This window comes from Bradyrhizobium viridifuturi, from assembly GCF_001238275.1.
GTDB lineage: Bacteria > Pseudomonadota > Alphaproteobacteria > Rhizobiales > Xanthobacteraceae > Bradyrhizobium > Bradyrhizobium viridifuturi.
Genome location: NZ_LGTB01000001.1, coordinates 113,452 through 223,856, shown reverse-complemented (window position 1 = coordinate 223,856; position 110,405 = coordinate 113,452). Strand labels below are relative to the sequence as shown.

Below are 110,405 nucleotides of genomic sequence, written 5' to 3'. Positions count from 1 at the left end.
TCTCGCAATCCGCCGTCACCCCGGACCTGCTCGCTGAAGCCGGCTACCGCTACCTGCTTGACTGGTGCATGGACGATCAGCCGGTGTGGTTCTCGACACGGGGTGGCGGACGCATCCTGTCCGTCCCATATCCACAGGAACTGAACGACATCCCCTCGATTGTCGGGCGCAAGGACAGCGGCGAGCAGTTCGCGACCATGATCGTGGACAGTTTCGAGGAAATGCTGGCGCAGTCCACCAAGCAGTCGCTGGTCATGGGCATCGCGCTGCATCCGTACCTGGTCGGCCAGCCACACCGGCTGCGGCCGCTGCGGCGCGCTCTGCAGGCGATCGTCGCAAGGCGCGACGACATCTGGATCACCACTGCCGGCGAGATCGCGGCATTTTCTCGCGCCCTGCCCGACGGCATCGTGCCGACATAAGAAACTGGAGACTCAATTGACCGCCATCGACACACTGTTTCAAAACGCGCGGCTGACTGATGGCCAGCTGGTGGAAATCGCCGTCAGCGGCGGCAAGATCGTTGCCGTCTCGCCGTCCCGGCAAAGTTACGGCGCGGTCGGCGACACCCATGATCTCGGCCGGCGGCTGGTGCTTCCCGGCATGGTCGAAGGCCATATCCACCTCGACAAATGCTTCATCGGCGACGACTGGAAGCCGCATCGGCCCTGCACCGCGGGCTTCAGCGTGCGCGAGCGCGTCAAATTCGAGAAGGAAGCGCTCGCCGGCGCGAAGCCGATCGCCGTTCGGGCAGCAGCCCTGATCGACCTCTGCGTCTCGCAAGGCACGGCGCACATGCGCAGCCATGTCGATGTCGACACCGCGGTCGGCCTGCGGCATTTCGAGGCGATCGCCGCCGCGCGGCAGGCGCATCGCGAGAAGGTTTCAATCCAGATCGTCGCGTTTCCCCAGAGCGGCATCCTGACCTCGCCCGGAACGGCCGCATTGCTCGAGGACGCGGTTCGCTCCGGCGCCGACCTGATCGGCGGACTTGATCCAGCAGGCCATGATGGTGACGCCGCCGGACATCTCGACGTCGTCTTTGGCATCGCGGAGCGGCACGGCGTCGGCATCGACATTCACCTGCATGACGGCGGACTGCAGGGCATCTCGGAGATCGAGGAAATCGCCCGACGGACCAGGGCGTCGGGCCTTGGCGGCAAGGTCGCGATCAGTCATGCCTACGCGCTCGGCCAGGTGGCCACTGACGTCGCTCAGCGGACCGCGCAACAGCTCGCCGAATCCGGCGTCGCCATCTTCACCAATGCGCCGGGCTCGCACGCATTTCCGCCAGTGCTGCTGCTTCGCGACGCCGGCGTCAACGTGTTCTCCGGCAACGACAACATCCGCGATTCCTGGTGGCCCTACGGCGACGGCGACCTGCTCGAACGCGCAATGATGGTCGGCTATCGCTCCGGGTTCAACACCGACGATCAATTGGCCGCGGCCTTCGACATGGTGACGGCCAACGCGGCGCGTGCGCTCGGCCTCAAGGATTACGGCCTCACGGTCGGCGGGGCCGCGGATTTCGTCGTGCTGGATGCCCGGCACGTCCAGGAAGCGGTGGTCGCGCGTCCGAAGCCGCGCGATGTCTACAAGGCCGGCCGGCTCGTCGCGCGTGGCGGCGTGATGGCGACCTAAGGCGCCGGAAGCAGTGAACAGGGAGGAATCGCCCTTGACGAACAGCCGCAATGCCGATCTCAATCCGGGCTGCTTGCGCCGGGAACTGGTCCGCTGCCCTTTGTGGCCGGATGCGGCCGTGCCTTGCGTGACTACCCGAGCCCAGGCAAGGTTGACGCCGTGACAGAGACAACAGCACAGACCAGCCCCACCCGCAGCACCCGCGGAAAACGCCCGCGCGACTCCGCGCTCACCAAGGAGGCGATCCTGCGCGCGGCGACCTTCGAGTTCTGCCACAATGGCCTCGGGGGTGCACGCGTCGAAGCCATCGCGCAGCGCGCCAAGGCCAACATGCGCCTGCTGTACGCCTATTTCGGCGACAAGAACGGGCTCTACATCGCGGTCCTCGAGGACGTCTACACCGAGATCCGCGCCGCCGAACAGCAGCTCAAGCTCGATGATCTCGAGCCGATCGCCGCCATGAGCGAGCTGATCGATTTCACCTTCACGTTCTTCGGGCAGCACCAGAACTACATCGCCCTGATCAACACCGAGAACCTTCAGCGCGGGCGCAACATGCGCAAATCGCGCAAGATCGCCGATCTCACCTTGCCGCTGGTCGCAAGCATCGAAAGCATCCTGCGGCGCGGCGTGGCGGCCGGCCTATTTCGCAGCGACGTCGATCCGATCCAGCTCTACGTCTCAATCACGGCGATGAGCTATTTCCACGTGTCCAACCGCTACACGCTGTCGGCGATGTTCGACAAGGACCTCGGCGATCCCGACTGGCTTGCGCTGCGGCGCGAGCATGCGCAGGACATGATCCTGACCTGGCTGACGGCTCCCGCCGGGGAACGCAAGTACAAGTCCGCAGGATCGAAGGCAACCGCGCAGCCCCGCAAGCCGTCGCGCTAAAGCGCGATGAGATTGGGTTGAATCGTCATCGCGCTTTGGCCTTTAGTTTGCGCATGATCCTTTCGGAAAACCGCTTCGCACTTTTCCGGATCATGCTCTAGCGGGCGAAACGCACGAGGCCATCTCGTGCGGCTCGCTCGCTGTGACGGCCCTCAGCGGGTCGCAACGACGCCGTCGCTGCGCGGATCGCTGGCCCCTTCCATCAGACCATCCGGATGCCAGACGATCGCGCCGGCGTGTCCCATGAACTCCTCGAACGGGCCGGTCACCTGAATGTCGTGGCCGAGCGCGCGCAGCCGCTCGATGATCGCCGGGTCGAAGCGGGATTCGATCTTCAGATTGTTGTTTTCCTCGCCCCAGGTGCGACCGAGCAGCCAGCGCGGCGCGGTGATCGCTGATTGCAGCTCCTGGCCGTGCATGGCGTAGCGGCTGAAGATCGCGGCCTGGGTCTGCGGCTGCCCCTCTCCGCCCATCGTGCCATACGAGATCAGCCGTCCATCGCCGAGTTCGGCCATCGCCGGCTGGATCGTGTGGAACGGCAAGCGTCCCGGATCCAGCCTGTTGGTATCGGCCTCGCCGAGCCCAAAGCTCGTTCCGCGGTTTTGCCAGGTGACTCCGCTCTCGGGCAGGATGACGCCCGAACCAAACTCCCAGTACACGCTTTGAATGAAGCTGACGCTGAGCCCATTGCGATCGGTCGCCGCGAGCCACACCGTGTCGCCCTGCTTGGATGGATCCGGCCAAGGCGCGGCGCGCCGGTCGGACACCGTCTCGTGCAGCGCGGCCAGCGACTGCTCGGACAGGAATTCAGCAGCCGGACGCTTCATGTAGTCGGGATCGGTGACATGGCCGTTGCGAATCCGGAACGCGGCCTTGGTGCATTCGACGAGCCGGTGCAGATGATCGACGCCGTCGGCCTCCCCGGCCATGCGCCGGGCATAGAGCGCCAGGATCAGCAGCGAAGCCAGCCCCTGCGTCGGCGGCGGCATGTTGTAGATCTTGTGTCCGGACACCTCGACCGAGAGCGGCGTCACCAGCGACGCCTGATGGCGCTCCAGATCGGCCAGCCGCAGCGGGCTGCCCACCCGTTCGAGGTCGGCCGCCATCGAGCGCGCCAATTCGCCGCGATAGAAATCAGAGAGGCCCGCCTTCGCCAGCCGCCGCAGCGTCTCGGCAACACGCGGCTGGCGCAGCCGCGCACCGACCGCGAGCGGATTGCCTTGCGGCAGATAGACCTCGGCATAGCCGGGCACGTTTTCGAGCTCATGCCGCTTCTTGCCGATGTTTTCATGCAGCGTGCTGGTGACGGCGACGCCGTCCTCGGCATGCCGGATCGCGGGCTCGAGCAGCCGCGCCAGCGGCAACCGGCCGTCATGACGATCACGGCTGAGTTCATAGGCCTTCTGCCAGCCGTCGACCGTGCCGGCGACGGTGAGCGCAGCGAGCGGGCCGCGGCCGGGAATGCTGCTGCAACCGCGCGCGCGATACCAGTCGCGATCGGCCGCCATCGCAGAGCGCCCGCAGGCCTGGATCCCGACCGGCATCGAACCGGCGCGGCCGACGAGCCAGAAGCTGTCGCCGCCGAGCCCGTTCATGTGGGGATAGACCACGGCAATCGTCGCGGCCGCGGCGATCATCGCCTCGATGGCGTTGCCCCCTTCCGACAACACCGCGAGTCCAGCCTGCGCCGCGAGGTGGTGCGGCGCGGTCACCATGCCGCCATAGCTTCGTTTTGTCTGCAACATCAGCCCGTTTCTCCAAGGCCGGCATGTAATAATATTTTTACTTACCGTGTCAAGGAGCTAAAGATCCTTCCCTCGGATGCAGGGTTCGTCGCCTGGCGCGACGCCCCCCTACCCGCCGGACCAGCATAGCATCGCCAGAGGCCGGCCGTTGAAGCTCATCCAATCCGCTGCAGGAGGCTCAGGCAGCCGCGACCTCGTGGCCCGCCATGACTTCCAACGCCTTCAATATCGCCGAATGGTCCCAGGCTTTGCCGCCGAGGGCGGTACATGTGTTGAACAATTGCTGGGCGGCTGCCGTGCCTGGCAGCGACAGCCCGAGTGCCCGCGCGCCTTCGAGCGCGAGGTTGAGATCCTTCTGATGCAGCTCGATGCGGAAACCTGGATCGAAGTTGCGCTTGATCATGCGATCACCGTGCACCTCGAGGATCCGGGACGACGCGAAGCCGCCCATCAGCGCCTGGCGCACCAGCGCGGGATCGGCGCCCGCTTTGGAGGCGAACAGCAGGGCCTCGCTCACCGCCTCGATGGTCAGCGCCACGATGATCTGGTTCGCGACCTTGGTGGTCTGGCCGTCACCATTGCCGCCGACATGGGTGACGTTCTTGCCCATCGTCTCGAATACCGGCTTCATCGCATTGAACGCCCGCTCCCGCCCGCCGACCATGATGGTCAGGCTTGCCGCCTTGGCACCGACCTCACCGCCGGAGACCGGCGCGTCGAGGTAGTCGGCGCCGAGCGCATCGATCTTGCGGGCAAAATCCTTGGTCGCCAGCGGCGAGATCGAGCTCATATCGACCACGATCATGCCTTTGGAGACGCCCTCCGCGACGCCGCCCTCGCCGAACAGCACGGCTTCGACATGCGGCGTATCCGGCACCATGATGATGACGGCGTCCGCTTCCTGCGCGACTTGCTTCCCGGACTCGCATGCAACACCGCCGGCCGCAATCAGCTCCGACGGAATGGGTGCGACATCGTGCAGGAACAGGCGATAGCCCGCTGCCAGGAGGTGGCTCGCCATCGGACGTCCCATGGTGCCGAGCCCGATGAATCCTATGTCTTTCATGTGGTGATGCTCCGATCAGCCTGATTCAAGTCACGAGCGTCTGCGCGGCATGCCAGGCAAGGCTCTCGAGCGTGGTCGTCCGCGGCTTGTATTCGCATCCGATCCAGCCGCGATATCCGATGCTGTCGAGATGCTTAAACAGATAGGGATAGTTGATCTCGCCGGTGCCCGGTTCGAAACGGCCCGGATTGTCGGCGAGCTGGACATGCGCGATCCGGCCGAGATGCTTTTGCAGGGTCCGCGCCAGATCGCCTTCCATGATCTGCATGTGATAGATGTCGTACTGGATGAACAGATTGGGTGAGCCCACGTCGGCAATCAGCTGCACTGCCTGTTCCGTCCCGCTCAGGAAGAAGCCGGGAATATCGAGCGTGTTGATCGGTTCGATCAGAAGCTTGATGCCATGCTGCGCGAGAGCGCTGGCGGCGAAGCGCAGATTGGGCACCAGGACTTCGCGCAGCTCCGTCGCGTCCGCGCCCGCCGGAGCGATACCGACCAGGCAGTTCAGCTGCCGGCACTCCAGCGCCTTGGCGTAGTCGATCGCGCGCACCACGCCGTCGCGAAATTCATCGACCCGGTTGCGCAGGATCGCAATGCCCCGCTCGCCGGCGGCCCAATTGCCGGCCGGCAGGTTGTGCAGCACCTGGGTCAGCCCGCAGCGCGACAATTCCTCCCGTAATGCGCCCTTTTCGAACTCGTAGGGAAACAGATACTCGACGGCATTGAAGCCGGCGCCTTGGCGGCTGCGAACCGGTCGAGGAACGGCAGCTCGTTGAACAGCATGGTCAGGTTGGCGGCAAATTGAGGCACGGGTCGGATCTCCGCTTGGGCAGCGCTGGATGATGTCGTCAGGCCGGCAGCAAGGTGCCGGATCGTTGTGCGCTCGGCACGTCATCGAGCGGAAGGTCGAGCACCTCCTCGAATTCGACGATGTTGTCGATCTCCGTTCCCATCGCGATGTTGGTGACCCGTTCCAGGATGAACTCCACCACCACGGGCACGCGGTGCTTCGCCATCAGCTCGCGCGCGGTCGCGAATGCGGCCTGCGCGTCGTTCGGATCGGTCACGCGGATCGCCTTGCAGCCGAGCCCTTCGGCGACGGCCACATGGTCGACGCCGTAGGCACCGATCTCGGGCGCGTTGATGTTCTCGAACGAGAGCTGGACGTGATAGTCCATGTCGAAGCCGCGCTGCGCCTGCCGGATCAGCCCGAGATATGAATTGTTCACGACGACGTGGATGTAGGGCAGATTGAATTGCGCTCCGACCGCGAGCTCCTCGATCAGGAACTGGAAATCGTAGTCGCCCGACAGCGCGACGATGTCGCGATCGGGATCGGCGGCACGCACGCCGAGCGCGGCCGGCAGTGTCCAGCCGAGCGGACCGGCCTGTCCGGCGTTGATCCAGTTGCGCGGGCGATAGACGTTGAGGAACTGGGCGCCCGCGATCTGCGACAATCCGATCACGGTGACGTAGCAGGTGTCACGGCCGAACGCCTTGTTCATCTCCTCGTAGACGCGCTGCGGCTTGATCGGGATGTTGTCGAAGTGGCTCTTGCGCAGCATCGATCGCTTGCGGTCGCGACACGCCGCGGGCCAGGCCTGCCGGTCGCGCAGCTTGCCGGCCTTGCGCCACTCCCGGGCGACGCTCACGAACAGTTCCAACGCGGCCTTGGCGTCCGACACGATGCCGAGGTCCGGATTGAAAACCCGCCCGATCTGCGTCGGCTCGATGTCGACATGGACGAATTTGCGCCCCTTGGTGTAGGTCTCGATCGAACCGGTGTGCCGGTTGGCCCAGCGGTTTCCGATGCCGAGCACGAAATCGGATTCGAGCATCGTGGCGTTGGCGTAACGATGGCTGGTCTGCAGGCCGACCATGCCCGCCATCAGCGCGTGATCGTCGGGAATGGCCCCCCACGCCATCAGCGTCGGGACCACCGGCACGTTGACGGCTTCGGCGAAGGCGACCAGGAGCTCGGATGCATCGGCGTTGATCACGCCGCCGCCGGCGACGATCAGCGGCCGCTCCGCGGCGTTGAGCATCTCGAGCGCCTTCTCGATCTGCTTGCGCGTCGCCGTCGGCTTGTAGACCGGCAGCGGCGAATAGGTCTCATCGTCGAACTCGATCTCGGCCAATTGAACATCGAGCGGCAGATCGATCAGCACCGGTCCCGGCCGCCCCGACCGCATGACATGGAAAGCCTGGCTGAACACGCGCGGCACCAGCGCCGGCTCGCGCACGGTGACGGCCCATTTCGTCACCGGCTTTGCGATCGACTCGATGTCGACGGCCTGGAAATCTTCCTTGTAGAGCCGCGCCCGCGGCGCCTGGCCGGTGATGCAGAGGATCGGAATCGAATCCGCGATCGCCGAATAGAGGCCGGTGATCATGTCGGTTCCAGCGGGGCCCGACGTGCCGATGCAAACGCCGATGTTGCCCGCGTTCGCCCTCGTATAGCCCTCCGCCATATGCGAGGCGCCTTCGACGTGCCGCGCCAGGATATGTCGGATCGAGCCGTTGCGCTTCAGTGCGGAGTAAAGCGGGTTGATCGCGGCGCCGGGAACGCCAAAAGCGCAAGTGATCCCCTCGCGTTCAAGTATGCGGACTGCCGCATCCACCGCTCGCATCTTCATGTGATGATCCCGCTTCGCTATGAGTTGGCCTGAGCAGGATCATCAGCGCCACGACCATCGATCTCAACGCAATCGATGGGATTTTCCACGCTGTGGCAGCGCTCGCGATTTCTTGCCTATCTCCAAGCGATTAGCGCCGACGACGAAATGGAAATCGGCAACGACGGGAAAGCCGGCGGCGTTCACGCCTGCGGCTGCGCAGGGCTGCTGCCGCGCAGCTCCGCCGTGAGCTCGGCTGCGATCTTGTGCACGATGGCTCCGATCTCCGGCAGGCGTTCGTCCGTCATCCGATCCGCCATGCCCGATACCGAGACCGCAGCGAACGGCTCGCTGCAATCGTTGAAGACGACCGCGGCCACGCAGCGCAGGCCGAGCCGGGCCTCTTCATCGTCCACCGCATAGCCCTGCCGCCGCACGATCTCCAATTCCCTGAACAACTCGCCCGGTCGAATGATCGACTTTTCGGTCAGGCGCGGCATGCCGCGACGGCGGATGATCGCATTGATGTCGGCATCGGAATACGCGGCGAGCACCGCCTTCCCCACGCCCGAAGCAATCAACGCGACGCGCCCGCCAACCTTGGTCAGCGAGCGCATGATCTCCCGGCTTTCGATGCGGGATACGACGATGATGGATTCATCGTCGACCACGGCAAGATTGGCAGTCTCCCTGGTCTGGTCGCGCAGCTTGCGCAGATAGGGCAAGGCCCGCGCGGAAAAATTGCGCCGGCGCATGAAAGTCGAGCCGACCACGAAGCTCTGCGCACCGATGTGCCATTTCGACTCCTCGCGGTCGAACTGCACGAACCTGCGATTCTCCAGCGTCGTCAGCAGCCGATGCGCCGTCGACGGCGGCAAGCCGATGCGGATCGCAAGATCGGTCAGCCGATAGCCTTCGTCGTCCTCTGCAAGCGCTTCCATGATTTGCAGCGCGCGATCGACGGATTGAACGCCGCCATCTCGTGCGTCCGGATCCGGTTGCGCGCGAACATCGGGATCGGACGGCTTGCGGCGGATCGGCTCTCTTTTCATGACGACCTGACCCTAACCGGTTGTGGTTCAGAACGAAATCGCTCGCCGGTAACGAGCGCCAGAATTGGCATATGGCATACCAAAAGACATCGAAGTCAAGGCGACAATACTGGCGGATAGGTCAGCATTTGTGCCGTTCTTATCGAAGAATGCTTCGATTCTTTTGTTTGACTTCTGGGATAATGTATACCACGATTGGTTCTTAACAACCCAATCGGGAGGACCATGCCATGTTCGTCGGGGACATCCTTCGCACCCACCGTGCGCCCGCGGTGACGATCGGCTCGAGCGAAACCGTCAGCATCGCGGCGAACCTGATGTACGCCAGCAATGTCGGCGCACTCGTGGTCAGGAATATCTCGCGCAGCGTCGACGCTGCCGTAGTCGGAATGTTCAGCGAGCGCGACGTGGTCGCCGTGATCGCCGAGCGCGGCACTGGCGGCCTCGCCGCAAAAATCGCGCAGTTCATTTCGCCGCGGCCGCTGGTGTCCTGCACTTCGCAGCACACCCTCACCGAGGTCGAGCACCTCATGGCCCGTCACGACGTCCGCCATATCCCGGTCATCGACAACGGCCGGCTCGTCGGCGTCGTGAGCATGCGGGACATCAGCCTTGCGTTCGAGGAAGCCGAGTGCGCGGCCTGACGGACGTTCCGAAAACCATTGCCATGTAACCCGGCTCGAGCCGTTGCGGCTCGTAGTGTGTCCCCACTCTGCTCGCGAGGATTTTCATGAAGATCTGCATCTACGGCGCCGGTGCCATCGGCGGCTATCTCGGTGTCGAATTGATGCGCGCTGGCGCCGATGTCAGCCTGGTTGCACGCGGCGCGCACCTCGCCGCGATGCGGCAGAACGGCCTGAAGCTCCTGATCGGCGAAGAAGAGCGCGTGGTGCATCCTCGTTGCACCGATAATCCCGCCGAACTCGGCGAGCAGGATTACGTCATCATCTGCCTCAAGGCGCATTCGATCACCGGCGTCATCGAACCGATGCGACCCCTGCTGGGCGAGCGGACCCGCATCGTCACCGCCGTCAACGGCATTCCCTACTGGTATTTCTACAAGCATGGCGGACGGCACGAGGGATCGACGCTCGAGAGCATCGATCCCGGCGGACGGCAGTGGAGCGAGCTTGGCGCTGGGCGCGCCATCGGCTGCGTGGTGTACCCGGCGACCGAGATCGAGACGCCCGGCGTGATCCGTCACGTCTACGGCAACAACTTTCCGCTCGGCGAGCCCTCCGGCGAGGTCACGCCCGACGTCCAGCGCCTGTCCGAGCTGTTCACCGCGGCGGGCATGAAGGCGCCGGTCCTCGACCGCATCCGCGACGAGATCTGGCTCAAACTGTGGGGCAATGTCTGCTTCAACCCGATCAGCGCCCTCACCCACGCGACCCTCGACGTGATCTGCAGCAATCCCGGCACGCGCGCGCTGTCCCGGGCGATCATGCTCGAGGCCCAGGCGATCGCGGAAAGCCTCGGCGTCAAGTTCCGGGTCGATGTCGAACGCCGCATCGAGGGCGCACGCAAGGTCGGCGCGCACAAGACCTCGATGTTGCAGGATCTCGAACGTGGACGTCCCGTCGAGATCGATCCGCTGATCACCGTGGTGCAGGAGATGGGCCGGATGACCGATATTGCGACGCCCGCCCTCGACGCGGTGCTGGCGCTGGTCGCGCAACGCACCAGGCTGGCCGGCCTCTATGACGGGGCGGCTGGCGTCGAAGCACGCTCGCTTGCGGTGGCGTGATCGCGATGGCCAATGTGACGCGCTGGGTCCGCTTCCGCCACGATACCGAAATCGGCTTCGGGCACCTCACCCCGTCCGGCATCTCCGTGCACACAGGGGAGATGTTCGGCGACACACGACCGACCGGACAGACGTTGGCGCTCGACGATGTCGAACTGCTGGCACCGGCCCAACCAAGCAAGGTCATCGCGCTCTGGAACAATTTTCACGCCCTTGCGGCGAAGCTGAAATCACCTGAGCCGCCCGAACCGTTGTACCTGCTGAAAGCTGTGACCAGCGTGACCGAGCCCGGCGCCGTGATCACGCGCCCGGCGGGCTACGATGGCAAGACGACCTACGAAGGCGAGCTCGGCATCGTCATCGGCAAGCGCTGCACGGCGGTCACCCCCGAACAGGCCGACGCCTTCATCTTCGGTTACACCTGCACCAACGACGTCACCGCAGCGGACATCCTCAATCGCGACCCGACCTTCCCGCAATGGGCGCGCGCGAAGGGCTTCGACGGATATGGCCCCTTCGGCCCCGTCATCGCCTCGGGCCTCGACCCCGCGCGCCTCGTGGTGCGCACCATCCTCAACGGCGTGGAGCGTCAGAACTATCCGATCGCGGACATGATCTTCAGCGCACAGGCGCTGGTCAGCAAGATCTCGCACGACATGACGCTGTTGCCGGGCGATCTCATCTGCTGCGGGACCTCGATCGGTGTCGGGGTGATGAAGGAGCCGGTCAATACGGTCACCGTCGCGATCGACGGGATCGGCGAGCTGACCAACGAATTTCGTCAGTAGGCGGCGGCAGGACGACGGCCCGACGCCGGACCAAACGACCACACCTGCTTTGGGAGCGCACATGATCTCCAGCACGAAACCGGCAACGTCGCCCGGCGGCTTCCGTTGGCTGCAGCTTGCGATCGGCATCGTCTGCATGGCGATGATCGCCAACCTGCAATACGGGTGGACGCTGTTCGTTGATCCGATCGACGCGCAGTTTCACTGGGGCCGTCCAGCCATCCAGCTCGCCTTCACGATCTTCGTGATGACCGAGACCTGGCTGGTGCCGGTGGAGGCATGGTTCGTCGACAAATACGGTCCCCGCATCGTCATCATGTTCGGCGGGCTGATGATCGGATTGGCCTGGGTGCTGAACGCATTCGCCGCATCTCTCGTCATGCTCTATGCCGCGGCCATTGTCGCGGGCATCGGCGCAGGCGCCGTCTACGGCACCTGCGTCGGCAACGCGCTGAAATGGTTTCCGGATCGGCGTGGCCTCGCCGCAGGCGCGACCGCCGCCGGATTTGGCGCGGGCGCGGCCCTCACCGTCGTACCGATTGCCAACATGATCGCCGCCAGCGGCTACCAGAGCACCTTCCTGACGTTCGGAATCGGGCAAGGCCTCACGGTTCTGCTGCTGGCCTGGTTCGTCCGTCCGCCTGAAGGCGTCGAGGCTCCCAGGAAGAAGCGGCTCAACCTGCCGCAGAGCGCGATCAACTACACGCCGCCCCAGGTGCTGCGCACCCCGGTCTTCTGGGTCATGTACCTGGTGTTCGTCATGGTGGCTTCCGGCGGACTGATGACTGCCGCGCAGATCGGGCCGATCGCCCATGACTTCAAGATCGCGGATACGCCGGTTACGCTCGCGGGCTTCCAGATGGCGGCGCTGACCTTTGCCATCTCGCTCGATCGTGTCCTCGACGGTTTCGGCCGCCCGTTCTTCGGCTGGATCTCCGACACGATCGGCCGCGAGCACACGATGTTCATTGCGTTCGCGACGGCGGCGCTGATGCTGCTGACGCTGTCCGTCTACGGTCACATTCCGGTGGTCTTCGTGCTCGCCACGGCGATCTATTTCGGCGTGTTCGGCGAAATCTACAGCCTGTTCCCGGCGACGTCGGGCGACACCTTCGGCGCCAAATACGCAACCACCAACAACGGCATGCTCTACACCGCGAAGGGCACCGCGGCGCTGCTCGTCCCGCTCGCGAGCATCATCTCCTCGCAATTCGGCTGGCAGGCCGTGTTCATCGTCGCGGTGGCGCTCAATGCCACCGCAGCCCTCACGGCGTTGCTGGTGATCAAGCCGATGCGGCGCGCGTTCATTCTCGGCAGCGAACGGACGGCTGGCGTTGCAATCGCCCGCGCAAAGCCGGCCCTCGGCGAAAATGATCTATTGGAGGCACCGGCGTCTTACGAAGGTCTCAAGAAGACGCCATAATACGAGACTTATCGGCCGGAGCCTCACGATTGGTTGCAGCCGGCAAACCAGCAATGAGGTGACCCATGCGTCGTCATCGACGGGCCAAGATCGTCGCAACCGTCGGCCCTGCGAGCAGTTCCCCCGAGATGCTCAAGGCGCTGCTGCTGGCGGGCGTCGATACGTTTCGCCTGAACTTCAGCCACGGAACCCAGACCGACCACGCGACCGTCCACGCCGCGATCCGAAGACTGGAACAGGACGTCGGCCGTCCGATCGGCATTCTGATGGATCTGCAGGGCCCGAAGATCCGCGTCGGGACCTTGCGCGACGGCAAGATTACCGTGGCGGCCGGAGAGACCATCCGGTTTGTGCTGTCCGGATCGGAAGGCGACCGAACCGCGATTCCGCTCCCGCATCGGGAAATCTTCGCGGCAGTGGCCCCCGGCCACGACCTTCTGATCGACGACGGCCGGGTGCGGGTTCGCGTCGCCGGGCTCGGTGACGATTTCATCGAAGCCAAGGTGATCGTCGGTGGCACGATCTCGAACCACAAGGGCGTCAACCTGCCGGGGACGGTACTCGATCTTTCGCCGCTCACCACCAAGGACCGCCTCGATCTGGAGTTCGGGCTGAAGCTCGGCGTCGATTGGGTCGCCTTGTCGTTCGTGCAAAAGCCGTCCGATATCATCGAGGCGAGAGCCCTCGTCGGCGACCGCGCCGGCCTGATGGCCAAGATCGAGAAGCCGGCGGCGCTCGAGCGGATCGACGACATCATCCAGCTGTGCGACGCCATCATGGTCGCGCGCGGCGACCTCGGCGTCGAAATTCCGGATGAGGACGTGCCGGGGCGTCAGAAGGAGCTGGTGCGGGCGTGCCGCCTCGCGGTGAAGCCGGTGATCGTCGCCACGCAAATGTTGGACTCCATGGTCGCCGCGCCGACACCGACACGCGCGGAAGTCTCCGACGTTGCGACCGCGATCTACGATGGCGCAGATGCCGTGATGCTGTCGGCAGAATCCGCGACGGGCCGCTATCCGCGCGAGGCCGTCGAGATGATGGATCGCATCATCCGCAGCACGGAGCAGCACAAGATGTACCGCTCGATCGTCGAGGCGACCCAGCCCGGCGAGGAGCAGACGCCGCCGCATGCCGTCGCCACGGCCGCTGCCGACCTCGCCTCCGTGATTCACGCCGCGGCGATCGTGGCCTACACGTCGAGCGGCACCACCGCCGCGCGCGTCGCACGCAAGCGGCCGAGCCTGCCGATCCTCGCCATCACCCCGAGCCGCGAAGTGTCGCGCCGCCTCTGCCTGCTGTGGGGCGCCCACAGCGTCCTTTCCGACGATGTCGGAAGCTATGAAGAGATGGTCGAGCGCGCGACGGCCCTCGCGCATGCAGAGCAGTTTGCATCAAGCCGCGACCTGCTGGTCGTCGTCGCCGGCATTCCCTTCGGGCAAGCGGGAAGCACCAACAATCTGCGAGTGGTTTCGCTCCCCTGACGGGGCGGCGCCCGAGGCTCAGGGCATGGCGCCATACCAGATCACGAGCGCGAACATCACCAGCAGGACGACGGTGATGATCGCTTCGCTCGTCGGTATTCGCTTCATGGCCGCCTCCGCGTGCGGGAGCGGGATGGTGCGACGGGGCGGTGGTTCAGATCAGCGCAACACCAGCCGCTTAAAATGCATGCGAACGGCGTCGGCCCTAGCCCCAGGAAGGAATTGCAAAATCCCGGTAGCGACTAGGCTTACACATCGGGGCAGAAAGTTCACGTGACGATCGGCATACTCCAAAGGGTGTAGGGATCGCCGACCGCAAAGGGCGTCATTGATACCTAATCCTGGCGCCGGAAGCGCCGCTCGCGCGATGCTGCCCTTAGCGCCACGACCCGTCCGGCCCAAGGGGCAAGGTCGGATGGTCGCGGTTGTTCTCGTCGGGCTTGACCCTGAACCCCTGTCGAAACGCGAACCAGATAAAGCCGCCCAGCGCGGCCACACAGATCGGCGCGAGAATCCAGTCGGGCATGTCACGGTCCTCCGGTCTACCGACAGATTGGTCGCCGCTATCCTGGGCCGAGTTCAATAAGGAGGCCGCACGCCGTTGCGGCGCTCCCCGCCAGGCACTCGGCGCGATCTGGAAGCGCCGCGCAGCGCGAACCAATGCGCGGATTCTGTCCGAGGGAGCAGCAGCACCTTTACCCGAACGGAGCCGAGACCGTGCCGCAAGTGATTGAAAATACTGGACCAGGTGAAGGGAATCGAACCCTCGTATTCAGTTTGGAAGGCTCAAAATAGTTCAGTGCTTACAGTAGCCGCTCCGCCATTTTTAGTGGTTTTGGTCCATTGAAATCATAGCAAAAATTCCCGTTGTCAGAATGAAAACAAAGTCGTCGCTTTGTTCAGGAGCGCGTTTGCATCGCGGAACATATTGGTCCGGCGCTGCTCTAGGGGGATTGGGTGCTCGCGGCGTGACCGTCGTCGATTCGGGACGCTCGGACCAAGCCGCTGATTAAGAGCCGTCCCCTTTCGGCATTCGTGGACGACATGCAGATCGTCAGCCATGACGTGCGAGAACAGCGAGCCGATACGCTGGCTCAAGACTCACCCATCCCCTCCCCTATTCTGGAACAGCTGGTTTGGAGTCCGGATTCAAACTTCGACGATCCGACGACGGTATCGGCGCGAGCGCTCTTTCCTATAGGTTTACCTCCTGACGTCGCCTGTTGTTGATCATCTTGTCGGGCGCACCAGTTTTCTATGTCTTACAAATCGATATACGACGCTCGGATGGAAGGTCGGACGGGCTAGGCGAACCCGTTCGAATACTAACCGAAGGAACGTGATCGTGGGGCGCAAAATGGTTCAAGTCGGCGATCAGTGCGAGGACCATTGCAAAGGTGCTGAGCCAGCCGAACATCCGTGCTTCCGGCAGACCTGAGAACAACATTACGATCAGCCCGCAGGACAAGACGACCGACGTGAGAATCAAGGCCGGACCAACCAGGATGGTCGCGCGCTCGACGCTCGCGGCCGAGCCGTGGCCTGACAACTCTGCAAGGCGTCACCGATTGAGGAAGTGAATCGTGGCGTTCAATCCCAACCCGCCGCTGCATCGAGGAGCGACTGGTCGGTCGCGAAGAATTTGCAGTTGACGACGCCCGAAGCGTACAACTCACTCTCGTCGTCAATCCCCTGCAGATGCGCTCCGGACGGACATTAAATTGAGGGGTACTGATCGGCGCAAGTCGCTTGGCTTCTCTTCGCAGAAAGTTTCGCTCGATTTCACGTAGCTGCACATCCGCGTGAAGCTGTAACACCACAGGCACCGCGCGCGAACTTTGTATGCGAAGTGACGACAAATCTACAGGAAAGCATGGAAAACGAAATCACGCAGGCCATCCGCGACTTGAAATCTCTGGCATCGAGCCATGCCAACGAAGCAGACGAGAATTACAGATTATCTGCGGCGGTCATAGATGCCATGAAATCCGCAGGAATTTTTCGGATGTTTGTACCACGGGAATATGGTGGACTCGAGCTGGAGTTACCGCAGATTGTCAACGCAATTCGTTCGCTCAGCAGGATTGATGCTTCGGTAGGCTGGACCGCCATGATCGGAGCTGGTTCCGCGTTGTTCGCCACCATGCTTCCTCGCAGTATTTTTGAACGGATCTATCGCAATCGCGTCAACACAATCATCGCTGGCTCGACCCAGGTACTTGGCCGTGTCGAAAGCGACGGCAATGGCTGGCGCGCGAGTGGAAGATGGCCCTTCGCGAGCGGGTGTCAGCACGCCGACTGGATGTTGGGATTCTGCAAGCTGATTGAAAGCGAAGACGACGAGTTCGGAAAAGCAAGAGACGTCGTCGTGATCGCGCCCGCGTCGAAGTGGACGATCGCGCAGACCTGGCGTGCGCCTGGTCTGAAGGGGAGCGGAAGCCACCATATCACTCTCGACAGCACTGTCGCGCCCAATGAAAGCTTCTTCGATATGAAAGCGCAGGAACGTTGGGCTGATGGTCCTCTATATGGAGGCGTACCACAGATTATTGCTCTTCTGCACGGAGCCGTGTCGCTGGGCATTGCGGAGGGCGCACTGGACGATCTCCTCGCAATTGCCGTTTCCGGTCGTCGGCAGGAGCGCGCGGATGCTCCGATGCGAGATACGGAAGCCTTTCAAACCGATCTCGGCCATCTGCATGGCGCTTTGCGGGCGGCAAGAGCGCTGCTGCTAGAGCAAACTGAGAGTCACTGGCGACATGCACAAGCTCGACAACTCGGGACGAACGTACTGCTCGTCGAGGGAAGTCAGGCTGCGATCTGGACGGTCCGCACATGTGTGAACGTTGTCGACGAGTGTTTCGCGCTCGCGGGAAGCGCCGCTCTGTACGGTGGCTCGCCGTTAGAACGTCGCATACGCGACGTCCATGTCGCCGCACAGCATAATCTCATGCAACATCGCAATTATTCAAAAGCTGGGAAGCTATTGGTGGGCGGCGAGTTAACACCATAAGATCATGCCGTCGGTCGCGAAGGCCAAAAGACAAGCAAGCTTAGCGACAAGAAACCAGCATCCACATTGCTGCCGGCGGGCCTCAGCCTCAGCGTCTTTCTGAGGCGATCAGCCCTTGAGCGGTGCGAGCCGATCGGGCTTCGCCAAGTGGGCGCGCGCAATGGACTCCAGCATCGATCAAACTTGCACAGGCGATAGCGTGTCCCGTCCCTCCTGGCGCAAGATGCCATCACTCGCCACGGCCAGATGGGTGGCAATGGTGCGCACCTTGGGAAGGTCACGCGTTCGCAAGCCAATCGCAACGGGCGCAGGATTTCTTTCCCCGATTTTCTTGAGAACGCCAGCCTGGCAAAGCAACGCCGTAGCACGTGACTTTCGCGTAACACTCGGCCCGGTCGCGCGCTGGCGGCTCCGCTCATTCCGCTTGCGGAAGACGGACGACGAAGGTGGCGCCGAAATCAGCATTGGGACGCGCGGCGATGGTGCCGCCGTACGCAAGAACCACGCGACGACAGATCGAAAGACCGAGGCCCATTCCGGCCGTTTTCGTCGTGTATAGCGGATCGAAGAGGCGGCCGGTGTCGCCGCTGGGCAATCCGACGCCGTTGTCAGCGATTTCGACGACCACTACGCCGTCATCGGCCCGCGTCCGAGTGCTCAAGATCCTCTGCCTGTCGCTCACCTCGCGCATGCTGTCGACAGCGTTGTGGATGAGGTTCAGCATCACCTGCAGAAGTTGGGCTGGGTTAACGCTCACCACGGGACGATTGGGATCGAACGCTGTAGCGGTTCGGATGTTCGAGCGATTGAGCAAGGCCGACGACATCTGCAGAGCCTCGCCTAGAATCGAGTTCATGGACCGGTCGACGATCTCCGTCGAGGATTTCGACGTGAGCGCCCGCATGTCGGAAACGGTGCGCCCTGCCCTATGCGCTATTTCGCAGATCCGCTGGATCGACTTGATAGCGGCCTCGATATCAGGCCGGTCCCGTTCGAGCCAGTGCGCCGCGGCACCCGCGCTGGAAACGATGGCGCCGAGCGGCTGGTTCACCTCGTGAATGATGGATCCTGCCATTTCTCCAAGCCAGGCGAGGCGCAGCTGGCGGTCGGCGTCCTCCTGAGCCGCGCGCAGCAGATCGTCTGCGGCCCTTAGTTCGGTGATGTCCATGACGACGCCGACCAGTTCCGGCAAGACCGGGTTCGTCAGATCGAATTGACCAGACCACAGAAGTTGCCGGACGTCGCCCGATGGCAGGATGATCCGGAATTCTATCCTGAGCGGAGCACGACGTCTCACGATATCATCCACGACCGCTTGAGCAGTGGGATAGTCGGCCGGATGGACCCGGCTCGCCATCGAGACGAAGTCGATAGGACCGCTCTCGGGATCGAAGCCGAGCATCTCGTAGTATTCCGGAGACCCCGTGGCCAGCCTGGTCGCGGGGTTCCAGCGGAAGGTGGCGATGCTGCCCGTCGATCGGCTTCTGCTCCTCCAGACGGGCTCCTCGCGCTGAGATCCGAATTCCCCGAGTGCATCAAGAGTCAGCGCGGTCTGTGACGCGAGCAACGTGACAGCCGCGGCAGCGGCGGGCGTCGCTTCGTGCCGACTGCTGTCGAATTCAAGATAAGTGAGCCCCTTAAGCGCGGTTCCGGACATCACCGGCGTGCATAGAACGGTGGCGGACGATCCCGATTGGACCGCCCGCACGTGCGGGGCTCGGGTCTCCACGACCGCACGCATCACTTCCATGGACAAATCGGTCAATGTGCCGTCGGGCTTCAGCTTGGAGACTAACGGAAGCCCCGGTTCGAAAGCGTTCTCGCTCAGCGTCAGATCGCCCTTGGTCGCGAGAACGACCGCGCCTCGCGCCGCGCCGGAGAGTTCGAGAGAGGCGTTGAGGAGCGCCGTCGCGACCCCGTCGAAGCTAATCTGGGCGGCGACGATCTGGCCAGCTTTTGCAATTGTCTGGAGGGCAAGCCGCTGCCCTTCGGTCTCACTCACCGCGACGGTCCTCCCGCGTTAGCAATCGGTCGGCCGGGCTCGCCCCAACTTCCAGCCAATCATTGGCTCAGGATCCGTTGGCGGGCATCCCGGATCGTAACGAGCTGAAAGGGCATGTAAAGGTCCAAGACACCTCGACGAGCCATCCCCGCCGCGTCGCGAACGCGAGGTTGCCGCGAACGTGGGCACCCGGCATCTGGATGGCCTCGCCGCCGGCATCGAACACCGCGTTCCCGAGGTCGTCGACGCGGCCAATGTCGAAGCTATGCCTTGTTTCGAGAGCGGCAGCCGACAAATCTTGCTCCTGACGCGACTTGTCGCCAAGGATGGGACGATGACGGGTGATCTCTACTTGGTTCGTGCCAATTTTCCGGAAGCCGCCTGCACACCAGCGACCGTGTCGCGCGGTCGTTCTCTAAAAAAGCTCGCGTACCAACCCGACATGCGGCGCCGCCGGCGTGTTTGGTACCGCTCCGATGAAATTGACCGCTCCTTCGCGTCCGTCTTCGGCCACCGTTACCGAAATGCTGACTTCGTGAACGTCGAGCCCCACGTAAAGAATCTTCTGCATCTAGCCCCTCCGATGTCGAGCCGCCGCGCCTTCATACGGACTTAGCTCTCAAGCGTGAGAATCTTGGGCAGCTCAGCGGAGTGAGAGCGAGAAAATTAAACGAGGCAGCCGACGAGAGGCAGTGATAGCGACACGGGCATGCAATGATCACGGACGCCGAGACGATTGCAGTCGCGAGACCGGTTACCCGTTCCAAGATCGAGAAGTGCTCGTGACAGCCTGCGGACGGCTCTGCCTGGCTCGCAAGCGGGGCAACCTCTCCACTGTGCTGGCCGGACAAAGCTTGGCATCAACGAAGTCGACGACGGCATTTGGTTCGTCAGCTGCATGCACGATGATCTGGGATACTTCGACCTGGAGCAGAAAACCTTGCAGCCATTCGGCAACCCGTTCGGCACGCGGTTGTCACTCATGTCTTAGGTACGACCTGTTACCCATCTCTCCGGTCTGGACAAGCAGAGAATGGAGCGGGTGAAGGGAATCGAACCCTCGTATTCAGCTTGGAAGCCTTCGAATTTCCGCAATGATTTCTAGGCCCATTCCGATATTTTGCAGCCTCGAAATGGTGCCGATCTCCGATGGCGTCTGACGCGCATCGCGCCAGTGAGCGGCGACGGAGGGTCCCGGACCGACCGACAAATCCGACGTCATTGGAAGTCGCCCGTAGGCCGCTCCATTAACCTTCGATTAACCATGAGGGCGCCACCCTCCTGACCCCGTACCAAGGAGTCGCAAATGGCAATGTTTCGAATTCAACTCGCCGACGGCGAAAAGAGCCTCAAGACTGACCTCAAAGCGCTCAACGAGGACTCGGCCCGTAGCGTGGCAGAGAAGTGGTTCGACGGGGCTCGTTGGCGAATTGTCGCCATTCGACGCTTGGCCGACTAAATCGCCTCCGTGCAGTGCGAGAAACCCGAGTTTCGGAGCTTCTCTGGTTGCGTCTAACCGATGCGGGCGTGCGTACGGTTAGCAACTCAAGCTTATCCCGCGGGGCATCCAACCAGGTAAGCTACTGCTGCAAGGTGGAAGCCCGTACTGGCTGCAAGTCTAACGACCGCGTGTATCGCCGGCCTCCTCTACCTCATTACAGTGCACGTTCAATCCGACGGTTGCCGTAGCGTCGTCAAGGCGAAGCTGCCTAGCCGCCTCTCGCTCGCGAGCAGACTGAAGGGACCAAACGAAATCGCCTCTTTGCTTTGCGATGCCGGTGCCATCATTGTCGAAGCCTCAAGATCCATGGGTCTGCTTCGCGTTTCAGCCTACGGCAAAGTTGGCGAAGTCTGCCAATCGAAAAGGCTAATCGGCGACGGTAACGCCGCGCGCCTGGGTTATGGTGCGCTCGGAGGGCGTTCGCATTTGGTCGCCCAGTTCTCAACTTGAGAACTCGCAAACGGGCGACCGGCGCGAGTCGTTGAGAGAGCGGCGTCCAATCAGCCAACAATCGGATTTGTGCATGCGACCGTCGGGCAACCCACGGCATGAATTGCCGAGCCTGTCGTGTGTCGTTAGCGCAGGAATGCCACCATCAATAGCATCGTAACCAGAGCATATGTGCTCGTGATGGTGATGCCTAAGTACAGTCGTTCCATAGCGGCCCTTCCTGTCCTTTGAGGTGCCGCCCCCTCGCCCTTCAACCTACTGCCGAGCCACACATCGAGCAGTTGAAATTTCGACTTACAGTGGCTCTACGGGCAAGCCATAGGGGTTAGTCTCTGCTTGTTCGCACCCGGCTGTTCGGCTTGAAACCCGGAAGTGGGGTCGCCCGTAACTTGGAAACGGACGACCCCTGCCGGTCCACTTCTCCCTTTTGCCCAGTTAGAAGCGGTGGCCGACTTGGCAGCTACGCCACGTTGGTCGAGTTGGTTTCAGCCGCGAGCTACTCCTTCAGGGCTACAGAACTATTGCTGGACTGACGCGTCTAATCATCGTCAGGATTTTGCTCTCCTTCCTGGGAATTAGAGCCAGCGCTGCCGCGAGCATTTTAAGCGGACGGCGCTGTGCTGATTCGAAAAACCGAGCCGGATACCTTCCGAGCATGCCTATCACGAGGAATCCGCTCGAGATCCCGCCAGAGGTCGCCAAGAAATTCGCGGCCAACATGCGGCTGTTTCACGCCGAGCACAGTCCACACAAGCGAGACGAAATCGCCGCGGACACCAGGCATATCCTGCTGCAGCACATGCCCAAGGGCGCCAAGCTACGTCTCGCCGATGTCCTCGAGCTGTTCCAGTTGATGCGATGACCGAGCCAGCATGAATCCTCTGATGCTGATGACGGCGCCTGAGCTTGCGGCGGGAAGGTCAGTCCAGCGCCAGTCGCGTCTTGGCGCGGCGTCATCCAATTCAGGAATGCTCGTAGCTTCATCGGTACGGGCTTTCGCGGAGAATAGACGATATGGACGGGAAGCGGCTCAGGCTCGAAGTTGTCGAGCACGATGGCAAGCGTTCCAGCCTGCTTTGCCGCGTCCATCTTGTACGACATCACCCGTGTCAATCCGGCGCCAGCGATCGCGGCCAGCACGGCTGCTTCCGAGGTGTTGACGCACAGCCGCGACTTGATCGGGGCTATCTTGGCCCGACCGCCTCGCACGAAGCGCCAGATAGACGGCGAAACGCGATCGTCGATGGTGACGCAATCGTGGTCGGCGAGATCGGCCAGATGCTGCGGACGACCTCGCGCCTCCAGGTATGAAGGGCTCCCGCAAACGACGATGCGGATAGATCCGATCCGGGCCGCTATCCCGTCACAGTATCCCTTCGCTCGTCCCGGCGGAGGCATGACCCTGGCACCACACATCTTCCTGAGTATCCGGCATTGGCAGGAGCGGGCCGGACGGATAGGCTTGGGTCTTATTGTAGCGAAACACTTTCAATTCGTCTCACAGGGGGAGTGCGGTGAGGCTGATTTATATCTCCGTCGGACTCTTGATTGGATTTAGTGGGTCCTCTATTTCCGCCGCCGAGAAGCCAGTCGTTGAACTTCTAGCAGCCTGCGATCGAGTTGCCGGCGTCAGTTTTGAAAAGATCGTCGCAGAGGTCGCGATCGATGCCTGCGAACGCGCAGCAAGGTGGCCCCAAACAATCCCCGGATCGCCCTGCAGCTTGGTCGGGCATATCAGGCCGCAAAGAACGTTGATGCGGCCCGGCAGCAATACTTGAAGGCGTCCGAGGGTGGCAGCGTTCAAGCTACGGCCAACCTGGCGTCGCTTTATCTGATTGGAGAAGGCGGCATCCCGAAAGATGACGCCGAAGCGGTCCGCCTGTCGAAAATCGCTGCAGACCGCGGGAATGCGCAAGGTCAAAACGACCTTGGAGTTCTTTATCTAGAGGGGCGTGGCGGGCTTCCCCAAAATGATGTTGAAGCCGCTCGTCTTTTCAGGCTTTCCGCAGATCAGGGCTTCCCGCCGGGGCAATATAATCTCGGCAAGCTCTATCAAACGGGACGTGGCGGCTTAGCCAAGGATGAGTACGAGGCCGTCCGTCTATACAGAACAGCAGCAGAGCGCGGTAACGCCTTCGCGCAAGTCTATCTCGGGCTCTTTTATCTCGAGGGACGCGGCGGAGTCACCAAAGATGAACGTGAAGCGGGCCGACTTTACAAATCATCGGCCGACCAAGGTAATGCTCTCGGACAGGCCTATCTAGGACTCGCCTATGCGCGAGGCCGCGCAGGGTTATCAAAAAACGAGCGTGAAGCCGTACGATTTTTTAAGCTTTCGGCTGATCAAGGTAACGCTGTCGGCCAGCTGAACCTCGGATTCGCCTATGAGCGCGGAGAAGGCGGGCTAGCAAGAGACGATCGTGAAGCTGTGCGTCTCTACAAGCTGTCAGCTGATCAAGGCAACGATCAGGCGCAAAATAACTTGGGCGCGGCGTATTTGCGCGGTTCGGGTGGCTTAACGAGGGACGAGACCGAAGCAGTACGGCTTTATAAGCTCTCAGCAGAACACAGGAATGCGCTGGCGCAGGCGAATCTAGGACTTGCCTATTTGCGTGGGCTCGGAGGACTGCCGAAAGATGTCGTCGAGGCTGTACGGTTTTTCAAAATGTCTGCAGAGGGCGGCAACGCTCAAGGTCAGGCAAATCTCGCAGCTGCATACGAGCGCGGCGACGGCGGGTTAGTAAGAGATGAGCGCGAAGCCGTCCGTCTGTACAGGTTGGCCGCAGATCACGGAAATGGTTTTGCCCAAGCAGCATTGGCCCGTCTCAGCGGGGTTCGGCCCGCGGCATCTCCGATAACGACCGAACAATCTGTGGGCGAGGTGCGCGTGAGGATGGTTTCAGGCAACGGGACCTTTCACGTGCCCGTTCTCATAAACGATACTCTGAAGCTAAACTTCGTTGTTGACAGCGGCGCCTCTGACGTTTCGATCCCCGCCGATGTTGCCCGCACCTTGATGAGCACCGGCACGATCAGCGAAAGCGACTTTACTGGATCGGCGAACCATCGCCTTGCTGATGGTTCAATTGTCTCATCAAGGACGTTTATCATCAGATCTTTGACGGTTGGAGATCGAACGGTGACCAATGTTCGTGCGAGCGTCGCACGCGCGAATGCCCCTTTGCTGCTTGGACAGTCCTTTTTGAATAGGTTCAAGTCTTGGTCACAGGATAACGTGAGTCACGAGCTTGTACTGCAATAGCTTTCTGCTCTTGCCGTTCGTTATCTACGCACTGCACCAGCGTCATGCTGCATCGCTGCCGATTTGATCGGTCAGGCCAGCGTCGTCGATGGCGATACCCTGGAGATCCACAGCACCCGCATCAGGCTGGGGCATTGACGCGCCAGAGAGCAAGCAGTCGTGTCGGGACGAGGATAGCCTGCCCTATCGTTGTGGCGCAAAAGCAGCGAACAATCCTGACGCCTTCATCGCACAGCGACCAGTGAGTTGCGCGCCGGTTTCGCTTGATCCCTATGGTCGCACAGTTGCCGCGTGCACAGTTGGTGGCGTCGATCTCGGCGAATGGCTTGTACGCGAGGGGTTCGCGCTGGATTGGGCGCACTATGCCCACGGCAGGCATAGCACTCCACAGCGAGATGCAGAGCGCGCCGGGCGCGGTATCTGGGCGGGTAGCTATGTGGCGCCCTGGCTCTGTCGAGCATGCATGAGGGCTGGTAGAAAGTCCGATAAGTACTTGAAAACACTGGAGCGGGTGAAGGGAATCGAACCCTCGTATTCAGCTTGGAAGGCTGCTGCTCTACCATTGAGCTACACCCGCATCGAACGATCCCCTAACACGGCCCGACGGCCGCCTCAACTGCCTCGGCCGGCGTGCTTGTGCACCGGTCCACGGCAATATGCCCGCGCATTGCGCCCGGTTCCTGGCCCGGATCGGACGGATCCGCGGCCTTAACAGCGGCAGATTCGCCACCTATATTGCTGGTCCCATCAACAAAGAAAGGAGGTGATCTAGTGTCTTGTCTCAAGCGCTGTCACCTCGCTGGGATCGCCCGCTAGGCGCTGAGTAATCAGCCTGGCATCGGGGCGCTCTCAGCCCTGGACCAGCGAGACATCAACATCGGGGGCGCGGCGGAGGCAACTCCGCCGCGCCTTTCTGCTGTTCGGGCGTCCTGCTGTTCGGGCGTCGCGAATCGGCGCCGCCATGCGACCTGCGGGCTACGTTGTCGCAGCACAAAAAGTAGCCTGATCCGCTACAGATGAAATGTCGGCGCGGGCGGGCGCGAGACGTCCTAGAGCATGATCCGGAAAAGCGCGAAGCGGTTTTCCGGACCGGTCATGCTCGAACATCAACGCGCTTCAGCGCCTGTCGCATCCGAAATGAGGAGTTCACTAGATGCTTTATGCCATCCTGGCCTATCACGTCGAGGCCGAGGTCAAGTCGTGGAATGCCGATGAGGACGCAGCCGTCATGGCGGGTCTGCGCGAGGTCCGTCAACGGCTGAAGGGCCGACTCGGGCCCGCTGCGCGGCTCGACGAGACCCGCAAGGCCAGCACGTTGCGCGGGCCTGGCCACGGCGTCGTGATCGACGGCCCGTTCGCGGAGACCAAGGAGCAGCTGCTCGGCTTCTACGTGATCAATTGCGCCGATGAAGCCGAGGCGGTCGCCGCGGCGCGCGACCTGCGCAGTGCCAATCCGTCGGCCGTCTACGAGATCCGCCCGCTTAAGCTTTACACCCCCGGTGCACCGTTTCCGGAGACCGCGGGCCCGAGCGACGCGTAGCGATTGTTCAGCGGCTGGAGCGCTTCGGCAATTTCGGCAGCTTGCTCGGATCGAACTTGGGCATCGGCAGATCCGGCGGCGGCTCGGGCGGCGCCTCGTGGCTCGGCATCAGCGTGACCTCGAAGGCGAGATCGGGCACCGCATCCGCCCTGCCCTTGCAGATCGCGATCGGGCCGCTGAAGACACCCTCGAGCCGGACCACGAGATCGTCGGTGCCGAACACGGTCGCATGACCTTCGGAATGCCGCCGTGTGGTGAGAACCGCAGAGAAGCGTTCGCCATCGACCTCGTAGGTGCCGCTGTAGAGCATGATGGCATCGCTGCCCCACAGCCTGCCATCGGCCACGTGCACGATGCCGGTGCCGTCAGCGAGCGGCGTGCGAAACCACGCTGCATAGGTGCCGTTCTTGAGCATGGAGCTCCCTTGCTCCGTTTCACCCCAAACGATCTGGGCACCGTTGCGTTAACAGGCGGTGAAGGAACCCGGAATCAAGCAGCGTGCCTCGCTCATTGGCCGTCGATCTGCCGTCCCATGATGGCGATCGCCTTCTGATAGACCCCTGCCGCGTTCCATGCCTCGATCGCCGCGAAATTGGGTTCCCCGGGCTGATAGCCGGCGCCGGCGCGCCAGCCATTGGCGCGCAGGAAATTCGCCGTCGAGGCCAGCGCATTGGCGGCGACGTCGAGATTGCCGACGCCATAGGCGAGGACGTTCTTCGGCATGAACTGGGTCTGGCCGATTTCACCATGCATCGAGCCGCGCGTACTCCCGGACAGACTGCCGCGGTCGATCAGCTTGAGTGCGGCATAGAGCTGCTCGGTGAAGAACTCCGGACGCCGGCAGTCATAGGCAAGGGTCGCGATCGACGACAGCATGTTCTGGTTGCCGCGCTGGCTGCCGAAACCGCTCTCCATGCCCCAGATCGCGATCAACGGTCCCGGCGGCACGCCGTAGCGCTGCTGGATCGAGGCAAACATCGCCGCCTGCGACTGCTTCAGCGAACGGCCGCGCGCCACGATCGTCGCGGATCCCCGCTTTGCCATGAACTGCTCGAGCGACAGGCCGAAGCTGCGCTGGCCGCGATCCGCGGCGATCGTCGCGCTGGCATAATGCGCCTGCATCAACGCGTCGACCGCGGTGGCGCCGACGCCCTTTGCCCTCGCCTCGCCGGCAAACTGCCCCTTCCAGGCTTCGAATCCGCCGGGCCCGTTGCCGCACTGCGCCGCGTTCGCCTTCGTGCCCAGCGTTGCAACCATCGCGACGATGGCGAGCGCCGACGCCGCAATCTGCCAGCCCCTGATCATCCGAAACCTCCTCCGAAATTATGCCGCCGCCCCCGCGGGCGCGGCGCTGACGATGGCCTGCCATAGATGACCCGGCGATGAACGATCCGCCTCAGATTCGGCCGCGGATCGTCACGATATGTCGGCTGTGACGGATTGGCCATCCCGGCCGGTGACAGCTATGCCGCATCGATGCCGCGTGACGGCGTCACACCCATCACTGTCGTCCCTGCCCTGGCGAGCCGAGCTCTCCCGGTTCGTCGTCCCGGCGAAGGCCGGGACCCATAACCACCGCATGCGATGGCGAACGGGATCGCGGCCCCGGCGTCGTGCAACAATTGAGATTTGGGGTAATGGGTCCTGGCTCCCGTGCGCAATTGCGCACTAGGCCAGGACGACGACGAGGATGGCTCTCGACTCCAGATGCCGCACAACGCGGTGCCATCGCCCGGTCGAAGACGCGCTAGGGCACCTCGCCTCGCCTTATGGGGCCAACGGTCTGCGGGCGGTTGAGGAAGAACTCGCGGTTGCCGAGTGCGGTCTCCGCGTACTGGTCGATCGCAACGATGATCGCCTGCACGTGGTGAAAGCACCAGCCTTCCCGCGTTGCCATGTGGCGAACCTCGGCCAGCGCCTTGATCCAGGGCGCGTGATCATCGCTGTCGTGGAAATACCGAAGCGGCTCTCTCATCTTTCCTCCGGCAGATCACGTCTTCCAGTTCGGCGCGCTTGCGCGACAGCAAAAGCTGCGCAGATGCACCGTCGCGCCCGGCGCGCCTGAGCCGGTTCACGGACGAATCGAGTGCGCGCAATTCGGCGCGCAGCCGCTGCACCTTGACCGCGTCATCACGCACGCGCTTCGCCGGCGACGAGTTCTTTCTTCGTCGCGCGAAGAAAGATGGGCGTCGCGGCCCGGCGGCGCGGAGCAACGCTCGCGTGCACGATGATCGGGTCGCGGTCGCCCAGCACGGCCCGCTCTTCGACCAGACGGCTCATCACCAGGCGCATCTTCAGGAGGTCCCCGGCAACGAAGGCGCAGTCCTCGTCCCGGTCGATCTGCTGTCGCATGATCGCCTCGGCCTCGAGCATGCTGACGCGCAGCGCCCTGATTTGCCTACGAATTTCGCTGATACGGTTGTCCATGGCGACCTCCTATTCACGGTGGAGGGCAACTAGAACAAAACAAGAACATCAAGTCAAGTGGCGACAAGCAGCGGGGCTGCCGTCGCGGATGGTGTCATCGAAACGCGATCAGGCGAGTTCCTCCCGCCGGAACCGCGCCATCATCATGTGCACGAACTCAACGTAACGATGTTCGATGCAACGAGATCCGCCACCGACCAGCACGCAGGGCCGAGGATCACGCGCACGCGCAAAGCGCCGAGACGCGACGGGCAGCGAAGGCGCGACAGACCGTCACAGCGGACGGTCTCCGTCATTTTGCCGCTTCCTCCTCACAGCATATGCGCGTCGTCAACGCTCCGAACGCAGGCTGCTGCCGCAGACAAACAGCCGATATATGGCTGTGGAACAATGCACCATTAAAACTTGTCTACCTAAGTAGACAAGTTAGAATAGGACGAGATTCTGTTTCGATCATTGCGCTGTACATGACCAAGTCCTCCAAACTGGTGGCCGCGAAACGCGGCAAGGTTCTTCTGGTTCGACGCCGATCTGACGGGCTGTGGATGTTCCCCGGCGGACGCAGACGTGCGCGCGAGACCGGGAAGGACTGCCTCAAGCGCGAGATCAAGGAAGAACTGCCGAAGCTCAAGCTCGGCAGGCTCAGCCTCTGGAAGGAAGTGACGGCCAGGAACAAGCGTTCCGGCCGCAGGATGAGCGACGCGATCTTCATTGCCAAGAACGCCAAGGGACGCTTGGCGATCGGCGACAAGAAGGAGATCGACCGCGCCGCCTGGCAGAAGCCCCGCGGCATTCGCCTGACGGCGACCTCGCGCTACATCCGCGACCGGCTGTTTCCGAGAAAGCAGCGGAGCCGCAGATAGACCGCGGCGCTGATTTCGGCGCCGCGATCCGGCGATTGTGCCGGCATATCGTGCTGATTTCTTGAGCTTCACGCCCCATCGACGCGTGCTAGGAATGACGTGATCCGCTTCGTATCGGGCCACGACATGAGCCAGAATCCGCCAGAATGACGTTCCCCTCCAACCGCCAGCGGCGGCTGTTCAGAATTGTCTCCGCGCGCTGGCAGCGCCGCGCCCTCTTCCTGTTGGGCGGCATTGCGGTCGGTGCGGCGGCCGTCGCGCTCGCGCAGCTCGCGGACCTGGCGCAGATCGCCTTCAATGCGGTGGTATCCCGTTTCCATTATGTCTCACTGGTGCTGACACCCGCCGGCTTCGCGCTGTCGGTGTTCCTGACCAATCGCTTCTTTCAGAACGCACAGGGCAGCGGCATCCCGCAGGCGATCGCTGCGCGCCATCTGACCGACCAGACCGCGCGCGAAAGCCTCGTCTCGCTGCGCATTGCGGCCGGCAAGATCCTGCTGACCCTGTTCGGCCTGCTGTGTGGCGCGTCTGTCGGGCGCGAGGGGCCGACGGTGCAGATCGGCGCGTCGATCATGTTTGCGCTCGGCCGCTTCTCGCCCCGCCGCCAGCCCGGCCTGATCCTTGCCGGCGCCGCCGCGGGTGTCGCGGCGGCCTTCAACACCCCGCTTGCGGGAATCGTGTTCGGCATCGAGGAAATGAGTCGCTCCTTCGAGACACGAACCTCCAGCCTGATCATCGGCGCGGTGATCGCCGCCGGCCTGACCTCGCTCGCGCTGATGGGCAACTACACCTATTTCGGCACCAGCGCGACGGCGCTGCGCAACGGCGCCGACTGGCTCGCGGTCCCGCTCTGCGGCGTGGCCGGAGGGCTGGCGGGCGGCCTGTTCAGCCGCATCCTGATCGCGATGGCGCGCGGATTTGCCAATCCGGTGGGACGCACGATCAAGCGCTACCCGGTCGGCTTCGCCGCGACCTGCGGGCTGGCGGCGGCGATCTGCGGGATTGCGTCCGACGGCGCGATCTACGGCACGGGATATCAGCAGGTGAAGTCCGCGCTCGAGGCCGGGTCACAATTGCCCGCGAGCTTCAGCGTATGGAAATTCCTCGCGACCACCTTCGCCTCGATCAGCGGCATGCCGGGCGGCATCTTCGCGCCTTCGCTCGCGGTCGGTGCCGGAATAGGCTCCAACATCGCCCCGCTGTTTCACGGCGCGCCGCTACCCGCCATCATGCTGCTCGGCATGGTGTCGTATTTCGCCGGCGTGGTTCAGGCCCCGATCACGGCCTTCGTGATCGTCACCGAGATGACCGACAACCACGCGATGGTCGTGCCGTTGATGGCCGCGGCCCTGATCGCCCATGCAAGTTCGAAGCTGATCTGCAAGGAGGGCGTCTATCACGCCCTCGCCAAGGGATTCATCAACCGGGCTGCGCCGGCGCAGAAGACGACGCCGGCCTGAAGACGCCGTCAGCCGTTATAGGCAAACAACTCGATCGGCTCGCTGAATCCGCGCACGGCATGCTCACCGACATGTTCGAGCGCGAAGTCGTGCTCGACGAGATCGGCGAACCCCCGAGACAGCAGCACGTTCCTCTTCAGCTGCTTGGTGAGGGTTTCAAGCCGCGACGCCATGTTCACCGCGGGACCGATCACCGTGAAGTCGAGCCGGCTGCGCGATCCGATATTGCCGTACATGACGTCACCGACATGGACGCCGATGCCGTAATTCATCGGTGCCCGCCCCATCATGCTGTTCTTTTCGCTCAGCGCCGCCATCGCCTCGCGCGCCTCGGACACCGCGTGCAGCAGGTTGGCGCAGGCCCTGGGCTCGCTGAGCGGGAAAATGGCAAGCAGACCGTCGCCGATGAATTTCAGGATTTCTCCGCCATGCCGCGCGATCGGCTCCGACATCGCGTCGAAATAGTCGTTCAAGAGATCGATGACGTCGTCGCGCGGCCAGGAGTCCGAGATCCGGGTGAAATCCCGCAAGTCGCAGATCATGATCGCGGCGCGCACCGTCGTCCCGCTGCCGCGCCTGGTGGCGCCGGCGAGGATCATCTCGCCGGCATGCGACCCAACATAGGTCTCGAGCAGCGTGCGGGCCAGCCGGTTCTTCATCCGGATCTCGCTAACCAGCGCCAGCACCGGCAGCACCTTCCGCAGCTCGGCGATATCAGCCTCATCGAAGCCGCCGGCGCGGTCGGTCGCGAAGGTCACGACATGCCGCTTGCCGAGCGTGTGCAGCAGCGGCCACGCCACATAGTCGGTCAGGCCCTGCGCGCGCATGTCGTCATAGAGCGCGTGCTTGCGGCCCTGCGAGGGATCGCCTTCGAGGCGCTCGCGCACCTCGGTGGCGCCTTGGTGGATTTCGTAGACCGGGCTGCCGATATATTCCGAGCGCTGCTGGACATCGTAGTCGACCCGCGTGATCTCGGCCTCGCGCTTGCCGTCGGCCCAGATGATCCGGGCGCCCAGCCATTGCGGGTGCTGGATCAGAAGGTTCATCGTCGCCCGCTTGAGGGGAATGCCGGTGCGCTGCAGCCGGATGCACAGCTCGGCGAAGATGTTGTCGATGAAACGCTGGTCGCGCGTCTCGTTGGTCAGCCAGCTCACCACGTCGCCGTCGGACTGCGGCGTGACGGATTCGATGTTGGGGACGTTCATGGCTGGCTCCGGAGCGACGGGTTGGCAGGCGATATGTCGTGCTTCTGCCCGGCCACGTCAACGCTGCCAGCGGTATCGTGATCGCATGTGCTGGGTGACCGGGACGCGCTGCCGGCCTGCCCAACCCCGTTCCGGGCAACCCGCCGCCACTCAACTGGTTAGCGATCGATTAATTGCAACGCGCGGACGTTGCACCGCGGGCACACCGCGGCGTGTTTCGTTGCGCGCGATACAAGCTTCATTTGTCGGCTCACAGAGAGTCACATAGCGTAACGCATATCCGCTGTCGGCGAAGGTTTGCCGGAATGCAACCTGCCGGGCAGCGGCAAGAACAAGGGGCTGAGCACCATGCGCGAATGCATCGGGGCTGCGACGGTCGCACGACACGTTGGTGACACCACACTCAATGCGCGCCGGATGGTACCCCCGTCCCGCACTCGCGCAGATATCCATCGGCTGCTGTTGCTGAGCGCCTCAGTCGCCGCACTTTCGGCGCTGGCGCCGGGCTCGGCGGCGGCGCAGACCTGGACCGGCGCCACCAGCAACGACTGGACGGTGGGTTCGAACTGGTCCGGTGGCGCGGCGCCGACTTCCGGAACTAGCCCCAATATCGTGGCCGGTTCAACTGTCGTTCTCGGCGTGAACCCTGGGGCGACCAGCACGACCGGCAATATGACGATTCGCGACGTGGCTGGCGGAACGACCAGCCTCACGATTCAAAACGGCGCCACGCTGACTGCCAATCTTAATGTTTCGATGGGCGATGTCGCAGGTGGGTCCACAAATCTGACGGTGACGGGCGCCGGATCGCAATTGACGACCGGCGCGCTCACCGTCGGCACCACCGGCACGGGCGTCGTCAACGTCACGGACGGCGCGACCCTAAGCACCTCCGCCAGAATCATCCTCGGCACTCCGGTTGGGGGCACGGGCACCCTCAACGTGCGCAACGCCACGGTGATACTGGGCGGCTTTGGCTTCACCATCAGCAATGCGGGAGGTCAGATCAACTATGACAATGCGACAATCCGCGCGCGCGTCAACACCGCGAACGCCACGGCTGGAACAGCGGCGCAGAACAACATCGCCGCCGGCGGGCTGACCGTCGATACCAACGGGTTCACCGTCGTCAGCAGCGTTGGCTTCAGCGGTGTCGGCGGATTGACCAAGACCGGCAACGGCAATTTCATCTTCGGTGGCAGCAGCACTTATACCGGCGAGACGGTGATCCAGCAGGGATCGCTCTCGCTGTCCTCAGCCGCGGGCTCCGGCAACGCCCTCGCCACTACAAGCCGGGTGGTCAATAACGCGATCTTCGATATTTCGCTCACGAATGACCCCAGCGCGCACATCCAGAGCCTCGCCGGCAGCGGCGCCGGCAGCGTCAGGCTGGGCACCAAGGACCTGATCATCACCAACGGGCACGACAGCTTTGCCGGAACGATCAGCGGCACCGGCGGCGTGCAGCTCACCGCCGGCACGCAGGCATTCTCCGGCGTGCAGGCCTACACCGGCGCCACCACGATCACCGCGGGCACGCTGGCGCTGACCGGCGCCGCCGACATTTCCGCGTCCAGCCAGGTGATCGCCAACGGCATCTTCTCGATCGCCGGGCTTTCCGGCGCGGGCACCAGCATCCAGCGACTGTCGGGCTCCGGCGCGGTCGATCTCGGCGCCAAGACGCTGACGCTGACCGCTGCGAACGACACGTTCGCCGGCGTGATCGGCGGCAGCGGCGGGCTGACGCTCGCCGGCGGCACCGAGACGCTGTCCGGCGCCAACACCTATGGCGGTGTGACCACGATCTCGGCCGGCACGCTGGCGCTGACGGGCACCGGGTCGATCAGCAATTCCAGCCGTGTGGTGGCGAATGCGGCGTTCGACATCTCCGGCCTCGCGGGGTCAGGCACCAGCATCCAGAGCCTCGCCGGAAGCGGCAATGTCGCGCTCGGCGCCAAGACGCTGACCATCACCAACGCAAGCGACAATTTCGCGGGCGCGATCGGCGGCACCGGCGGGCTCGCGATCAGCGGCGGCACCCAGACGCTGTCCGGCGTCAACAGCTACAGCGGCGCGACCACAGTCACGGGCGGCACGCTGCAAGCCGGCGCGGCCAACGCGTTCAGCGCCGCGTCCGCCTTTGTCGCCAATGCCGGCGGCGCCTTCGACCTCAACGGCTTCGACCAGACCATGGCGTCGCTCGACAATGCCGGCACCGTGCGATTTGGCACAGCACCCGGCACGACGCTGACGGTCGCCGGCAATTATGCCGGCAATGGCGGCACGCTGCTGTTCAATACCGTGCTCGGCGGCGATGGCTCGGCCGCCGATCGCCTGATCGCGGGGAGCACGTCGGGCACTTCGACCGTGAGGGTCAACAATGTCGGCGGCGGCGGCGCGCAGACCAAGGACGGCATCAAGCTGATCGACGTCACCGGTGCCTCCAACGGCAGCTTCACGCTGGCCGGCAATTATTCGCTGCAAGGACAGCAGGCGATCGTCGCCGGCGCCTATGGCTATACGTTGCAGAAGAACGGCATCTCGACGCCTTCGGACGGCGACTGGTATCTGCGCTCCAGCCTGGTCAATCCGGCAACGCCGATGCCGGCCGGCCCGCTCTACCAGCCCGGCGTGCCGCTCTACGAGAATTACGCCCAGGTGCTGCTCGGCATGAACGCGTTGCCGTCGTTGCAGGAGCGCGTCGGCAGCCGCTATTGGGCCGGCAGCGGCGGCCCGAGCGAGGCGATGGCGCGGATGGGCGTCACACCGGCCGCGCAGGCCGATAGTTCATGGACGCAATCGGCATTCTGGGGCCGCGTCGAGGGCGGCCAGACCAGCTTGCGGCCATCGAACACCACAGGCTCGACCGCGAACAGCGATGACTTCAAGGCGCAGGCCGGGCTCGACGGCCTCGCGCTGGAGAACAGCTACGGCCGCCTGATCGTCGGGCTCACGCTGCAATACGGCCTGACCACGGCTTACGTGAACTCGTTGTTCGGCAACGGCCGCATCCGGGCCGAGGGCACCGGCGTCGGCGCCACCGCCACCTGGTACGGCGACAACGGCGTCTACATCGACGGCCAGATGCAGACCATGTTCTACCGCGGCGATCTCACCTCCGATCTCGTCGGCAGCATGACCCACGGCAATGAAGGCCTGGGCTATGCATTCAGCGTCGAAGGCGGCAGGCGCATCGCTGTTGGCAACGGCTTCTCACTGACCCCGCAGGCCCAGCTCGCCTATTCGAAGCTCGATTTCGATGGGTTCGCCGATCGCTTCGGCGCACAGGTCTCGCTCGCCAATGCCGACAGCCTGCTCGGTCGCATCGGCCTCATGCTCAATCACCAGAAGAGCTGGTATGACGGCACGAGCATCGTTCGCTCCGACCTCTACGCGATCGGCAATCTGCACTACGAATTCCTCGACGGCAGCAAGGTCGACGTCTCCGGCACCAGCTTCGCCAGCGACAACGACCGGCTCTGGGGCAGCCTCGGCGGCGGCGGCAGCTACAGCTGGGCCAACGGCCGCTACACTGTCTTCGGCGAAGCGACCTATCGCGCCAGCCTGCAGGATGCCGGCGACAACCACAGCTACAAGGGCACCGCGGGTTTTCGCGTGGTGTGGTGAGCGGATTTAACCTGAAGCGCGCCGGCGATCCTGGCGACGTACGCCGCAGCAAAATCTATCGCTCGCCGATTGCGCTGCCTCGCAGGCAATGGACAGTCCGACTCGTCAACGCGGCGAGCGCCTCGAGGCGCCGACAACGGCAATCTGCAACGTCCCCTCGAAAGAATTGACTTGCATCAATCAGCGAGCCCCCGATCGGCAGGCGCCGATCGGCTTGCGCAAGCTCCGTTTGATCTCACGCAACTCCCCTCCGTCCGCTTCCCTTAGTCTGTAGGCGGAGATTGACCATGAACGAATCATATCTCGTGATCCTGGGGTTCGGCATCCTCATGCTTCTCGTTCCGTCCGTGCGAGGCGATAGAAAATGGCAAACATCACGGGCATTGCTGGCGGCCATCGCGCTTGCGACAGGCATCAGAAGCAGCGCCGAGCGGCCGCCTGCAAATGCGGAAGCCGAGGTCCAGCAAGCCAGACAAGTTATCAATGCGGCATGGCCCGGCACCGGATCTCACGCTTGACACCCTTTCGATTGCTCTTCGCGCTCTACGCCCTGCTGTCTTGTGTCTACGCCGACAGCGCGATGGCGGCCGTCACCATCCGCATTCAACTCTCAGCGCAACAGATGGACGTCTCCGTCGATGGTGACCATTTCGCCACCTGGGCGGTATCGACCGCGCGCCCCGGATATCAAACCCCGGTTGGGACGTACACGCCGTATGTTCTCGAGCGGATGCATTACTCCAGGCTCTACAACTACACACCAATGCCGTATTCGATCTTCTACGATACCGGTTACGCCATACATGGGAGCTACGAGACCAGCAGCCTTGGCCGACCCGCCTCCCACGGCTGTGTCAGGCTGAGCCCAGCCCACGCACAGGTGCTCTTCCAACTGATCGAAACACAGGGACGGGCCAACACGACCATCGAAATCATTCGCTGACGACGGAATGATGCCGCACCCGCGACGCCAGACTCCGGCTTGACGCGCTCTACAACCACCGGGCCCGCTTCGCCCGAAAACGCTCTACCCGCCGAGCCGGTCGACCTCGGCCTTGCCGGCTTTCATCACCATCGGGATGTGCTCGCCCTGGCCGAGCAGGCACGCCACGTCGCGCAGCGGATTGCCCTCGACCACCAGCAGGTCGGCAAACGCCTCCGGCGCGATGCGGCCGAGCTTGCCTTCCATGCCGAGCACCTCGGCGCCAATGACCGTCGCGCTGGCGATCACCGCCTGCGGGCCGAGCAGTTCGGCACGGATGCGGAACTCGTCGCTCTGCAAACGCTGCGACGGTCCGAGCAGATCGGAGCCGTAGCCCATCTTGACGCCGGCCTCGCGGTAGATCGCGAGCGAGCGCAGGCCAGCGTCGCGCACGTCGGCGACCTTGGCGACGCTCGCCGCGGGCAGGCCGTATTTCGCGCCCTCGTTCGCCAGCGCCTCATAGGTGACGAGGGTCGGCACCACATAGGCGCCCTTCTCGGCCATCAGCCGCGCGGTCGGCAGGTCGACCAGATTGCCGTGCTCGATGGTGCGCACGCCGCAGCGGACCGCGCGCTCGATCGCCTCCGCGGTGTAGGCGTGAGCCAGCACATAGGTGTGCCGCGCCTTCGCCTCGGCGACGATGGCGCGGATCTCGTCCTCGGAATAGCCGTAGGCTCCGATCGGATCGGTCGGTGACGCGACGCCGCCGGACGCCATGATCTTGATCTGGTCGGCGCCCATCTGCAGCTCCTCGCGCACCGCCTTGCGCACCGCATCGACGCCGTCGACGACGCGCGCGATCGCGCCGACGCGCACGCAGCAGGAGCAGGTCGGATCGGCCAGATAGTCCGAGCGCGCCCGCCCGTCGCCATGGCCGCCGGTCTGGCTCAGCGCGCGGCCGGAGACGAACAGCCGCGGCCCGTCGGTCAGGCCGGTGTCGATCGCCTGCTTCAGCGCATAGCCGGCGCCGCCGGCATCGCGGACGGTGGTGAAGCCGCGCTTCAGCATGCCGCGCAACAGCATGGTCGAGCGCAACGTCACCAGCACGTTGGCCATCCGGGCCTGCTGCGACAGGTCGAGTTCGACGGCGACCGCATGCACGTGCAGGTCGATCAGGCCGGGCATCAGGGTCTTGCCCTTGAGATCAATGACCCGATCGGCCGAAGCGTCGATCGGCCGATCCGACACCTCCTTGATCAGGCGATCCTCGACCAGCACGTGGTGCCCTTCCAGCAGATCGGAGCGCAGCGGATCGAGCAGCGCGGCATTCTTGAAGAGGATGGTGGACATGATTGGATCTCCTGTCAGGACGCCGCCGTGGTCACGCGGTCTTGCTTGCAATTTCTTCCAATGATCGGCCGCGCGTCGGCACGCCCATCAGCACGACGGTGAGCGCGCCGATCAGGAGGACCGATGTGGTGACGCCGAACACGCCGGCAAAGCCGAAATTCGGGTAGAGGTAGCCGACCAGGATAGGCGCTGCGATCGCGCCGATGCGGCCGATCGCGGATGCGAGCCCCGCCCCTGTGGTGCGGATCGATGTCGGGAACACTTCGGCCGTGTAGGCATAGACCCCCGCATAGGTGCCGTTCATGAAGAACGACAGCAGCAGACCGGCCGTCATGATCTCGCCGTCGCTCTTGGCAAAGGCGAGCCCGAGCGCGCTGACGCCGCCGAGCAGCATGTAGGTCGCGATCGTCGCCTGCCGTCCGATCCGTTCATTGAAGAAGGCGGCGGTGAAATAGCCCGGCACCTGCGCGCAGTACATCGCGAGCGAATAACCGAAGCTCTTGGTGATGCTCATGCCGTTCTGCACCAGGAGGCCCGGAATCCAGACGAAGAACGAATAGTAGCTGAACGTGATCGACAGCCACATGATCCAGGTCATGGTGGTGATGCGGGCCTGGCGGCCGGCCAGCAGCGCCGCAAAATTGCTCAGCAGCGTTCCAGACGATACGGCGGGCAGCGCGGGCTCGGAGACCGGAGCCGGCAGCACCCGGCCCTGGCGCGCGAAGCTCGCCTCGATCTTGTCGAGCACCGCTTCGGCCTCGTTCGCCCGGCCGCGGCTTTCCAGCCAGCGCGGCGATTCCGGCAGCGACCTCCGCCACCACAGCAGCATCACCACCGGCACCGCGGTGATGACGAGCACGATGCGCCAGCCGTTCTCGTAGGCCGGCACGATGAAATAGCCGAGCAAGGCGGCGGCGACGAAACCGAAGGAGAAGAAGCCGGCAAGTGCGCCGGTGAAGGCGCCGCGGTAACGCCGCGCCACGAATTCCGCGAGGTATGGCGCGATGATCGCGCTCTCCGCACCGGTGCCCATGCCGGCGACCACGCGGGCGGCGAAGAACGCCGGCCAGCTGTCGACCGCCGCGCTGACCAGCGAGGCCACGCTGTAGAGCGCCAGCGCCGACATCATCACCGCGCGGCGGCCGATCAGGTCGCCGAGCATCCCCGCCAGCAGCGCGCCAAACAGATAACCGACGAAGGTGCTGCTGCCGAGCACGCCGGTCTCGACATTGGTCAGGTTCCAGGCGGTGCGCAGCACCGGCAGGATGAACGCCAGCACCGCGGCATCCATCGCGTCGAACAGATAGCCGAGGCCGCCCATCAGCAGCAGGTGCACATGGAAACGCGCGAACGGCAGGCGCTCGATGCGCGCCGAGATCATCGACATGAAATAGCCCCCCTCCGCCCCGCGGTCGGCACACGCCACGGGGTCGGTCAGGGGAATGATAGACAAATCGATATTATGGGAATAATTTATAATCGTTATCTAGTACATCACCACTGTGAATATTGCCGTGTCCTTCCGCACGCTCGACCTCAACCTGCTCAAAGTCTTCGAGGCGCTGATGACCGAGGGCAGCGTCACCCGCGCAGCGAGCGCGCTGACGATGACCCAGCCCGCGGTCAGCAACGCGCTCGCGAGGCTGCGCGACGCGCTCGGCGATCCCCTGTTCGTCCGATCCGGCACCGGAATCCGCCCGACCCAGCGGGCCGTGGCATTGTGGGATCCGATCGGCGGCGCCCTGGAAAGCATCCGCGGCGCGCTCGACGAGAAGGTGTTCGATTCACGCAGCGCGCAGACCGAGTTCAGCCTGTCGATGTCGGACTATGTGGCGTCGCTGGTGACGCCGGCTCTGTTGAACCGCTTTGCCGAGATGGCGCCGACCGCGCGCCTGCGCACCGCGCCGAACACCATCATCGGGATCGCCGACCAGCTCGAGGACAACCGGGTCGATTGCGTGCTGAGCGTCTATGTCAACGAGGCCCAGCATCCGGGACTGATCCGTTCGCGTTCGCTGTGGACGGTCGACTATGCCTGCTTCATGCGGCGCGATCACCCGCTTGCGAACCGGAACCGGCTGAACGTCCGCAGCTTCCTCAACGCCAAGCACGTCGATGTGAGCCTCGCCGGCCGGACGGCACCGACCTATGACCAGTTCCTCGCCTCGCGCGGGCTGTCGCGCAACCTTGTCGCCATCGTCAATCACTACAACGCCGCCTACGAGATCGTCCGCCAGTCCGATCTGATCGCCGTGCTGCCGCGCGATCTCAGCGCGCAGTCCCGCCAGGCACCGCATCTCCACGCCGTGCCGGTGCCGCTGCCGGCGCCGCCGCGCATCGTCAGCCTGTTCTGGCATCAGCGCAACGACACCGTGCCCGCGCAGCGCTGGCTGCGCGAGACGCTGGTAGAGCTGTTCGGGCGGATGGCGTGAACCGGCACAGCGCGTGTTCCCATCAGGTCGATGTGGGCGCGGGCTCGATCGATGCCGCGTCTGCGGGCGGCAATGGGACGCACCGCGCCAGCGGACGTCCAAATCGCCGATGCAGCGCCAGATAACTCAGCGCTGCCACGCAGATCCCCGTGAGCCACGACAAATCGACCCCGCCGGTGGCGAGCGCCAGGGGACCTTGCATCGCCTTGATCGTGCCCATCTGGAACGCCCACGCCGCGACGAAGCCTGCGGCAAAGGCGATCAGCCCGGCCCAGTTGAAATCACGACCCCTGCCCGGCTCCTCGTAGAGCGACGCGACGTCGATCCGGCCGCGTCGCACGAGGTAGAAATCGGCGAGCGTGACCCCGGCCCATGGGCTGATCCAGACGATCAGGGCGACCATGAAGTTGTCGAAGGCATGGGCAAAGTCGCCTGATTGCAGGAACGCGTAGAGGATCGCGGAAGCGATCAGGCCTGAGACCACCGAGATCACCCAGCGCGGCCGCCGCAGATCGAGCGCGAGCGACGACAGCGCCGCCGAATAGATCACGACGATGTTGGTTGCGATCGGGCCATGGAGCAGCACCAGCAGCACCGGCAACGCCATGGTGCCGAATGCCGCGATGATCAGCTTCGACGGGTCGGAGCCGGCGCCGGCGGACGCGATCGCCGCGCCCAGGAAAGCGAGCCAGACCGTCGGGACGAACATGCCGAGAAATGTCGCCCGGAACACCTTGGCGGCGCCAAGCGAGGGCCTGGCGAAGCGTGTATAGTCGGACGCGTAGGTAAGCCACGAAATGCCCCAGCCGATGCCGATCGCGGTCATCAGCTGCGTCGCCGCGGCGAACGCCGGCATGCCGGTCACGGCAGCGGACTGCCATTTGATGTCGACGCGCAGGAAAGCCAGCGCGGTCATGACGGCCATGATCAGCAGGATGACCGGCATGGTGTAGCGCTCAAACACCTTGATGGCATTGAAGCCCCAGGCCGCGATGCCGACCTGGAACAGCATCACCAGCACCGCGATCGCGTATTTGAGCTCGACGCCACCACCGATTCCCATCCGCTCGAGCGCGGCCATGCAGAGGTCGAGCACGATCCAGGTGTTGATCGCGACCCATCCCATCGGCATCAGCACCTGTGCGAGCGCCGGCAGATAGGCGCCCCGCCGGCCGAACGCGAGCCGGCCGAGCACCATCTGCGGCACGCCGGTGCGGTGTCCCATCAGGCAGAAGGCGGCAAACAGCGCCGCGCCGAACAGATTGCCGACGACGATGACGGCAAGCGTTTGCAGCAGGCTCAGGCCGAGCTGGATGCCGAGCGCGCCCAGCACCCAGTTGATCGGCGCAATATTTGCGCCGGTCCAGATCCAGAACTGATCTGATGGTGACGACGTGCGGTGCGCCGCCGGCACCGGCTCAATTCCGTGGGCATCGAAGCCGGCTTCATCCTGCGCCGGAAGCTGTGTCTGCTTGAGCAACATGTTTCCCCCGTTTGTCCGGCGCATTGGTTTGGGCCGGGATGGGGCATCTGAGCAGCAGGCGGCGATGAGACGATAATGAGAATTCCTCAAGCCGGGTTGAGACCATATCGAGAGTGAAGCCTGCATTGCGGATATGGACAAATCAGGCTGCGACGAAGCCCGCACACCGCGCCAAAAACGGCGCGCCGCTTCACTGTTGAGATTTTCTCAACTCGCCTGCCGGATTCGTCAATCACGCCGCAGGCCGTACTCGGTCATTCTGAGTTCGACGCGTTGCCCCAATCAGCCGAGGCCAGGAATGACGACCCTTCTGCATATCGATGCCAGCCCGCGCGGCGACCGCTCGGTCAGCCGAAAGCTCTCCAAATCGTTTGTCGAGCACTGGCTCACGCACGAGCCAGGCGCCACGATCATCTCGCGCGACGTCGGCCGCGATCCGCCGCCGCTCATCACGGAGGCATGGGTCGCCGCGGCCTTCACCGCGCCCGCCGACCGCACCGCCGAGCAGCGCGACGAGCTTCGCCTCTCCGACGAGTTGATCGCTGAACTTGAACGCACCAACGTGATCGTGATCGGGGCGCCGATGCACAATTACGGCATGCCGGCGGCGCTGAAGTCATGGTTCGACAAGGTGATCCGGATCGACAAGACCTTCAGCTTCGATCTCGCGCGCGGCGACTTTCCGCTCGAGCCGATCATGCGCGGCAAGACGCTGGTGGTGCTGAGCTCGCGCGGCGAATTCGGTTTCGGCCCCGGCGGGGTGCGGGAGACCATGAACCATCTGGAAACCCATATCTTCACCTGCGCCCATTATCTCGGGGTGCAGGAGAGCCATCTGATCGCCGTCGATTATCAGGAATTCAACGATGAGCGCCACCGCCGGTCGGTCGCCGACGCCTTTGCGGCAATCCCGGTGCTGGTCCGGCAGTGTCTTGGAATCGACGAGACTGTTAATGTCGCGGCGGAATGATGCGCCGTTGTCCGCCGGCTGTGCGAGGATGAACCGATGATACGCAATCCCATCCCCTGGCCGAACGGTGCACGCTGCGCCTGCGCGATCACCTTCGACGTCGACGCCGACAGCCTCATTCACATCGCGCGGCCGAAGGATTCCTTCGACCGGCTCTATCCGATCACGATGGGACGATACGGGCCGACCGTCGGCGTGCCGCGCATCCTCGAGACCTATCGCCGCCTAGGACTCAAGCAGTCGTTCTTCATGCCGGCCTGGACCATGCAGCGCTACCCGGATGCGGTCGAGGCGATCCTCAGGGGTGGCCACGAGATCGGCCATCACGGCTACATCCATGAGGACCCGACGGAGATTTCCTCGGCGCAGCAGCGCGAGGCCTTCGAACGCGCCCTCGCCATTCATGTCGCGATGACCGGACGCAAGCCGCGCGGCTACCGCGCGCCGGTCTACAACGCCAACCAGGCCACGATCGATCTGCTGATCGAGCATGGCTTTGTCTATGATTCGTCGCTGATGGCCGACGACATCCCGTATCAGATGCGCACCGCACGCGGCTCGCTCTACGAGATGCCGCCGCACTGGGGATCGGACGATTGGCCGCCTTTCGCCCACTACGCGGAGATCGGCTACATGATGCCGGTCAAATCGCCGAGCGAAGGGCTGGCCGCCTCCTTCGAGGAGTTCGAGGCCGCCTATGAGGCCGGTGGATTCTGGATGGGGATCTGGCACCCGTTCCTGACCGGCCGGCTTGCCCGCTGGCGCGTAGTGGAGTGCTGGCTCGAGCGGATCGTTGCCGAGCGCAAGGTCTGGTTCGCATCGCTCGAGGACATCGCCGCGCATCTCGACAGCCTGGTCAAGGCAGGCGCCTACCAGGTCCGCGTCGAGAGCCTGCCCTATTTCACGCAGCCCGTGTCATGACCTGTTCTGGCGTTGCGCGAAATGCGGCGGCCTCTGTGCGCAGCCAATCGACGAATGCCGTCACTGATTTGCGCCGGGCAGTGCTCGGCGCATTCACTAGGCGATAGGCGAAGCCCGCAAGCGCGGGTCCGTCGAGCCGGCGCAGCGTGCCCTCGCGCAACTGCTCGTCCACCAGCGCATCGCTGCACAACAGCGGTCCGAGCCCGCGCTCGGCGGCATGCAATGCCAGCGGCTCCTCGCTGTACCAGGAGATGCGGAAGTCGCGGCCGGGATCATGATCGGCGCCGGCAAGCCAGGCCGACCACGACGGCGAATCCAGCGCGGCGTTCTTCCAGCGGAACGCCAGCAGCGAGCGCGAACGGACGTCGTCAATGGCTGGACGGGCACCGGGCGGACAGATCGCGCTTGCCGCAACCGCAATGTAGCGATCGCTGAACAGCACCGACGGCTCGCCGGCGCGGTCGACGCGTCCGTAGCGAATCGCCAGATCGACGCCCTCGGTGCCCGGTGTCCTCACCTCCTCGGTCGCATCGATGTGGACCACGAGCTGAGGAAATGCCGCATTGAAGCGCACGAGCCGTGGCATCAGCCAGCGCTCGGCAAAGGCCCGCGTGGTGGAGACGGTGATCGCATCGCCGTCGGCCGGCGGCCGGATCGCGGCAAACGCGCTCGCCATCCGGTCGAAGCCGTCGCGCAGCAATGGAAACACCGCATGGCCCTCGGCGGTCAGCACGACCGCGCGGCCGGAGCGCTCGAACAGCTTGTGCCCGAGAATCGCTTCGAGTTGCCGGACCTGGTGGCTGATCGCCGTGACCGTGACGCAGAGCTCGTTGGCGGCGGCGGTGAAGCTTTCGTGGCGCGCCGCGGCCTCGAAGGCGCGGACGGCATTGAGCGGCGGTAGTTTGCGCATGATCGGTTCTCCACGCGGCCGCGTCAGGCGATGAGAAAATGCGCGTCTGTCGGCCGCATGTCGTTGACCGGCACCATGTCTTGCGGACAGGCGGAAAACACGATGACCAGGTCCATCTCGGCACGCAGCGCCACATATTGCCCGGCCTCGCTGACCGGTGGCTTGAAGTCCAACTCTCCATTGTCGGCGACGGGCACGTTCATGAACAGGTTCAGCGGCGTCGGCGTCACGGTAGCCGACAGGCCGACGGTCTCGAGCGCATGCGCCAGATTGTGCGTGCAATTGTCGTGATGGCCGACGGCGCCGAGCTGACGATAGCGATGAATATCGCAGGCCGCGATCAGCGTGTCGTGGATGCCTGGGCTCGTGTCGGCGACGAAGGTGAGGATCGCACGGCGCCGGTTGGTGGTCAGCGTATCGCCGACGCGCGGAATCAGCCGCAGCATCGATGCGCGGCTGTGCTCCATCGACATGAACTCGCCGGTGTCGCCGGCGTGAAGGCCCAGGTGTCGACCACCTGCTTGCCATGGGTGTTGACCACGGTGACGGTTTCTCCCGCTTTCAGGCGGGCCGCCACGCCGTTGCGGGCTGGGATCAGGCGGGCGCGGGTCAGGTCGGCGGTTGCGGCGGTCACGTGATGTCTCCTCGAGGCTCTGTCGCGCAATTGGAGCACCGCCGCTCATGTAATTCTAATAATATTAATTGTGTCCATTATAACGTATTCGTATAGTCGATCCATGCGCCTCAGACAGCTTGAATGCTTCCGCGCCCTGATGCTCCACGGCACCATGACGAGAGCGGCCGAACTGCTCGGCATGTCGCAGCCCGGGATCAGCACGATGATCGCGGGCCTCGAGCACGAGACGGGCCTTAACCTGTTCGTGCGGCGCGGCGGCCGCCTGCAACCGACCCCGGAGGCCAAGCTGTTCTATGTCGAGGCGGCGCGCGCACTCGAAGCTGCCGAGAACGCCTCCCGCGTCGCCGCCGAGATCAGGTCCGGCCGGCGCGGTCATCTCGCGATCGCCGCCTATCCGAGCATCTCGATCAATCTGCTGCCGCGGCTGCTGTCGCAGTTCGCCAGGAACAAGCCCGAGCTGCAGATCAAGATCATCACGCGGAATTCCGCGACCGTCCGCGAGCTGATCTCGACGCAGCAATTCGATCTCGCGGTCGCCGAACTGCCGCTCGACTATCCGACCTCGCACATGGAGGTGTTCTCATATGACTGCATGTGCATGCTGCCGCATGCGCATCCACTCGCGAAGCTGAAGCAGATCACCCCTGATAACCTCGACGGCGTTCCGTTCGTGACGCTGTTCCGCGGCGACCCGATCTACCAGCAGCTGGCGTCGGCCTTCTCCGAATACGGCGCACGCTGGAACGTCGTCGCAGAGACGGAATTCTTCTCGACCGCGTGCCAGCTCGTCGCTGAGGGCCGTGGCGTCGGGATTGTCGATCCGGTGGTGAGCAAGCCATTCACCGAGGGCCTTGTCGTTCGTCCGTTCAAGCCGAGGATCCAGTATCAGGTCGCGATCCTCTCCCCCACGCACGAAGCGCCCTCCCAGGTGGCGCGGGACTTCGCCGGCCAGCTCCGGCGTGCGCTGCGGACGTGAGGATCGGATCACACCCAGCCATGGATTGTTGCCAGTCCTGAGCGTCTTGACCGAACGCCGCAGCATCGTGCGGTCTGACGATCGTCGCGATGTCACCACGCAGCCTCGCACGATCGAGCCTTTTCACGTGCTAGCCGGAGCCCGACGCAAGCGCCGCAGGCCACGGATCGCATCGCGCGCCGGCACCTCGAGCACGAAATGCGCGCCGATCGACACGACGACGGTCGTGCCGGCCAGCAGGCCGAAAATCGTCGGGGACCAGGTGTCGAGCGGGCCGAACCGCATCATGAACGTGGTCAGGATGATGAAATGCGTCATATAGATCGAATAGGAGATGATGCCGAGAAAGTGCATCGGCCTCGATCCGAGCAGCCGTGAGCTGAGCGAATCCTCGCCGGTCCCGGCGAGCACCACGAGCGGCCACACGAACACCGGCATCTGCGGGTTGATCAGGCCACGATAGGCCAGCAGCACAATGAGCGCGACGGCGCACCAGATCAGGCCGGAAAATCGCGTGCACGCGGCGTGAAGCCCGTCCCGGCGCTGGAAGCTCGCGAACACGAGCCAGCCCGACACGAATCCGCAGGTTGCCCGCACCAGCGGGACCCAATAGCTCAACTGGTTTTCCGGGACGCTCAGACCGATGCTGCCCTCAAAATAGTAGCGAGCGAACAGCCAAAAGCCGGCGCCGGAGCAAAGCACGATGCCGAGAAACCTGGTGGCAACCGTGGACGGTGCGTTCCGGAACAACAGCACCGGGAACAGCACGACATAGCAGAACCACTCGGCCGACAGCGACCAGGCCGGCGCGTCCCAGTGCATGCCGGTACCGATCACCGGCCACGCATTCAGCATGGCGAGCTGCAACGCGAAGTCCAGGGCAGCTCGGCCGGCGGGATAGGTGACTGGATCAACCAGGCGCGGCCACACGTAGAGCGCGCCGGCGGAGACTAGGCAGACCACGTAAAGCGGATAGACGCGGGCAATGCGCGCCGTCAGATAGTCTGAAAAGCGGAACGTCTCGCGGCTGTAGACATAGGACAGCGTGAATCCGCTGAGGCAAAAAAACAGGTCGACGGCGTTGTGCCACATGAATGCGGCGCCGGCATTGGCGGGAAAGGCATTGTTGAAATGAGCGAGAGCAACGGCCATGGCGGCAGCCCCTCGCAGCCCGGTTAACGCCCGTAGCTCATGCCGCATTCCCGCGCCCTTGCCTCGCGGGCTTTCCCGCGTAAGGGCGAGTGCTTACCACCTCTGGTAGCGTATACACAACCGGAGCGATGGTGGTGTCCGCTTAAACTTTAGGTGGAGTGAACCCAGCAGCCCGTCGCACACGAAGCTCTGCGTGTCACGCGTTGGTCTGCGCCGGGCGCAAGCGTTGAAGGCCTCGGATGGCATCGCGCGCTGGCCGCTCGAAGAAGAAATAGCTGCCTGCGAAGACGGCAAGGGTTGTACAGGCCAACAGGACATAGGTCTGGGTTGACCAGGCACTGGGCACGCCGAACACAGCAAGGTATCCCACGAAGAGGATATAGTGCGTCATGTAGATCGAGTACGAGATCAGGCCCAGAAAATGCAGCGGCCTTGATCCCAGCAGGCGCGACGTGGCCGATCCCTCACCGGTTGCAGCAAGGACGACGAAGGGATGGATGAACACCAGCGCCTGCGGGTTGAGGAGATCGCGGTATGCCAGGACCACGGCGACGATCAAGGCTGACCAAATCAACCCCGAAGCCTGTGTACAGAAGGTGTAGAGCCCGTCGCGTCGTTCGTAGCACGCGAAGACGACCCGGCCCGCCGTGAAGCCGAAGACTCCCCGGAGAAGAGCGACCCAGTAGCTCCATTGGCTGTTCGCATGGTAAATCTCGGCAGTGCTGAGGTTGCCGTCGAAATAGCGCACGAAGATCGAGTATGACGTCGCCGACAGCACGACGATACAGAGCAGCCTCATTGCTGCCGACCTCGTCACCTTCTGGTAGAGCAACAGCGGGAACAGTACGAGGTAGCAGAACCATTCGGAGGATATCGACCACGCCGTCACGTTCCAATGAACGTTCGATCCGAAAGGCCACGCGTTCAGCATCAAGGCCTGAAGCACAAAGTCCGATATCGCGTCCTTGAGCGGGTAGGTCGTTGGATTGAACTGGAGCGGCGCAACAATGGCCGCGCCGGCGACGACCGTGGTTAGAATGTAGAGCGGATAGGTCCTGGCGATACGGGCCGTCAAGAAGCTGGCGAACTGGAAGTCCTCGCGGCGATAGACGTAGGACAGCGTAAAGCCGCTGAGAACGAAAAACAGGTCGACGGCGTTGCCCCACATGAAGGGGGCGTTGGCGTAGTTGGGATAAAATTGCTGAAAGTGAGCAAACGCGACGGCCATCGCCGCCACTCCGCGCAACCCAGTCAATGCCCGTAGCTCCGGCCGCATTGCCCCTGCCCGATTTCTGGACTCCACCCGTTCGATGGATGCTTACCACCGGGGCTCGGATCGAGACAATCAGAGCGATTACGGGGGACGAAGCGAGCAGATCGTGCGGATACGGCCCGCTTTCGCCCTCTGGGCTTCGGCGCGGCAGCCTTCGCTCACTTCGCTACGATGGAGTTTTGCTGGCCTGCCTAGCCGTAGCTCGCGAAGCGAGCGAAGCTGGTGGGGGAGGCAGGACTCGAACCTGCGAAGCCATGAGGCGGCTGATTTACAGTCACTTTTGCGGAGCCGACAAAGCCCGACAAATCAGGACAGTAGACCAGCCACCAGCTCGGAAAACATTGGGAAAACGTTGAAATGTCTGGCTATGTCCCCGACACAGGGTAACATAGCAGACAGACTTGGTTCGTTACCCCAGCGATACCCCATGCCCGCTGACGTTCTGACAGTCACCCGGATCGACGGAGCCCAACCGCGCATTAGCCCGAGTGGCAAAGCGATCCGCACTGAGATCCCCGATGCCCGGCAGCCGGGCCTTTATCTGATCGTTCAACCGAACGGCAAAAAATCATGGGCGGTCCGCTATCGACATGCCGGCAGACCGAAGAAGCTGACACTTGGCCCCTACCCGGGCCTCGAGCTGAAGAAGGCGCGGCGCCTCGCCGGCAACGCCTTCACGGCTTTGGCCGAGGGCCACGATCCCGCCGCACTAAAGCGAGCCAACCAGGAGCAAGAGCGCAAGGCCGCTCTAGAGAAAAAGCGGGGCCAGCGCGACCTATTTGAGAACATCGCCCGAGAGTTTGTCGAGCGGTATGCGAAGCCTCGCGCGATCAAGAAAGGTCGTCCGGACGCTTGGAAAGAAACGGCTCGAATCATCGGCCTGAAGGCGGCGCCGGATGACCCCGACAAGTTGATCGAACATCGCGGCGAATTTATCCCGCATTGGCGCGGCAGGAAGGTTCAGGAGATCACCAAGCGCGACGTCGTCGAGCGCATCGAAAAGGTCGCTGACCGCGCGCCAATCATGGCCAACCGCTCGCTGGCAGCCATTCGGAAGCTATTCAATTGGGCAGTCGCGCGAGACATTCTGTCTGCCTCCCCATGCGCCGGCATTTCCGCCCCCTCCCCTGAGCAAGGCCGGGACCGCATTCTATCAGATGATGAGCTGCGCCTTGTGTGGGCTGCCGCAGATGGCGAGGGCTGGCCTTTCGGACCAATCGTCAAGCTGCTCATTTTGACCGGACAGCGGGAGGCAGAAGTTGCCGGCATTCGGTGCGACGAAATCGATCAGGCCTCGCGAGTCTGGAACTTGGCCGCACGGCGCACAAAAAACAACGAGCGTCACGAAGTGCCTTTGTCGGATGCTGCGTGGGAGATCATCGAAGCCCAGCCCAAGATTGGCAGCTTTCGATTTTCAATTGACGGTAAGCGCCCTGTGACGACCTTCTCTCGCGCCAAGGACAAGATTGACGCAGCGATCGCTAAGGCGCTCAGGCCTGACGACAAACCAATCCCGCACTGGACGTTTCACGATTTAAGACGGACTGCAGTTAGCGGGATGGCTCGCCTGGGGATTGCCCTCCCAGTTATTGAAAAAGTCATCAACCACAAATCAGGCAGTTTCCGCGGTGTTGTCGGTGTGTATCAACGGCATAGCTTCGCAGACGAGAAACGCGCAGCTCTCGATGCTTGGTCCCGTTTCGTGATTTCGCTAACGGAGCGTCAGTAGATGTCTGTTTGGCGCGAACTTCCTGACCTATCAGATGAAGTGTGCAAGGAACTTGCTGCATCCCTGCCGACTCCATTGTCGGCATTTCAACTCGCTACGATTTTTGCAAACTACCGTAACGCACTTTTTGAAGAGAAGCCCGATCCGGAGCGTTGGCTTTTTCGATTTCGAAATGATTGGTCGGCTAAAGAACCGCTGAAATTTTGGACGGAACTTGCCCAATCGATCCAGACCTTAATGCTCCTGTTGACGCGAAAGCGTTCTGACCCCGAGCAGCTGAAATGGATTGGCTTCCATCGCGACTACATTTCAGAACGCCCGGCCCATTTATCATCACTGGCGCGCCTGTTCGAAATCGCCGTGAAGCATGTCGAGTTTCTTGAAAGCGTTGCGGCCGGAAAAAAAGGCGGTCGTTTAGCCGCTCGCGAAGCAGGCTATGGTCTCCTGGTGGATCTTTGGATTAGCGCCGGCGGTGAACCCTCAATTTCGACAAATGGCAAATGTGCACAGTTTTTATCATCGGCCGCGCCTTTGTTGATGGGCGAAGATCCCAAGTTTGACAGCGTAAAAGCGATAATCAGTCGAGCAGTTGCCCGCCGGGGGCAGCTAAATCAGACTGATGGAATTTAGCTAACCCTGACATATCGGGCTATTTCGCTAAATGGGGTGCTCCTTCAAACAGGAGCCATCCCTAATGCTGCCCAGCGAAGAAACCTTACTCCCGGCACCCGCCGTTTGGCGCCGCTACAACAAGACCGATCGGACCCTCGACCGTTGGCTCGCGGATCCGGTGCTCGATTTTCCACGTCCTCTCATCATCAATCGGCGGCGGTACTTCCGCGAGTCCGAGATTATCGCGTGGGAACGCGCGCAGGCGGCCAAGTCGAGGGCAGCATAAAATGGAAAACCCCACCTTTTCAGATGGGGCTCCGAAGACTGACACGCTTGCCACGGCGATCGGTCCGGACCATAGCCCCAGCCTAAAGCGTCTTCAAGCCCGCAAGATCACCGAAAGGTGCGCCGTCTCGATCGAGATGGCCGCCACGCTCGCCCCCTACCTGTTCGGGGACTGCCGGCCATGAGCAAGGACATTCAGCAGATCATTTCCAGTGCCGTCGGCGGAAAGGTTGGCATCTCGCTGATCCGCGACCCGGCGAGCGGGGATGTCCGTTATTCGGTTTGTTACGAAAGTCGCGCTCTTTTTTGGCAGAGCAAACATAGATTTCAGGAGATCGAGCACGCGCAGGCTGCCGCTCTCGCCCTTGGCGACTTTCTTGGAGCGAGGATTACAATATGAGCAACAAGCAATTTGTTCTGGCGGCGCTTCGCTGTACATCGCTTCGCGTTCAGTTGATCCGCGAAGAGGTGAATATGATTGGTACCGCCTTGGCTGCCGATCTCCTCTCCCCCGAGATTGCTGTCGAATGGTGCAACGAGGTTGCACCTGGCTGTCTTGACCTTGTGACGCCTGCAATCTCGGAGGTGGCATGATGGACATCAGCACCGCAAGCAATCGCGAACTCGATCAACTTGCTGAAGAGATCGACGCGCGCCGCGGCGCTCGCGTCCTGGACCGCGTCTATCACTACCTTGGCAGGTTCGTGAGCTATCCGAATGAGGCTTCACACGTCGCTCACGCCGTGTGGATCATCCACACCCATGCAATGCATCTTTGGGATACGACGCCGCGATTGGCCTGTCTCTCGCCCGAAAAGGGCTCCGGAAAGACACGGGTCATGGAGGTAACCGAACAACTCGTTCCGGACCCGGTTCTGTGTGTCAACGCTACAGCGAACTATCTGTTTCGTAAGGTTGCAAGCGAAGACGCGCGCCCACTGTTTTGCTCGACGAGGCCGATACGATCTATGGGCCGAAGGCGAAGGGCGATGAGGATCTGCGGGGATGGCTCAATGCTGGCTATCGCAAGGGTGCCGTCGCCGGGCGATGTGTGATCCGTGGCAAGTCCATCGAGACTGAAGAGTTGCCGGCCTATTGCGCTGTCGCATTGGCGGGGATCGGAAACCTGCCTGACACAGTCATGTCCCGCTCGATTGTCATCGCCATGAGACGGAGACATTCGGGCGAGAAGGTCGAGCCGTTCAGGCGCCGAATTCATGGTCCGCAGGCTGATCCAATAAAAGCAGAGATTGCGGCGTGGACGGCCTCCTGGCCGCAGCGGGTGGAACGGTGGCCGGCAATGCCGGACCAAATCGTTGACCGCGACGCAGACACTTGGGAGGCACTCGTCACGATCGCCGATCTAGCCGGCGAGGATTGGCCTGCTCGTATTCGTGACGCCGCCGTGACGCTTGTGATGGCTTCCAAGCAGCAAATCCACAGTCTGAGTGTCCAGCTCTTGGCCGATCTGAAGGAGGTTTTCGGCGACGCCGAGCAGCTTCAGACCGAAACCATAATCGAACGGCTGATCTCTCGAGCTGAGAGTCCGTGGACGAATTTGCCGAAGACCCACAAGCCCTTAGACGCAACATCTCTTGCAAGGATGCTCAAGAAATATGAGGTGGGACCACGCCAGCTTTGGTTTGGTGCGAAGCAGCTGCGCGGCTACACGGCGGCAGAGCTACGTGACCCATGGCTGCGGTATCTGCCTTCCATTACCGAAAACACCGTCACAACCGTAACGCCCGTCACAAGGCTGCAATCCGTGACGCCTGTGACGGGTGTTACGTGTCCTGACGGGATGAAAGGCGAAGTCTGTCACCACTGCGGAGACGATGGTGAAATTGTTGATGTGATCCGCAACGGTACGGCGGCAAAGCTACACCGCTCGTGCATCGCCGAATGGACCCAGGTGCTCGATGTTCAAACGGCGGAAAGAACATGACCGCCACAGGCCACATCGAGATAGAGCACGATAAGTCATCGGCCACCGTGCAATGGATATCGTCCTGCGCATCCTGCGGCGCGCGGCAGCCGGTCATGTTGTGGTTTGGTGCTGATCGTCTGGAGGCGCGGAAAGCCGCTGCCCATTGGGGCGAGGTGCTGAAACTGCCCGTGCTCGATCCGGAGCGCGTCAATTGAATGACACGCTCGACATGCACGCGATTGCGGCCGCGCTCGAGGCCGGCGAGCTCAAGCTGCGCGAGCTGACGAAATTCGAGCGGCGTGATCCGCTTATCCGTCAGACCTATGTCCGGTTTTATCCGGGCAATCCCAAGGGCTTTGCTGACAGCCTGAACCGCTATCACCGCGTTGCGTGGCTCAGAGAGCGATCGTTAGAGGCGTGCCCTCAGCATCGGATAGGCAAACCGGAAGAGATGTTCTGGCGAATTTTGAAGGTCGTGCCGACCGAACTAAGTGCTTATCGGATCAAGAAAATCATCGAGCATTTCTGATGCTCGGATAACGCAGCTACGATTCGCAAATCAACCAAAGAGGTTTCTCGCAATGCGGATGCCGCGCCCATTTTCCTCGACCGCTCGCTTTGTCTCCGCCACCGCCAAGGCGCCGCCGCATCTGTCCGCGCCGAACCTGGGAGCGGACGCACTGCCGGCACCGGCGCGCGATCATGGCTCTGTCGGCAAGGAAGACATGGCTTTTGCCAACCGCCTGCCGGAAGCCGCCAGCGCGATCTTGCTGGAGCTGTCCGATGCGGCTTTCGATGCCGGCACCATCGGGCTCGGACTGCACAATCGTATGCTGGACCTGCGCGAAGCCGTTGGCAGAATCGAGCAGCGGCTTAGCTTGATCAGCCAGCCGCAGTATCAGAATACATCGCGCCGGAGATCGAAGCCAAAAAGGCCGAACTGGCTGAGGTGAAGGCCGAACTGGTCCGCACGCAGGAGCGCGGGCAAGCAGCCGACCTAAAGCGCGGTGTCTACACTCGCCTGATCAACAGCAGCCGCGACCTACTGCGCGGCGTGCAGACCGTGAAGCCGTACACTGGCGCTCTGCCGACCTTGCGCAAGGGCGAGACCGCGCTCGACGCCGTCGAGGCGAGACGCCGCCGACTGCGGGAGCTGGCGGCCGATGCCAGCCGCGTCAACACCGCGCCATTTCCGTCAGCTGTTGCCAAAGCCAAGGCGAAGGAACGGATTGAAGCTCTCGCGCGCCGCGGCGAGCCTGACGGCTTTTTGGCGGTCGAACGCGGCGAAGCGGTGCAATGGCCGACCACGCTCCTGAGACTGCCCGATGGCGGTGCGGTTAGCGTACCTGATGTAGAGGCTTGGTTCGCTCGGATCCACGGCAAAGCGATGCTGGCCGCCGAGGAACAGGCTATTGACGCTTGCGCCGATGACGCCGCCGCGCTGACAGATCAACAGCGCACCGAAGCCATGGCGCAGATCAGGCGCGACATGCTGGCCGTACAGCGTGAGGAAGTGGCCTTTCTCCATCAAGCCAACAGAGCCGGCGCGGCTCTCCTGTACCGTCCGGAAACCGACTACCGCGCATTGCTACAGCTCTCTGACGACATGCCGGCGCCGCCGCTGGAGGACTAATTCGTGCTCGGGCGGGGTTGCTCATTCCTCGCCTTAGGCTGGCGCCGCTCGGCTTTTGAGGCATTGGGCCGGGCGGCGCACACCACACCAGACTGAGGAGAATAGACATGATCGTGCGCTTCATTCCCGGCGCTCCCGCAATCCGCAAGGCCGACAACTCAATCGATCGAGACTTTCGGAGACCGCTTACCCATGGCGAGGCGATGATCAGGCTGCCCGCCATCGACAATGTCCATCATATCGGGGCTAACATCCAACTCAGCGCGGACCATCCAGCGCTTGCTGATCTGCCGATCGGGACCAAGCTGTTGTTCACGATCCTCGGCCGCGGCGACGTCAGCCTTCCCCCTGAGGACATCAGCACAGTTGGATTTTACAGCTGCACTCAGCTTCCCATCGGCTTCGCCGCCGCAGATGGCGTCACCCTGACCCTGCCTGAAGGGAAGAAACCCCGCACCGCTGAGGGATGGCGGACGGTCACCCTGGCAAAGACCGCCGCAGCTGGCTGGGCTCTGGAGGGTGACCTTGAGACGGGTTGCTGACACATACTCAGGCTTCATGCTGACCGGTGACGGGCGCATCATCGTGCTGTCTAACGGTGTCGGCTGGCGTAGCGTCTTGGCCGGGCCCGCTGATCCTCGCGTCATTCTGACGATGCCTGCCGACACCGACGCTCTATTCGCAGTCAACGACATGATCGTGTTTCACTCGGTCCATCGTGACGAGGCGCTGGCAACGCTCAATCAGATCTACGCGGAAGACGATGCGACCTACAATCTCCGTGAGGTTGATTGCTGGACCTTCGGTCGACCGCCTTTGACCATCCTGCCCATGGATACCATGACGGTCACCCCGCCGGAGGGTTTCACGCTCCACGCCGCCGATGGCTGGCGCTTGCTCTGGCTGATCAAGACCGCTGACCGGACGTACACGGCCCATGGCGACTTGGAGGCCGCGGCATGATAGAAAACTATAAACAAATCAATTGTTTAGCGGGTCCCATGGCCAGCTGGGATAATGCGGGACCGCTAGGCGTTCGACCTCACCAGAGCCAGACCCTGAACTTTTTTACGCACCCGCGCAGTTTACGCGGCAACTGAGGTAACGATGATCGGACTTAGCCGGCGAGAGTTCGCGAAGCGAGAGGGCTGCAGCGAGGGCGCTGTGCGAAATGCCCTGAAACAAGGTCGTTTGGAGCTGCTGTCCGATGGCACTCTCGACCCCGCTCAGCTGGGTGGCCAGTGGTTTCGCAACTTCGGGGCGGATCGCGAGAGGTGCGTAAAACGGAAGGCTTACGCAGCAAAGTTAGCCAACGCTACGCAGGCAACTGCGCAAACCGTTCCCGCCGACATCCGCTATGGATGGGACGAACCTGCATTTGCTCGGGACGTAACCGAGCAGTTCGGAGAGCTGCTTGGCTTAAAGGGCGACGACCTCAATGATTGCGAGCGGATTGCCTGTTCTCTGGTGCTCCATGCTGGCGGCTTGCTTCAGCGAGAGGCGTACCTGTTTGGCTGGCGGGAGGATGTCGAGCAGCCGGCTCAAGACGACGATGATCCGATTGGTCCCCGCGACTGCGTCGGGGGCCTTGATGCGGTGCCGATCACCCACGGCCTGGTGCGGCAGCTCGGTGTTTTGCTTGGCATCCCGCCCGGTGACCCTTCTGGCCCTGCTTCGGTGGCTTACGCATGATGTTTTTGGCCATTGATATTTTTGGGGAAGATCTGAAGCGCCGGCGGCACGAAGCCGGTCTCGCATTGGTGAAGGACAGGCGCAATGGCTGACCGTATCGTCCAGCGCTCAAACCAATTCGAGGCAGTCTGCAAGACAGAAGCAGCACGCATCAGGGCGGAACAGCGCCTCAGCGAAGATGCAGTGATCGAGATCGAGATGACGCCTGAAATGCTGGCGCTGCTCGATCGGCCACCGATCGAGATCGTCGAGGAAATCTCCTAAAGTGACCAACGCACCTAAGACCAGGAAGACCCACATCACGCGCATTCTGGGCACGAACAAGAGCGATGACGTGCTTCCGCACATCTGGGCCGACGTCGAGCGTATCGACATGGCCAAGGGCAAGACCCAAACAGTCGGCGGCTGGCATCAAGGCTATCAGATAAAAAACCGGTGGCAGGACGACCCTGCGGCCGACGACTACAATCCGGATGGTAATCCTGCACGCAAGACTGAGATCGTAAAGGTTTGCGGTCCAGCCGAAACGAATCTGAACGATCCGGAGGAATGGATCCCGATCCCGGTCATCAAGAGCATGAAAGGCCGGCGTGGCGGCGGATCCGGTGGAGATTCAGACAACATCGGCCAGGTCGGGCGTTTTGCAAATAGCTACAGCAACCAGGCCCGCGTCGTCGAAGCGCGGCGGATTTTGCACTACGACACCAATATCGATGCTGCAGCGCAGGCCGCGTTTGACGCTGATCCGACGCTGAGGGCGTTCGTTGTGCAAGGATCGAACTACGTTCGGGACGATGCCTCGAAAGACGAGTCACAGTATGTCGAGCACGAAATCATCACGTACTTCAAGGGCAGTGGAAATGAAGGTGCTGTCTCTGCTCGCCGCAACCAGGTCAAGCTGCTCAATCAGTACCTGATCGACGAGAGCATACCGGCGACTCTGAAGTTGACCGGCGCCAACGGGATCAATCCTCCGTATCGGCTAGATCCGTGGCAGAACATCATCAACATCAAGTTCACTACGCTTTATATCGTCGTGACGCTCAGCGCTGGCAATCAATCATTCTCGTCCGGTCCCTACGGCCCGTCGCCGGGTATCGGATCGCCATCGATTTCTGCCGGCACAGTTAAAGGAAAGGGCGCCAAACTTCTGGATACCTATGCGCCGCCTGATTTCAACAACAGCACTGATGGTCCGGGGCAGTGCATGGTCTGGTTTAATGACTATTCTGATGGCAGTGTTAGTGCGGTACAGGCTTATGAGGATGGACCTTATCACGGCTACAGCCTAACGACGTGCGTTGATGGCGTGTGCAACACCGTGGGAATACCGCCCGAAGATGATACTGCCCCCATCGACTTTGGAAAGGGCATCGTGGTTGCCACTCAGTATCTAATGAGAGTGCCGACCGGCGAAGATGCCGTCACTGTCGACATTGGTGGTTTGATAGCGACAACTGACACTGGGCCAAATCATCCATCCAGAAACCAAGTGACCACGGATGGCACGGGGCTCATTCAAATCTCGGTGTTCTCAAGAGCGCGCGGCAAGATCACAAAGCTCGATCAACTTTGGGACATTCATCAGGACGGCAAGCCAAGGCCAACGCCGGACGACAGCGTCTCGCTCGGCGTCACTGAGAGCACCCAAGGCCGATTCAAAGTCAAGATCGAGTTGGATAAGAACAAGGACCACGCGCAGACCGACAACTGGGGCAACCAGTTTCAGCCATACAAGGTGACGCTCAATCCCGGTCCCGGTACTGACCAGATACCGGAACAGCCACCTCCTAGGCTCCCGCTATCATGATGGACGAGAAAGACCCTGACGAGTTGCCTCAAGAAATGCTTGGAGTTGGTCAATCAACTCCTCAGCGACTCGTCTATCAATCTGAAGAGTTGTGGTACCCGCTGCATTATCTGGCAGCCAAGTGCCCACCGCAGAGATTGCAGCAATGTCGGATCCTGGCTTCACCCGAAGCTGCGTGTCCTTCACCTGAAGACGCTGAGGCGGAATAGTCGTTCCCTGCACAGAACCTGATAGGATTTGGTTGTTAACGGCTGCGGGAGAAACTTTCAGGATTGCATCGGCGAGCCATAACGCATGCTTGTACGAGATCGTCCATCGCTGCGGATCTCGGGCACCCGCTACATCTACCAACATCTTTATAGAAAGTCCGTCCGTCGAATTTTCGATTTCGCGAATGTGCAACTCTTTCGGATCGTTGGCATCATCGGGCATTGTTTTACTCCCCATGCCTAGCCCCACATCCAAGCTTAGCAAGAGCAACGGCGCAAGCCCTTCGCTCAGCGTCGATCGCGCCGGCTGAACATACTCCGAAATCCTTAGCGGCAAACGCGGCAGCTAATGAGGATGCATGCGGGTCCGGTCATCGCATCAGCTCGAACAGTTCGAGGACATCGGCCAGCCGCAGCTTTGCGCCTTTGGGCATGTGCTGCACCAGGATATGTCGTGTAGTGGCCGCGATCTCGTCACGCTTGAGTGGATCTTGCTCGGCGTGGAACGCTCGCATGTTGGCCTCAAACTTGCGGGCGGCCTCGGGCGGGATCTCGAGCGGCTTTCTGGTGATCGGCATATCCCGGAAGATAGGTATCCGGAGCCGGTTTGGCGAATCCGGCTTGACCGACTTCTTGCGTCGCCAGCCGGGCCTTGGGCGCTATCCCTCGTGGGATTGCTGGTCGCTTCAGCGAGCGCTGTAATAGCACCCATGAAGGACTATCCAACCAAGATCACATTCGGCCAGATGCGTGAGACAGGAGCGACGAGCATCATCGTCTTCTGCAAGGACTATCGATGCTCTCACAACGTCACGATGGACGCATCGAGATGGCCGGACGAGATGCGTTTGTCCGATCTCGAGCCTCGCTTCACCTGCACGGTTTGCGGGCAGCGAGGCTCAAGCATTAGATCGATCGACGTGCCGGCTAAAATGGGTACCGGCCGCTAAACGCGCGTCAACGCTAGCAGTTGCGTAGTCTTCAGCACCGCCTTCAAGGTCTGGTCAATGTAAAAACAGAGCGGTGAATAACCTTGACGGGAACGCGGCGCTCTCAGCAGTTTCTCCCGACCCCGGGAGGGATTTGTGATGCCGGCATATTTGGTTCGAGTAGCGAAGACCCGCGATCTTGTCGGCTTTTTCTATGCAGAGGATGACGAGCACCTGGAGTTGATCGTCGATGAGTGCACCGACGTTCCAGATTGCGAGTACATGGAGCTACCGCATGGCGGGATCATGTGGGAGTCGCCCGCAATCGATGTGCCTATCGAGGTCAACAGAGAATACGATCCTGAGGATGACGAGGAAGTGCCCAGCCTGCCGTGGTCGGGCGCCGCTCTAACGGAAGCATGGTTCAGCGTCGTCTATGGCTACACCGACGAAGAGTGGATCCGCTTTGTCCCGGAGGAGCCGTTAAACCCGCAGCCACCGACGCCGCGGAGGTCAACGACGCAAGGCCGTCGTGCGAGGCGTCGCCGGTAGGTCGTGGTCGTCTGCGCGAGCCCCTTTCCGCAACCGGCGGTGGAGCGCAAGCGCGGCTTTTACGGAAGCCGCCGAGTAACCTAATTTCCCGCTTGCGCGTCGCGGAGCTGATCTTGAAGCAATCCAGCAAGATAGATGGCGAGATCGTTTATGTCGTAATTGCCGCCCTCCCAAGCCTCGTCGGCTTTGCGAAGAGCTGCAATATACGGCGCTCGGTTATTTCTAATCCGCTCTGAGACGATTGTCTTGCCGGGAAACAAGCGACCAATTCTGGTGCAAAGCAGATAATAGCAAATTGCGCGAGCTGTGCGGCCGTTGCCCTCAATGAAAGGATGGATCCAGAGCATGCGCCAGAGTGCGTATGCCGCTAGTTGGGTCGGCGTCAATACGTACCAATTTTCGTGGATGAATGAGATGAAGCGATCCATCAGTTCCGGAACATCCCGGAAATGCGGTGGTACGTGGTCGCCTACATAGATTGGTTCGCTCCGGAAGCGCCCACCAAACTGCGAAATGTTGGCAACCGCGACGTGGTTCAGTGCCCAGAGCATATATTTGTCGAACGATGTGGGCCCTTGCTTTAGCCCGATCTCAATATCGTTCGTGAGAAGATCGTACTGCCGGATAAGGTTCTTCTCTTGGATTTTTGTGTAGAGGACGGGATCGTCTTGTTCGAGCACAAGCATAAGAGAAAAGCCCGGGAAAACCCGGGCTCCCTGTTATCTGTTCATCAGGATGCTCTTCGAAGCATCCCGAACGGATTCCTTTGTGATGCGCGACGCCTGCGGAGCGTTGCCATAAGCGAAGCTGATACGCTGCTCCTGCAACACTGCCTCACTGACGGCTATCGTCCGCGTCTGTTCGAGCAACCGATCCAGTTCCGGATGCTCTGGAGCATTCCCGAAAACGGGCTTCCGATCGGCCATGGCTGAAAACCTCCAAGTGTGGGCGCCTTACGGTACCTCATGATTCCTTAACGGTTATATAGGGTCTTTGGTGCCTACGCTGTACCGTAGCGGCGACAATTGAAAAAATTTAAAATTACGGGGACCGTGTACGCACCGTACAACGCGGTTCCGGAATTGCAATTAATTGCACGGTGCATGGAAACGTGCAGATACCTGCACGCCAAGGCCTATTTCTTCTTCAGCCCGATCTCGACTAGCTGCCGGACGGCGGTCGCCAGCTTAGGGCTATCCGGCTGGTGCTTCGCCCAAGCGCGCACTTCGGCCTGCAATTCTTCCGGCATACGAACGCCGACCATTGGTGCGGTACCGGTAGCCGGCCTTCCGCGCCCTATTTTACGATTATCTTTTATTGACTTCGCCATGAATAAAAGATTATCTTAAAAACGAGCCGAGGGGAAGTTGGCCCTTCCACCCCGGCTCTTGATCCACAAACATCGGAGTGCATCCATGTCGCAGACCCAATCCACAAATAGCACGCGCAGACGATTCCTCGCAGGGGCGGCCGTCGCCGCCATTGTCCCCACGGCGGCCGTAGCAGCGTCTGCCGACGCCGCCCTGGTCGACGCTGCAGCCGCGGTGCCAGAGCTGGATAAGGCGCTCGAAGCCTTTCTCGACGCTAATAACGACGACGACCGTCACCCTGAATTTCAGGCCATGGACCGCCAGAGGTACGCCCATCTAGATACTCTCGCCACGGTGCCAGCGGTGAGCGCTGCCGGCGTCTGGCGAAGGCTCGCACCCTGCAGCTCGAAACCGTCACAGCCGATCTCTACCGGCACCACGACATCAGCCTGTCGCTTGTGGAGGATCTGATCGGAGGGGCGCTGTCATGAGCACCCGCCGGCAGTTTCTCGGCGGCGCCGCCGCCGCCACTCTGGCTGGTGCGCCAGCGTTATCGGCCGAGCCTCACGCTGACCCCGCTCTAGATGTCATCGTGAGGCATCAGCAGGCCTATGCAGACCACATCGCCTCAATCAACGCGACCGATAGCACCGAGCCTCATACAGACGCGCGTCGCGAAGCGAACGACCGCCAGATGGAGGCGTGCGATCGGGAGATCGATTTGGCTTGGGAATTGGCAGCCACAATACCCACGACGGCCGCCGGCATCGCTGCCGTGCTGGAGTACGTAAACCAGTTCGAGATCGCTCACGAAGAGTGGCCGAACATCCACTACTGCGTGGGTCCGATGAGCTGGCACTTCAAGTTGAGGCAAAGCATAGCCCAGGCATCGGCTAGGCTCGCCTCAGTCAGCTGACCCCACCGACATACGGATGCCCTCGGGCGAGTCCCGGGGGCATCCGTAGGCTGTTACCCTACGAGTTACCCCAGCTCCCTGCCCGTCTAGCAGCGACTAATCCGGCAGCAGTTATGCCTTTGAAATGATTTGGTGGGGGAGGCAGGACTCGAACCTGCGAAGCCATGAGGCGGCTGATTTACAGTCAGCTCCCTTTGCCACTCGGGACACTCCCCCGTCCAACAGCATCAGACCGGCCGCGCGAGTGGCGGCGGACCGGGTCATCGAAATGACGCTGATAACCGCGTCGGCCCCGAAGCGGGTGCGCGGTCGGGCGCGTTTATGGGGGAAGGCGGTCCCCAAAGTCAACCAAGCGGGCGCGCAATTTGCTGGTTAAATTGCCATTCTGCGACACCCGTGACACAAGCCTCACATGAGCGACCGCGACCGCAAACCCAATTTCCGAGGCAAGGGCGGTAAACCCTTCCAAAAAGGGCCGAAATTCGGCGCCCGCAGGGCCGGCGGGAACGTGAATCCGGTTCCGACGGGCCGGTGATTCTATACGGCTGGCACACGGTGGCGGCCGCGCTCGCCAACCCGGACCGCCAGATCCGCAAGCTTTACCTCACCGAGAACGCGGCGCGGCGGCTCGCCGAGGAAAACATCGCGACCCGCGTCACCCCGGAGATCGTCCGGCCCGGCGACCTCGACCGCCGCCTTACCCCCGATGCCGTGCATCAGGGCCTCCTGGCGGAGGCCGCCCCCCTGCCCTCGCCCGATATCGACACGCTGGCGCAGGAGGGCATCGTGCTGGTGCTCGACCAGATCACCGACCCGCACAATGTCGGCGCCATCCTGCGCTCGGCGGCGGCATTCGCGGTGAAGGCGATCGTCACCACCGCCCGCCACAGCCCGGAGGCGACCGGCGTGCTGGCGAAGTCGGCCTCCGGCGCACTCGAGCTGGTGCCCGTTGTCACGGTGCAGAATCTGGCGCGCGCGCTGAACGAGCTGAACGAGCACGGCTTCCAGACCGTCGGCCTCGACAGCGAGGGCACGGAAGATCTCGGCAAGGTTCCGTTGCAGCAGCCGCTCGCGCTGGTGCTCGGCGCCGAGGGCAAGGGCCTGCGGCAATTGACGCGCGAGACCTGCCGCGTGGTCGCCCGCCTCGACATGCCCGGCCAGATCAAGAGCCTGAACGTGTCGAACGCCGCGGCGCTCGCGCTCTATATCGGCGCCAGTCGGCTCGGGCTGATGGGTTAGCTTGATATCTCGATGGGCCGCAGCGCTTGATGGGCCGCAGCGCTTGCGGTCCGGAGCGCTTGCGGACGGCGCTCGCACAATTTCGGAATATTAGAAAAATACCCCTGATTTGCCCGACGTGTCAAGTCGCCCTGTCGAACGCCGATCGCCGCCGGCTCCTTTGCATGGGGTTGTTTTCGATATTTTGGCAGCGCGCACCTGCGGTCACTAGCGGGGATGCGGCCGAACCGACCCGGCTTCAATCGTCAAACGAACAGCGCCCGCTCGCGTCACGCGAACGGGCGCTGATGCTTTCGACCGATCGCCGGATCAGTAATAGCGGCGCAGCACGCGGTGGCCATAGTGATAGGCTGGCGCGCGATGCGCGTAGCCATAGCGATAGCCGTAGTGATGGCGGTAACCGTAGTGACGGTAGCCATAGTGGCGATAACCGTAATACGGACGGCCATAGCCTTGGCGGTAGTACGGACGCGGCGCCCAATTGCCCGGGCCGGTGTAGGCCGGTCCCTGGTTGACGTAGTAGTACTGTTGAGCCGTGTCGGGATAGCCGCATCCGGGTCGGGCAGGCGTTCGACCGCGCCGTAACCGCCATAGCCATAGCTATAGCCGTAGCCACCGCAACCGCCGCAGCCGTAGTTCACGACGGGCGCGGAATAGCCGCACGGGTTGAAGCCGCACGCCATTGCGGGTGCGGCCACCAGGACGGCCACTGCCGCAATCAGTCCTTTGATCATTTGACGCATTACTCTCTCCTGTAAATCTTGCCTGTAGGTCTTGTTGTCGTCGCGTAGCTCTTGATGGCTATGAAGGGCCCTCTGTCCGAGGGCTCCTGATCTAGGGGCCTCTCGGTCGCGGTGGCCGCATCGGCGGACCCGGCACCGGCCGCGGCCCGTTGAATTGCGGTGCATAGATCACCGGCGGCGGATCGACCGGCACGTTGGACTGCGCCGGCAGCGGCGCGGATTGCGCCCCCCACGATTGGTGATAGCTCTCGGCCGGCTGAGGCAGCCGGCGGTTGGCCGGCGGCTCGATCTCGAGGCGGCCGTAACCCGGCATGTGGCCGAGGCTCGGATAATAATGGCCGACGTTCGGCACCGGATCGATCGGGCGGCCGCCGTAGACGGTCGGCACCAGCGAGTCGTTGCGGGCAAGCCCCATCGCGCTTTCGACCACGGCATAGGAGCGTCGACGCCGTTGATGATGATGGGCACGCCGGGACGGTTGGGCACAACAATGTCGAAACCGCCGCCGGCCAGCGCCGTCGAGGTCATCGCAGCCAATATCGCCAGCGCAAGACTTCCGCGCATGTTCACCCAGCGTCCCGAATTGTTCCAGGAGCAGCCTAATCCAACGGCTTGGCGGAAGGGTTAAGGACGCCGGCCAAACTGGCGGTAAGCCTAACGCGTAAGCATCGGCAACCGGTCAATGCGGCCGAGCGGGATCAGAAATCGTTAACGGCCGCGCTGGGCGAGCCCGTGTCAGGTGAAGGCGTTCGCGACGATCGAGTGGACGCCGATCGCAATCGTGACCGCACCGACCGCCAGTTGCAGGCCGCGATTGGCCCAGGTCAGCCAGCGCGCCGAGGCTGCGAGCGGCACCGCGATCACGCTGGACAGCACGCCCATGCCGATCATCGAGCCGACACCGAACAGCGCGACATAGCCAAGTCCGATCGCCGGGCTCGGCGCCTGCGACACCGTCAGCACCAACAGCGCCGCCGATCCGGCCATGCCGTGCATCAGGCCGACCAGCAGCGTGCGCCAGCGGAAGCCGTGCGCGTGGCTGTGCGCGGCGCTGACATGGGGTAGCGTCTCGCCCGCGTGGCTATGGGCGTGGAAGTGCGTAGTGTCGCCATGCGAATGACTGTGGAAGTGCACGCGGTCGCGCCACAGCCGCCACCACACATGCGCGCCGAGACCGACCAGCATGACGCCGACCGCGGTCTCGATCGGCTGCGAAACCGTTTCGGGGATCGCCCGACCGAGCACGATCGCGACGCCGGCGAAAATGAACAGCGTCAGCGTGTGACCGAGCCCCCAGGTCAGGCCATGCTTGACGATGTCACCGACATGGGTCCGGCGCGCCGCGATGCTCGATACCGCTGCGATGTGATCCGGCTCCAGCGCGTGCTGCATGCCGAGCAGAAAGCCAAGACTCAAGATTCCGAACATCAATCCCCCGCGCCGGCGCCGACATCAGTCGAACACCGCTGTACATGCAATTCCCGTCGAAGGCAGCATGGTCCGGAACACATCATGCGCGAGAGCTGCGGAACTTCACACTGGTTTGAACGCAGGGCAAGGCTGCGCCGGAACAGGCGCGGCGCGGCGAGATTAGCTCGTCACAACGACGAGAGGAGACCTTGCATGACACAGCTCAAGATGCGCGGCACCTTCCTGGGCGCAGCAGCCCTGCTCGCCTCGGTACTGGCCGGCTCCGCGATGGCGCAACAGACCATCGGTACCGCCGCGCGCTGCTCGAATGCCGACCCGAACGCCCGATGCCAGACCATGGCACCGGGCACCACGCGCACCACCTATCGCCACCACGGCTATCGGCGGGACGGCGACTGGCAGCGCAGCTACAACCGGTATGACCCCGGCCCCGCCGGCGTCGCAGCAGGCGTGGTGGGTGGCGCGGTCGGCACGGCGGCCGCAATCGCGACCGCCCCGTTCGGCGGCCCGGACTATTATGGCCGTGCCCCGATGGGCGGCGAGGAGTATGCCCGGCAGAACGGCTTTGTCTGCACCCCCGGCACCTGGTTCCGCGGCAGCGACGGCCTCCAGCATCCCTGCCAGTAAGCTCAGGCACCACGCTGACGGCGCAAAAGGCGGCCTGCGGGCCGTCTTTTTGCTACCGGGCCCATGGCACCCAGGCGGTTAATTCGGGACGTCCGGGGCGTTGGTTCTGGCCGCCAGGTTCTGGCTCTGGCGCGCCAAGTCTGCTATGCGAGCGCGCAAATCATTCCCATGTCGCCGGCTTAGCTCAGCGGTAGAGCAGCAGTTTTGTAAACTGAAGGTCGGGGGTTCAATCCCCTCAGCCGGCACCAGCCCTCCCCGCTGGCCCATCGCACGCCGGGTTGCAGCGCGGTCCGGAAGACTTGGCGTTGGACAACCGGGTCGTAGAGGCTTGCGCTCGCTGAAAATAGTTCGCAAAATTGTGGAACAACGAGCCACACGCGGATTTCGGGCAGGTACCGGATGACGGAAAAGCAGTTGCAGGCGCAGACATCATTGCTGAAGGCAATGCTGCTGGTCTCAGCCCTGCTGATGGGCTACTCGGATCTCATCACCACCAACGAGATATTGCAGCGCGGAATGGGCGAACTGAACCCGTTCATGCGGTTCACGCAGGAGTGGCTGGGTGAATGGTGGCTGATTGCCAAGCTGGGCTTGACCTATCTCGTGATGTGGATGCTTTGGCGCGGCAAGAGCGAACGCCAGATGGCCTATGTGGTCGCCTTCATTGCGACGCCCGTGTATAACAATCTGATCATTCTCGCGGGCTCAAACTAAACTTTCCCTGCGCCAGGTTGGCCGGCCACGGCGCTGCACCTCGCGCGGCCGCCGAAGCCGTCCGTGTTGCGGCCGCGACATCCCATTGATGCTTCGAAACACGTTCGGCAGGCCCGGCCGAGGATAGCGTTGGACAAGGCGCCCGAACTCGCCTTACCCTCGGTGCATTGCGACAAGAGAGGCTGCCAGGCGCGGTTCCAATAATGGACTGGTCGTACTATCTCGTGGGCGCGGCGGTCGTCCTGCTCCTCCTCGCCTATCGTCTGCACGGCGGGTTGTTCAAGAAGGATTCGCTGCAGGACGAGAGGCTGAATCGGCTGATCGATGAACGCATCGATCGCATGGACCTGAAGCGCGAGAAAAAGCGCGAGCCGTCCCAGCCATAAGGCTGGCTAGCCATACCTCGGCGTGATCTTCAGTCCGCTGAGTTCGAGCGCCGGCCGCAGCAGCCCCGCCAGCTCGCCGGAGAATACGGCAGCTCCGACGACGAGAGCTTGGACGCTGGTGGGCTGGCCGGAGCGCGGTTTTTCGATGCAGATGCCGACGCGGTCCGCTGCTGTAAGTCTCGTGATGATCCCGTGAACGCCGACCGTCCTGCCGCCAATGTTGCCTTCAAACCGAAGTGCCTGGGCATCGAGTCCTCCAACCAGATTTTTTGCGGCTCACGCCGAGCGTCGTCCCCAAGGCCAAGCCGAGCACGTATTTCCGATTCAATCAAAGCGCTACGCCGGATTGCCCACAACGTACAGGGGGAGCCGTATTCATCCGGTGTTCCCCGCCCGCGCTTTCAATGTCGGTGCCGTGGCCCGCGGCAATTGCACGCCGGAAATTTGTTTTATGCTTTGCCGCTTCCCGCCATCGCCTTTGCAGTAAACGCTCCCCGCAATTTGTTACGCCGAAGACGTGTTGCGATGTGCCGTACTCCGGTGCGCCGCTCGGCTCTATCTCGAATAGCGCACCGCAGACCGGGCCGCGGCGACGGGCACTTGCCGACACAATGCAAGCATGTAAATTGTCAGTTTTTCAATCTTAGGGGATATTCATGAACTTGCTTTCGACTGCCGTTGCGTTGACGATATTCGTCGCATCGGCCGTTCTCGCCGGATCGGCGCTCGCCGAGGAGCGCAACGATACACCGCAGGCGCTGGCCTGCATGAAGAAGTACGGCTTCACGCTCGAACAATGGCGCGCCTATCAGGTACCGGCCTCGAAGGCCGGCCCCTACCGGCTCTGCCGTGACAGCGGCGGCCGGGCCGACGCCGGCAAGGTAAAGGCGAAGTGCCTCGCCCAGGCCGGCGTCACCGCCGCACAGTGGAACGCGATGAAGGCCAACGAGTCCCAGGGCATGGCCTACAAGAGCTGCATGGCGGAGAACGGCATCAACGTCACTGTTCGCCGCCGCAACGGTTCAAGCTTCTGAGGCCAGCCATGAAGATCGGAATGGCCGTCGTCTTCCTGGCCATGGGCTGCATCCCGGCAAGCGCCGCCAGCTGGACGTGCTCGGCGCCCGGCTTGGTCTCGGGGTCGTACGATGGCGGCGATACCGCCCACATCCACCTGACCGGTTTCTCGACCGGCAACAACTATCCGGTTGCGAAGAAGGGTAGCCGCACCACCGGCACGACCAAGAACGGCACCCGCTTCGTCTGCACGCAACGTTAAGTCACCGGTCCTGCTCGGCTCGATGCTGTCGCCGCTCGGGGCTCCTTCATCCCTGGGAGTCACCATGAGATCACTGATCCTGCTTGCCGCCTTGACCGCCACCATTTCAGCGGCATCCGCCGAAACTGCCGTCGAGCGCCAATGCGCGTCGGGCAAGTGCACCTGCTCGTACATCGCCTCGAGCTGCAAGACCTGGAATCGCACCCATGGCGGCGATCTCGCCGTCTGCGACAGCTACCGGCAGAGCTGCCTGCAGACCGGTCGATGGGACGACAGGAACCGTCACATCGATGTGGTGGTGAAGCGCTGAGGCGTGCAGCTTCCGAGCCAGCCCCGCGCGCCAGGGCTGGCCGGAAGCAGCACCCGACGGTCTGCCTTGGCAGGAATTGGGGGATCATCCCCGTAGCATCACCCATCCTTCGTCTTGCTTCTGTCCTTGCGGCCCGAAACGCGGTATGCAGAATGCGGGATGGGACTCAGCCAATGACCTATTTGATCCTTGCCCGGGATGGCACCAGCCAAATCGTGCTGAAGCGCGACAGCGAAGACGCGGCCGAGAAGAAGGCACGCGAGCTGAAGGAGATGGGCTGGTTCGAGGTCGAGGTCCGCGAGGACAAGGCTGGGAGCGCGACCGCTCTGACCGGTCGCCCGCAGACCCTCCAATGACGGCTTGATGAACCTTTGCCTGGTGGCCCTTACACATGTGTGAGGAGCCCACGATGTCCGACACAGCACATTACCGCTTCCAATCCGATCAGGCGCGACGGCTGGCCCGCCAGGTCACCGATGCCACGGTGCGCGAAAAGCTGCTCGAAATGGCCGAGGAGTATGGCCGCTACGCCGACCTGATCGAGGCCCGGAGCGTCGAACCGGCACCCGTCGAGGCGGTCACCGCCCACTAAAGCTGGCACCCGCTCACGGGTCGCGGCCGCGAAACTCACGCACAAGGACACGAGTGGACGCTCTCGACGGCCCCCTCTTCCTGCTCGCATCGATTTGGGTCGGCCGATCCGGCGGTTTGGCCGATGGCTGGACCGGCAACCACACCGCGACTCGTCGCAGATCTCGACCCTTCACATGACCGGCCGCCTCGCGCTTGCCGCAGCCATCACCGCCGCGATCCTGGTGCCGCTCGGCCGGCTTATCTTCTGACCAGGTCGCCCAGCGCCATTCCTGATGCTCGATCTCAAGTCGCGGCCGATCCCCGCGAAAATGCCTGAAGATTTGATCGGAACATTATGCCCTCTCAAGCGATTTTCCTCGCATGAAGGTACGCGAAGCCAACCGCAATTTGCTGCTTCTGGGCAGCTTCACGCTGCTCAGCGTGGCCGCGGCCGGCGTCGTCGCCCTGCTCGACCCGGCGCCCGCACCGGCCAACGCAGCGCCCCAGGCGACCGCGAATCAAGCGGCCGCTCATCGTCAGGCGCCGGTCCGGATCGTCGGTACTCCGTTCGTCCCGAACACCAATCCCCGCCAGCGTTGACCGTCCTGTCGACCCGGGAATGTCACAATTATGTCACCGCACCTGTGAAACAGGCGTCTTCGTCAACCATCATGATGGCGAGCGCTTGATTCCGCGCGGTTGCTTTGCTGGAATCCGCGCGTTCAAGGTGCGCCATGAAGTGGATGAAAGAACGCGATCTCCTGATCGCGCAGACAATGGCCTTCGTACAGTCGGTGAAGGGCAAGCTGCCCGACGCCGAAGCGCGGGCGCCTGCCCAGCGGTCCGCTGCAACGCCAGCCGCCCCGGCGGCCGCGACCGAACCGGCCATGGAGACAAAGGCCGACTTGGAGACAAAGGCCGACTTGGAAACAACGGCCGACTTGAAGACGAAGACCGGCCTGGAGACGAAGGCCCCCCTGGAGGCAAAGGTTACACCGGAGTTCAAGCCCGAGGCCGAGGCCCCGAGGGAAGCCCCAAGGGTGGTCATGCCGCCTCCGCTTCCGGTGCCGACCGTGCTCGAGGGCCTGCCCCCGGCTCCGTCACCCCTGGCGGTGACGGTCGTCGAAGTCCCGCCGCCGGCGCAGCCGCCCCACTTCCCGAAGCTCGACATCCGCGGCGACTTCGGCTCCGAGGTCCGGGAACGGGTTGCCAATTTCCGCGCCCAGCAGCAGCGCTTCCTCAGGGAACGCGAGGAATATTGCACCACGACCATGGCCAAGGTCCGCGCCGCGATCCGCGACAACAGCGAGCTGCCGCGCTCCGGCAAGTAGCCGGCGCGCTTTAACCTCCGAACCGACGACTGGACTTCAGCCTCGCGCGCGGATTTCACCGGCTCGGTCAGGAAGCGTCCGCTCGAGGGTGCCGCCGCCGGCTCCTCCATGGCGTCGACGCCGGGCTGCCTGCCTTCCACCATCGACCGCAGGCCGGCCATCGCCTGGGTCATGCGTTCGGCGAATTTGGCCGCAGCGCCATCGAGGAATGCCTTGTCCTTCGGCTTCGGCTTGGCGATCCGCAGCTCGAAACGGGACGTTCCGTCGGGACCGTCCAGAACTGCCCGGGTCATGATGATGCGCGGCGCGCCGGGCACCGGCAGCGTGATGCCGACCGTGAAGTAATCGACCGGGCGCCAGTCGAGCGTCTCCTCGACATTGGTATGGTTGCCGTGCGCGCAATGATTTTTGGTGCCGACACCGCGGCGCCCCTTGCCTGACTCCTCGACGATGTCGTCGGCGTCCCACCATTTCCGCCATTGCCCGGGCACGGTGATGAACTCCCACACGGTCTGCCGCGGCGCGGCGATGTCGAACTCGAGGATCGCGTAGGCGTCGTCGCGCGTCACCTCCATCCGAACCTGTGCGTCGTCCTGCTGCCACGCCGCTTCGAGATCGCGCGCCCACAGCGTCACATCACCGATGATGTCGATGGTCTCGTGATGCGGGATGAGCCCTTGCGCCGCCGGATCGACGCCCATGGCGCGGATCGCCGCGTCGCTGTAGAGCGCGTAGGCACGGCCGCCGAGCTTCTCGCCAACCGTGTTCTTGAGCAGCCGGTGGACCAGGATGACATCGCGCCCGGCGAGCTCTTCCCTGCCGCCCATCTTCTGCTTCACCATCTCGCCGTGGTGGATCACGAATTTGAAATCGAGATCGCCCATCGCGACGCAGGCCTTGCACTCGCAGGTCGAGGCCTGGCGGATGTCGCGCAGGCGCCGGCGGAATTTGAAATAGGCACCCTCGATTGCGTCCTGGAGCAGCGAGCCGTCGATCGTGCCGGTCGAGTAGACGAATGCGGCGTCGCCCTCGAACTTGGCGAGGCGAAATGGCGGCCGCAGCCCCTTCACCACCACATCCATGAAATCGGCGATGATATCCTGCGCGTGGTCAAGCTCGACCGCCGCCAGGAAGTTGGTGTAGCCGGAGATGTCGGCAATCGCGAAATATGCCGCTTCAGCTTTCGGAAGCATCGAGACCTCCAGCGCAATCGGTTCACGCCGTCGACGTGGATACGCAGTTTGTCATACCACACCGAAGGGAGATAACATGAAATTCGTTGCTGTCGCCGCATTGGCATTTGTGGGCTGGCTTGCCGGCTTCAATTCCGCAAGCGCGGAAGAAGCCGCCATGAAGACGACGCCGACGACCAAAATTCTCGCCATCGGCACCATCAATCCCGGTTTTGAACAATCGCAAGTGCGGGCTGTTCTGCCGGAAGAGGTTCGCGAGACCGTCGATCTCTACCTCGCCGGCAAGATCGAGCAATGGTACTCGCTCGAGGGAAAACCGGGCGTGGCCTTCATCATCAACGTGACAGATCCGGCCGTCGCGCACGAGATGCTCGAAAAGCTGCCTTTGGGTAAAGCCCATATGATGAGCTTCGAGCTGATCCCGATCGGCCCACTCAACCCGCTTCGCTTCTTGCAGGGCATGCAGCCGAAACCTTGAGACAGGCCGTGCCTGACCTGGACGTGGCGCGCAGCTCTAGCGCCCGCCGATCCTTTCCAGCACCGGCAGCAGATGTTTCAAGAACTCGCCCGGATTCTCGCTCATCGGAAAATGGCCGAGGCCCTTCATGATGGTGGCCTCGCTGCCGGCAATACTGCCGGCCACCGCCAGCGTCTCCGCCGGCGTGCAGGAATAATCGTACTCGCCTGACAGCAGGAACAGCGGGCAGCGCTTGGTGTCGATCTCGGCGACGCGGCCGCGGATGTCGCCGTCGATCTTGTAGAAATAGAGGTCGCCCTTGAACACGCCGGGGCCGCCTTGCATGTAGTGCCACAGCGTCTCCCATTTCTCCTTGTCAGGCGCGTCGGGGCCGACGAGGCCGGAGACGATGGCGGCTGCAACCTCGCCGCCATGCACGTCCGGCCGGTGCAGGAAATTCAGGTCGTAATAGGGATCGACATGCGCGCCGGCCTGCAGGCCGACGATGGCGCGGAAGCGTTCGGGATGCTCGAGCGCGAGGTGCAGCGCGATCCGGCCACCGATCGAGCAGCCGATCACGATCGGCCGGTCGAGGTCGAGCGCATCCATCACGGCCAGGATCATCGCCGTGTATTGCGCCGAGGTGAGCTGGTACTCCTCGTCGTGCCAGCCTTGCGGCGGCGACGATTTGCCGTGCCAGGGCATGTCGAAGGCGATCACCCGATGATTGCGCGTCACGCGTGGATCGTTCATCAGGCCGCGATATTGCCGCCCGTCGCGCCCGCGGTGTGCAGGCAGAGCAGCGGCGTGCCCTCGCCCGCCTCCTCGACGTAGACGCGGTGCGCTCGGCCGGACAGCTCGAGATGCATGTAGCGGCCGACGATCGGTTCGAATCTGGCGCTCATGCGGCCACTCCCTCGCGGCGCAGTTTGCCGAGCGCCTCCTTGAAGTAGCGCAGGTTCGCCATGAAGATCTGCAGCTCGCCCTCGGCCTTCAGCACCCGGCGTTTGATCAGCGCCATCAGGTCGTTGGAGCCCGGCGGCGGTCTGAGTTCGCAGAACCTGTCCCACTCCTCGTCCGAGGTGCGCAGTGCAAACGACCAGGATGGCATCACGAACGGCCCCCTGGTCACCGCTATGACCCGGCCCTCGTGGATCGCGATCAACCAGGCGGTCTTGCCGATCTCCAGCAGGAATGTCGTGGTGAGATAGCGGCCGCGCCGCACCAGGCCGGCGTCGCCGTTGACCCGTTCCTTCAGCATCTCGATCATGTCAGCTCCACCCTGGCCGCGGCCCGTCCGCGGAAGACAGCGGCGGGCACTTGTTCTGTCGGCAATGATGGAAGGAACGGCCGAACCGTCAATCGCTACGAGCGTTGCCGGGCTACGGCGTTTTCGCGGGGCGCACTGTCCGGCACACCCGCAATCGGTCCGCGCGAAGAGGAAGCTAGAGCCAGGACCAGACCAGCGCCACGTTGGCGGCGCAGGCCGCGAGCAGCACAACCGCAAGCGCGAGCTGAACGCGTTCGTAGGGGGGCTGGTGGATCGCTCTCATGGGCCGGAGCATCTGGCGATTCTACCCGGGGAGTCCCGGGGATTCTTTTTTCCGGGGTTTACCGCTCATTAAGGACTCAGGCCCCTCCGGTAAAAGGGCCGAAATGACTCATAATTTCAGATGCTTGCTGTGGATCCTGGCTCACGGTTCCGTGATTGGAACGGTGATCTTCCCCGAAACCGGGGACCGTCATTGGCGTTGTCGCTGATTGGGGAACGACAAAATGCCGTACGCGCTATTTTATCAGGACGCCAAGCTGAGCAAGGCGTATCCGACCGAGGCTGACGTCTGGAAGTTGGCCCGGAAATCCGGGCTGGTGGTGGATGCTGTCTCCGAAGAGGAGACGTCTTCGCCGCGCCCGGTGCTGGACAATGACTACGAGATCCGGCCCTGCCAGCTCGATCCGAACGAGGACCCGGTCAAGAACAAGGCCGATGCCGATCGCGAAGCGCGGCAGGAGCCGCGGCTGAACTAGGGGATGGCAGATCGCCCGGTGCGCAGGAGCGGACCGGGTACCGGTGCGATCGTCGCGTTGCTGCTACGGCGTCGCCGTCGCCAACGAAGCCTGTTCGGCGGCGAGCGACACGCAGATCTTCCGCCGATGCAGACCCCGGATTGCGCCCGTCACCTTGAGGACCTTGCCCGCCGTGCAGGACGCGTCCTGGACGAGCACGACCTCATATGGCGCAAGCGACAAGGGTTCGGATTTAAGGACAGTCTGGGCAACGCACGGCACAGCGACCGCAGAGAGGATCAGCCCTAACGCAAAGCTACGCATGTTTGTTTGTCCACCAGCCCCGGCGTTCGCATAATAACGGATCACGATGAAAGTTCCGTGCAATGCAGGAATTATTTTTTGCATTGCACGATCAGGCGTGAATATCGGCTGAACAAGCAAACGTCAGGCCAAAAAAAAAAGGCCGCCCCGAAGGCGGCCTTTGATCTCGATGGAAGAAGACGCAATCAGTAGCGGGAGCCCACCGGACCGCCCCAGCCGAAGCGGTAGTTGACCCCGACCTTGACGGTATGCTCGTCGTTCCGGAAGCTCGCGCCAACCAGGTCGGCCGGGCCGCTGGTGAAGTTGGTCTTGCCGAAATTGTAGTACTGGTATTCGGCCTTCGCCGACCAGTTCGGGGCAAACATGTATTCGAGGCCGGCACCGACGGTATAGCCGTCCTTGTGGCCGCCATCGGTGGTGAAGGCCGCCGGCACGCCGCCGACCGTCGCCGTGATGTTGTTGTTGTCGCGCCAGGCATAACCGCCCTTGGCGTAGAGCAATGCCGGACCCCAGGTGTAGCCAAGGCGGCCGGTCACCGAACCGAGCTGGTCGGTGTTCCCGGTCACCAGCGTCCCGCCCGGGAGCAGCACGCCATTGTTGTTCGAGGAACTGGGCAGCCAGGAGTACTGCGCCTCGACGCCCATCACCCAGTTGGGGGCGAACTGATAGTCGAAGCCGCCCTGCACGCCGCCCATGAAGCGCGCATCGCTGCCCATCAGGTTGGTGCCGTCGGTGAACGCGCCGCCGACATGGCCGCCGATATAGAAACCGGTCCAGTTGTAGACGAGCGCCGGTGCGGTATAGGGCGGCGGGGCCTTGGTATAGGTGCGAGCCGGCATGTCAGCCGCAAATGCCGGGCCCGCGAAGGCGGCCAGCGCGACTGAGCCGAGCAAAAACTTCTTCATCTCTGATCCCCGTTACGAACGCTGCGCTGTTAAACCAAACAACGTGACGCCAATTAGGTTGCTTTGGGGCAATGCCGGACCCGTGATGTTTCCGATCTGTGACGGGGTCGCAACAACGCCCGTTTGTTCCTTGGCACAGAAGGTTTTTTCACCGGTTAAGCAGCCGTATTTCGGCTGTATGTAAGTCGTAAACGGCTAAGGTGAAGTTCAGCGCTCCCCGAAAAGTGATCGGAGTTCGATAACGATTCGATCAGGGCTGCGACAGGCCGCCGCGGCCGATAGCGCCGTCAGCGGAAGACGCTTCGCACCTTTCCGGATCATGCCTAGCGCGACAGCTTTTCCAGATCCGGAAAGGCCGCGTAGGACGCACCGGCGCAGGGCTCGGCGGCGTTGTCGAGGATGCGGTCGAGCCGGCCGTCGACGAACATGACGCCGCGCTCCCGGGCCGGACGGTAATTGCCGTCGGTATCCCTGGCACTGTAGCGCAGGCACACCACGTAACGCAGCCGTCCGCCGACCGTGCGCTGCACCGGCTCGGCAATCCCGGCCTCGCGCACCCCGACCGGATTGTTCAGGTAGGTCCGCATGAAGGCCAGGATCTGCTCGCGGTAGCGGTCCGGAAACGGCTGGTTGGCGACGCCGCGATCGTCGGTGAACGTGGTCGAACCACCGCCGTCATCGCTGGTCAGGCAGCCGGCAAGCGGCATCGAGAGCAGCAGGATCGCCGCCAGTTTTGATGAAGTCCGCAAACGACGCTGTCTCATGGGTCCCCGGCCGCGTGTCCTAGCGCGTTTTCGAGCGAAGTGGCTACCGGTTCGCGTGAAGAAAACGCGTTAAAACAAAATCTAGAGCCACCGTTCCGATCCTATCGGAACGGGGGCTCTCGACTGCCGTGCGGCGGAAGGGAATTCGCAACTCGGTTATTCCGGCGCATCAGGCCCGGAAGCCGCACCCAAACGCACTCCGGCCCGCCGCCATTGGGGAAGCAATGGACGGACGGGCCGGTTCTGCATCCCTGCGCAAAGGCTTTGCCTTTGTCGCTGAGTGCGCAGCGGGGCAATGTGGAGCGAACTGCGCCCCCGGGATCAGATTCGAGATCAGTTCAGCCGCGCTCGATCAGCCGCGCTTGGCCGGCACGACGTGCTTGGTCGCGACCTTGGCGTGAACGTGCTTGGTCGCGTGCTTCGGCGACTTCACCTTCAGCATGCCCATGTGCTTGTGGTGGTGATGGCGATAGTGCTTGTGGTGCATCTTCGCGTTGGCGTTGCGCACCTTCGACGGCAGCTGCTCGCTCTTGATGACGGGAGCAGCCTTGGTCGCCGGGGCAGTCGTCGCCGGGGCCGTGGTGGTCGCGGGCGCGGGGGTTGCGGTCTTGCCGGTTTCGGCGGCGAACGCGGGCGCTGCGATCACGGACACGGCGAGCAGCGCGGCGGAAATCGTCTTCAACATGGTGGTCCTCCTCTTCGGGATCGAGAGGTCTCCGGCCGGATGGTCGGCCTCACCGATCAATGCACGTGACCTTAGGGGCCCCGCACTGAACCCGTTCTGAAGGACATGGACGGAATTCATTCATGTGAATGACATCTTGGTCATGTTGCCCGCCCCCGCCAGTCGTAGGCCTCACGCAATCGTGGGATCGGCCGGGAATGTTCTGCACCCTTGGGTGTTCAAGTCAGCAGGCTTGGGTGTAGGATTACCGAGCACGATCAGGAACGATCAGGAGCAACCAGGAATGAGCAAGACGACGAAGTTTCTAGGCCTCGCAGTGCTCTCGATGACGCTCGCAGCCGGGCCGGTCATCTCGGCGTACGCCGCAGGCGGCGACAATCCCTCCCCGCCGGCGTCCGACAGCGGCAGCAAGGGCAAGAAGGCGAAGAAGGACAAGAGTTCCGCGATCGACGATCAAAAGTTCCTGGCCGGCTACCATGCCGCCTATGCCACGATCTACGACAAGCACGACTATACCGCCGCGATCGAGCAGCTGAAGGCGCTCGGCCAGGACGACCGTGCCGACGTCGCCAATTTGATCGGCTACTCTTATCGCAAGCTCGGCGACTACAAGGTCTCGCAGATCTGGTACGAGCGCGCGCTCAAGGCCGACCCGGCCCATGTGCGCACCTGGCAGTATTATGGCCTCTGGCAGGTCGAACAGGGCAACCGCGATCAGGCGCAGTACCATTTGAACCGCATCGCCCAGCTCGCCGGCACCAACAGCGACGAATATCGCTCGCTTGCCGCAGCGCTGGAGAAGCCGCCGGGCACCGGCCTGGTTTACTGAGCGGGCATCCGTTCCCATCAAGCCGGCCAGTCGCAACGACTGCGCCGGCTTTTTGCTGCGCCGTCGAAAGGGGGGAGCCGACTGGCGTTGGCCTGTTACGGGTAGTGTTCGAGACGGCGGTCGGGCTTCTGCGGACGGCTTACCCCGACCGTGTTGCCGCCCTCTCCAGGCTTAGCCGGTCGCGCGGCCTTCTCGATCGGCGGGCCGCTGTCGCCGGTCTTCTTGTTGGTGTTCAGCGCCTGACCGGTGGTGGTGATATTGGCGGCTTGCCCTGCCCCTGCACCTGCCGACGGGCCGGAACTCTGCGCCAACACGGTTCCCGACAGCGCCAATGCCACCATCAGTATTGCCGCGTTGACTGTCATGGAGGGGGCCTTCTGCATACGAATGATGCAGGGCAACGCGCCAGGGCCGTCCGCGTTCCAATGCCGCTCATCGCCGAGGCACTAGAGTTAACGTCGATCGCCGGCCAGCGCTCGCCAGTGGCCTTCCGCGTCCTTGTGCTCGCAAAGCGCAGACCTTAACGAAGGCAACATGCAGCTCGTCTCCACCCTGACCTGCCCGGCTTGCGGCTTCGCCAAGGCCGAGACCATGCCGACCGACGCCTGCCAGTTCTTCTACGACTGCATGGGCTGCGGCAACCGCCTCAAGCCGAAGGCCGGCGATTGCTGCGTGTTCTGCTCATACGGCTCGGTGCCCTGCCCTCCGGTCCAGGCGGACGGAAAATGCTGCGGCGATGCCGCATGCGGCGGCGGATGAGAAGCTGACCCGCCGGCGCGATCGACCGGCATCGCGTCCGCCGCGATGCCGGTCATCGCCTCATTTCACCTTCTGGATCGCCGTGACGGTATAGCCGCCGTCGCCCTCCCGGGCTTCGAACTTCACCTTGTCACCGACCTTCACCTGCTTGAGCAGCGCGGGATCCTTGACCCGGTAGACCATCGTCATCGGCTCGTCCATGCCGAGGCTCTTGGCCGGCCCATGCTTGAGCGTGATCTTGCCCGCGCCCTCGTCGATCTTCTTGACCTCGCCGTTGATATCCGCGCCCTGCGCGAACGCCGCGCCAAATGTCAGCGCCATGGCGAGCGCCGCTGCGCCCGCCGTCCGGAAGATCCCGTTCATTGTCGTTGTCCTTTCCGTCGCTGCTGATTTCATTTCACGATGACGCGGCCGGTCATCCCGTAGTCGCGGTGATCGGGGATCAGGCAGGAATATTCGAACGTTCCGGCCTTGGTGAACTTCCAGACGATCTCGGCACTCTTCTTCGGCGCGAGACGGACGCCGTTCGGATCGTCATGCTCCATGTGCGGATGCTTCTTCATCACTTCAGCGTGCTTCAGATTCTCCTCGGTGGTGGCGAGCAGGAACTCGTGATCCTCGGTGCCGGCATTCTTGATCACGAAGCGGATCTGTTCGCCGCGCTTGACCTCGATGCGGAACGGCGTGAATTCCATTTCCTTCATCTCGACCTCGACGGTGCGCGACGGCTTGCTGGGATCGCCGGGCTCGCCGGCCGAATAGGATTGGTGGCCGTGTTTCTCGTGGCCGCGCGAAGGCGCGGCGGTGACCGACAGGGCGATGAACGCGATGCCGATCGTGGTGACGTACTTCATTGGATTCTCCATTCCAAATTTCATGATTGCGTGTCGCGGGACGGCACGTTGGTCCACTACATCTTCATTCCCTTCATCGCTGGCTTGGCTTTTCGCTCCGGAGCCGCCGGCAGCTGACGCGCGGGCTCGGCCGCCGGCGCGTCGACCTCATAAGCGACGGTGCCCGGCGGATAGTTGTACGGGCCGGGATCGGCGTAATCGTCACGGCCGAGCCCCTCGCGGATCTTCATCACCGTGAACATGCCGCCCATCTCGATCGGCCCGAACGGCCCCGTCCCGGTCATCATCGGCAGCGTGTTGTCGGGCGCCGGCATCTCCATGTTGCCCATCGCCATTCCGGTCGATCCCATCACCATCGCGTCCGGCGCGAGCCTGCCGACCGCCTTCGCCAGATCCTGGCGCGACACGCCGATGAAGTTGCGCACGTCGTGCCCCATCGCGTTCATGGTGTGGTGCGACTTGTGGCAGTGGAACGCCCAGTCGCCCGGATTGTCGGCGAGCATGTCGAACGCCCTGACCGCGCCGACCGGCACGTCGGTCGTGGTTTCCGGATATTGCGCTGATACCGGCACCCAGCCGCCGTCGGTGCAGGTCACCGCGAAATTGTGCCCGTGCACGTGGATCGGATGGTTGGTCATGGTCAGATTGCCGATCCGCACACGGATCCTGTCGCCGAGCCGGATCGGCATCGGATCGATGCCGGGATAGACGCGACTGTTCCAGGTCCACATGTTGAAGTCGGTCATCTCATTGACCTTCGGCAGATAGGTGCCGGGGTCGATGAGGTAGCTGCTCATGATGAAGACGAAGTCGCGATCGACCGGGCGGAACGCCGGATCGCGCGGATGCACGATGAACATGCCCATCATGCCCATCGCCATCTGCACCATCTCATCGGAATGCGGGTGGTACATGAAGGTCCCGCTGTGCTTCAGCTCGAACTCGTAGACGAAGGTCTTGCCCGGCTTGATGTGCGGCTGGTTGAGGCCACCGACACCGTCCATTCCGGCCGCACGATCATGCCGTGCCAGTGCACCGTGGTGTGCTCCGGCAATTTGTTGGTGACGAAGATGCGTACCTTGTCGCCCTCGACCGCCTCGATGGTCGGGCCCGGCGCCTGCCCGTTATAGCCCCACAGATTGGCCTTCATGCCGTCGGCGAATTCGCGCACCACCGGCTCGGCGACGAGATGGAATTCTTTCCAGTCGCCGTTCATCCGCCACGGCAGCGACCAGCCGTTGAGCGTGACGACGGGCCGGTAGTCGGGCCCGCTGCTCGGATGCAGCGGCGGCTGCATCACCGCCTTGTCCATGGTCGGCGCCTCGGGAATCGCGGCGGCCTGGACGCGGCCGCTGACCGCGCTTGCCGTGACCAGCGCGGCGCTGCCCAAAAATCCACGTCGTGAAAACATTCGCTATCTCCCCCTAATGATCGCCGCCGGCCGGCGATGCGGCCGAAGCGACGGAAGATGGTGTCGACGGTGCGCCGGCAAGACCGCCACCGTTGATCGCCGTTTGCAGGTCGGACTGCGCGAGCCAGAAGTCGCGCCGGGCGCGATCGCCGCGCGCAGCGAGCCGAGCCGCTGCCGCGCCTCGGTGAGCAGTGCGAACACATCGACCTGCATGCTGGAGAAGCGCAGCTGCATCTCCTCGGTGATGATCTGCCGCAGCGGCAGCACCTCGCGCTGGTAATGGCTCGCGATGTCCCAGGCCGAGCGGTAGACGCGATAGGCGTCGCGCGCCTCGGAGCGGACGTTGATCGCCTTCTCGGTCAGGCGGTTCATCGCCTGCCGATACGTCTCGGCCGCCTGGCGGACCCGCACCTCGCCGCCGTCGAAGATCGGAATCTGGAACTGAACGTCGAAGCCGCGCTCCTTGAAGGGCGGAGCTTCCGGATCGTGGGTGCGCTTGTCGATGCCGGCCACATCGAGCAGCGTGACGAAGCGCGTCGCCTCGGTGAGATCGAGCGCCTTGGCGAGAGCTACGATCTCCATCCGTGCGATCTGCAGATCGACGCGATGACCGACCGCGGCGACTTCGATCGACGGTTGTTCCACCGGCCGCTTCGGCAGCGACGGCAACTTGCCCGGAATCCGGAAACCGAGATCGCCGTCCCACAATCCCAGCAGACGCGCGAGCCGCTCGCGCGAGCTCGCCGCGTTCTGCCGCGCGCTGGCGAGGTCGGCCGAGATCTCGGCGTAGAACACCTGCTGGCGAGCCTGGTCGAGCTTGTTCATGCCGCCGGTCTCGCCGAGCTTCTCGGCGAGCTGCGCGGTCGATTCCGCGGTCGCCTTGGCGTCGCTCAGCAGCGCGACCGTCTCGTTCGCGGCAACCGCCGCGACGTGGCTGCGCCGTACCTCGGCCGCAAGCCGCAGGGTGGCGAGCGCGGCCTTCAGTTGTGCCTGGCGGAAGCGTTCACTTGCGATCTCGGAGCGCGCCGGCAGCGTCGCGAGCGCCAGGATGTCGCCGACCACCTGCCGCTCGACCTCGCTGGCACCGTTGCCGGTGATACGCGAGATGGAGAAGGTTGGGTTCGGCGGCAGGCTGTCGGCGACGCGATCGGTTTCCGCCAGCGCCAGCTCATTGTAGGCGGCTTGCAAGCCCTTGTTGTTCAGGAGCGCGACCTGCACGGCGGCATCCGCCGTCAGGTTGCGCGCAAGCAGGCGCTTCACCGCCGCATCGGCAATTGCCGCCTCGTCGGCAGAGCGAACGAAGGCGACGTCCTTGCCGATCGCCTTCTCCGTCACCTCGGAGACGACGCCCATGCCCGTGTCGGGCGAGAACGAGGCGCAGCCGGCGAGCGCGGATGTCAGCAGCAGGATCGGCGCGATGGCCAGATGTCGCATGGCGCCCTCCTACCGATCCGGCTTGGCCGGCGGGGTCACGCCGTCATTGCGCTCGCGCCAGGGCAGCGGCGTCGACGGACGCAGGCTGTCGTAGGGTGCGATCGTCGAGCGATAGCCGACAGCGGCCGTGCGCGCCGACGGATTTGCAGGATCGCCGGCGACCGCGACCGGCCTTGCATCGGTCACGCAGCCGGCGAGCAGCGCGGGCGCGACGATGGCCGCGGCCATCCGCGACACGAATGTAGGAAGCGCGCGCCGGCCACGCTGCGTGGCCACGGCGGCGAGCCTCGCCCCGAGAAACGAAAACATGAGTCTGTCCCGATCACTAGATGAATCACAGGCATGCGCACGCGAGCGCGCGGCGCAGCCACGATGTCAGCGGTGATCAGGCGATGGGGGGACGATAGAGCCGGGCCGGCGCCTGGCCGTGCAGGCTCTGACAGGCCTCGGCGAGACGGGTCGCGATCGGGTGCAACGGACCCGCAACCAATGGTAGATCAGCCGGCAGCGCCGACACGCACATCAACGTGCAGCACGGTCCCGGCGAACCCTTGCCGTCGTGGCTGTGCTTGGCATGTGACGCGGCGGCATCGGCCGCGTGCTGGACATGCATGCCGCCGTGATCGTGGGTGGCGTGATCATGCGCGACGCCTTCGGCATGTGCCATCGGCGGCGACGCCTCGTGCAGGTGCGCCGCGACGGCCGGCTGGACCTCATCGGTCAGGCAAGGAAACGGCGCGCCGAATGCCAGCGCAACCGACGGCGCGAGGACGCAGAACAGATAGGCCAGGATGATGGAACATCCCGCCCGCACCCGTCCTGATCTCGTCAATCGCACCAACACCCGCCCCGGCTCTCCGACGGCCCGTAGGCCGCAAATCAAATCGTCACTAGCCTATATACCCCTGCAGGGTATCGTTCAATCCTGCGAAGCCCCAGCCTGCGTGCCGGTGTGTCGCATCCGCATCAACCGCAGCAGTCACGCCTACCAGCGCAGCAACCGGGGACCGAGTAGCGCCCCGGCCAACGTGCACACGATGATCGTACCACCGTACCAGACCGCCACAAACGGCAATGAGTCGTCGGTGCAGTGAAGCGCATAGGCGATCGCGCTGATGCCGCCGGCGACGAGACCAGCGAACGCGCCAGCGCGGCGCAGGTCGGTCGGCGCGGCCTGCCTTACCGCCCACATCGTCAACGCAAAAGGTACGACCGCGATCACCGGGATCGACACCAGGCACTCCAGCCACGCATCCCCTGCGACCATCCGGCTCCAGTGCGAGGCCGGCGCCGTGCCGAGACTGACAAGCGCCAGCCCCATGATCGCCAGGAACGGCAAGACCACGAACCAGATCTCGTGCCGCGGCGCGCCGCCCGGACGAGACAATTTCGACAAATAGATCGCGGCCGTGGCGGCGATGCCGGCAGCGAAGGCGACCTTCACACACAAGAATGCCCATGCACCTGCCGTGGCAAGGCCGCTGCGCGGACCAAGCCCGATCAGAATCGCGACGGCGGCAACGATCAATCCGGAAGTGGCCGCCAAGGCGATGCGGCGGCCAACTTCCCTGAAATCGACCGGAGCGGCGCGCGCGCTCAAGGCCTCGACAAGGTCGTCGGTCTTCATCCCGTGCTCTCCGTATCGCCCCGCCTGGCGATCACCATCGGCCCGCCCTGTCTAGCACAGGCGGCACGCGCATCGCACTAAAGCGCGATGAGATCAGGTTAAATCGTCATCGCGCTTTAGCTCTTTGTTCGAGCATGATCTTTTCGGAAAACCGCTTCGCACTTTTCCGGATCATGCTTTAGAAGCCGCGCGACGGCGGAACAGGCGATTTCGGACCACCGACATATTGCCAGGCGTTGCCGTCACCGCCGTGCGCAGATGCCGACACACTGTCCATCGCGGCAAATGCATCACGCGGCGCCTGTTGGGCGGCGGACGTCCGGTACGCAGCCGCTGCCGCACTGGTCGAATAGCGCTTGCCGGACATCGCCGCGCCGGCATTCGCGGATGCGAATGTGACGACCAGCGACGTCAACAGCGAAATCGCAGCGATGGACTTGTTGCACTTCAGCGACATTGTCTGCTCCTCTTCAGTTGAAGGCCGCTCCATGCGCGCCTCTGCAAATGAGTTCGGAGCTTTTTGCCGTCCGGTTACATGATCACGCCGAGGCGAAGGTACGTCGCGCCCGATCAGCCACTGCTATCCCGCCCGATCAGGGCGGCGAGCGCCTTCAGGCCGCGGTGAATGCTGATCTTCACGTTCGATTCCGACATGCCGTAGCGTGCGGCGGTCTCGGCAACGCTGTTGCCCTCGAGCTTGACCGCCTCGATCGCCTGGCGCGTCCGCTTCGGCAGGCGGTCGAGCAGCTTTGTCATGTCGTGCGTCCCTTCCGCCGACGCGTGATCATCCGCTGCCATCAGGTCGTGATGATCGTCGATCGGGACGTCCATCCGCGACATCCGGTTGCTGCGGAGGAAATCAATCAGCTTGTAGCGCGCGATGGCGTGCAGCCAGGGCGTGAACAACGCCCCGGGATCGTAGGTCTGGCGCTTCAGATGGATCGCGATCAAGGTCTCTTGGACCAGATCTTCCGCTTCATCCGCACTGCGTCCCACCCCTGTCAGCCGGCGCTTGTAGTAGCCGCGCAGCCGTGGCGCGAGTTTTGCGAGAAGCGCGCGGTAAGCGGCCGCATCGCCACGTTGGCTCGCCAGCATCAGCGTCTTGAGCTCGGTTTCGTCGGCCGTCATGTCGACACCGCTGGTGTGCTTCGGTTGAGGCTCATCCTGGCTATTGCGCGGGTTCCAGCGCCCGCACCCGCGTTTTCGTCTCTCCGTCACCGGCGTCGCGCTGTGCGCGGGCGCCGTCGCCTGGCGGCAGGCCAAAGCCCTTCACGATGGCGAAGATCGCGGGGATCACGATCAGCGTCAGCAAGGTCGAGGAGATCATGCCGCCGATCATCGGCACCGCGATGCGCTGCATGATCTCGGAGCCGGTGCCGGTGTTCCACAGGATCGGCAGCAGCCCGGCCATGATCGCGACCACCGTCATCATCTTCGGCCGGACGCGCTCGACCGCGCCCTCGATGATCGCGCGATGCAAATCGTCACGGCCGAGCGTCCGCCCCTCGGCGGCACAGCGCGCCCTCGCCTCATCCAGCGCGTGGTTGAGATAGATCAGCATCACGACGCCGGTCTCGGCGGCAACGCCGGCCAGCGCGATGAAGCCGACCGCGACCGCGACCGACAGATTGAAGCCGAGCGCCCACATCAGCCAGAGCCCGCCGACCAGCGCGAACGGCAGCGACAGCATCACGATCATGGTCTCCGCCACCGAGCGGAAGTTGAGGTAGAGCAAGAGGAAGATGATCGCGAGCGTCACCGGCACCACGATCTTGAGCCGGGCGGCGGCGCGCTCGAGATATTCGTAACTCCCGCTCCACACCAGGTAGGTGCCGGGCGGAAACTGGACGGCGGCCTGCACCGCATGCTGCGCATCCGCGACGTAGCCGCCGAGATCGCGCTCGCGGATGTCGACATAGATGTAGGTCGCGAGTTGGCCGTTCTCGGTCCGGATCGAGCTCGGCCCGCGCGCCGGCGTGACGTCAGCGACTTCGCCGAGCGGCACCGCGCCGCCGGCCGGCATCGGCACCAGGATGTCGCTGGCGATTGCGCCGGGATTGTCGCGCAGGTCGCGCGGATAGCGCATGTTGACGGTGAAGCGCTGCCGGCCCTCCACCGTCGTGGTCACGGTCTGGCCGCCGAGCGCGGTCGCGATCGTGTCCTGCACGTCCTGCACCGCGATGCCGTATCGCGCGAGCGCCTCGCGGTTCGGCGAGATCTCCAGATAGTAGCCGCCGAGGCTGCGTTCGGCATAGGCCGACGAGGTCCCCGGCACGGTCTTGAGCACCTGCTCGACCTGCCGCGCCAGCTTGTCGATGACAGCAAGATCCGGACCTATCACCTTAACGCCGACAGGCGTGCGGATGCCGGTCGACAGCATGTCGATGCGTGCCTTGATCGGCATCGTCCATGCGTTGGAGACGCCGGGGAATTGCAGCGCCTTGTCCAGCTCGGCAATCAGACCGTCGAGGGTGAGGCCCTTCCGCCATTCCTGCTTCGGCTTGAGATTGACGATGGTCTCGAACATCTCCGACGGCGCGGATCGGTCGCTGTCGCAGCGCGGCCGGCCTTGCCGTAGACCGAAGCGACTTCCGGAAAGCTCTTGATGATCCGGTTCTGGGTCTGCATCAGTTCGGATGCCTTGGTCACCGAGATGCCCGGCAGCGTGGTCGGCATATAGAGCAGCGTGCCCTCGTTGAGGTCGGGCATGAACTCGGTGCCGAGTTGCCGCGCCGGCCAGACGGTGACGGCGAGCGCGCCGAGCGCCAGCAGGATCACCAGGGTCTTGGCGCGCAACACGCCGTTGATGACGGGACGGTAGATCCAGATCAGGAAGCGGTTGATCGGATTCCTGCGCTCGGGAATGATTTTTCCGCGCACGAAGATAACCATCAGTGCCGGCACCAGCGTCACCGACAGCAGCGCCGCTGCCGCCATCGCGAACGTCTTGGTGAAGGCGAGCGGCGAGAACAGCCGGCCCTCCTGCGATTCCAGCGTGAAGATCGGCATGAACGACACGGTGATGATGAGCAGGCTGAAGAACAGCGCCGGCCCGACTTCGGCCGCGGCCTCGATCAGGATCGACACCCGCGACTGGCCGGGCTTGGCGCGCTCCAGATGCTTGTGCGCGTTCTCGATCATCACGATCGCCGCGTCGATCATGGCGCCGATCGCGATCGCGATGCCGCCGAGGCTCATGATATTGGAGCCAATTCCAAGCAGCTTCATCGCACCGAACGCCATCAGCACGCCGACCGGCAGCATCAGGATCGCCACCAGCGCGCTGCGGACGTGCAGCAGGAACACGATGCACACCAGCGCGACCACGACACTCTCCTCGAACAGCGTGCGCTTCAGCGTCTCGATCGCCGCATAGATCAGGTTGGAGCGGTCATAGACCGGCACGATCTCGACCGATTTCGGCAGGCTGGTCGCGATCTCCCTGAACCGCTTCTTGACGTTCTCGATCACGTCGAGCGCGTTCATGCCGAAGCGTTGCAGCACGATGCCGCTCGCCACTTCGCCCTCGCCGTTCAGCTCGGCGATGCCGCGCCGCTCGTCGGGGCCGAGCTCGACGCGGGCGACATCGCGCAGCAGCACCGGCGTGCCGTTGTCGGTCTTCAGCACGACATTGCCGAGGTCGTTGATATCCCTGAGATAGCCCTTGCCGCGGATGACGTATTCGAATTCGGAGAGCTCGACGGTGCGGCCGCCGACATCGGCATTGCTGGCGCGGATCGCGTCGCGCATGCGCTGCATGGTGATGCCGCGGTCGCGCATGCGTTGCGGATCGAGGATCACGTTGTACTGCTTGACGAAGCCGCCGACACTCGCGACCTCGGCAACGCCTTCGGCCTTGGCCAGCGCGAACTTCAGGTTCCAGTCCTGGATCGTTCTGGTGTCGGCGAGGTTCAGCTGTTTCGACATCACGGCATACTGGTAGACCCAGCCGACCCCGGTCGCATCGGGCCCGATGGTCGGCGACACGCCGGCCGGCAACCTTGACGCCGCGCTGTTGAGGAATTCCAGCACGCGGGAGCGCGCCCAGTAGATGTCGGTGCCGTCCTCGAAGATGACGTAGACGAAGGAGACGCCGAAGAACGAGAAGCCGCGCACGACTTTCGATTTCGGCACCGTCAGCATCGCCGTGGTCAAGGGATAGGTGACCTGATCCTCGATCACCTGCGGCGCCTGCCCCGGATATTCGGTATAGACGATGACCTGGGTGTCCGAGAGATCGGGGATCGCATCGAGCGGCAGATGGAGCAGCGCATAGAGACCTGCGGCCGCCGCGAAGCCGGTGCCGAACAGCACCAGCAGCAGGTTGCGCGCCGACCAGGCGATGACGCGGGCAATCATGGCTTGCCTCCGTCCATCATCGCGCTTCCACCTGCCGGCTGCTTTGTGTCGGCCTCGGCAAAACCCTTGATCGCGGCCTTCAGATTGCTCTCGGCATCGATCAGAAAGGTCGCCGACGTCACCACGGCATCCCCCTCGGCGATCCCGTCACGGATTTCGACGTAGCCGTCACCGCGCCGCCCGAGCTTCACCTCGCGCGGCTCGAACCGCCCGTTGCCGCGGTCGAGCAGCACGGTCTGCCGGCTGCCGGTATCGAGGATGGAGTTGTCGGCGACAGTCAGCACCGGCGCCGCACTGCCGGTGTCGATCTCGGCGTCGACATACATGTCCGGAAGCAGCGCAAGATCGCCATTCGCCAGTTCGATCCGCACCCGCGCGGTGCGTGTCTCCTTGTTGACCTGCGGATAGATCACGCTGATGCGGCCTGCGAACGTGCGGCCGGGATAGCTGCGCGCCCGCACCGTGACCGTCTGCCCGACCACGATGTTGCCGAGGTCGCGTTCGGCGACGTCGACCAGCGCCCACACCACGGAGACATCGGCGATCCGGAACAGCACGTCACCGGGCTGGGCGCGCATGCCCTCAATCGCGGCGCGCTGCAGCACGATGCCGTCGCGCGGCGACGACCACGGAATGGCGATCGGAACGGTGCGGCTCTTTTCCATGTCGGCGATGACGGCCTCGGGGACGTCGAGATTGGTCAGGCGCTGCTTGGAGCCGCGTCCATAGGGCTCGATCCCGGCGGTCGCCTTGGAGGTGATGGTCGCGACATATTCGGCCGCGGCGGACGAGATCGCCGGGCTGTAGATCTCCATCAGCGGCTGTCCCTTGGTCACCCGGCTGCCGGTCGTCACGTCGGCGATGCCCTGTACATAACTCTCCGCGCGCATCGCGATGACGGAGACGCGGCGCTCGTCGAGCTGGATCGTGCCGGGCGCACGCACTAGCGTGCGGATGCGGCGCATCTCGGCCGGCTCCGACTTGACGCCGGTGCGCTGGATCTTGCCCGGCGACAACGTGATCGAGCCATCGTCGCTGTCTTCGCCGTCATAGACCGGGATGTAATCCATCCCCATGGAATCCTTCTTCGGCACCGGCGAGGTGTCGGCAAGCCCCATCGGGTTGCGATAATATTTGACCCTGCGATCGCTATTCGCCGCCGCGGGCTTCGCGTTCGCCGGCTGCTCGGGTTCGCCGGATTGCGCATCGGCCTCCGGGAACACCGGGAGATAGTCGCGCCCGTCGGGAGTCTGCTTCGGCGTCGCCGAGTAGAGCGGCTTGCCGTCGGGATCGCGGTAATAGATCGGCGCAGCGTTCTCCGCCGCCTGCGCGGCGGAAACGATGGCGGCGGTCATCGGCCGCGGCGGCAGGCCGCGGGCGGTCCATGCGACGCCTGCCGCTGCGGCAATCGCAGCGGCGGCGCCGACCCAGGCAAGGCGGCTCATTGCTCGGCCGTGACGACGAGCTTGTTTTCGACCGAGCCGGTCTCGCCCTGCACTTTCGCACCGAGCGACAATTGCCAGCGGCCGGCCATGCCGAAGGTCGCCTTGAACCGGTAGGTGCCGGGCTCGGTGCCCGGCATCGGCGTCACCTTGGTGGCCATCTCCTGCATGCCGTCGGGCGCCATGTCGAGCCGGGTCGAGAAGATGATCGCGTCGGAGACGGATTTGCCGGTGCTCCTGTCGACCAGCCGCACCGTGACGATCCGATCGGCCCCGGCCTTGACGGTCGGCTGCACCAGTTGGAATTCGTAGTTCTTGATCTCGGCGTGGGCAGGCACATGGGTCAGGGCAACGCCGATCAACGCGGCCGCAGCGGCGCGCGCGAGTTGGAAAGACTTCATTGGTGGTAATCCTCGATACGTCTGATGGACCGCGTGAGCGGCATGCGAAGGCACGCGCGCCGTCAGGCGCACGCGTCAGCGATCAGGCGCTTCAAGCGCCCGTCAGACGTTGGTTCGAGGCGGATGATCCGGAGGCTTGGCGGCAAGTCCATCAAGCAGACGGTCGTCGCGGGCGGCGATCCGGCTCGGCAGTGGATCGCGCTTGACCAGCGACGCTGCGCCGGCAGGCGCCGCCAGCGAGACGCTCAGCATGCACAGCGCAAGGAACGGACAATCGTCGCAGCCCTTGCTCTTGGTCTGGTCCGGACAGCAGGGCATGTTGTCAGCCATCGCCTGCCCTGACATGGCTTCGTCTGGCATGGCCTGATCGGACATAGCCTGATCGGACATGGCGTGGTGAGACATCGCCATGCCCATGGCCTGATGGTCAGGCATCGCCTGCATCGTGGCGGCCGATGCATCGGGCATCATCCGGGCAAACGCCGTCGCCACGGGCGCGAGCAACAGCCCGGCCGCGACAAGCAGCAGAATCCAGAGATTGGCAAGCCGCCTCAGATGCATGCCCGCTTGTCGCACGGATCAGCGGAACCTGCAAATCCGTGCGACTTCACGATCGCGCCAGTGGCAACGTTTGACCCACAGATTTCTTAACACACTCCGTGTCGTCCCTGCGAAAGCAGGGACCCATAACCACACAGGCGATCATTGTTGAGCGACGCTGGAACGACGAGTCCCGTCCACGATATCCGCCGCGGAGTATGGGTCCCTGCTTTCGCAGGGACGACAGCCGTGGGCGCGGCGCACTCTGCCCAACCCAATTCGCAATCCCCTCATCTCACCGGCGCCTGGACCTCCTAGCGGAACGACGCGTTGATAATCGCGTTGCAAGGAGCTAAAGCGCTTGCACGATCCGACACCCATCGCGCAGACGTCTCCCGGTCAGCGCCCGCCCTATCGTCAGGTGCACATGATGGCTTCCTCCGACGCATTGGCCGCTGTCTTCACGCATATCGACGCCAACCGCGACAGCTTCCTACAACGCTTGATCGCCTATCTGCGCCATCCGAGCATCAGCGCCGAGAACATCGGCATCGCCGAGGTCGGCGCCCTGCTCGTCGAGATGCTCACGGAGATCGGCCTCGAAGCCGGCCTCGTGCCCACGAAGGGGCATCCGATGGTGGTGGCGCGCTGGGAGAAGGCACCTGGCAAGCCGACCGTGCTGCTCTACGGACACTACGACGTGCAGCCGGCGGACCCGATCGAGAAGTGGATCTCGCCGCCCTTCGAGCCGACGGTCCGCGACGGCAGGCTTTATGCGCGCGGCGTCGGCGACAACAAGGGCCAGCACTTCGCCCAGATCCTGGCGATCGAATCCCACCTCAAGGTACACGGCGAATTGCCCTGCAACGTCATCCTGCTGCTGGAAGGCGAGGAGGAGATCGGCAGCCCGCATATCTCCGGCTTCGTGCGCAGCAACGCGCACCTGCTGAAGGCCGATCTGGCCGTCACCGCCGACGGCCCGCGCCATGCCAGCGGCGCGCCGACGATCAAGTTCGGCTCGCGCGGCGTCGTCTCGTTCGAGCTGCGCTGCCGCCATGCCAACCGCGACGTCCATTCCGGCAATTTCGGCGGTGTCGTGCCGAACCCGATCTGGACGCTGGTCCATCTGCTCGGCACCATGAAGAACGCGGCCGGGGAGATCACCATCGACGGGCTGCATGATGCTGTCGAGCCGCCGGCGCCCGAGGAGCTGGCGGCGATCGAGCGCCTGCCGCTCGATATCGAGGCCATCAAGACGAGCCTTGCGCTGAAGCGCCTCGACGCGCCGGCCGACCGGCCCTTCTACGACCGCCTGTGCTTCCAGCCGACGCTGACCATCAACGGTTTCCACGGCGGCTATGGCGGCCCCGGCCACAAGACAGTGCTGCCGAACGAGGCGTTTGTGAAATGCGACATCCGTCTCGTCGAAGCGCAGGATTCCGAGGACATCCTGCGCAAGGTCCGGGCTCATGTGGCCAAACACGCGCCCGAGGTCGAGTTCGTCGCTGAGGAGATGGGAATGCAGCCGTCGAAGACGCCGATCGCCTCACCCTACACCGCGCCGCTGCGCCGCGCCTTCGTCGCCGCCCATGGCGAGGAGCCGCTGCTGATACCCGCCGGCTTCGGCAGCCTGCCGGGCTACGTGTTCACCAAGATTCTGGGCATCCCCGCCTTCGTCACACCCTACGCCAACCCGGACGAAGCCAACCACGCGCCGAACGAGAACATGACGCTCGACTGCTTCCATAGCGGCCTGCGGACGGGGGCAGCCCTGCTGCATGAGCTCGGCCAATTCCGGCGCGAGGGTTGAAGCTGCCACATCTGCGGTGTCGTCCCTGCGAACGCAGGGACCCATAACCACAGGTGATCATTGTTAAGCGACGTCGGAACGACGAGTCTCATTCACAGCACAAGCCGTGGAGTATGGGTCCCTGCGTTCGCAGGGAGACGCGTGGAGGGAGTCTTACCCAGAACCATCCATCGTCGTCCTGGCGAAAGCCAGGACCCATTACCCCAAATGGCAATTGCGGTGCGGCGCTGGGGCTACGATTTCGTTCACAATCAAATTCGGTGGTTATGGGTCCTGGCTTTCGCCAGGATGACAACAACATTTGCGGCACGCGACGCAATCCACGCCACCCATCCCCTCACTTCACCAGCGCCTCGACCTCCTTGCGGAACGCCTGGCGCGAGCTGTCGCGGGAGTAGAACATGTGGCCGCCCGGATAGACCGCAAGCTTGGTGCGAGCAGGACCCGCGAAGGCCGGCAGCTGGTCGAGGATGATCTTGGACGCGAAGTATGGCGTTGCGAGATCGAACAGGCCGTGGCCGATCAGGAGCTTTAGCTTGGGATCGAGCGCCAGCATCTGGCGCAGCTGCGTCACCGACTCCGCCGGATTGATGCCGTGACCGAACTCCCAGGCCTTGTTCACGGTTTCGCTGAGCAGATGATAGGAGCCGCCCGGCCGCCAGTTCAGTTTGCGCGTGGTGAGATCGACGGCGGCACTGGTCAGCGGCGCCATCAGGGGATCGCCTGAGGGATCGTTGAAGCGGAAGTAGCTGGAGTCCGGATAGGGATCGAAGCCTTCGACCGACGCGTCGTAGCGGCCGGTCACCTTGCCGTTCTTGCGATCGAACTCGCGGCGGAATTCGCCGATGTCGAAACGGCCGGCGAGCCTGCGGCTCACCGCCTGATCGATGCCGGTCAGGCTGGCTACCTTGTCGGCAAGGCGCGTGGTGGCCTCGGTGTCCGCCTGCCCCTTCACGAGATCGAGCAGGAAATCGCCCCGCGCGTAGCGTTCGACGTCGGCGAGATCCTCGCGCGTCACCGGCCCCTTCGCCTGCCGCGCCACCGCCGTCATGGTCGGCAGGCTCGCGACATATTGCAGGATGCTGGAGCCGGTATAGTCGCGGAAATCGAGCACCGGCGAGATCAGGATCAGGCCGCGCACGCCGACGCCCTGCTGCATTTGCAGATTGCGCACCACCTTCGGCCCGCGGATGCCGCCATAGCTTTCGCCGGCGACATATTTCGGCGAGGTCAGCCGGTCGTATTTCTCCAGCCAGCGGCGGATCACCAGCGCGACTGAATTGGCGTCGCCGTCGACGGTGAAGAAGCGCTTGCGCGCCTCCTCCGATGTGGTGACGAAGCGGCTGTAGCCGGTGCCGACCGGATCGATGAAGACGAGATCGGTGAAATCGAGCCAGGTATCGGCATTGGGCTGCAATTCGGGCGAGGCCGAGGACACCGCGCCGTCGCCGTCGAACGGCAGCCGCCACGGCCCGACATTGCCGAGTTGCAGCCAGGCCGACGCCGAGCCCGGCCCGCCGTTGAACAGGAACGTCACCGGACGGTTCGCCTTCTCGGCACCGTCGAGCTGGTAGGAGGTGTAGGCGAGGTCGGCAAGCGCCTCGCCCTTGTCGTCGAACACGCGGATCGAGCCCGCGGTCGCGCTGAAGCTCAGCGTGCGGCCCGGCAGCGCGACCGATTGCTTTGTGGTGGAATCCGGCGGCAGGCGGTGCTGCTCGGTGGTCGACGCATTGGCGCCGGAGCCGGTCTCGCCGCGGCCTCCCCGGCCCTTCTGGCCGCTTGGGTTCTGACCGCCTGGGGCTTGCGCGCTCGGCGACGGCGATGGCTGCGGGGCCTCGTCCTCGGCCCGCGCCGCGGTTGCAAAGCAGGCCACCAGCAGCGCTGCCGCGAGCCGTGTCGCAAAACTGTTAGCCATGCCGTTCACTCCCTGGGCCGACGTTTACGCATTCGCGCCATAAACTACGATAGCCTGCCGGCACCGGTTTGGCGTTGGGTCCGTTCCCGGACCATCTCGACAAGGCCGCCCGGGATGTATAGACGAGCGCGGCGTATTCCGTGCCAAACGAGTTCGTGAGCGATGGCCAGCTCCAAGCGGTATGACAAGATCGCCTTCGTCGCCAGCGCGAGTGCGGAAGCGCAGACGGCGCTCGAGCAGTTGACCGCGATGTACGGCAACCATCCCCCCGCCGATGCCGACGTCGTGGTTGCGCTCGGCGGCGACGGATTGATGCTGCAGACGCTGCACGCCAACATGCGCAGCGGCAAGCCGATCTACGGCATGCATCGCGGCACCGTCGGCTTCCTGATGAATGAATACTCGACGCACGATCTGCGCACGCGGCTTGCGGCGTCGCGGGAATCGCTGATCAATCCGCTCCTGATGCGCGCGACCGACATCCACGGCGCCGTGCATCTGCATCACGCCATCAACGAGGTTGCCCTGTTCCGGCAGACCTATCAGGTCGCCAAGCTGCGCATCCTGATCGACGAGCATGAGCGGATGCCCGAGCTGATGGCCGACGGCATCCTGGTGGCGACGCCGGCCGGATCGACCGCCTACAACCTCTCGGCCCAGGGTCCGATCCTGCCGATCAACGCCGCGCTGCTGGCGCTGACCCCGATCAGCGCGTTCCGGCCGCGGCGCTGGCGCGGCGCGCTGCTGCCGAATTCCGCCTTCGTGGTGATCGAGGTGATCGAGGGCGAGAAGCGCCCGGTCGCCGCAGTGGCCGACCATGACGAGGTCCGCGACGTCCGCCGCGTCGAGGTGCTCTCCGACAAGACCATTGCGATGCGGATGCTGTTCGACCCCGGCCACTCGCTGGAGGAGCGCATCCTGCGCGAGCAGTTCGGCTACTGACGGCCCGCGCCTGTCCCTGCCCGGCAACCAATCATTAACCCCGGGCGGGATATGGTTAACGTCGGGTAATACCGCATTTGGCCCGGTATGCCCGTTCGGGACCGGACCATGTATCGCATCGATTTCAACAAGCTGCGATTTTTGATTTGCGACGACAATCCGCACATGCGCCGCATCCTGCGGACGCTGCTGCATTCGTTCGGCGCGCGCGAGGTGTATGAGGCCGAGGACGGCGCCACCGCGCTCGAGATGTATACGCACTACGTGCCCGACATCGTCATCACCGACTGGTCGATGCCGATCTTCGACGGGCTCGAGCTCGCGCAGATGATCCGGCAGCCGGAATCCAAGGGCAATCCCTACGCGCCGATCATCATGCTGACCGGGCATTCCGAGAAGCGCCGCGTCACGGTGGCGCGCGATGCCGGGGTCACCGAATTCCTGGCCAAGCCAATCTCGGCCAAGGGGCTGTACCAGCGCATCATGAACGTGGTTGCCAACCCGCGTCCGTTCATCAAGACCAAGACCTATTTCGGCCCCGACCGCCGCCGCAACACCACCAACACCTATATCGGCCCCGAACGCCGCGGCAGCGGCGAGGTCGAGGTGCTGCAACAGCCGTCGCTGCTCGAGAAGGCGCGCTCGACCATTTAGGACATCGCCATGGCGAAAGACAAACCCGGGACGATCGAGGTCAAGAGCTTCGGCACCCACCACGTCATCACGCAACCGAATCCGCTGCGCAAGATGCTGCTGCGGGTCCCCGAGAGCGACCTCGACGATCCGGTCGGCCGCGCCGAAAAGGCGCTCGCCGGGCTGTCGGGCGAGTTCAAGGAATGGATGACGATCGAGGCCGACCGCCTCTCCGCGGCGCATGCGACCGTGCTGCGCGAGGGCTTCAACGACAAGACCCGCGAGGAGCTGTTCCGCGCTGCGCACGATATCAAGGGCGATGCCGCAACCTTCGGCTATCCGTCGGCGGCCGCCGCCGCCGAAAGCCTGTGCCGCATCATCGAGCACGCGCCGGATCTCGCCGCGGTACCCGCCCAGCTGATTGCACACCACATCAACGCCGTGCAGGCGATCGTGCGCAACCGCACCAAGCTCGACACCGCGGTCGTCGCCGGCGTTCTGAGCAAGCAGCTGCGCGGCATCGCCGATGAATTCCTGACCCATGCCAACCGCGACCGCCCCGAGCATCTCGAGGCCATCCTCGCGCCGAGCATCGTGCCCGGCGAATAGCGGCGCGCCGCGGCTCAAGGCCGCGGCTTCAATCATCGTCAATCGGAGGAAGCGCGGCCGTCAGGCCGCGATGAGATCGTCGTCGTAGGGCAGCACTGCGATCGCGTCCTCGGCGGCGAGCTCCTCGCAAAACATGCGGGCATCCTCGCGGGCCGATTCGGTCGCAAAGCGGCGCAGCAGGATCAAGAGCGGCTCGGCCGCCGAATGATCGGTCTCGCAATGCGTCAGCACGCGCTCGACCATGCGGCGGTGCAGCCGCGCCGCGCCGTCGCCGCTGTCGACATAGCCGACCTCGTGGCTCGCCTCGAGCGCGACGCGGAACGCCGCATAGGTCGAATCCGGCAGGCCGGCGCGCCGCAGCAGCGCCTGCAGGCCGTTGCCGCCGCGGTCGTTCAGCAGCGCGGAGACGCGGCCATAGGGCAATCCGGACAATTCGGCGAGCGCAGCCCCGAACAGATCGAGGTTGCCCGACAGCAGCGCGCGCAGGATCAGCCCGGCGGTGAGCTGGCCGGTGGAGCGCAGATGCGTGATCAAATTCTGCATGTCGTCGCCGAAGGCGCGCGCGGCGATGTTCACCGTGGAGCGCTCCTTCGCCTCGCCGGCGATGCGGTCGGCACGGTCGGCGCCGAGCCAGTTTCGGGCCACCACGAATTGCGCCAGCGTGTCGGAGAGCTTTGCGACCAGCGCCAGCCGCGTCGCCGACGGCAGGTCGTCCAGCGCCAGCATCGATTCCCGGATCGCCGCGAGATGGCCATGGCGTTCGACGATGCGGTCCCAGGAGAACGGCGCGAGCCCGGCATAGGGATTCTCGATCAGCTCGAGCGCGGCCGCGGCCGAGCCGACCTCGGCGATCGCCGCAGCGACGGAGGCCGGAAGGTTGACGCGGCGCGCGATCGCGCACTGCATCTCGTCGGAGCCGGTCGCGACGATGTCGACGAGATCGGCATCGATCAGGAGCGGTGAATGCTCCAGCACCGGCAGCGCGATCGCTGCCTGGTCGGCCGACAGCGCCTGCACGATCGCAGCCGGCGCCTCCGCGCTGTGTGCGAACACCTCGGCCATCGCCTGTCGCACCAGCGGCGACGGGTCATCGAGCAGCATCAGCAGCGCGCCTTCGGCTGCAATGCGGTCGTCCTCGGTGAGGTCTGAAATGAGCCAGGCCCGGGCCACGCCCGCGTCGCCTCTGCTCGCTCGCCTGCCGGAGCGGTCTTAATCCAACTAATGAACTGCCGAACGATCATGGTCCTTCCGGCTTACGCAACGAAACGGCATCGACTTACGATGCCAACTACAAGGAAAAATAAACCATGACGCTTAACAAAGGGTTCACCATAAACGTTTGGGATTATTGACGTTTCGTTAAGATCGGCACGGCGCGCATTCGCACGCGCAGCAGGCCAGCGCTAGCCGTTGCTGTAGGTGCCGTTCGGATCGCTGAACAGATCAAGCCGGCCGGGCGCACGGACCTTCGGCGTCGCCGACGTGGTCAGCGCGGAGGAATTGCCCCAAAGCTCCTGCACCGCAGGTGAAATCGGCTCCGAACGATCGCCGCCCTGGTAGAGCGAGCGGAAGGCCGGCGCCGGCTGCGCGGATGCGACGGTCGAGGTCGCGCCAGCTGACGAGGCCGCACCGGCATTCGGGAAAGTCGAAAGATACGACGCGGTGTCCATCGACACCGCTTGCGTCGGCGCAGCGCTTGCCATCGCGTAAGGGCTCATGGTGTCGCCGCCCGCTGCAGCAAAGGCAGTGCGTGTGTCCTTCGAGTTTGCCGCCGCGGCGTAGCGCGTGGTCAATACCGAATAGACTTGGCTGACGCTGCGCGCGCTGCCCGACTTGTCGTAGAAGATCGACTGGTTGGCGGCCGCCGCCTTCGGAAACATCGCGGCGGCATTGGCGCTCGGGCTGTCCTCGGCGCTCGAGATCAGCTTGCCGGCGCCGCCGACGCCCATGAAATGCGCCATATAGAGTTCGGCATCGGTCGGGCGACGGCCGAGCGCGCCGGTGAGCTTGAAGCTGTTGGACTGCGTCAGGGCCGCCGCCATCGACGACGCCGCATCGGGATCGTCGCGCAGCTTCATGACCGCGCTGCGTGCCGAGGGATCGCTGACCGAATAGCTGCCGTCGGAGTTCTTGGTGATGGCATCGGCATACTGACCGTAGCCGAGCTGGCCTCCCGCCTCCTTGACGGTGCCGAGCCAGGTCTGGTCGATGAACTGATAGAGTCCATGCGCCGACGAGGTCGTGGCGCCGGCCCGCGGATTGAAATTGGATTCCATCTTCGCGGTGGTGAGCAAATATTCGAAGCTCGTACCGGTGGTGGCCGCCGCCTGCTTGATCGAGCCGGCGACCTTCAGGCGCGAAGCATCGACACCTGCCGAAGCCGTCGCATTGAAGAGGTCGACCGCCATTGATCGGGTGCCCTGCGGGGTGCCGGCAATCGGCACCCATGTCCTGTCAACCTGCCGTAATTATGGTTAACGGCACGTTAAGGCCCCGGCACGAAGGGCAACGCGGCCGCCGCTATTTGCGGTAGACCGCGCCGGGATCGAACAGGCGCTCGGCATCGACGAAGGACAGGCTGACGGCACCGCCCTCGCCCTTCACCGCGCGATAGAAGCAGGAGCGCCGTCCGGTGTGGCAGGCGGCGCCGATCTGTTCGACCTTGATCCACACGGCGTCCTGATCGCAATCCATCCGGATCTCGACCACGCGCTGGGTCTGGCCAGAACTCTCGCCCTTGCGCCACAGCGCGTTGCGCGAGCGGCTGAAGTACCAGCCCTCGCCGGTCGCGATCGTCTTGCGCAGCGCTTCATCGTTCATGTGCGCGACCATCAGCACGTCGCCGGTCGCGACATCGGTCGCGACGCAGGTCACAAGACCGGTCGCGTCGAATTTGGGCCGGAAGTCGAGACCCTCTTCGCGGTCGTGATCGTGGGTCGATGTGGACACGGAAAACCTCGCTCGAGAGAATGCGAGGTTACCGGTTCGGTCCTCGCACCAGGGACAGGAAACGCTGCTGCTCGGCCGGATTGTCGCGGAACATGCCGGTGAAGCGGCTGGTGAAGGTCGATGCGCCATGCTTGGCGACGCCGCGCACCGACATGCAGGTATGCTCCGCCTCGATCAGCACGGCAACGCCGCGCGGCTTCAGGACCTCGTCGATCGCGGCCGCGACCTGCGCGGTGAGATGCTCCTGGGTCTGCAGGCGGCGGGCGAAGATATCGGTCAGCCGCGCCAGCTTGGAGAGGCCCACGACGCGCTCCACCGGCGTATAGGCAATATGCGCCTTGCCGTAGAACGGCATCATGTGATGCTCGCACTGCGAGGTGAACTCGATGTCGCGGACGAGGACGAAATCGTCGTAGCCGGCAGTCTCGCCGAAGGTACGGTTCAGCACTTCGGCCGGGCACTGATGATAGCCCTGATAGAGCTCGTCATAGGCTTCGACGACGCGGCGCGGCGTGTCGAGCAGGCCCTCGCGGCCGGTGTTCTCGCCGATATAGGCGAGCAGCGTCTTCACGGCGTCCTCGGCCTCGGCCCGCGACGGGCGCGGCTGGTCGGCACGGACGGCGGCCGCCATGAATTCTGAAGGGTCGAGCTCGCCTGGCTTCGCGTCGGCCGGCTTGTTGGGGCGAATCGATTTGATCAAGGCGTCCATGTCTTCTCCGTTCGACCGGCCCGGCATTTGCCGTTGGGCCGGATGTGTCACCGGGCAGACGGGGCGGATCATCGAACCGCCGGACGCCTGAGTCCCATCTTTGTAGCACCACCGCGACGAAGGTGGGCCGCGCTGGCCGCATGGCCGGGCTATGTTTCCGGCGCTGCCGTCCATATATAGGACGGTGAAACCCAGCCGCCAAGAGCGCCCGGCCCGCCCGGAACCAGGCATCTGTCCCCATGCTGAACGACATTTACAACAAGCGGATCATCGAGTTGGCCGGCAATATTCCGCGCCTCGGACGGCTCGCCGACCCCGACGCCAGCGCCACCGCGCACTCCAAATTGTGCGGTTCGACCGTCAAGGTCGACCTCAAGATGGACGGCCCCGTGGTGACGGACTTCGCCCATGACGTGAAGGCCTGCGCGCTCGGCCAGGCCTCCTCCTCGATCATGGCGAGCCATGTGGTGGGGTCGACCGCTGAGGAGCTGCGCGAGTTGCGCGAGACCGTCCGCAAGATGCTGAAGGAAAATGGCCAGCCCCCGCAGGGCGGCAAATGGGCCGACATCGCGCTGCTCGAGCCGGTGCGCGATTACAAGGCCCGCCATGCCTCGACGCTACTGACCTTCGATGCGGTGGTCGATGCGATCGGCCAGATCGAGGCCAAGGCAAAGCAGCCGGCGTAGACCTTGCTGCCGGCATAAGCCGCAACTACTGCGCGGGCTGGACCGGCGGCGGCGCCGTGGTGCTGCCGACCGGCACGACCGCCTCGGCGGTCTTGGTCGCCTTCGCGGCCGGCGGCTGCACCTCACCCTCCATGGCGGTACTGACGAAGCGATCGCTGTTCTTCGGCTTCGCCTCGGCCATGGGAATAGCGTTGTCCTGCCGCGGCAGCACGTCGGCGACGGCATCCGTGGTGACGAGATTGGTCAGCCGCAATTCAGCCGCCGACAATTCATGCAGGTCTTCCCACGGCGGCACGCTGAGTGCGAGCGACAGTAGCTCACCGGCGCCGCCCATATCAAAAGTGTACTTGGCGAGACGGCCGATATCGCGCTCGACGATCATCAGGTCCTGAGCCGTATAGCTGGCGGCCTTGGCATCGTCGGCACGGTCGCCCATCCAGATCTGATGCACGCGGACGTGGGCGGCCGGCGGCACGTAGCGCGTCTTGCCCGACAGCAGCAGGAATACGCACATCGACTCGCAATAGGCATCCGGCAGCACGCTGGCGCGGTCACCCTGCGCCGCCTGGCTGACGATACTGGTGCCGACCGTGGTCAGCGCGCCGAGACCGCGGAAGCGGCGGCCGAGCGCGATCGCGTCGTTGACCGAGCCGCCGCTGGAGTCGAGCACGATGGTGGCGCCGTTGAGCTGGCGGCTGCGCGCGAACTCGTCGAACTCCTTGGGGCTGTCGGCCGTGATGATGCCGACGGCCGACACCCAGCCCCGGCAATTCGGCTGACAGGCGATCCAGCTGAACTTCATCGGCAGCTTGCGCTCTTCGAGGGTCGAGCTGGCCTGCGCGGAACTCCCCGCCGTCGTGACGGTTCCGGAAATCGCGAAGCAAAAGGCGACGGCGCCGGTGAGCACCCAACTGCGCAACGAGAGCGACCTGACGAGCCTCAATTTGGTTCCTTCCCCCAAGCCCCTGGTGATGCGAGCGGTGGCAATGGCCCCATGGCAAAGCGCCACGATTCTGTCATCGGCGCGTTACGAGAACGGTAGCCTTGCTGACCTGGATCGTCCATAGGACCCTTGCTGCAGCGCCAATCGGGCCGTGCGATAATAGCGAACTGTGGCGTAAATATCTGCAACAGAACAGTTCCTTGGCTTGGAACCCCCGCAAGACTACGTACATACTTGCGTATGCCGTCGACAGAACATTCAACACCGCACCATCAACGATGCATGGAGTGTGCCACCAGCGCGCGCCGCTTGCCGCGCAACTTCGGCCGCGCCTTGATCTGGATCTACCGGCACACGCTGTCGCCGCTGGTCGGCTACAACTGCCGGCATCTGCCGACCTGCTCGGTCTATGGCGATGAGGCGATCGAGCGCTTCGGACTATGGGCCGGCGGCTGGATGACGCTGGCGCGGCTGCTGCGCTGCCAGCCGTGGGGCACCTCCGGGATCGACAACGTCCCGCCGGTCAAGCCGCCGGGCGCGCACTGGTACGTGCCCTGGCGCTACGGCCGCTGGCGCGGCGTCAACGACAACTGATCGATTTCCGCAGCGCTCCCAAGCCCGCCGCGCATTGCTGCCTGGCGGAACTGTGGCGATACTTGGCGCATTGTTTCAGTGCCCCTTGCGGTTCTTGGGGAGGAAACTACAGTGCGCTGGAAAATCAGCCACAACGGTCACGATCCCCGGCAGATCGACTTGCTGGCCGTGCTTGCCTTGCTCGTCGTGATCATTGGCGCCTACGGCTACTTCACGCACAACTCGACCAAGCCGAGCACGACGGCGTTCATCGTGCCGAGCCAGAGCGTGAAGTGGTGATGCGCAAGCTCACTCGGCTGCGGCAGCACGCGCCGCGCGCGGCCGCGTAATGACCACCACTACGAGCGCCGCCGCAACGAAGGCGGTGGCCACATAGCCTGCGGCGTAGAGCCATTCGCGCGCGAACAGCAATCCGCCGATCGCCGAGCCGATGGCCTGGCCGATATACAGCACCGAGGTATTGAGCGAGACCGACGCCGAGGCGAGCGCCGGCGCCGCACCGACCAGCCGCACCTGCTGCATCGAATTGGTCGACGCAAAGCCGAGGCCCCACACCGCCACCGAAGCCGCCATCAATGCATAGGCGCCGGCGCTCAGCGCCCAGCGGCCACGCCGGCGAACAGCAGCACGGTGAACAGGACCGACGTCCTCCAGGCGCCCCAGGAATCCACGATACGGGTTGCGATCGCAATGCCGACGAACCCGAAGATACCGTAGAGCGCGAACACGATGCCGACCGCGTCCGCATTCGCGCCGGTCAGCTTGCCGAGCAGCGGCCCCATGAAGGTGAAAACCACGAACTGTCCGGACATCTGCAACGTCGTGATCGACAGCAGCAGGATGACGGTCGGATTGCGGCCGAGATCGGCCCAGGTCCGGAGGTCGACTGGCGCGCCATGCAATCCGCCGGGCAGCCGCCACCACAGCAGCAGCGAGCTTGCGAGCCCGGTCAGCGCGATCGCGCCATAGGTCACGCGAAAGCCGTAGCGGCTTGCGATGAAGGTGATCAGCGGCAGCCCGATCGCAGCGGCGAGCGACCAGCCGAGGAAGATATAGGCGATCGTGCTGCCGCGCTTTTCCACCGGCACGATCAACGCTGCGGTGCCGGCCGCCTGCGGCGTGTAGAGCACACCGACCGCGAGCATCACCAGGCGGATGATCAGGAGACTGTCGTAGTCCGGCGCGAAGGCGGATGCCGCGTTGGTCAGCGTCAGCACCAGAAGCGTCGCCGTCAGCAAGGCTCGCCGCTCGAACCGGCTGGTCAGCCACGCCGTCAGCGGCGAGCCCACGCACAGCACGATCGCGCCGAAGGTGATCAAAAGGCCCGCGGTGTGGATGGTGACGCCGAGCCCGCTCGACAGCTCCGTCAGCATGCCGGCCGGCGCCAGCACCGAGCAGCCGGTGACGATGTTGCCGAGCATCAATGCGGTGGGAGCGAAGCGTTTCACGCCGCGTTGATAGCAGACCCCGATTTCAATGCAACTGCATCTAAATGCATGGCACGTGATCGATTTGCGCCGCTTGCGCTCATGGCGACGGCGATGCCGCCGCCGGCGCAGCGTTGACGCTCGGTGACGCCGCCGCCGGCCACGGGCTTGCAGGCTTCGGACCCGATGTCGCGGCCGGGCACGATGCCAGAAGCCGTGTCCATCCCTGCTCCAGCCCGGTCGTGTCGATATCGAATGTCGCGACGCCGGGCCTCGCGGGATCCGGCTTGCCGTCGGACGACAGCGCACTTTCGCCGATCTCCAGATGCGGGACCGCCGTCATCGTCTTGACGATGTCCGCGCTCACCGGATCGCTCCAGACCTCGTATTTGCCGAACCGCGCCGGCAATCTGCCGAATGCGATCGCCTTGGTGACGCCGGCCATCATCACCACCGTGCTCTTGCCGGCGGCGCCCTCGTCGAACTCGCGCACGAACATCAGCGCCCGCGATCCTTGTTCTCGCAGAACAGCCGCCACTCCATCATGCGGAACGAACTGCCGTTGCCGTTCTTCTGCTGTGCGATCTTGCGGACATAAGGCCGCGTTTCCTTCTCCACCGCCCACAGCGTGTCCGGCAGCGGCCGCGTGTCGATTCCGAATCGATAGAGTTCGGGGCGCGTCAGCACGTGCAGGTTCTCGAACTTCACGGTCCGGATCAGGTCGCTGAGCTCGTGGCTGATCCCCATCGCCGCGAGGAACACGTTGCGGTCGCGATCGGCGCTCACCATCTCGCGCCGCCTGAAATCCGCGACCGCCTGCGGCGGCGGATGGCCGTGGACCACGAACATCAGCCTGGAGTTATGCACCGCGAGCACCGAGTCCGGCGCCACTTCGCGGACGGTCGCGCCCAGGAACAGATAGGCACAGGCCGAGACGCACATCGCGTTGCGCGTTGAGAGTTCGGCCTCGACCTCCCCTTTCGCAGCCTTGATCTTCAGACAGGCGGCGTCGATCTGCGTACCTGCGGAACAGGCCGGCACGTTGGTACGGCCGACCCGGGCGGTCGCCTTGCGTGCGCGCAGAAACCGCGCGATCGCATAGGACTGCTCGACATTGCCGCCCGGCGAATGCAGGTAGATCGGAAGCTGTGGGTCCTTGACCGCGAGCAGGAAGCTGCGAATCCGCGCCGCGGCATCCCGATCGATCTCGCCTTCGATCGCGATCCAGCGATCGCAGCCGGCGCCGCACGCATTCGGCGCTCCCTTGGCGAGATAGATGGTCAGCTTTTTCGCGAATCCGGCCTTCTCGACCGGTGCTTCTTCCGCCCGCGACACGCCCGGGATCAGAAGCAACGCCACGAAAAACAGGAGACGGGAAAACATGAACCTTGCGGATTGCGCGATGGCGGACAAATGGAGGCCGGACGTTAGTCGATGATCGGCAACGTCGCAACGATCACAGCCGTCAGGTGCGGACGAGCTTCCCTCGATTCGGTGCGATCGGAGGCCGATTTTCTTGATATTGCCGGATTGCAGGCGTCAAATCCCCTGCTATACCGCTGCTTTCCGCTTACCTGCGCTCGTTCGCAGGAGTGAGCTACAGGAGACATCATGGCCGATACGCCGCCCAAATCCGAATCCGGATTCCAATACAGCCTGTCCAACCTCAAACCCGCAGAACCCGTGAACAAGATCGCCCTCACCTTCCCTGATGGAGCGAGGCGCGATTTCCCGAAGGGGACCACCGGCCTCGACATTGCCCGCGGCATTTCGCCCTCGCTCGCCAAGCGCACCGTCGCGATGGCGCTCGACGGCACGCTTGCCGATCTCAACGATCCGATCGAAGCCGACGCCAAGATCGAGCTGATCGGCCGCGAAGACCCGCGCGCGCTGGAACTGATCCGGCACGATGCCGCGCATGTGCTGGCGGAAGCCGTGCAATCGCTGTGGCCGGGCACCCAGGTCACGATCGGCCCGGTGATCGAGAACGGCTTCTACTACGACTTCTTCCGCAACGAGCCGTTCACCCCGGAAGATTTTGCCGCGATCGAGAAGCGGATGCGCGAGATCATCGGACGCGACAAGCCCTTTACGAAAGAGGTTTGGGATCGCGAAAAGACCAAGCAGGTGTTCCGCGACAAGGGCGAGGCCTTCAAGGTCGAGCTGGTCGACGCCATTCCCGGCAACGAGCCGATCAAGATCTATTTCCAGGGTGACTGGTTCGATCTGTGCCGCGGCCCGCACATGACCTCGACCGGCAAGGTCGGCAACGCCTTCAAGCTGATGAAGGTGGCCGGCGCCTATTGGCGCGGCGATTCCAACAATCCGATGCTGACCCGCATCTACGGCACCGCCTTCGCCAAGCAGGAAGACCTCGACGCCTACCTCAAGCAGATCGAGGAAGCCGAGAAGCGCGACCACCGCAAGCTCGGCCGCGAGCTCGACCTGTTCCACTTCCAGGAGGAAGGCCCCGGCGTGGTGTTCTGGCACCCGAAGGGCTGGACCATCTTCCAACAGCTGATCGCCTATATGCGGCGCCGGCTGCTCGGCGACTACAACGAGGTCAACGCGCCGCAGATCCTCGACAAGGTGCTGTGGGAGACCTCGGGCCACTGGGACTGGTACCGCGAGAACATGTTCGCGGCGCAATCCGCCGGCGACGAGGCCGAGGACAAGCGCTGGTTCGCGCTGAAGCCGATGAACTGCCCCGGCCACGTGCAGATCTTCAAGCACGGGCTGAAGAGCTACCGCGACCTGCCCTTGCGGCTTGCCGAGTTCGGCGTCGTGCATCGCTACGAGCCGTCGGGCGCGATGCATGGCCTGATGCGGGTGCGCGGCTTCACCCAGGACGACGCCCATGTGTTCTGCACCGAGGAGCAGCTCGCCGATGAGTGTCTCAAGATCAACGAGTTGATCCTGTCGACCTACGCCGATTTCGGCTTCGACGGCGAGCTCACGGTCAAGCTCTCGACGCGACCGGAAAAGCGGGTCGGCACCGACGAGATGTGGGATCACGCCGAGCGCGTGATGGCCACCGTGCTGTCCGAGATCAAGGCCAAGGGCAGCAACCGGATCCGCACCGAGATCAACCCGGGCGAAGGCGCGTTCTACGGGCCGAAGTTCGAGTACGTGCTGCGCGATGCCATCGGCCGCGACTGGCAGTGCGGCACCACCCAGGTCGACTTCAACCTGCCGGAACGGTTCGGCGCGTTCTACATCGATCACGACGGCTCGAAGAAGGCGCCGGTCATGGTGCACCGCGCGATCTGCGGTTCAATGGAGCGCTTCATCGGCATCCTGATCGAGCACTATGCCGGCAACTTCCCGCTCTGGCTGGCGCCGACGCAACTCGTGGTCACGACTATCACCTCCGAAGGCGACGAATACGCCAAGGTGGTGGCGGCCGCGGCGCGCCGCGCTGGTCTCCGCGTCGAGATCGATCTGCGCAACGAGAAGATCAACTACAAGGTCCGTGAGCATTCGCTGGCCAAGATCCCGGCGCTGCTCGTCGTCGGCAAGAAGGAAGCCGAGACGCATTCGGTCTCGGTCCGCCGCCTCGGCAGCGAGCGCCAGACCGTGATGCCGACCGATGAGGCGATCGCCGCGCTGGTCGACGAGGCGACGCCGCCGGACGTGAAGCGGGCGCGATCCGTCGCCTGATCCTCACAATCGGTCTAAACTGGCTTTCGCTGGCTCCGTCGTGCCCCCATCTTGGGGGCACGACTCCCCTTGAAGGACAATTCCGTGCCCGATGCCATTGAACTCCTGAAGACCCGCCGCTCGATGAAGCCGCGCGAGATGACCGGGCCCGGCCCGTCCGCGGCCGAGCTCGAGACCATTTTGACGATTGGCGCCCGCGTGCCCGACCACGGCAAGCTCGCGCCCTGGCGCTTCATCGTGTTCGAGGGTGATGCCCGCGCCCGCGCCGGCGACGTGATCGCGAAAGTGTTTGCCCGCAAGAATCCCGGCGCGCCGGCCACCGATATCGAGGTCGAGAAGAAGCGCCTGACCGATGCGCCGCTGGTGATCGGCGTGGTCTCCTTCACCAAGCCGCATCCGAAGGTGCCGCCGTGGGAGCAGGAATTGTCGGCCGGCGCGAGTGCGATGAACATCGTCACCGCGGCGACCGCGCTCGGCTACGGCGCCTGCTGGCTGACCGGCTGGTTCGCCTTCGACCGCGACGTGCTCGACGGCCTCGGCCTGAAGCCGGACGAGAAGCTCGCCGGCCTGATCCACATCGGCACGCCGACCAAGCCGAGCGAGGATCGCCCGCGCCCGGCGCTGACGGATATCGTGACGCGGTTCTGAGCTTGCGGTGTTGATGGATTGCCCGGGTCACGCCCGCGCATGACGAGCGAAAAAAAGAGTCGCTACGCCGCCTTCGAGGCGCGTTCCGCAAACTTGCTCAGCAAGGCCGCGATCTCGCTGCCGGGCCTCGCGGCACTGAACAGGAACCCCTGCACCTCGTTGCAGCCTTCGGCGCGCAGCCAGTCGAGCTGGTCTGTTGTCTCGACCCCTTCCGCGGTCGTGGTGATCTTGAGGCTGCGGCCGAGGCCGGAGATCGCGCGCACGATCGCAAGGCAATCGGAGCGCCGCGCCAGATCCTTCACGAAGGAGCGATCGATCTTGATCTTGTCGAATGGGAAGCTACGCAGGTAGCTCAGGCTGGAATAGCCGGTGCCGAAATCGTCCATCGAGATGCTGACCCCGAGCTCGCGCAGCTGATGCAGGATCGCAAGGTTGGCTTCGGTCTCCGCGAGGAATACCGACTCGGTGATCTCGAGCTCGAGCCGCCGCGCCGGCAGGCCGGAATGCGCCAGAGCCGAGATCACGGCCTGGACCAGATTGCGGCTGCGGAACTGCACCGGTGACAGATTGACCGCGACCTTCACGTCGGCCGGCCACTTCATCGCCTCGGCGCAGGCCTCACGCAACACCCATTCGCCGAGCGCGACGATCAGGCCGATGTCCTCCGCAACCGGGATGAACTCCGCGGGCGAGACCATGCCCTTCTCCGGGTGCCGCCAGCGCAGCAGCGACTCGAAGCCCGAGATGCGGTCGGCCGCGATATCGACCAGCGGCTGATAGTGCAGCTCGAACTCGCCGTTGCTGAAGGCCGCGCGCAGATCGCGCTCCATGTCGCGGCGCTTCTGCGCCTGCTGATCCATCTCCGGTTCGAAGAATGATGCACGCCGCCGCCCTCGGACTTGGCGCGGTACAGCGCCATGTCGGCATTGCGCATCAGTTCTTCAGACGTGGTGCCGTCGCCCGGCGACAACGCGATGCCGACGCTGGCGCCGACCACGACTTCGAGCCCGTCGATCGTGTAGGGTACGCTCAGCGCATCGATCAGGCGCTCGGCGAACGCGCTCGCCTCGTTCGGCGAGACATCGGCGGCAAGCACGATCGCGAACTCATCGCCGCCAAGCCGGGCCGCGACGTTGTCGTCGCGGACCACCTCGCGCAGCCGCTCCGCCACCAGCTTGAGCAGCCGGTCGCCCATCGGATGCCCGAAGGAATCGTTGACGTTCTTGAACAGGTCGAGGTCGACGCACATCACCGCGACGCGCTTGTTGCCGGTCCGGCTGCGCTCCAGCGCCTCGCGCAGGCGCTCCTGGTAGAAGTCCCGGTTCGGCAGGTTGGTGAGACCGTCATGGTGCGCCATGTGCGCGATCCGCGCCTCGGCGGCACGGCGTTCGGTGATGTCGACCACCGCGACGAGGTAGCCGTCGCGGCCCTCGAACGCCACCCTCCGTCCGAACGTCAGCACATGGATCTCGGTGCCGTCGGCCCTGATGTGGCGCCAGTCGCGGCTCGATTGATAGACGTCGCCGATCTCGCGCAAGGCGGCGCTGTGCACGCCCCACTCGTCCTCCGGCCAGATCTCGCGCAGGGTCATGCCGAGGAACCGATCACGGCTATAGCCATAGTGCTGAACGGCCGCGTCGTTGACGCTGAGGAATTCCATCGTGACGGCGTCGAACACCCACATCGGCATCGGGTTGTTCTCGAACAGCAGGCGGAACGACACCTCGCGCTGCTTCAGCGCGGTGACGTCGGAGACGGTCAGCGACAGCATGTCGCCGAACGCCGTAACGCCGAGCCGCAGGCAGCGATCGCCGCTGTCGATCTCGA

At 63.6% G+C, this 110,405-nt stretch carries 113 protein-coding genes, 3 tRNA genes and 15 pseudogenes (2 of these 131 only partly in view); 66 read left to right on the top strand and 65 right to left on the bottom strand.

Going from position 1 to position 110,405, the window contains the following annotated elements:
- The 3 genes from ALC15_RS01140 to ALC15_RS01130 all read left to right on the top strand — a co-directional run.
- Window positions 1-422 carry the end of a polysaccharide deacetylase family protein gene (locus ALC15_RS01140; protein ID WP_094193602.1) on the top strand. 550 nt of this gene lie to the left of the window's left edge, so only the last 422 of its 972 coding nucleotides appear in the window; its start codon lies beyond the left edge, outside the window; the stop codon is at window positions 420-422.
- A 16-nt stretch (window positions 423-438) separates the two neighbouring features.
- A complete protein-coding gene (locus tag ALC15_RS01135) occupies window positions 439-1,641 on the top strand; it encodes an amidohydrolase family protein (RefSeq protein ID WP_050625692.1) in 1,203 nt (400 codons plus the stop codon).
- 159 nt (window positions 1,642-1,800) lie between these two features.
- Window positions 1,801-2,535 carry a TetR/AcrR family transcriptional regulator gene (locus ALC15_RS01130; protein ID WP_050625835.1) on the top strand — a complete coding sequence of 245 codons (735 nt, stop codon included), beginning with the start codon at window positions 1,801-1,803 and terminating at the stop codon, window positions 2,533-2,535.
- A gap of 152 nt (window positions 2,536-2,687) precedes the next feature.
- Here ALC15_RS01130 and ALC15_RS01125 read toward each other — a convergent pair whose 3' ends face one another.
- The 5 genes and pseudogenes from ALC15_RS01125 to ALC15_RS01105 form a co-directional block, all read right to left on the bottom strand.
- Window positions 2,688-4,280, bottom strand: a complete 1,593-nt coding sequence (locus tag ALC15_RS01125) for a gamma-glutamyltransferase family protein (protein WP_050625691.1) — start codon at window positions 4,278-4,280, stop codon at window positions 2,688-2,690.
- Between the two features lie 178 nt (window positions 4,281-4,458).
- On the bottom strand, window positions 4,459-5,346 hold the full coding sequence (locus ALC15_RS01120; RefSeq protein WP_050625690.1) for a 2-hydroxy-3-oxopropionate reductase: 888 nt from the start codon (window positions 5,344-5,346) through the stop codon (window positions 4,459-4,461).
- Between the two features lie 25 nt (window positions 5,347-5,371).
- Window positions 5,372-6,156 (bottom strand): annotated as a pseudogene (hyi, locus tag ALC15_RS01115) (hydroxypyruvate isomerase).
- 38 nt (window positions 6,157-6,194) lie between these two features.
- The gene (gene gcl / locus ALC15_RS01110) at window positions 6,195-7,982 is read right to left on the bottom strand and encodes a glyoxylate carboligase (RefSeq protein ID WP_050625689.1); all 1,788 of its coding nucleotides are present in this window, start codon (window positions 7,980-7,982) and stop codon (window positions 6,195-6,197) included.
- 182 nt (window positions 7,983-8,164) lie between these two features.
- Entirely contained in the window at window positions 8,165-9,013 is an 849-nt protein-coding gene (locus tag ALC15_RS01105) for an IclR family transcriptional regulator (RefSeq protein ID WP_050625688.1), read from the bottom strand.
- 230 nt (window positions 9,014-9,243) lie between these two features.
- Between ALC15_RS01105 and ALC15_RS01100 the strand changes: the two genes are divergently transcribed.
- From ALC15_RS01100 to pyk, 5 genes are all read left to right on the top strand, one after another.
- Window positions 9,244-9,657 carry a CBS domain-containing protein gene (locus ALC15_RS01100; RefSeq protein ID WP_050625687.1) on the top strand — a complete coding sequence of 138 codons (414 nt, stop codon included), beginning with the start codon at window positions 9,244-9,246 and terminating at the stop codon, window positions 9,655-9,657.
- Between the two features lie 86 nt (window positions 9,658-9,743).
- Window positions 9,744-10,760 (top strand): 2-dehydropantoate 2-reductase, encoded by a 1,017-nt coding sequence (locus ALC15_RS01095; RefSeq protein WP_050625686.1) that lies wholly within the window; start codon window positions 9,744-9,746, stop codon window positions 10,758-10,760.
- Between the two features lie 5 nt (window positions 10,761-10,765).
- The gene (locus tag ALC15_RS01090) at window positions 10,766-11,548 is read left to right on the top strand and encodes a fumarylacetoacetate hydrolase family protein (protein WP_050625685.1); all 783 of its coding nucleotides are present in this window, start codon (window positions 10,766-10,768) and stop codon (window positions 11,546-11,548) included.
- Window positions 11,549-11,609: 61 nt separating this feature from the next.
- Window positions 11,610-12,971, top strand: a complete 1,362-nt coding sequence (gene oxlT, locus ALC15_RS01085; RefSeq protein WP_050625684.1) for an oxalate/formate MFS antiporter — start codon at window positions 11,610-11,612, stop codon at window positions 12,969-12,971.
- A 65-nt stretch (window positions 12,972-13,036) separates the two neighbouring features.
- A complete protein-coding gene (gene pyk, locus ALC15_RS01080) occupies window positions 13,037-14,452 on the top strand; it encodes a pyruvate kinase (RefSeq protein ID WP_050625683.1) in 1,416 nt (471 codons plus the stop codon).
- A 376-nt stretch (window positions 14,453-14,828) separates the two neighbouring features.
- Here the strand turns inward: pyk and ALC15_RS43970 are convergent, their stop codons facing one another.
- The 3 genes and pseudogenes from ALC15_RS43970 to ALC15_RS45785 form a co-directional block, all read right to left on the bottom strand.
- On the bottom strand, window positions 14,829-14,978 hold the full coding sequence (locus ALC15_RS43970; protein WP_157860845.1) for a hypothetical protein: 150 nt from the start codon (window positions 14,976-14,978) through the stop codon (window positions 14,829-14,831).
- 344 nt (window positions 14,979-15,322) lie between these two features.
- Complete coding sequence (locus ALC15_RS45370; protein WP_128089396.1) at window positions 15,323-15,550, bottom strand: hypothetical protein; 228 nt, start codon at window positions 15,548-15,550, stop codon at window positions 15,323-15,325.
- Between the two features lie 132 nt (window positions 15,551-15,682).
- Window positions 15,683-16,076: pseudogene (locus ALC15_RS45785) on the bottom strand (hypothetical protein); the annotation flags it as partial.
- A 249-nt stretch (window positions 16,077-16,325) separates the two neighbouring features.
- Here ALC15_RS45785 and ALC15_RS01075 point away from each other — a divergent pair.
- Window positions 16,326-17,465, top strand: a complete 1,140-nt coding sequence (locus tag ALC15_RS01075) for an acyl-CoA dehydrogenase family protein (protein WP_050625682.1) — start codon at window positions 16,326-16,328, stop codon at window positions 17,463-17,465.
- Window positions 17,466-17,880: 415 nt separating this feature from the next.
- On the opposite strand, the gene ALC15_RS01070 is transcribed toward ALC15_RS01075, so the two are convergent.
- Window positions 17,881-19,467 (bottom strand): sensor histidine kinase, encoded by a 1,587-nt coding sequence (locus ALC15_RS01070; protein WP_050625681.1) that lies wholly within the window; start codon window positions 19,465-19,467, stop codon window positions 17,881-17,883.
- A gap of 415 nt (window positions 19,468-19,882) precedes the next feature.
- On the bottom strand, window positions 19,883-20,038 hold the full coding sequence (locus ALC15_RS43965; protein WP_157860844.1) for a hypothetical protein: 156 nt from the start codon (window positions 20,036-20,038) through the stop codon (window positions 19,883-19,885).
- A gap of 175 nt (window positions 20,039-20,213) precedes the next feature.
- Between ALC15_RS43965 and ALC15_RS47770 the strand changes: the two are divergent.
- From ALC15_RS47770 to ALC15_RS45780, 3 genes and pseudogenes are all read left to right on the top strand, one after another.
- Window positions 20,214-20,458 (top strand): annotated as a pseudogene (locus tag ALC15_RS47770) (IS481 family transposase); the annotation flags it as partial.
- A 315-nt stretch (window positions 20,459-20,773) separates the two neighbouring features.
- Window positions 20,774-20,926 (top strand): hypothetical protein, encoded by a 153-nt coding sequence (locus ALC15_RS43960; protein ID WP_157860843.1) that lies wholly within the window; start codon window positions 20,774-20,776, stop codon window positions 20,924-20,926.
- A gap of 1,147 nt (window positions 20,927-22,073) precedes the next feature.
- Window positions 22,074-22,280: a hypothetical protein gene (locus ALC15_RS45780; protein WP_050625679.1), complete on the top strand. Its 207-nt coding sequence runs from the start codon at window positions 22,074-22,076 to the stop codon at window positions 22,278-22,280.
- Window positions 22,281-22,381: 101 nt separating this feature from the next.
- Here ALC15_RS45780 and ALC15_RS45775 read toward each other — a convergent pair.
- A pseudogene (locus ALC15_RS45775) lies at window positions 22,382-22,816 on the bottom strand (LysR substrate-binding domain-containing protein); the annotation flags it as partial.
- Window positions 22,817-23,105: 289 nt separating this feature from the next.
- Between ALC15_RS45775 and ALC15_RS01045 the strand changes: the two are divergent.
- Together ALC15_RS01045 and ALC15_RS47460 are read left to right on the top strand one after the other, a co-directional pair.
- On the top strand, window positions 23,106-24,680 hold the full coding sequence (locus ALC15_RS01045; RefSeq protein ID WP_050625677.1) for a retroviral-like aspartic protease family protein: 1,575 nt from the start codon (window positions 23,106-23,108) through the stop codon (window positions 24,678-24,680).
- 88 nt (window positions 24,681-24,768) lie between these two features.
- Window positions 24,769-25,047, top strand: a pseudogene (locus ALC15_RS47460) (thermonuclease family protein); the annotation flags it as partial.
- 136 nt (window positions 25,048-25,183) lie between these two features.
- Here ALC15_RS47460 and ALC15_RS01040 read toward each other — a convergent pair.
- Window positions 25,184-25,257 (bottom strand) — tRNA-Gly (locus ALC15_RS01040).
- 576 nt (window positions 25,258-25,833) lie between these two features.
- Between ALC15_RS01040 and ALC15_RS01035 the strand changes: the two genes are divergently transcribed.
- Window positions 25,834-26,220, top strand: a complete 387-nt coding sequence (locus ALC15_RS01035; RefSeq protein ID WP_050625676.1) for a YciI family protein — start codon at window positions 25,834-25,836, stop codon at window positions 26,218-26,220.
- Between the two features lie 7 nt (window positions 26,221-26,227).
- Here the strand turns inward: ALC15_RS01035 and ALC15_RS01030 are convergent, their stop codons facing one another.
- The 5 genes from ALC15_RS01030 to ALC15_RS01015 form a co-directional block, all read right to left on the bottom strand.
- A complete protein-coding gene (locus ALC15_RS01030) occupies window positions 26,228-26,635 on the bottom strand; it encodes a hypothetical protein (protein ID WP_050625675.1) in 408 nt (135 codons plus the stop codon).
- 92 nt (window positions 26,636-26,727) lie between these two features.
- On the bottom strand, window positions 26,728-27,477 hold the full coding sequence (locus ALC15_RS01025) for a lytic murein transglycosylase (RefSeq protein WP_430649128.1): 750 nt from the start codon (window positions 27,475-27,477) through the stop codon (window positions 26,728-26,730).
- Between the two features lie 490 nt (window positions 27,478-27,967).
- Window positions 27,968-28,195 (bottom strand): hypothetical protein, encoded by a 228-nt coding sequence (locus ALC15_RS01020; protein ID WP_050625673.1) that lies wholly within the window; start codon window positions 28,193-28,195, stop codon window positions 27,968-27,970.
- Window positions 28,158-28,358, bottom strand: coding sequence for a hypothetical protein (locus tag ALC15_RS41280; protein ID WP_094193586.1), 201 nt, complete (start codon window positions 28,356-28,358; stop codon window positions 28,158-28,160). The genes ALC15_RS01020 and ALC15_RS41280 overlap by 38 nt, the downstream gene beginning before the upstream one ends.
- A complete protein-coding gene (locus ALC15_RS01015) occupies window positions 28,351-28,647 on the bottom strand; it encodes a hypothetical protein (RefSeq protein WP_050625672.1) in 297 nt (98 codons plus the stop codon). The genes ALC15_RS41280 and ALC15_RS01015 overlap by 8 nt, the downstream gene beginning before the upstream one ends.
- A 467-nt stretch (window positions 28,648-29,114) precedes the next feature.
- Here ALC15_RS01015 and ALC15_RS01010 point away from each other — a divergent pair, with 467 nt between their 5' ends.
- Together ALC15_RS01010 and ALC15_RS01005 are read left to right on the top strand one after the other, a co-directional pair.
- Window positions 29,115-29,510: an NUDIX hydrolase gene (locus ALC15_RS01010; RefSeq protein ID WP_050625671.1), complete on the top strand. Its 396-nt coding sequence runs from the start codon at window positions 29,115-29,117 to the stop codon at window positions 29,508-29,510.
- Between the two features lie 146 nt (window positions 29,511-29,656).
- The gene (locus tag ALC15_RS01005) at window positions 29,657-30,970 is read left to right on the top strand and encodes a chloride channel protein (protein WP_050625670.1); all 1,314 of its coding nucleotides are present in this window, start codon (window positions 29,657-29,659) and stop codon (window positions 30,968-30,970) included.
- 8 nt (window positions 30,971-30,978) lie between these two features.
- Here the strand turns inward: ALC15_RS01005 and ALC15_RS01000 are convergent, their stop codons facing one another.
- Window positions 30,979-32,175 (bottom strand): adenylate/guanylate cyclase domain-containing protein, encoded by a 1,197-nt coding sequence (locus tag ALC15_RS01000; RefSeq protein ID WP_050625669.1) that lies wholly within the window; start codon window positions 32,173-32,175, stop codon window positions 30,979-30,981.
- Between the two features lie 462 nt (window positions 32,176-32,637).
- Here ALC15_RS01000 and ALC15_RS00995 point away from each other — a divergent pair, with 462 nt between their 5' ends.
- The 3 genes from ALC15_RS00995 to ALC15_RS00990 all read left to right on the top strand — a co-directional run bounded on the left by ALC15_RS00995 (window position 32,638) and on the right by ALC15_RS00990 (window position 36,745).
- Complete coding sequence (locus ALC15_RS00995) at window positions 32,638-35,802, top strand: autotransporter family protein (RefSeq protein ID WP_162240463.1); 3,165 nt, start codon at window positions 32,638-32,640, stop codon at window positions 35,800-35,802.
- A 287-nt stretch (window positions 35,803-36,089) separates the two neighbouring features.
- Complete coding sequence (locus ALC15_RS44485; RefSeq protein ID WP_128089393.1) at window positions 36,090-36,320, top strand: hypothetical protein; 231 nt, start codon at window positions 36,090-36,092, stop codon at window positions 36,318-36,320.
- Entirely contained in the window at window positions 36,317-36,745 is a 429-nt protein-coding gene (locus tag ALC15_RS00990; RefSeq protein ID WP_244485870.1) for a L,D-transpeptidase, read from the top strand. Before ALC15_RS44485 ends, ALC15_RS00990 begins: the two co-directional genes overlap by 4 nt.
- 84 nt (window positions 36,746-36,829) lie before the next feature.
- On the opposite strand, the gene ALC15_RS00985 is transcribed toward ALC15_RS00990, so the two are convergent.
- Together ALC15_RS00985 and ALC15_RS00980 are read right to left on the bottom strand one after the other, a co-directional pair.
- Complete coding sequence (locus tag ALC15_RS00985; protein WP_050625667.1) at window positions 36,830-38,074, bottom strand: metal-dependent hydrolase family protein; 1,245 nt, start codon at window positions 38,072-38,074, stop codon at window positions 36,830-36,832.
- 31 nt (window positions 38,075-38,105) lie between these two features.
- On the bottom strand, window positions 38,106-39,461 hold the full coding sequence (locus ALC15_RS00980; RefSeq protein WP_050625833.1) for an MFS transporter: 1,356 nt from the start codon (window positions 39,459-39,461) through the stop codon (window positions 38,106-38,108).
- Window positions 39,462-39,582: 121 nt separating this feature from the next.
- On the opposite strand from ALC15_RS00980, the gene ALC15_RS00975 reads away from it, so the two are divergent.
- A complete protein-coding gene (locus ALC15_RS00975) occupies window positions 39,583-40,506 on the top strand; it encodes a LysR substrate-binding domain-containing protein (protein WP_050625832.1) in 924 nt (307 codons plus the stop codon).
- A gap of 22 nt (window positions 40,507-40,528) precedes the next feature.
- On the opposite strand, the gene ALC15_RS00970 is transcribed toward ALC15_RS00975, so the two are convergent.
- Complete coding sequence (locus ALC15_RS00970) at window positions 40,529-41,989, bottom strand: purine-cytosine permease family protein (RefSeq protein ID WP_050625666.1); 1,461 nt, start codon at window positions 41,987-41,989, stop codon at window positions 40,529-40,531.
- 298 nt (window positions 41,990-42,287) lie between these two features.
- Between ALC15_RS00970 and ALC15_RS00965 the strand changes: the two genes are divergently transcribed.
- Together ALC15_RS00965 and ALC15_RS00960 are read left to right on the top strand one after the other, a co-directional pair.
- Window positions 42,288-42,959: an FMN-dependent NADH-azoreductase gene (locus tag ALC15_RS00965; RefSeq protein ID WP_050625665.1), complete on the top strand. Its 672-nt coding sequence runs from the start codon at window positions 42,288-42,290 to the stop codon at window positions 42,957-42,959.
- 36 nt (window positions 42,960-42,995) lie between these two features.
- Complete coding sequence (locus ALC15_RS00960; protein WP_050625664.1) at window positions 42,996-43,880, top strand: polysaccharide deacetylase family protein; 885 nt, start codon at window positions 42,996-42,998, stop codon at window positions 43,878-43,880.
- On the opposite strand, the gene ALC15_RS00955 is transcribed toward ALC15_RS00960, so the two are convergent.
- Both ALC15_RS00955 and ALC15_RS00950 read right to left on the bottom strand, forming a co-directional pair.
- On the bottom strand, window positions 43,861-44,790 hold the full coding sequence (locus ALC15_RS00955; protein WP_050625663.1) for a LysR family transcriptional regulator: 930 nt from the start codon (window positions 44,788-44,790) through the stop codon (window positions 43,861-43,863). The two genes, ALC15_RS00960 and ALC15_RS00955, sit on opposite strands and share 20 nt — an antisense overlap.
- Before the next feature lie 23 nt (window positions 44,791-44,813).
- Window positions 44,814-45,331 (bottom strand): annotated as a pseudogene (locus ALC15_RS00950) (DUF1989 domain-containing protein).
- A 196-nt stretch (window positions 45,332-45,527) separates the two neighbouring features.
- Here ALC15_RS00950 and ALC15_RS00945 point away from each other — a divergent pair.
- Window positions 45,528-46,403, top strand: a complete 876-nt coding sequence (locus ALC15_RS00945; RefSeq protein ID WP_050625662.1) for a LysR family transcriptional regulator — start codon at window positions 45,528-45,530, stop codon at window positions 46,401-46,403.
- A 123-nt stretch (window positions 46,404-46,526) separates the two neighbouring features.
- Here the strand turns inward: ALC15_RS00945 and ALC15_RS00940 are convergent, their stop codons facing one another.
- Both ALC15_RS00940 and ALC15_RS00935 read right to left on the bottom strand, forming a co-directional pair.
- On the bottom strand, window positions 46,527-47,603 hold the full coding sequence (locus ALC15_RS00940; RefSeq protein WP_050625661.1) for an acyltransferase family protein: 1,077 nt from the start codon (window positions 47,601-47,603) through the stop codon (window positions 46,527-46,529).
- Window positions 47,604-47,751: 148 nt separating this feature from the next.
- The gene (locus ALC15_RS00935) at window positions 47,752-48,831 is read right to left on the bottom strand and encodes an acyltransferase family protein (protein WP_050625660.1); all 1,080 of its coding nucleotides are present in this window, start codon (window positions 48,829-48,831) and stop codon (window positions 47,752-47,754) included.
- Between the two features lie 424 nt (window positions 48,832-49,255).
- On the opposite strand from ALC15_RS00935, the gene ALC15_RS00930 reads away from it, so the two are divergent.
- From ALC15_RS00930 to ALC15_RS00855, 15 genes are all read left to right on the top strand, one after another.
- Entirely contained in the window at window positions 49,256-50,557 is a 1,302-nt protein-coding gene (locus ALC15_RS00930) for a tyrosine-type recombinase/integrase (protein WP_050625659.1), read from the top strand.
- Window positions 50,558-51,187, top strand: a complete 630-nt coding sequence (locus tag ALC15_RS42980; RefSeq protein WP_128089392.1) for a hypothetical protein — start codon at window positions 50,558-50,560, stop codon at window positions 51,185-51,187.
- A 64-nt stretch (window positions 51,188-51,251) separates the two neighbouring features.
- Window positions 51,252-51,455, top strand: a complete 204-nt coding sequence (locus ALC15_RS00925) for a helix-turn-helix transcriptional regulator (RefSeq protein WP_050625831.1) — start codon at window positions 51,252-51,254, stop codon at window positions 51,453-51,455.
- Between the two features lie 180 nt (window positions 51,456-51,635).
- Window positions 51,636-51,854: a hypothetical protein gene (locus ALC15_RS00915; protein WP_050625657.1), complete on the top strand. Its 219-nt coding sequence runs from the start codon at window positions 51,636-51,638 to the stop codon at window positions 51,852-51,854.
- Window positions 51,851-52,048: a hypothetical protein gene (locus ALC15_RS00910; protein WP_050625656.1), complete on the top strand. Its 198-nt coding sequence runs from the start codon at window positions 51,851-51,853 to the stop codon at window positions 52,046-52,048. The genes ALC15_RS00915 and ALC15_RS00910 overlap by 4 nt, the downstream gene beginning before the upstream one ends.
- 349 nt (window positions 52,049-52,397) lie before the next feature.
- Window positions 52,398-53,399: a DUF3631 domain-containing protein gene (locus ALC15_RS00900; protein ID WP_128089391.1), complete on the top strand. Its 1,002-nt coding sequence runs from the start codon at window positions 52,398-52,400 to the stop codon at window positions 53,397-53,399.
- Window positions 53,396-53,596, top strand: coding sequence for a hypothetical protein (locus ALC15_RS00895; RefSeq protein WP_050625653.1), 201 nt, complete (start codon window positions 53,396-53,398; stop codon window positions 53,594-53,596). The genes ALC15_RS00900 and ALC15_RS00895 overlap by 4 nt, the downstream gene beginning before the upstream one ends.
- Window positions 53,593-53,910 (top strand): hypothetical protein, encoded by a 318-nt coding sequence (locus ALC15_RS00890; RefSeq protein ID WP_050625652.1) that lies wholly within the window; start codon window positions 53,593-53,595, stop codon window positions 53,908-53,910. Before ALC15_RS00895 ends, ALC15_RS00890 begins: the two co-directional genes overlap by 4 nt.
- A gap of 52 nt (window positions 53,911-53,962) precedes the next feature.
- Entirely contained in the window at window positions 53,963-54,334 is a 372-nt protein-coding gene (locus ALC15_RS00885) for a hypothetical protein (RefSeq protein WP_050625651.1), read from the top strand.
- Window positions 54,331-55,014 carry a hypothetical protein gene (locus tag ALC15_RS00880; RefSeq protein ID WP_050625650.1) on the top strand — a complete coding sequence of 228 codons (684 nt, stop codon included), beginning with the start codon at window positions 54,331-54,333 and terminating at the stop codon, window positions 55,012-55,014. Before ALC15_RS00885 ends, ALC15_RS00880 begins: the two co-directional genes overlap by 4 nt.
- A 107-nt stretch (window positions 55,015-55,121) precedes the next feature.
- Complete coding sequence (locus tag ALC15_RS00875) at window positions 55,122-55,556, top strand: hypothetical protein (RefSeq protein WP_128089390.1); 435 nt, start codon at window positions 55,122-55,124, stop codon at window positions 55,554-55,556.
- A 16-nt stretch (window positions 55,557-55,572) separates the two neighbouring features.
- Window positions 55,573-55,977, top strand: coding sequence for a hypothetical protein (locus tag ALC15_RS00870; RefSeq protein ID WP_050625648.1), 405 nt, complete (start codon window positions 55,573-55,575; stop codon window positions 55,975-55,977).
- A 201-nt stretch (window positions 55,978-56,178) separates the two neighbouring features.
- Entirely contained in the window at window positions 56,179-56,706 is a 528-nt protein-coding gene (locus tag ALC15_RS00865; RefSeq protein WP_128089389.1) for a hypothetical protein, read from the top strand.
- A gap of 84 nt (window positions 56,707-56,790) precedes the next feature.
- Window positions 56,791-56,970, top strand: a complete 180-nt coding sequence (locus ALC15_RS00860) for a hypothetical protein (RefSeq protein ID WP_050625646.1) — start codon at window positions 56,791-56,793, stop codon at window positions 56,968-56,970.
- Between the two features lies 1 nt (window position 56,971).
- The gene (locus tag ALC15_RS00855; protein ID WP_050625645.1) at window positions 56,972-58,516 is read left to right on the top strand and encodes a hypothetical protein; all 1,545 of its coding nucleotides are present in this window, start codon (window positions 56,972-56,974) and stop codon (window positions 58,514-58,516) included.
- Here the strand turns inward: ALC15_RS00855 and ALC15_RS42975 are convergent.
- Entirely contained in the window at window positions 58,511-58,948 is a 438-nt protein-coding gene (locus ALC15_RS42975) for a hypothetical protein (RefSeq protein ID WP_128089388.1), read from the bottom strand. The genes ALC15_RS00855 and ALC15_RS42975 overlap by 6 nt on opposite strands.
- A 148-nt stretch (window positions 58,949-59,096) precedes the next feature.
- A complete protein-coding gene (locus ALC15_RS45365) occupies window positions 59,097-59,303 on the bottom strand; it encodes a hypothetical protein (protein WP_050625644.1) in 207 nt (68 codons plus the stop codon).
- 510 nt (window positions 59,304-59,813) lie between these two features.
- Here ALC15_RS45365 and ALC15_RS00840 point away from each other — a divergent pair.
- Complete coding sequence (locus tag ALC15_RS00840; protein WP_050625642.1) at window positions 59,814-60,206, top strand: hypothetical protein; 393 nt, start codon at window positions 59,814-59,816, stop codon at window positions 60,204-60,206.
- 80 nt (window positions 60,207-60,286) lie between these two features.
- Here ALC15_RS00840 and ALC15_RS00835 read toward each other — a convergent pair whose 3' ends face one another.
- From ALC15_RS00835 to ALC15_RS47075, 3 genes are all read right to left on the bottom strand, one after another.
- The gene (locus tag ALC15_RS00835; protein WP_050625641.1) at window positions 60,287-60,892 is read right to left on the bottom strand and encodes a Fic family protein; all 606 of its coding nucleotides are present in this window, start codon (window positions 60,890-60,892) and stop codon (window positions 60,287-60,289) included.
- 33 nt (window positions 60,893-60,925) lie between these two features.
- Window positions 60,926-61,132, bottom strand: a complete 207-nt coding sequence (locus ALC15_RS00830; protein WP_050625640.1) for a hypothetical protein — start codon at window positions 61,130-61,132, stop codon at window positions 60,926-60,928.
- 209 nt (window positions 61,133-61,341) lie between these two features.
- Entirely contained in the window at window positions 61,342-61,470 is a 129-nt protein-coding gene (locus ALC15_RS47075) for a hypothetical protein (protein ID WP_283806225.1), read from the bottom strand.
- Between the two features lie 151 nt (window positions 61,471-61,621).
- On the opposite strand from ALC15_RS47075, the gene ALC15_RS45360 reads away from it, so the two are divergent.
- Window positions 61,622-61,987 carry a hypothetical protein gene (locus ALC15_RS45360; RefSeq protein WP_050625639.1) on the top strand — a complete coding sequence of 122 codons (366 nt, stop codon included), beginning with the start codon at window positions 61,622-61,624 and terminating at the stop codon, window positions 61,985-61,987.
- 16 nt (window positions 61,988-62,003) lie between these two features.
- Complete coding sequence (locus ALC15_RS00820; RefSeq protein ID WP_050625638.1) at window positions 62,004-62,432, top strand: twin-arginine translocation signal domain-containing protein; 429 nt, start codon at window positions 62,004-62,006, stop codon at window positions 62,430-62,432.
- 130 nt (window positions 62,433-62,562) lie between these two features.
- Here the strand turns inward: ALC15_RS00820 and ALC15_RS00815 are convergent.
- Window positions 62,563-62,648 (bottom strand) — tRNA-Tyr (locus tag ALC15_RS00815).
- A gap of 315 nt (window positions 62,649-62,963) precedes the next feature.
- Between ALC15_RS00815 and rlmB the strand changes: the two genes are divergently transcribed.
- Complete coding sequence (gene rlmB, locus ALC15_RS00810) at window positions 62,964-63,671, top strand: 23S rRNA (guanosine(2251)-2'-O)-methyltransferase RlmB (protein WP_244485866.1); 708 nt, start codon at window positions 62,964-62,966, stop codon at window positions 63,669-63,671.
- 309 nt (window positions 63,672-63,980) lie between these two features.
- Here rlmB and ALC15_RS00805 read toward each other — a convergent pair.
- The 3 genes and pseudogenes from ALC15_RS00805 to ALC15_RS00795 all read right to left on the bottom strand — a co-directional run bounded on the left by ALC15_RS00805 (window position 63,981) and on the right by ALC15_RS00795 (window position 65,842).
- Window positions 63,981-64,414: pseudogene (locus ALC15_RS00805) on the bottom strand (hypothetical protein).
- Window positions 64,415-64,505: 91 nt separating this feature from the next.
- Window positions 64,506-64,978, bottom strand: a pseudogene (locus ALC15_RS00800) (hypothetical protein).
- A gap of 171 nt (window positions 64,979-65,149) precedes the next feature.
- A complete protein-coding gene (locus tag ALC15_RS00795) occupies window positions 65,150-65,842 on the bottom strand; it encodes a HoxN/HupN/NixA family nickel/cobalt transporter (protein ID WP_050625637.1) in 693 nt (230 codons plus the stop codon).
- 195 nt (window positions 65,843-66,037) lie between these two features.
- Between ALC15_RS00795 and ALC15_RS00790 the strand changes: the two genes are divergently transcribed.
- From ALC15_RS00790 to ALC15_RS00745, 10 genes are all read left to right on the top strand, one after another.
- The gene (locus ALC15_RS00790) at window positions 66,038-66,472 is read left to right on the top strand and encodes a hypothetical protein (RefSeq protein ID WP_050625636.1); all 435 of its coding nucleotides are present in this window, start codon (window positions 66,038-66,040) and stop codon (window positions 66,470-66,472) included.
- Between the two features lie 173 nt (window positions 66,473-66,645).
- Window positions 66,646-66,720, top strand: a tRNA-Thr gene (locus ALC15_RS00785).
- Window positions 66,721-66,871: 151 nt separating this feature from the next.
- A complete protein-coding gene (locus tag ALC15_RS00780) occupies window positions 66,872-67,186 on the top strand; it encodes a DUF5658 family protein (protein ID WP_244485865.1) in 315 nt (104 codons plus the stop codon).
- Window positions 67,187-67,389: 203 nt separating this feature from the next.
- On the top strand, window positions 67,390-67,572 hold the full coding sequence (locus ALC15_RS00775) for a hypothetical protein (RefSeq protein WP_050625635.1): 183 nt from the start codon (window positions 67,390-67,392) through the stop codon (window positions 67,570-67,572).
- Window positions 67,573-68,228: 656 nt separating this feature from the next.
- Entirely contained in the window at window positions 68,229-68,606 is a 378-nt protein-coding gene (locus ALC15_RS00770; protein ID WP_050625634.1) for a hypothetical protein, read from the top strand.
- A gap of 8 nt (window positions 68,607-68,614) precedes the next feature.
- Window positions 68,615-68,848, top strand: a complete 234-nt coding sequence (locus ALC15_RS00765; protein WP_050625633.1) for a hypothetical protein — start codon at window positions 68,615-68,617, stop codon at window positions 68,846-68,848.
- Between the two features lie 64 nt (window positions 68,849-68,912).
- Entirely contained in the window at window positions 68,913-69,158 is a 246-nt protein-coding gene (locus ALC15_RS00760; protein WP_050625632.1) for a hypothetical protein, read from the top strand.
- A gap of 173 nt (window positions 69,159-69,331) precedes the next feature.
- Window positions 69,332-69,514 carry a hypothetical protein gene (locus tag ALC15_RS00755; RefSeq protein WP_050625631.1) on the top strand — a complete coding sequence of 61 codons (183 nt, stop codon included), beginning with the start codon at window positions 69,332-69,334 and terminating at the stop codon, window positions 69,512-69,514.
- Window positions 69,515-69,567: 53 nt separating this feature from the next.
- On the top strand, window positions 69,568-69,750 hold the full coding sequence (locus ALC15_RS00750) for a hypothetical protein (RefSeq protein WP_050625630.1): 183 nt from the start codon (window positions 69,568-69,570) through the stop codon (window positions 69,748-69,750).
- 362 nt (window positions 69,751-70,112) lie between these two features.
- Complete coding sequence (locus tag ALC15_RS00745) at window positions 70,113-70,331, top strand: hypothetical protein (RefSeq protein WP_050625629.1); 219 nt, start codon at window positions 70,113-70,115, stop codon at window positions 70,329-70,331.
- Between the two features lie 28 nt (window positions 70,332-70,359).
- Here ALC15_RS00745 and ALC15_RS45770 read toward each other — a convergent pair whose 3' ends face one another.
- Window positions 70,360-72,255 carry a DUF2652 domain-containing protein gene (locus ALC15_RS45770; protein ID WP_244485864.1) on the bottom strand — a complete coding sequence of 632 codons (1,896 nt, stop codon included), beginning with the start codon at window positions 72,253-72,255 and terminating at the stop codon, window positions 70,360-70,362.
- A gap of 76 nt (window positions 72,256-72,331) precedes the next feature.
- Here ALC15_RS45770 and ALC15_RS00735 point away from each other — a divergent pair, with 76 nt between their 5' ends.
- The gene (locus ALC15_RS00735) at window positions 72,332-72,733 is read left to right on the top strand and encodes a hypothetical protein (protein ID WP_128089387.1); all 402 of its coding nucleotides are present in this window, start codon (window positions 72,332-72,334) and stop codon (window positions 72,731-72,733) included.
- Window positions 72,734-72,769: 36 nt separating this feature from the next.
- Here ALC15_RS00735 and ALC15_RS00730 read toward each other — a convergent pair.
- Together ALC15_RS00730 and ALC15_RS00725 are read right to left on the bottom strand one after the other, a co-directional pair.
- Window positions 72,770-73,617, bottom strand: a pseudogene (locus tag ALC15_RS00730) (alpha/beta fold hydrolase).
- Window positions 73,614-73,982 carry a hypothetical protein gene (locus ALC15_RS00725; protein WP_063781752.1) on the bottom strand — a complete coding sequence of 123 codons (369 nt, stop codon included), beginning with the start codon at window positions 73,980-73,982 and terminating at the stop codon, window positions 73,614-73,616. The pseudogene ALC15_RS00730 and the gene ALC15_RS00725 overlap by 4 nt, the downstream one beginning before the upstream one ends.
- 506 nt (window positions 73,983-74,488) lie before the next feature.
- On the opposite strand from ALC15_RS00725, the gene ALC15_RS00720 reads away from it, so the two are divergent.
- Window positions 74,489-74,740: a hypothetical protein gene (locus ALC15_RS00720; protein WP_050625628.1), complete on the top strand. Its 252-nt coding sequence runs from the start codon at window positions 74,489-74,491 to the stop codon at window positions 74,738-74,740.
- 63 nt (window positions 74,741-74,803) lie between these two features.
- Here ALC15_RS00720 and ALC15_RS00715 read toward each other — a convergent pair whose 3' ends face one another.
- From ALC15_RS00715 to ALC15_RS00700, 4 genes are all read right to left on the bottom strand, one after another.
- Window positions 74,804-75,088: a DUF6719 family protein gene (locus ALC15_RS00715; protein ID WP_244485863.1), complete on the bottom strand. Its 285-nt coding sequence runs from the start codon at window positions 75,086-75,088 to the stop codon at window positions 74,804-74,806.
- A 140-nt stretch (window positions 75,089-75,228) separates the two neighbouring features.
- Window positions 75,229-75,948, bottom strand: coding sequence for an outer membrane protein (locus tag ALC15_RS00710; RefSeq protein WP_050625627.1), 720 nt, complete (start codon window positions 75,946-75,948; stop codon window positions 75,229-75,231).
- Between the two features lie 323 nt (window positions 75,949-76,271).
- Window positions 76,272-76,712 carry a hypothetical protein gene (locus tag ALC15_RS00705; protein WP_244485862.1) on the bottom strand — a complete coding sequence of 147 codons (441 nt, stop codon included), beginning with the start codon at window positions 76,710-76,712 and terminating at the stop codon, window positions 76,272-76,274.
- A gap of 352 nt (window positions 76,713-77,064) precedes the next feature.
- Window positions 77,065-77,397 carry a His-rich protein BRANT gene (locus ALC15_RS00700; RefSeq protein WP_244485861.1) on the bottom strand — a complete coding sequence of 111 codons (333 nt, stop codon included), beginning with the start codon at window positions 77,395-77,397 and terminating at the stop codon, window positions 77,065-77,067.
- Window positions 77,398-77,680: 283 nt separating this feature from the next.
- On the opposite strand from ALC15_RS00700, the gene ALC15_RS00695 reads away from it, so the two are divergent.
- Window positions 77,681-78,226: a tetratricopeptide repeat protein gene (locus ALC15_RS00695; RefSeq protein WP_050625625.1), complete on the top strand. Its 546-nt coding sequence runs from the start codon at window positions 77,681-77,683 to the stop codon at window positions 78,224-78,226.
- 95 nt (window positions 78,227-78,321) lie between these two features.
- Here ALC15_RS00695 and ALC15_RS00690 read toward each other — a convergent pair whose 3' ends face one another.
- On the bottom strand, window positions 78,322-78,591 hold the full coding sequence (locus ALC15_RS00690) for a hypothetical protein (RefSeq protein ID WP_128089386.1): 270 nt from the start codon (window positions 78,589-78,591) through the stop codon (window positions 78,322-78,324).
- A gap of 169 nt (window positions 78,592-78,760) precedes the next feature.
- On the opposite strand from ALC15_RS00690, the gene ALC15_RS00685 reads away from it, so the two are divergent.
- Complete coding sequence (locus ALC15_RS00685; protein WP_050625826.1) at window positions 78,761-78,985, top strand: GDCCVxC domain-containing (seleno)protein; 225 nt, start codon at window positions 78,761-78,763, stop codon at window positions 78,983-78,985.
- A 60-nt stretch (window positions 78,986-79,045) separates the two neighbouring features.
- Here ALC15_RS00685 and ALC15_RS00680 read toward each other — a convergent pair whose 3' ends face one another.
- From ALC15_RS00680 to ALC15_RS00620, 13 genes and pseudogenes are all read right to left on the bottom strand, one after another.
- Entirely contained in the window at window positions 79,046-79,348 is a 303-nt protein-coding gene (locus ALC15_RS00680; RefSeq protein WP_050625623.1) for a copper-binding protein, read from the bottom strand.
- A gap of 29 nt (window positions 79,349-79,377) precedes the next feature.
- Window positions 79,378-79,839 carry a cupredoxin domain-containing protein gene (locus ALC15_RS00675; RefSeq protein ID WP_244485860.1) on the bottom strand — a complete coding sequence of 154 codons (462 nt, stop codon included), beginning with the start codon at window positions 79,837-79,839 and terminating at the stop codon, window positions 79,378-79,380.
- 56 nt (window positions 79,840-79,895) lie between these two features.
- A pseudogene (locus tag ALC15_RS00670) lies at window positions 79,896-81,250 on the bottom strand (multicopper oxidase family protein).
- A gap of 13 nt (window positions 81,251-81,263) precedes the next feature.
- Window positions 81,264-82,684, bottom strand: a pseudogene (locus ALC15_RS00665) (TolC family protein).
- Between the two features lie 9 nt (window positions 82,685-82,693).
- Window positions 82,694-82,993 carry a hypothetical protein gene (locus tag ALC15_RS00660; RefSeq protein ID WP_050625621.1) on the bottom strand — a complete coding sequence of 100 codons (300 nt, stop codon included), beginning with the start codon at window positions 82,991-82,993 and terminating at the stop codon, window positions 82,694-82,696.
- Window positions 82,994-83,069: 76 nt separating this feature from the next.
- Window positions 83,070-83,528, bottom strand: a complete 459-nt coding sequence (locus ALC15_RS00655) for a hypothetical protein (RefSeq protein ID WP_050625620.1) — start codon at window positions 83,526-83,528, stop codon at window positions 83,070-83,072.
- A 141-nt stretch (window positions 83,529-83,669) separates the two neighbouring features.
- Window positions 83,670-84,311, bottom strand: coding sequence for an NrsF family protein (locus ALC15_RS00650; protein ID WP_050625619.1), 642 nt, complete (start codon window positions 84,309-84,311; stop codon window positions 83,670-83,672).
- Window positions 84,312-84,489: 178 nt separating this feature from the next.
- Window positions 84,490-84,768, bottom strand: coding sequence for a hypothetical protein (locus ALC15_RS00645; RefSeq protein ID WP_050625618.1), 279 nt, complete (start codon window positions 84,766-84,768; stop codon window positions 84,490-84,492).
- 113 nt (window positions 84,769-84,881) lie between these two features.
- Window positions 84,882-85,439, bottom strand: a complete 558-nt coding sequence (locus ALC15_RS00640; RefSeq protein WP_050625617.1) for a sigma-70 family RNA polymerase sigma factor — start codon at window positions 85,437-85,439, stop codon at window positions 84,882-84,884.
- A 40-nt stretch (window positions 85,440-85,479) separates the two neighbouring features.
- Window positions 85,480-88,670 (bottom strand): annotated as a pseudogene (locus tag ALC15_RS00635) (efflux RND transporter permease subunit).
- On the bottom strand, window positions 88,667-90,115 hold the full coding sequence (locus tag ALC15_RS00630) for an efflux RND transporter periplasmic adaptor subunit (RefSeq protein ID WP_050625616.1): 1,449 nt from the start codon (window positions 90,113-90,115) through the stop codon (window positions 88,667-88,669). Before ALC15_RS00630 ends, ALC15_RS00635 begins: the two are co-directional and overlap by 4 nt.
- On the bottom strand, window positions 90,112-90,513 hold the full coding sequence (locus ALC15_RS00625; RefSeq protein WP_050625615.1) for a FixH family protein: 402 nt from the start codon (window positions 90,511-90,513) through the stop codon (window positions 90,112-90,114). Before ALC15_RS00625 ends, ALC15_RS00630 begins: the two co-directional genes overlap by 4 nt.
- A gap of 102 nt (window positions 90,514-90,615) precedes the next feature.
- On the bottom strand, window positions 90,616-91,074 hold the full coding sequence (locus ALC15_RS00620) for a hypothetical protein (RefSeq protein ID WP_050625614.1): 459 nt from the start codon (window positions 91,072-91,074) through the stop codon (window positions 90,616-90,618).
- Window positions 91,075-91,483: 409 nt separating this feature from the next.
- On the opposite strand from ALC15_RS00620, the gene ALC15_RS00615 reads away from it, so the two are divergent.
- Entirely contained in the window at window positions 91,484-92,863 is a 1,380-nt protein-coding gene (locus ALC15_RS00615) for a M20/M25/M40 family metallo-hydrolase (protein ID WP_050625825.1), read from the top strand.
- A 337-nt stretch (window positions 92,864-93,200) separates the two neighbouring features.
- Here ALC15_RS00615 and ALC15_RS00610 read toward each other — a convergent pair whose 3' ends face one another.
- Window positions 93,201-94,778 (bottom strand): S10 family peptidase, encoded by a 1,578-nt coding sequence (locus tag ALC15_RS00610; protein ID WP_050625824.1) that lies wholly within the window; start codon window positions 94,776-94,778, stop codon window positions 93,201-93,203.
- Between the two features lie 162 nt (window positions 94,779-94,940).
- Here ALC15_RS00610 and ALC15_RS00605 point away from each other — a divergent pair, with 162 nt between their 5' ends.
- The 3 genes from ALC15_RS00605 to ALC15_RS00595 all read left to right on the top strand — a co-directional run bounded on the left by ALC15_RS00605 (window position 94,941) and on the right by ALC15_RS00595 (window position 96,962).
- Window positions 94,941-95,720 (top strand): NAD kinase, encoded by a 780-nt coding sequence (locus ALC15_RS00605; protein WP_050625613.1) that lies wholly within the window; start codon window positions 94,941-94,943, stop codon window positions 95,718-95,720.
- A gap of 108 nt (window positions 95,721-95,828) precedes the next feature.
- A complete protein-coding gene (locus ALC15_RS00600; protein ID WP_024582417.1) occupies window positions 95,829-96,374 on the top strand; it encodes a response regulator in 546 nt (181 codons plus the stop codon).
- A 9-nt stretch (window positions 96,375-96,383) separates the two neighbouring features.
- Window positions 96,384-96,962 carry an Hpt domain-containing protein gene (locus tag ALC15_RS00595; protein WP_050625612.1) on the top strand — a complete coding sequence of 193 codons (579 nt, stop codon included), beginning with the start codon at window positions 96,384-96,386 and terminating at the stop codon, window positions 96,960-96,962.
- Between the two features lie 60 nt (window positions 96,963-97,022).
- On the opposite strand, the pseudogene ALC15_RS00590 reads toward ALC15_RS00595, so the two are convergent.
- The 4 genes and pseudogenes from ALC15_RS00590 to folE form a co-directional block, all read right to left on the bottom strand.
- Window positions 97,023-98,203: pseudogene (locus ALC15_RS00590) on the bottom strand (DUF2336 domain-containing protein).
- Between the two features lie 162 nt (window positions 98,204-98,365).
- Complete coding sequence (locus ALC15_RS00585; protein WP_050625610.1) at window positions 98,366-99,370, bottom strand: transglycosylase SLT domain-containing protein; 1,005 nt, start codon at window positions 99,368-99,370, stop codon at window positions 98,366-98,368.
- A gap of 112 nt (window positions 99,371-99,482) precedes the next feature.
- Window positions 99,483-99,911 (bottom strand): phosphoribosyl-AMP cyclohydrolase, encoded by a 429-nt coding sequence (gene hisI / locus ALC15_RS00580; RefSeq protein WP_050625609.1) that lies wholly within the window; start codon window positions 99,909-99,911, stop codon window positions 99,483-99,485.
- A 28-nt stretch (window positions 99,912-99,939) separates the two neighbouring features.
- Window positions 99,940-100,620, bottom strand: coding sequence for a GTP cyclohydrolase I FolE (gene folE / locus ALC15_RS00575; RefSeq protein WP_050625608.1), 681 nt, complete (start codon window positions 100,618-100,620; stop codon window positions 99,940-99,942).
- Window positions 100,621-100,859: 239 nt separating this feature from the next.
- On the opposite strand from folE, the gene ALC15_RS00570 reads away from it, so the two are divergent.
- On the top strand, window positions 100,860-101,306 hold the full coding sequence (locus ALC15_RS00570; RefSeq protein ID WP_050625607.1) for an iron-sulfur cluster assembly scaffold protein: 447 nt from the start codon (window positions 100,860-100,862) through the stop codon (window positions 101,304-101,306).
- Between the two features lie 25 nt (window positions 101,307-101,331).
- Here ALC15_RS00570 and ALC15_RS00565 read toward each other — a convergent pair whose 3' ends face one another.
- Window positions 101,332-102,249, bottom strand: coding sequence for a COG3904 family protein (locus ALC15_RS00565; protein ID WP_050625606.1), 918 nt, complete (start codon window positions 102,247-102,249; stop codon window positions 101,332-101,334).
- Window positions 102,250-102,531: 282 nt separating this feature from the next.
- Here ALC15_RS00565 and yidD point away from each other — a divergent pair, with 282 nt between their 5' ends.
- Window positions 102,532-102,843: a membrane protein insertion efficiency factor YidD gene (yidD, locus tag ALC15_RS00560; protein WP_050625605.1), complete on the top strand. Its 312-nt coding sequence runs from the start codon at window positions 102,532-102,534 to the stop codon at window positions 102,841-102,843.
- 111 nt (window positions 102,844-102,954) lie between these two features.
- Window positions 102,955-103,122, top strand: a complete 168-nt coding sequence (locus ALC15_RS44685) for a hypothetical protein (protein ID WP_167350124.1) — start codon at window positions 102,955-102,957, stop codon at window positions 103,120-103,122.
- A gap of 9 nt (window positions 103,123-103,131) precedes the next feature.
- Here the strand turns inward: ALC15_RS44685 and ALC15_RS00555 are convergent.
- The 3 genes and pseudogenes from ALC15_RS00555 to ALC15_RS00550 form a co-directional block, all read right to left on the bottom strand.
- Window positions 103,132-104,264 (bottom strand): annotated as a pseudogene (locus ALC15_RS00555) (MFS transporter).
- Window positions 104,265-104,370: 106 nt separating this feature from the next.
- Window positions 104,371-104,769: a hypothetical protein gene (locus ALC15_RS45765; RefSeq protein WP_244485859.1), complete on the bottom strand. Its 399-nt coding sequence runs from the start codon at window positions 104,767-104,769 to the stop codon at window positions 104,371-104,373.
- Complete coding sequence (locus ALC15_RS00550; protein WP_244485858.1) at window positions 104,769-105,629, bottom strand: COG3904 family protein; 861 nt, start codon at window positions 105,627-105,629, stop codon at window positions 104,769-104,771. The genes ALC15_RS45765 and ALC15_RS00550 overlap by 1 nt, the downstream gene beginning before the upstream one ends.
- A 252-nt stretch (window positions 105,630-105,881) precedes the next feature.
- Between ALC15_RS00550 and thrS the strand changes: the two genes are divergently transcribed.
- Both thrS and ALC15_RS00540 read left to right on the top strand, forming a co-directional pair.
- Window positions 105,882-107,930, top strand: coding sequence for a threonine--tRNA ligase (thrS, locus tag ALC15_RS00545; protein WP_050625604.1), 2,049 nt, complete (start codon window positions 105,882-105,884; stop codon window positions 107,928-107,930).
- An 84-nt stretch (window positions 107,931-108,014) separates the two neighbouring features.
- Window positions 108,015-108,578 (top strand): nitroreductase family protein, encoded by a 564-nt coding sequence (locus ALC15_RS00540; RefSeq protein WP_050625823.1) that lies wholly within the window; start codon window positions 108,015-108,017, stop codon window positions 108,576-108,578.
- Window positions 108,579-108,640: 62 nt separating this feature from the next.
- Here ALC15_RS00540 and ALC15_RS00535 read toward each other — a convergent pair.
- Window positions 108,641-110,405, bottom strand: a pseudogene (locus tag ALC15_RS00535) (putative bifunctional diguanylate cyclase/phosphodiesterase); it runs 718 nt beyond the window's last position.

What these genes read in the sequence shown, in the direction of transcription:
- ALC15_RS01125 (WP_050625691.1), bottom strand. Translation starts at nt 4,280, where the DNA reads ATGTTGCAGACAAAACGAAGCTATGGCGGCATGGTGACCGCGCCGCAC.
- ALC15_RS01120 (WP_050625690.1), bottom strand. Translation starts at nt 5,346, where the DNA reads ATGAAAGACATAGGATTCATCGGGCTCGGCACCATGGGACGTCCGATG.
- gcl (WP_050625689.1), bottom strand. Translation starts at nt 7,982, where the DNA reads ATGAAGATGCGAGCGGTGGATGCGGCAGTCCGCATACTTGAACGCGAG.
- ALC15_RS01105 (WP_050625688.1), bottom strand. Translation starts at nt 9,013, where the DNA reads ATGAAAAGAGAGCCGATCCGCCGCAAGCCGTCCGATCCCGATGTTCGC.
- ALC15_RS01100 (WP_050625687.1), top strand. Translation starts at nt 9,244, where the DNA reads ATGTTCGTCGGGGACATCCTTCGCACCCACCGTGCGCCCGCGGTGACG.
- ALC15_RS01095 (WP_050625686.1), top strand. Translation starts at nt 9,744, where the DNA reads ATGAAGATCTGCATCTACGGCGCCGGTGCCATCGGCGGCTATCTCGGT.
- ALC15_RS01090 (WP_050625685.1), top strand. Translation starts at nt 10,766, where the DNA reads ATGGCCAATGTGACGCGCTGGGTCCGCTTCCGCCACGATACCGAAATC.
- oxlT (WP_050625684.1), top strand. Translation starts at nt 11,610, where the DNA reads ATGATCTCCAGCACGAAACCGGCAACGTCGCCCGGCGGCTTCCGTTGG.
- pyk (WP_050625683.1), top strand. Translation starts at nt 13,037, where the DNA reads ATGCGTCGTCATCGACGGGCCAAGATCGTCGCAACCGTCGGCCCTGCG.
- ALC15_RS43970 (WP_157860845.1), bottom strand. Translation starts at nt 14,978, where the DNA reads ATGCCCGACTGGATTCTCGCGCCGATCTGTGTGGCCGCGCTGGGCGGC.
- ALC15_RS01075 (WP_050625682.1), top strand. Translation starts at nt 16,326, where the DNA reads ATGGAAAACGAAATCACGCAGGCCATCCGCGACTTGAAATCTCTGGCA.
- ALC15_RS43965 (WP_157860844.1), bottom strand. Translation starts at nt 20,038, where the DNA reads ATGCAGAAGATTCTTTACGTGGGGCTCGACGTTCACGAAGTCAGCATT.
- ALC15_RS43960 (WP_157860843.1), top strand. Translation starts at nt 20,774, where the DNA reads ATGGCAATGTTTCGAATTCAACTCGCCGACGGCGAAAAGAGCCTCAAG.
- ALC15_RS45780 (WP_050625679.1), top strand. Translation starts at nt 22,074, where the DNA reads ATGCCTATCACGAGGAATCCGCTCGAGATCCCGCCAGAGGTCGCCAAG.
- ALC15_RS01035 (WP_050625676.1), top strand. Translation starts at nt 25,834, where the DNA reads ATGCTTTATGCCATCCTGGCCTATCACGTCGAGGCCGAGGTCAAGTCG.
- ALC15_RS01030 (WP_050625675.1), bottom strand. Translation starts at nt 26,635, where the DNA reads ATGCTCAAGAACGGCACCTATGCAGCGTGGTTTCGCACGCCGCTCGCT.
- ALC15_RS01025 (WP_430649128.1), bottom strand. Translation starts at nt 27,477, where the DNA reads ATGGTTGCAACGCTGGGCACGAAGGCGAACGCGGCGCAGTGCGGCAAC.
- ALC15_RS01020 (WP_050625673.1), bottom strand. Translation starts at nt 28,195, where the DNA reads ATGAGAGAGCCGCTTCGGTATTTCCACGACAGCGATGATCACGCGCCC.
- ALC15_RS01015 (WP_050625672.1), bottom strand. Translation starts at nt 28,647, where the DNA reads ATGGACAACCGTATCAGCGAAATTCGTAGGCAAATCAGGGCGCTGCGC.
- ALC15_RS01010 (WP_050625671.1), top strand. Translation starts at nt 29,115, where the DNA reads ATGACCAAGTCCTCCAAACTGGTGGCCGCGAAACGCGGCAAGGTTCTT.
- ALC15_RS01005 (WP_050625670.1), top strand. Translation starts at nt 29,657, where the DNA reads ATGACGTTCCCCTCCAACCGCCAGCGGCGGCTGTTCAGAATTGTCTCC.
- ALC15_RS01000 (WP_050625669.1), bottom strand. Translation starts at nt 32,175, where the DNA reads ATGAACGTCCCCAACATCGAATCCGTCACGCCGCAGTCCGACGGCGAC.
- ALC15_RS44485 (WP_128089393.1), top strand. Translation starts at nt 36,090, where the DNA reads ATGAACGAATCATATCTCGTGATCCTGGGGTTCGGCATCCTCATGCTT.
- ALC15_RS00985 (WP_050625667.1), bottom strand. Translation starts at nt 38,074, where the DNA reads ATGTCCACCATCCTCTTCAAGAATGCCGCGCTGCTCGATCCGCTGCGC.
- ALC15_RS00980 (WP_050625833.1), bottom strand. Translation starts at nt 39,461, where the DNA reads ATGTCGATGATCTCGGCGCGCATCGAGCGCCTGCCGTTCGCGCGTTTC.
- ALC15_RS00970 (WP_050625666.1), bottom strand. Translation starts at nt 41,989, where the DNA reads ATGTTGCTCAAGCAGACACAGCTTCCGGCGCAGGATGAAGCCGGCTTC.
- ALC15_RS00965 (WP_050625665.1), top strand. Translation starts at nt 42,288, where the DNA reads ATGACGACCCTTCTGCATATCGATGCCAGCCCGCGCGGCGACCGCTCG.
- ALC15_RS00960 (WP_050625664.1), top strand. Translation starts at nt 42,996, where the DNA reads ATGATACGCAATCCCATCCCCTGGCCGAACGGTGCACGCTGCGCCTGC.
- ALC15_RS00955 (WP_050625663.1), bottom strand. Translation starts at nt 44,790, where the DNA reads ATGCGCAAACTACCGCCGCTCAATGCCGTCCGCGCCTTCGAGGCCGCG.
- ALC15_RS00945 (WP_050625662.1), top strand. Translation starts at nt 45,528, where the DNA reads ATGCGCCTCAGACAGCTTGAATGCTTCCGCGCCCTGATGCTCCACGGC.
- ALC15_RS00940 (WP_050625661.1), bottom strand. Translation starts at nt 47,603, where the DNA reads ATGCGGCATGAGCTACGGGCGTTAACCGGGCTGCGAGGGGCTGCCGCC.
- ALC15_RS00935 (WP_050625660.1), bottom strand. Translation starts at nt 48,831, where the DNA reads ATGCGGCCGGAGCTACGGGCATTGACTGGGTTGCGCGGAGTGGCGGCG.
- ALC15_RS00930 (WP_050625659.1), top strand. Translation starts at nt 49,256, where the DNA reads ATGCCCGCTGACGTTCTGACAGTCACCCGGATCGACGGAGCCCAACCG.
- ALC15_RS42980 (WP_128089392.1), top strand. Translation starts at nt 50,558, where the DNA reads ATGTCTGTTTGGCGCGAACTTCCTGACCTATCAGATGAAGTGTGCAAG.
- ALC15_RS00925 (WP_050625831.1), top strand. Translation starts at nt 51,252, where the DNA reads ATGCTGCCCAGCGAAGAAACCTTACTCCCGGCACCCGCCGTTTGGCGC.
- ALC15_RS00915 (WP_050625657.1), top strand. Translation starts at nt 51,636, where the DNA reads ATGAGCAAGGACATTCAGCAGATCATTTCCAGTGCCGTCGGCGGAAAG.
- ALC15_RS00910 (WP_050625656.1), top strand. Translation starts at nt 51,851, where the DNA reads ATGAGCAACAAGCAATTTGTTCTGGCGGCGCTTCGCTGTACATCGCTT.
- ALC15_RS00895 (WP_050625653.1), top strand. Translation starts at nt 53,396, where the DNA reads ATGACCGCCACAGGCCACATCGAGATAGAGCACGATAAGTCATCGGCC.
- ALC15_RS00885 (WP_050625651.1), top strand. Translation starts at nt 53,963, where the DNA reads ATGCGGATGCCGCGCCCATTTTCCTCGACCGCTCGCTTTGTCTCCGCC.
- ALC15_RS00875 (WP_128089390.1), top strand. Translation starts at nt 55,122, where the DNA reads ATGATCGTGCGCTTCATTCCCGGCGCTCCCGCAATCCGCAAGGCCGAC.
- ALC15_RS00870 (WP_050625648.1), top strand. Translation starts at nt 55,573, where the DNA reads ATGCTGACCGGTGACGGGCGCATCATCGTGCTGTCTAACGGTGTCGGC.
- ALC15_RS00860 (WP_050625646.1), top strand. Translation starts at nt 56,791, where the DNA reads ATGGCTGACCGTATCGTCCAGCGCTCAAACCAATTCGAGGCAGTCTGC.
- ALC15_RS42975 (WP_128089388.1), bottom strand. Translation starts at nt 58,948, where the DNA reads ATGCCCGATGATGCCAACGATCCGAAAGAGTTGCACATTCGCGAAATC.
- ALC15_RS45365 (WP_050625644.1), bottom strand. Translation starts at nt 59,303, where the DNA reads ATGCCGATCACCAGAAAGCCGCTCGAGATCCCGCCCGAGGCCGCCCGC.
- ALC15_RS00840 (WP_050625642.1), top strand. Translation starts at nt 59,814, where the DNA reads ATGCCGGCATATTTGGTTCGAGTAGCGAAGACCCGCGATCTTGTCGGC.
- ALC15_RS00835 (WP_050625641.1), bottom strand. Translation starts at nt 60,892, where the DNA reads ATGCTTGTGCTCGAACAAGACGATCCCGTCCTCTACACAAAAATCCAA.
- ALC15_RS00830 (WP_050625640.1), bottom strand. Translation starts at nt 61,132, where the DNA reads ATGGCCGATCGGAAGCCCGTTTTCGGGAATGCTCCAGAGCATCCGGAA.
- ALC15_RS47075 (WP_283806225.1), bottom strand. Translation starts at nt 61,470, where the DNA reads ATGGTCGGCGTTCGTATGCCGGAAGAATTGCAGGCCGAAGTGCGCGCT.
- ALC15_RS45360 (WP_050625639.1), top strand. Translation starts at nt 61,622, where the DNA reads ATGTCGCAGACCCAATCCACAAATAGCACGCGCAGACGATTCCTCGCA.
- ALC15_RS00820 (WP_050625638.1), top strand. Translation starts at nt 62,004, where the DNA reads ATGAGCACCCGCCGGCAGTTTCTCGGCGGCGCCGCCGCCGCCACTCTG.
- ALC15_RS00795 (WP_050625637.1), bottom strand. Translation starts at nt 65,842, where the DNA reads ATGTTCGGAATCTTGAGTCTTGGCTTTCTGCTCGGCATGCAGCACGCG.
- ALC15_RS00790 (WP_050625636.1), top strand. Translation starts at nt 66,038, where the DNA reads ATGACACAGCTCAAGATGCGCGGCACCTTCCTGGGCGCAGCAGCCCTG.
- ALC15_RS00780 (WP_244485865.1), top strand. Translation starts at nt 66,872, where the DNA reads ATGACGGAAAAGCAGTTGCAGGCGCAGACATCATTGCTGAAGGCAATG.
- ALC15_RS00775 (WP_050625635.1), top strand. Translation starts at nt 67,390, where the DNA reads ATGGACTGGTCGTACTATCTCGTGGGCGCGGCGGTCGTCCTGCTCCTC.
- ALC15_RS00770 (WP_050625634.1), top strand. Translation starts at nt 68,229, where the DNA reads ATGAACTTGCTTTCGACTGCCGTTGCGTTGACGATATTCGTCGCATCG.
- ALC15_RS00765 (WP_050625633.1), top strand. Translation starts at nt 68,615, where the DNA reads ATGAAGATCGGAATGGCCGTCGTCTTCCTGGCCATGGGCTGCATCCCG.
- ALC15_RS00760 (WP_050625632.1), top strand. Translation starts at nt 68,913, where the DNA reads ATGAGATCACTGATCCTGCTTGCCGCCTTGACCGCCACCATTTCAGCG.
- ALC15_RS00755 (WP_050625631.1), top strand. Translation starts at nt 69,332, where the DNA reads ATGACCTATTTGATCCTTGCCCGGGATGGCACCAGCCAAATCGTGCTG.
- ALC15_RS00750 (WP_050625630.1), top strand. Translation starts at nt 69,568, where the DNA reads ATGTCCGACACAGCACATTACCGCTTCCAATCCGATCAGGCGCGACGG.
- ALC15_RS00745 (WP_050625629.1), top strand. Translation starts at nt 70,113, where the DNA reads ATGAAGGTACGCGAAGCCAACCGCAATTTGCTGCTTCTGGGCAGCTTC.
- ALC15_RS45770 (WP_244485864.1), bottom strand. Translation starts at nt 72,255, where the DNA reads ATGCTTCCGAAAGCTGAAGCGGCATATTTCGCGATTGCCGACATCTCC.
- ALC15_RS00735 (WP_128089387.1), top strand. Translation starts at nt 72,332, where the DNA reads ATGAAATTCGTTGCTGTCGCCGCATTGGCATTTGTGGGCTGGCTTGCC.
- ALC15_RS00725 (WP_063781752.1), bottom strand. Translation starts at nt 73,982, where the DNA reads ATGATCGAGATGCTGAAGGAACGGGTCAACGGCGACGCCGGCCTGGTG.
- ALC15_RS00720 (WP_050625628.1), top strand. Translation starts at nt 74,489, where the DNA reads ATGCCGTACGCGCTATTTTATCAGGACGCCAAGCTGAGCAAGGCGTAT.
- ALC15_RS00710 (WP_050625627.1), bottom strand. Translation starts at nt 75,948, where the DNA reads ATGAAGAAGTTTTTGCTCGGCTCAGTCGCGCTGGCCGCCTTCGCGGGC.
- ALC15_RS00705 (WP_244485862.1), bottom strand. Translation starts at nt 76,712, where the DNA reads ATGAGACAGCGTCGTTTGCGGACTTCATCAAAACTGGCGGCGATCCTG.
- ALC15_RS00700 (WP_244485861.1), bottom strand. Translation starts at nt 77,397, where the DNA reads ATGTTGAAGACGATTTCCGCCGCGCTGCTCGCCGTGTCCGTGATCGCA.
- ALC15_RS00695 (WP_050625625.1), top strand. Translation starts at nt 77,681, where the DNA reads ATGAGCAAGACGACGAAGTTTCTAGGCCTCGCAGTGCTCTCGATGACG.
- ALC15_RS00690 (WP_128089386.1), bottom strand. Translation starts at nt 78,591, where the DNA reads ATGACAGTCAACGCGGCAATACTGATGGTGGCATTGGCGCTGTCGGGA.
- ALC15_RS00685 (WP_050625826.1), top strand. Translation starts at nt 78,761, where the DNA reads ATGCAGCTCGTCTCCACCCTGACCTGCCCGGCTTGCGGCTTCGCCAAG.
- ALC15_RS00680 (WP_050625623.1), bottom strand. Translation starts at nt 79,348, where the DNA reads ATGAACGGGATCTTCCGGACGGCGGGCGCAGCGGCGCTCGCCATGGCG.
- ALC15_RS00675 (WP_244485860.1), bottom strand. Translation starts at nt 79,839, where the DNA reads ATGAAGTACGTCACCACGATCGGCATCGCGTTCATCGCCCTGTCGGTC.
- ALC15_RS00660 (WP_050625621.1), bottom strand. Translation starts at nt 82,993, where the DNA reads ATGTTTTCGTTTCTCGGGGCGAGGCTCGCCGCCGTGGCCACGCAGCGT.
- ALC15_RS00650 (WP_050625619.1), bottom strand. Translation starts at nt 84,311, where the DNA reads ATGAAGACCGACGACCTTGTCGAGGCCTTGAGCGCGCGCGCCGCTCCG.
- ALC15_RS00645 (WP_050625618.1), bottom strand. Translation starts at nt 84,768, where the DNA reads ATGTCGCTGAAGTGCAACAAGTCCATCGCTGCGATTTCGCTGTTGACG.
- ALC15_RS00640 (WP_050625617.1), bottom strand. Translation starts at nt 85,439, where the DNA reads ATGACGGCCGACGAAACCGAGCTCAAGACGCTGATGCTGGCGAGCCAA.
- ALC15_RS00630 (WP_050625616.1), bottom strand. Translation starts at nt 90,115, where the DNA reads ATGAGCCGCCTTGCCTGGGTCGGCGCCGCCGCTGCGATTGCCGCAGCG.
- ALC15_RS00625 (WP_050625615.1), bottom strand. Translation starts at nt 90,513, where the DNA reads ATGAAGTCTTTCCAACTCGCGCGCGCCGCTGCGGCCGCGTTGATCGGC.
- ALC15_RS00620 (WP_050625614.1), bottom strand. Translation starts at nt 91,074, where the DNA reads ATGCATCTGAGGCGGCTTGCCAATCTCTGGATTCTGCTGCTTGTCGCG.
- ALC15_RS00615 (WP_050625825.1), top strand. Translation starts at nt 91,484, where the DNA reads ATGGCTTCCTCCGACGCATTGGCCGCTGTCTTCACGCATATCGACGCC.
- ALC15_RS00610 (WP_050625824.1), bottom strand. Translation starts at nt 94,778, where the DNA reads ATGGCTAACAGTTTTGCGACACGGCTCGCGGCAGCGCTGCTGGTGGCC.
- ALC15_RS00605 (WP_050625613.1), top strand. Translation starts at nt 94,941, where the DNA reads ATGGCCAGCTCCAAGCGGTATGACAAGATCGCCTTCGTCGCCAGCGCG.
- ALC15_RS00600 (WP_024582417.1), top strand. Translation starts at nt 95,829, where the DNA reads ATGTATCGCATCGATTTCAACAAGCTGCGATTTTTGATTTGCGACGAC.
- ALC15_RS00595 (WP_050625612.1), top strand. Translation starts at nt 96,384, where the DNA reads ATGGCGAAAGACAAACCCGGGACGATCGAGGTCAAGAGCTTCGGCACC.
- ALC15_RS00585 (WP_050625610.1), bottom strand. Translation starts at nt 99,370, where the DNA reads ATGGCGGTCGACCTCTTCAATGCGACGGCTTCGGCAGGTGTCGATGCT.
- folE (WP_050625608.1), bottom strand. Translation starts at nt 100,620, where the DNA reads ATGGACGCCTTGATCAAATCGATTCGCCCCAACAAGCCGGCCGACGCG.
- ALC15_RS00570 (WP_050625607.1), top strand. Translation starts at nt 100,860, where the DNA reads ATGCTGAACGACATTTACAACAAGCGGATCATCGAGTTGGCCGGCAAT.
- yidD (WP_050625605.1), top strand. Translation starts at nt 102,532, where the DNA reads ATGGAGTGTGCCACCAGCGCGCGCCGCTTGCCGCGCAACTTCGGCCGC.
- ALC15_RS45765 (WP_244485859.1), bottom strand. Translation starts at nt 104,769, where the DNA reads ATGTTCGTGCGCGAGTTCGACGAGGGCGCCGCCGGCAAGAGCACGGTG.
- thrS (WP_050625604.1), top strand. Translation starts at nt 105,882, where the DNA reads ATGGCCGATACGCCGCCCAAATCCGAATCCGGATTCCAATACAGCCTG.